Raw genomic sequence first — 115,343 nt, forward strand, 5'->3', positions numbered from 1 at the left:
AACCGGCTCCTACGGAGCCGCCGCCCCGGCCGCCTACGGCGCCGGGGCGGAAAGTCAGCCGGCCCGCAAACCACGCCCCGCCCCGCGCGTCACCCCTGGTTCCGTGAGGAACCGGTGACGAGTCCCGAACTGACCGGAACCACGCGACATCTCTCCCGTCGGTCTCTTCCATCCTCGGAACACTTCACCGCGGACCGGTCGACGGTCGCCGGGGCGAGTTGCCGAACGGAACACGTCGGCCGCTTCCGGGTCCGGTGTGGGGAAGGAGTGAAGGTGGGTGAAGGGGGCGGCGGGTGGGTGCGGGGTTGGGGTTAGGGCTGCCTCCGGCGGGGGCCCAACGACTCCGGGATGGAGTTGCCGAACGGTTGCGGTCGTGGGTGGTTGGGGTGGGATGCCATCCCGTCCACCGCCGACCCAGGCAGAGCCGAGCAGACCAGGGCCAGGGTGACAAGGTCGTTCGTCCGGTAGGGCGCTCCACCTTGTCACCCTGGCCCTGGCCCGCTCCACGGTGTGTGGGTCGGCGGCGGACGGGATGGCAGGGGCGGGGGCGCGGTGCGCGCCAAGCGCGGCGAGTCAGCGGTACCTTGTCACCAGTAACCGGCGGCACAGGCGGAGGGATCTTGGGCGAGGAAGTGAATGAAATCGGCGCTGTTGATCTTTAGCGGCCCAGGTCAGAAAGTCTGTTCCCCGCGCACGCGGGGGTGATCCCTAGCATTTGGCATGCGGGACCCCGACGAACAGCTGTTCCCCGCGCACGCGGGGGTGATCCCGACCCCGAGGAGTGCCGCCCGGGGCTGTCCATCTGTTCCCCGCGCACGCGGGGGTGATCCCGGCCATCGTGACCCCGTTCGTCCCCGGGTCGACTGTTCCCCGCGCACGCGGGGGTGATCCCGCGTCGACGCAGCTCATCTCCGAGCGGCTGATCTGTTCCCCGCGCACGCGGGGGTGATCCCCCGGTCGATGACGAACAGCTTGCCGAGGTACGCTGTTCCCCGCGCACGCGGGGGTGATCCCCCCGGAGGGTCGTGCCGTCGTCGAAGGTGACGCTGTTCCCCGCGCACGCGGGGGTGATCCCGGGCCCCCGGAGGAAGGGGGCCCGCGCTGAAACTGTTCCCCGCGCACGCGGGGGTGATCCTCGCCATCTCGCCAAGCAGGGATGGCCGGCGGCCTGTTCCCCGCGCACGCGGGGGTGATCCCGCGACCAGGTCGATGCGCGCCGGCAGGTTCAGCTGTTCCCCGCGCACGCGGGGGTGATCCCCACAGGTCCGCGATCTCGGGCGGACAGAAGCGCTGTTCCCCGCGCACGCGGGGTGATCCCAATCCCTTTACGCGCATGGCGTGGTTCTTGCTCTGTTCCCCGAGCACGCGGGGGTGATCCCACCGTCCGGGCCTGGGTGTCGATGTCGAGCCACCTGTTCCCCGCGCACGCGGGGGTGATCCCCCCGGTCGTCCGGTGGCCGGTCGTATCTTCGGCTGTTCCCCGCGCACGCGGGGGTGATCCCGAAGATCACCCCGGACCCTTCGAGCCCTAGGCCTGTTCCCCGCGCACGCGGGGGTGATCCCAGCATCGTGTCGATGCTGACGGCCGGCGGGTGCTGTTCCCCGCGCACGCGGGGGTGATCCTCAGGCGCTCTACCACCAGCCGGCGGCGACCGGCTGTTCCCCGCGCACGCGGGGGTGATTCGGGCAGCACAGAGGCAGCGAAACGGTTGCCAGCCGTTGATGGTGCCCGAGGCTCGACGTGCACCACGGCCACCTGAGCGGCACCAGAAGGCAACGGCTTGCAGCCGATGATGCGCCATGTCGGCGTTCACACCGAAGAGGTCACTGGTTCGATCCCAGTATCGCCCACGCAGATCAAAGGCCACCTTCCATCGATGAAGGTGGCCTTTCTGCTGCCCGTACAGCAGCGAAGCACAGCAGTTCTCGTCAGTGCCCGAGTGACTCACCGAGGCGCTTGAGTGCCTCCCGGGTCGCCGTGGACGAGACCTGGGTGTAGATCTCCATCGTCACCGAGAACCGGGCGTGCCGAAGGATCTGCATGGCAACCCGTGGATGCACGTCGAGGTCGGCCAGGAGGGTGGCACAGGTCCGGCGGGCACGCCGGTTGCCGCACGCCTTGTAGAGCACCCGATCGGGCAACTCATCGGTGTGCTGCTCGGTTAGGACCCGTCCGGTGTCCCGGTCGACGGCGGTCATGGTTCCGGTCAGCCGGATCGGACGGGCACAACCGCCAGCGGTTCGAGTGTGTTCGAGCCAGCCGAAGTAGTCGGGGGTGGTGGCCCGATGCAGGGCCTGGGCGGCACGACCGCCGGCGACGCCGGGACGGTGCAGGGTGGACACGGTCTCTCCTCAGGGCGGGTGCCAGGGACGGGCGACGAACCGCCACCGGTTGTCGGAACGCTGTCCGTCGGTGGTGTTCGTGGTGTCTCCTGGCACCGCCTGGAAGGGCGGCTGACGCCGGAGGGCGGATGTGGCTGACCGCCGTTGGGGACGTGGATCTTCCAGTTTCTGGGCCTGGGTGAGGCCGGGACGGGTGGGGTGCCTGAAGGTCGGCATCCGGCGGGTTGCCGCAGGCGAGCCCCACCCGTCGAGGAGAGCGAATCCGGGCCATCGTGACGGCGGGAAGGCCGTGCTGGGCCACTCAGCGGATTTCGGGACCGACATCGCGGCCAAGGTGATCGAGAACCGGCGGGATCTGGCCCGCATCAGCGGCAGGAAGACCGCTCAGCATCTCCGTGGTCGAGTCCAGCGATCCGGCAGGAAGGCCGCACTGGCGTGATCGACGACCGCCAGAGTAGCACCGGGTACCGACTCGTCAACCCGTCGTGAACCTCGGTGCCGAGCGGGGCCGGACCGGCTACCGGCCAATGTGGGAGAACTTTCTGTACGTCTTTCAAGGCGGCCCTTGACGGGCCGCACGCGCCGCCGCCTGGGCGCGCGTCCGTCGCTCCGCTGGCGCTCCGACTCCGGCCACGCAACACACCCGGCGGCTGGCGCGGAGAGCGGGAACCCCAGGGGCCGCCGCAGACGGGATGGCGGAGGAGTGTGGTGAGATCCGTTGCCGGCAGCCCGCCGCGCCGCGCTTGAGCAGCGCGGCGCAGGTGACGCGCCGTCGGGTCCGCGCGGCAAGCCCCAAGCACGGGGGCGGTGTCCGCCGAGGGCATGCCGGTTGCCCAGGAGCCGGCTCCGCAGCCGCTCACGCCCAGGTCAACTGCTCACCTGGGAGGGGGAGGGTGGTCGCCGATGGTCAGCTCCGACCCCAGGAGCTGGGTCCGTGCCGGGCGAGGTCAGGTCAACTGCGCCACTGTGGCGGCGTCCGTCGGGGGCGCGGTCCGGGGCAGAACCCGGCGTCGGCGCGACACGAAAGCCGACTCCGCTCACTCCTCCGGCGTCCGTACGCCCGTCAAGGCCGGCTTGACGGGCGGGGAAATGATAGACAGATGCAAGAGGCGGCCTTTTGGTCCCTCTAAACTCTCTTCTTCATTGCTATGACGACCTGCTCGTGCATTGCCGACAGCACGTAACCTTTGATGGTCCGGTGGGTCGGTTGGTCGAGCTTCACCAATGTTTTCTTAACAAGATGGTGTTCCAGCGGGCTATCGTCGGTCCGGTCTCCCGGGTGGTATTCATATACCTGGACCCACAAGTCTAATTCGCTCGGATCGAGAGCGAGGATCCTCGCCCGCGACTCCACGCCGGGTCGGGGTATTGGTCCTGGTGCACTCATGTGCTCAGTCGATTTGTAAAGTGCATCAAGTTCACCCAATAGGTCTTTAAGCATTTCCAGCTCAAGAGCCTTTCGGCCCTGACCTTTGGCAATTTTGTAGGCTCTTATGGTCAAGAAGAGACCGAGTAAGCCCGCGCTAGTGGCAAGCGTGTAAAACAAGACTTAGCCAGTCAAGCCAGTCGCGATGCACATTGACATTGAAGCATGCGCAGTCAAGCCGTCCTTGGCGCACCCAATAGTCTTAACGCGCGTATCAGGGCAGGTCGCAGCGGGCTGGCTGTTGCCTGGAGGGCAAGGAATCTGCCGGGGCACACACGGGGCACAAGACACTGTGAAACGTCGGCAACCGGCCATCAACGACGCGAGCCCAGGAGCAGGCGTGACCAGTGCGCCGACCAGGCTGCCGCAGGTCACGGGAGAGGCAGTCTAAGTTCCGCTTCAACTCACCCTCATGGCCTCCGTGTGGCCTGGGCTAGCTGTCCTACCGGATAGTTGAGGTCGCCGGGCCGGGAAGTCTCTTCGCCTTCGTCGTGTGGTTCCTCGGAAGCGGTGGCGATCCAGTCCAGGACTTCCGGGTCGATCACTCCATACCCAGGGCTTTCGTTGCGGACTGCCAGCCGCCTTAGCAGCTCATCTCGTTCGACCGGGAAGTGCAACAGCCGCCACGTCGCACCGAGGCTTGTTACGAGCTGCTTGTACTCGTCGCGCTCGCTGCGTCGGCCGAGTCCGTGATCGAGAACGACCGTACGACCGGACTTGACCGCCGTGATTAGCTGGCGCCGAACCGCGTCCACAACGGGGCCTAGCAGGTCCAGGTGCTGCTCTGTGGGGTAGTCCTTCCCGAGCCGTCCATGGCGCGTCATCATCTGCTCATCCACGGACAGTCGCAGCACCCCATCGCGTTCAAGCGTGCGGGCATAGGTTGATTTGCCCGAGCCGGGTAGGCCGACGAGCAGATAGACCACGGGCGGCGGCTGCATCCGACTACTATATGCGCTCTGGCAGACACTGAGGGTGCGCTCGACAGCAGCGCCGACAGCAACAAGACCAGTCGTGAGCAACCGGGGATGACCGGATGCGGACGGTTGCCCGAGGTGACGGACGTGCGCGGACGTAGGCAGACGAGGTGCCCAAAACTTACAAGCGAGGGGTCTGTGCCTTCCGGACTGGGGTAAGGCCGTCGCCCAGACGGGGGAACGTCGCCCTCGGTTCCTGAGGGTGACGGTCGATGCCTAGCGCTTTCTTGGGTAAGGCGCCGAACGCCCGTATAGTCCAATAATCGGTTGTTTGCATGGATTTGGGCAGGTGGCTGGGTGCGTTGCCGGGGCGGGCCGTTCTTGCCAGTCGAGTGGACCGGCTGCTCGGTGCTTGCTTGCTCGCTGGGTGCCCGAAGTGGCGGTCAGCACCGGTGATCGGCGGAGGCGTTGCGACGGTGGTCGAGAATGACCGTGACGTACAGTCGCGGTGCGGGCGTAGCGTCAGGCCGAGATTCCGGCACCGGTGTGAGGGAGGGGCCAGGATGTTCGGTTCGAAGAAGAAGCTCAACGATCTGATGGCGCAGCTCAGGCCCGACCTGAGTCGGGAATCGCTCGGCGTCGGGCTTAACTTCCCGGGCGTCGCCCCGAACCCGCTCCTGAGCAGTGATGCCCGGAAGCGCAATGCGGAACTGCGCACGGGGGCGCTTGCGCTCGGCGTTCTCGTCGACTGGCGGGAAGTGAACAGCAACCCTCGCGTGGTCCTGATGTTCGACGTGGAGACCGCTGAGGGCATCTCGTTCCGCGGTATCGCAGACGAAGACCTCACGATCACCGAGCTCACCCGACTCGCCCCAGGACAGACGTTGCCCGTGCGCTACCGGCCGGCCGTCATGGACCACTACGTAGCCCTTGCCCGAGACGCGGACCCCGCCCATGTGCAGCAGCTCTCTGACCAGATCGCGAGCCGCAGGCGGACCTGAACCGTAGCCAGTGGCCGGATCCCTAGCGCTCTTCCAGGTAGCGGCGAGCAAGTCGTCTGATGATGACGGTTGACCTAGAGTCGGTAGCCGTGGTTTCGCAGTTACTTCGCCTCGCAGCCTACGGGGTGTGTATCGACGACGATGGCCGCATCCTTCTGGCCCGATACGTCTCCCCGGACCGGGCGCAACGGCACTGGACCTTGCCGGGCGGCAAGGTCGAACACGCCGAGGACCCTTACGACGCAGTCGTACGAGAGGTGGCCGAAGAGACCGGCTACACGGCCGATGTCGTAAGCCTCCTGGGTGTCGACTCCCGAACCTGGCACGTGGATTGGGCAGGCCCGACGGGCGGCGAGCTGCACTGCGTAGGCATCTTCTACAGCATTGCCCTCGTAGGCGGCGAACTGCGCCACGAGACCGACGGCTCGACGGACATGGCTGCCTGGGTCCCGATATCCGACGTCCCGGACCTCGAACGGACAGTCATCATCGACACCGCGTTGGACCTGCACCACAACAGGCCGGCGAGCGGCCACGTCGAGCCAGTCCCGATCGGCGGCCTGTGCGCTATTAACCCCGCCGTGCTGACCGCCATCCCGGTCATGACAAACGTGTGGTGGAACGCTGATGTGAAGCAGCAGCCGGGACACGACAGGAGCTGCCTATGATCTGTTGCCGAATTGGCCTGGGCTAGATCAAGGCACTCCGCGCGGCGCGGGCCGGGGCGCGGCAACCGGCTCCTACGGAGCCGCCGCCCCGGCCGCCTACGGCGCCGGGGCGGAAAGTCAGCCGGCCCGCAAACCACGCCCCGCCCCGCGCGTCACCCCTGGTTCCGTGAGGAACCGGTGACGAGTCCCGGACTGACCGGGACCACGCGACAGCACACCCGCCGGTCTCTCCCCCTCGTGGACCTCACCGCGGACCGGTCGACGGTCGGCCGGCGAGTTGCCGAACGGAACACGTCGGCCGTTCCGGGGCCCGGTGTGGGAAAGGAATGAAGGCGGGTGAGGGGCGGGGTTGGGGTTAGGGCTGCCTCCGGCGGGGGCCCAACGACTCCGGGATGGAGCTGCCGAACGGTTGCGGCCGCGGGTGGTTGAGGTGGGATGCCATCCCGTCCACCACCGACCCAGGCAGAGCCGAGCAGACCAGGGCCAGGGCGACAAGGTCGTTCGTCCGGTAGGGCGCTCCACCTTGTCACCCTGGCCCTGGCCCGCTCCACGGTGGGTGGGTCGGCGGCAGACGGGATGACTTCCGGGTTCAGAGGCAGGGATCGAGATGCCGTAACGTACCAATGTGGACTTTGGAGTGATCAACGACCGGTACGAGATCAAGCGCCGTCTCGGATCTGGCGGCATGGGAGAGGTTTGGCTCGCCTATGACTGCTTACTCGGCAGGAACGTTGCAGTCAAGTTTGTTGGCGAGAAGGAGCTTCGCGAAACGCCAGAGGCTCACAAAATTCTTCGAGATGAAGCTAAGGCCGCAGGAGGTCTTCTCGGATGTCCTCAGGTAGTAAGCGTTTTGGACCTCTTAGAGGCGTGCACTGAGATTCATCAGGGCCCCGCTTTGGTGATGGAATACGTGGAGGGGTGCAACGTTGCGGAATGGATAGGAACTTACGCTCCGCAGCTTGACGAAACCACGCGGCACATTATTGGTCTCTACATTACATTAGAAACCATTCAAGCTATTCAGGCGGCCCATGCGCGAGGGATCCTGCATCGGGACATCAAGCCAGGAAATATACTGCTGTCGGTTACTGGTAGGGTGAAGGTCGCCGACTTTGGTTTAGCCCGAGTAGTTGAAGCCATTACGCGCACCCATACCGTGTGGGGTAAGCAGACTCCTCTCTATGCCGCGCCTGAGCAATGGCGAGGCGAGAAGCCAGGAATGCAAACGGATATCTATCAACTGTGCGCAACGGTGTATCACTTACTTGCGGGGCGTCCGGCAAATCAGGGATCCAGCCTGCTCTCCTTGCTGCATTGGCATGAGTCGGGGGAGCTTACCTCTCTTTCGGAACTCGCGCCATCGCTCGACAGGTCTTTTGCGGATGAGGTCTGTAACGGGCTATCCCCGTCACCTGAGGACCGCTCAGATTTGTGGGAGATATTCGACACTGCATCCGTTGCATTCATGAAAAGACTGGATTTGTACGTAAACGTTGAAGGGTGTTCCGAAGACAAAGTTGCTCTAATTGAAAAGATTACTGACCTGGAGTTTGAGAACTCGGAAGGCGGGGCGGAGTTTCCTCACGCCCCCGAGGCTGCGCAAGAGGCCATAGCTGCCGTTCTTATGGGGGCTAATTGCAGACTGTCTTTCGCTTCAGATGCTGAGGTGGAAGAGGGTGTAGACGCCCAAGGGTAGGTAGCGGTAGTTTTGCATGTGTCGGTGCAAGGCTCGCCTGTGCGGCCACCCGTATAGCCATGCTGGCCGACGTGTGCGGCACGACGCCGGCGGGAGCCGACTGGCACGAGCAGTCCAGCGGCCGGCACCGACGGTGGCCGACAGCAGCTCTAATCTTGCAGGGGAGAGGCAGCAAGACGGCTGGTAAATGCCGACAAGGCCTGCCACTGGTCGGCGTAGCGGTCATGCTCAGCGGCACCAGACGGCAGCGGACGACAGGCCGCGGTGCGCCGTACCGGCGTTCACACCCCGAAGAGGTTACTGGTTCGATCCCAGTATCGCCCACACTGAATACGGCAAGCTCAAGGCCCCTCGATCGAGGGGCCTTGTTCGTGTCTGTCGATCAATGATGGTCGGGAGGCAGTGAACGATGCCGGTGTTCGGCGGTCGCGTTCGCTGGTTGAGTGCGCGGGTACCGGTTCAGCGTGGCGGATGTCTGATGCCCGGTACGTCGTCAGGGGCGACGGCCTCCCATGGCCCGGCATGACCGGCAGAGGATCCACTTAAGAACCTTGGTTGTGGTCTCGGATGACGTGAACACCCACTCGCTGCGCCCGCCGTTGCCTGCGCAGTCGGTGCACACTAGCCAGGGCTGCCATCCTTGCTCGGTCTCGTGAGTAGTGTTCGCGATGACCACCGCATCCCGGGCGGCGGTCTTGACCTCGCCAGCGAACCCAGCAGCCATCGTCTTGACCTTACGGCCCGGGATATACACCGCCTTCTGCCCGGCCAGCATCAACATCGCCCGCAGCAGCGCGGTCTCGCAGCCGACCAGGTCGACCGCTCACACCACCTCGTCATCCGCGCCGACCCGCCCGATCAAGTCCGCGATCGCCTGCTGATCGTTGGCCACCCGCGTCGACCACAGCACCCGCCCGGCCACGTCCACCGCCGCTGCGTGGTGAGCCTGCTTGCCCGCGTCCACGCCTATCCATACCTGCACCAAGCCGTCCTCCCGAAGCACCCATATCCAGGTCACCTCGGACGACCCCGCCGGCAGTTCCTTAGCAAGCGACGACTCACAGATCTCAATCAGCGGTCAAGGGCGCCCTGGGCCGGCTGGGTGGCCGCTCGTCCATAGCCACCTGACGGCAAACGACCTTGAGCCACACCCAACCAACCCGGCGGCCCGGAACATCATCCAGACGCAAGAACCCTAAGAAACGACCTTGTCGCCCTGGTCCTGGCCCGCTCCACCGTGGTGTGGGTCGGCGGCGGACGGGGTGGCAGGTTAGGTCAGGAGCTGGGCGGAAGCGGGTACTTCCACATCTGCTCCTCACCACCTGAATCCCTACTGAACCAACGAACTGAGATAGTGCTATCGCTCGTCTCCAATGTCGGAACAGCAAGGAACGTCAACGCCTCATCAGGTGCCAGAGTCTCGGCGCTTGGTGTGCCCATAACCATGGAGCGATGTGCGGTGACGCGTACATTTATCGCAACCTCGTTGCCCAGGTTCGTCAGCTGATAGGCATCTCTCTCAAGATGTTGGAGCGACCACGTTACACGCGGTGCAGTCGCAGCCCTCTGCCCAGCAGCAATAACCTCGAGAGCTTCGACCACCCGGCGCGTATAATCCTCGGTCAACCCGGCGGCCCGCTCCGCCCGACTTGCCGCAGCACGCGCCAACTTCGTCTGCTCTTCTTGGCCAATCCTGGTAGTTTTCTCCTGCCGGATCATGACCACGGTCGTCGCGATGCCCACCATCAGGGCCACAAGAACACCTGAAACAGTGGCTTGGTCCGCCACCTTTTGCCAGTCGAATTCCTGCGGCGCTGAAATCAGTAGCACGGGATAACAGTAAGGCCAGCGTGCAAGGCCTCACGACCGGGTGAACAGCTTGGCTTGACAGCCACTCATGCTGCCAAGGAAGCCGACCAGATCCGACGCCACACCGAGGTCACCGTTCGACTAGCCATCCGGGGATTTACTTGATCTTTGCAAGGTAGGGGAGTGAGGAGGCAGCGGGTGGAAACCTCGGGTCTGGCCGCCCTTGGGTTGCGACGGTCAGGAGGCTGCCCTACTTCGACCTTTTTCGATTCATCCACGCATCGACAGCCATCATGATCAAGAAGGAGAGGGCTGCGGCTGACGAGTCAGACTGCGGAAGCGTGCTCGTCTTGGCGGAGGCCTGCCTGGGCAGGTGGTCGGGCGGGAATGACGCTTCCACCTCCTGCTGCCAGTTGGTCCATGTGCTCAGAACCCGGCTGACTTCTTCGGCGTCGAGAGCCTGTGGCGGCTTGCATCGCAGGACCGATGGGCGTGTGCCGGTCTTGTCCTGAGTCACAAGTACTCGGGCCTCCAGAGCGTTTGCTGCGGGGATGAAGCTTGGTCCGGCCAACACCATGAAGCCGGTGGCCAACAACCGGACCGTGGCCATGTACCAGTCCTGTCCGTCGATGCTGCGGGCACTCTCGTCCAATACACCGTCGAGGGTGAGCGAGGGCGTGTTGAACCACCCCAGCCCGGAGAGGGTCTCGCCCGCGTCTTCGCCGTCCCCCAGCCGGGTGCAAATAAGGCGCGGGTTCAGCCATCCATCGTCGGTCTTGGAGGCGAACGTCGGCAGATGTTCGGACAGTGCGTCCACGAGCAACCCGATCGTCTCCTCGCGGGCCAGAAGCGCGGGGAGGAACTCCGGGTCGGGGTCGGCCTGCTTCGCGAAGCGACTCAGGACGTCGTCCATGGAGGTGAGGTGGAAGAAGCGGCCCTCTATGCCTGCGAGGTCGCTCTTCATCGGCTCCGGGTACTCCGTGCCGTTGCCAAAGTCCTTCGTGTTCGTGCTGACGAAGTAGACCTTGTCGTCCTCGTGCTTGCGTGCGTACTCGACGGCGGTCAGCCAGATCGCGGCATCACGGGAGCCGGTCTTTTCACCTTTCTGGCCGCCGACCCGCTTGCATGGCGCGAGGACGTTGGACTCCCGGAAGAGCGCGTTCCGTAGTACCTCCGCGCTCGGCTGGATGACCTCGACCATCTGCCGATACGTGTTCCGCCAGTGCTTGCGATGCCGCTCCGTGTCGACCTGGCCGAGATTAGGCACTCCTCCCCACGGAACGTGCCGCTTCAGCTCCTTGAGCGCCGAAGCCGCCTTTTCGTGCGTCTCGGTGTACTGGAGAGCCCGTTGCGAGGCCAGTTCCTCCATGACCACCCACGGGACAGCGACCCGGACACCGGCCGCCCTGAGAGCCCGGAGGAGATCGGCGGTGCTGCTGTCTAGCGTCACGCCCCAGAGGACGTTGGTGTCCAGGATGATCAAGGGTAGTGGCTCCGTCCACGCCGGTCCGACTCTGCGGGCACACGTTCTCAGATTCAGAACTCGGATGCAGTATCGGTTTGCCGTCAGCGAGGCCAGTGCCCCCTGGCGGTGCGGCAGCTCAGGCCACCGCCAGGGTCGCTGCACCGCGAGGCAGTCGCCTCGTCCTTCTTCTCGGGAGCCGACTTGTCGATGCTCCATGTCTCGACTGCATCAACGGCGATGTGCCTGATCGCCGGCGAATGGGTAGGGCAAGCGCCGCCAGGGGCAGTCGTTCTAGTGTGGGCCGCCTGCCTCAGTCCGCTGGCTTGGCCTTGACGTAGACGCCCTCGCCTTGGCGGCCTTCGACCAGGCCCTCGGTCTTGAGGACCAGCATGGCTCCACGGATCGAGCCGTAAGAGACGTCGTACTCGGCCTTCAGCTCTGCTGTGGACGGGAGCTTGTCTCCCACGGCGAGCTTGCCGCTCCGGATCTGCTCGCGGATGGCCTCGGCCACCCGCTCGTACTTGGCGGGCATCTGTACTCCTCGGGTCGCACCCCCGAGTAGATCACTTTCAGAAAGCCGCATCAACTATGTCGAGCCGGCTAGACCAGGTAGACATAGTTGATTAAGCTGCGGGTCGTGTTCGTCCTCGGGTCGCACCAGGAGGGGCACAAGTCCGGTGCCTGCCCTCTTGTCCTGCCGTACGAGAAGAGACAGGCACCGGACCTAAGAGCAGCCACACCAGGGGCAGGCCGGTCCGGCGGTCGGGCCGTGCGCCGCTGTCGACAGCGAGGGACGGAGGGACATAAAGTGGAGCACCGATACGCCCGCCGAGCCGGGTGGTGACGGCCTCGCTAGGGGGTCCGGTGGTAGCAGCGGCACCACCGAGGGCAGCGGGAGCTACCGGACCACGCAGCACCTGTTGACGCCAGTAGAGGTCTGCTGGCAGCGCTTCCCGATGACTCGGTTCGACCGGCGAGGGTTCGATCCGGGAGCAGTCGTGACCTTCCTCCGTCGGGTCGAGGTCGACATGGACACGCTCTACCGAGATATCGTGCCGCTCCGGCCAACTGCCGCGCCCTATGTTCGGCGCGGCAGTGGTCGATCCTTCCCAGAGCACCACCACCGCGCTCCTATCCAAGGAGAAGCAGGTGCACGGTGAGGAGCGGGATCCGGCGCAGAGTCGGAGCGAGCAGATCCAGGCGGCCGAGCACGAAGCCGCCAAGCAACGACTCCTCGCGCAGGCCGAGGCGGAACGGATACCGGCCGAGGAGACCACCCGGGCGGTGCCCGACCGACGGTGGCGTCGTGGACAGCCTTGAGTCGCTGCCGGTGGGCCGGCGGGTCGCGTACTGGCGGGGCCGGCGGAGGTTGTCGCAGCAGGTGTTCGCCGATCGGCTGGGCAAGTCGAAGAGCTGGGTGGACAAGGTCGAGCGGGGTGTGCGGTCCCTGGACAGGGTGTCGACCCTGCACGACATCGCCGCCGTGTTGCGGATCGACGCGGCGGTGCTGCTGGGCCGCGACGCCCGGCCCGCCGAGGTGACCGGGCGGATCGAGGGCGTGGAGCGGATCCGGGAGGCGCTGTCGACGTACGACGTCGCGGTGGGACGCCCCGTGGTCGGCTGCCCGGGGGTGCCGGCGGACCGGGTGGGGCGGGATGTCGGGCATGCCTGGATCACCTTCCAGCACGCCCGGTATCCGCGGGTGGCCGAGCTGCTGCCGGAGCTGCTGGCCGACGCGCAGCGCGCGCACGCCGACGATCCGGGGCGGGGTCGGGCGACGGTGGTGGAGGCGTACCGGCTGACCGCGTCGCTGCTGGTGAAGCTGGGCGAGGCGGAGCTTGCGTGGCTGGCCGCCGACCGGGCGATGCTCACCGCGACCGGCGATCCGGTGTTGGTGGCTGCCGCCACGGTGCAGCTCGGCCAGGTGTTGCGCGCCTCGGGTCGGGTGCGGGCGGCGTTGTCGACGGCGCTGGCCGCCGCGTACCGGATCGCCCCGCCGGACCCCGACGACGCGTCACCGGCGGAGCTGTCGTTGTGCGGGTCGCTGCTGGTGCAGGGGGCTTTGGCCGCCGCCCGCCACGGCGACGACCGCACGGTCGCCGACCTGCTCGACGAGGCCGCCGCGATGGCCGCCCGGGTCGGCGACGGCCACGACCACCATCGGACCGCGTTCGGGCCGACCGCCGTGGACCTGGCCCGGGTGGCCGCCGCCCTCGATCTTGGCCACGCCCACGACGCCGTCACCTGGCACGAGAAGACGGTCACGCGCGACGGGTGGCGGTGGCTGCCCGCCGAGCACCGGGCCGCGCACCTGCTCGACGCCGCCCGCGCCTACCTGCACACCGACGACCCGGCCCGCGCCGCCCGCGCGCTGGTCGAGGCCGACCGCTTTGCGCCGGCGGAGGTGCGCCACCGCCCCGCCGCCCGCGACATCGTCGCCCAGGTCGCCCGCGACCCGCACGCCCCGGCCACGGTCGTCCAGCTCGCCGCCGCTCTCGGGGTGACCTGAGCATGACCGCGCCGTTCCTGTCCCTGGCGCAGATCCGAAACCGGCTCATCCTCACCGCCCGCTGGGTCCTGCGCGAGCACCGACCCGGGCCCGACGGGCGTTGCCCGATCTGCCGGAGATCGGGATGCGCCGTGGCCACCGCCGCCCGCAACGTCATCGACGCCGCCGAGGAAGTGCAGCGGGAAAGTGCAGCAATCCGGCCAGCCGCGCCGGACCGGGACGACCCTCAGCAGACCGGATGACCGGGGATGGCACCCGATCCGGCCGGCGCGCCGAGAGTTGACCCTCCCCCCGCGGGAGACCTGATCGTTGGGGCATGGAACTGAACTCGAAGCGAGGAACCGCGATCAACTGGCCGGAGCTGCCGGCGGTGATCAGGGGCTTTCTCCCCGCGCATGAGGCCCGGGAGACGGAGACCGCGGCCGGCGCGTTCGCTGCGGACGCGGTGGTGACGGATGAGGGCCGTAGCTACCGGGGGACGGAGGAGGTCCGAAACTGGCTGGTCAACGGGGGGAGTGGGTACACGTACACCACGGATTTCGTCGGTGCTCACCGGGTGGGTGAGGCCCGCTTCGACGTGGTGCAGCATCTGGAAGGTGACTTTCCGGGTGGCTCTGCGGACCTGCGCTACCGGTTCGTCCTGGACGGTGCCCTGATCACCCGGCTCACGATCGAACCGTGAGCCCCACGTCGGAAGGAAGCAACCCCTGAGCGCCACTGACCAGGAGATTCAGAACGTCGTGTGAGATGGATGCTGTGACGATGCGGAAAGGCTTGACCATCGGCGAGTTCGCCACCATGAGCCACCTGAGCGTGCGGACCCTGCGCCGCTACCACGAGGCCGGGCTGTTGGCGCCGGCCGCGGTCGACCCGCACACGGGTTACCGGTACTACCAACCCGAGCAGATCGCGACCGCGCAGGTCATCCACCGGCTCCGGCAGCTCGACGTGCCCCTGGCCGAGGTCAATTCGATCCTCGCCACCGACGACCCGCAACGGCGCACCGAACTCGTCGCGGGCCACCTGCGGCGACTTGAGGCCGAACTGGACCGCACCCGAGCCGCCGTCGTGTCGCTCCGCCAGCTGCTGCGTCCGGACGCCGCCGCGCTCGAGTTCGAACTGCGTTCCGTTCCCGCCCGGACCGTGGTCGCCATCCGGGCCCAGGTCCGGCACGAGCACGCGCTCGCCTGGTTCGACACGGCGATGACCGAGCTGGACGATGCCTTCCCGCCGGCCGAGCGCACCGGGCCCCCCGGCGGGCGGTACGCCAACGAGCTGTTCACCGACGGCGTCGGCCTCATGACGGTCTTCCGCCCGGTTCGCCACCCGCGCGGGACCGGCCGGATCGAGGTTGTCGAGTTGCCGTCCGCCGACCTCGCCGTCGCGGTCCACCGGGGGCCACACGACGACATCGACGTCACCTACGGCCGCCTGGGCGCCTGGGTCGCCTCCCACGCCCTGGGCGTCGACGGGCCCGTCCACGAGACGTACCTGGTCGGGCCGCGCGACACGGGGCACTCCGAGCGGTGGCGGACCGAACTCGGGTGGCCGGTGTTCCGCCTGGCCTCCGCCTGACGGTCCGGTGATCCTGACCGGATCCGAGCCTGGGGCGACCGTGATCACAGCCGCCGCCCCTGGACCTTCTCCCGAGGAGAGGGCCGAGGGTGGGACGAAGACAGGCAGGCACCGGACGAGGGACGGAACGAGCATGAAGACCTGGTTCATCACCGGAGGCACCCCGGGTGGGTTCGGCATGGCGTACGCCGAGGCCGCGCTGGACGACGGCGACCGGGTGGCGTTGACGACGAGACGGCCCGAAGAACTGGAGTCGTGGGCACGGCAGTACGGCGACCGCGTCCTGATCCTGACCACCGATGTCACCGACCAGAAGGCCGTCGAGCAGGCTGTGCGTGCCACCGAAGAACTCCTCGGCGGCATCGACGTGCTGGTCAACAACGCGGGCCGCGGCTGGTACGGCTCCATCGAGGGCATGGCCGACGCCGAGGTCCGACGCATCTTCGAGCTGAACTTCTTCGCCGTCCTCACCGTGATCCGTGCCGTCCTTCCCGGCATGCGTACCCGAGGCAGCGGGTGGATCGTCAACATGTCCTCGGTGGCCGGGCTGCGCGGTGTCGAGGGATTCGGGTACTACAGCGCCGCCAAGTCCGCGCTCGAAGCCGTCACCGAGGTGCTCCGCGCGGAGGTCGCCCCGCTGGGCATCCAGGTGATGGCGGTGGAGCCGGGCGCGTTCCGCACCCGCGCCTACGCAGGCTTCGCCGACGAAGCTGTCGAGGAGAGCATCCCGGCGTACCTGCCGATGCTGGAGAAGGTCCGCACCGCCATGATCGATCAGGACGGGAAGCAGCCCGGTGACCCACGGCGCGGAGCCCGCGCGGTGATCGCCGCGATGGGTCAGGACACCCCTCCGCGCCGACTTGTCCTGGGCAGTGCCGGATTCGACGCGGTCGTCACCACGCTCGAGGGCGCCCTCGACGACATCCGCGGCTCCGCCGCGCTCTCCCGAGGGGCCGACTTTCCTGCCACCTGATGGGCCGCAGGCCGGGCACGGGCGACCGCCACCAGGCCCGCCCGGCTGCCGCCCTCCTTCCCCGGGAGCCGTTTAGAGGTGGCTCGTTGCTCGGCCCAGTTGGGCGAAGGCCAGGTCCGCGTCGGCGACCGCCTCCGGGTGTACGTCGCGTGCGGTGCGCCCGGCGGCGACCTTCTGCCAGTTGGTGCGGGCGAGCACGCGTTGCACCGCGATCACCTGGGCGGCCAGCAGCCGGCCCCGGACGCCGGGGTCGAGGGCGGCGGCCAGAGCGTCCTCGTCATCGCGCATGTACTGCAGTAGCCGTCCCGCCAGGCTCGGGGTGCCGAACACCAGCCGGTGGAACGCCACCACCTCGGGGTGGTCGTTGAGGCCGGTCACGGGCTCGAAACGGTCGAGGCCGGCGCGGAAGTGCTGGTGCAGCGCCGCGATCGGCGCGGTGCCGGGGCGGCGCTCGCCGACCACGCGCGCGGCCTCGCCGTTGTGGTCCGCGAAGCGGTGCAGGACGAGGTCTTCCTTGGTGGGGAAGTAGCGGAACAGGGTGGGTTTCGACACCTCGGCCGTCGCGGCGATGTCGGACACGGACACCTGGTCGAACCCGCGCGCCAGGAACAGCGAGATCGCCGCGTCGGCGATCGCGTCCCGGGTCCGTGCCTTCTTGCGGGCCCGCAGCCCGACCGGCTCGCTCACCGCGCCAGCGTAACCTTTGTTACCGGGTTGCTTTTGTAACTTGGTAACGTTTGAATGGGCGCATGGGACAGCGTGCTGACGTGAGACCCGCAGGAGGGCCGCCGGTGCTCGTCACCGGGGCGACCGGGCGCATCGGCCGCGCCGTGGTCGACCTGCTGACCGGGGCGGGCGTGCCGGTCCGCGCCCTCGTGCGCCGCGCCGAGTCGGCGGCGACGCTGCCCGCCGACGTCGAGGTCGTCACCGGCGACCTCACCGTGCCCGCGTCGCTCGACGCCGCGCTGCCCGGCGTCGGCGCGGTCTTCCTGGTCTGGACGGCCCCGCCGCAGACCGCGCCGGAAGTCGTCGACCGGCTGGCCGCCCACGCGCGCCGGGTCGTCTACCTGTCCGCGCCGCACCGGACCCCGCACCCGTTCTTTCAGCAGCCGAACCCGATGGCGGCGCTGCACGCCGAAAACGAGCGGCTCATCGCGGCCACCGGGCTCGACGCGACGATCGTCCGGCCGGGCATGTTCGCGTCGAACGCCCTGTCCTGGTGGGCCGCCGCGATCCGGGGCGACGGCGTGGTCCGGTGGCCGTACGGCGCGGCCGAGACCGCCCCCGTCGACGACGGCGACGTGGCCGAGGTCGTCGCGCGGATCCTGCGCGAGGGCGGCCACGTCGGCGGCGACCACGTCCTGACCGGACCCGAGTCGCTGACCCAGGCCGAACAGGTGCGCATCGTCGGCGACGCGCTGGGCCGCCGGCTCACGTTCGAGGAGATGACGCCCGACGAGTTCCGGCGCGCCGCCCCGGAAGCCGCGCGCCCGGCCGTGGACATGCTCCTGGCCGCGTGGCGCGCCGCGACGGGACAACCGGCGTACGTCACCTCCACCGTGGCCGACCTGCTCGGCAGGCCGGCGCGCACCTTCCGCCAGTGGGTCACCGCCCACGCCCCGGAGTTCACCGGTGGCTGACGCCGGTCAGCTCCCGGGCCGCCAGCTCAGTTCTTGAGTGCCTGGGTGAGCACGGCGGTGTCCGCGGTCTGCCACTCCCGGACGAGGCGGCCGTTCTCCACCGTCCAGACGTGGGCGAACCGCGACGCCACCTCGACGCCCTCCTTCGTCACGGCGTGGTAGTGGCCGAGCACGAACACGTGGCCCTGGTCGTCCGCGTAGATCTCGTCGGCCTCGGCGCGCATCGAGCCGAAGAGTTGGAACAGCGGGCCGAAGAAGTCGCCCATCAGGCTCTCGTAGCCGTGGAAGACGCCGCCGTACGGGTAGCCCGGGGTGATGTCGACGACGATGTCGGGGTCCATGAGCTTGGCGGCGACGTCCGGCGAGCCGGAGTTCGCGTAGAGCTCGCGGACGAGGTCGATGTTGGCCGAGCTGGTCATGTCGTTCTCCTTAGCGGTCGGTGCCGGCGATCGGTGCGAGGCGGCCCATCTCGCCGGCCCGGTGGCGGGCTGCGGCGGCCTGGAGCTGGGCGTGGTCGTTCATGATGAACGGGCCGGCGGTGACCACGGGGTCGCGCACCTCTGCGCCGGCCATGAGGAGCAGGTGCGCCGGCTCGGCGGCGGCCAGCGTCACCCGGCCAGCGCCGCCCGTCAGCGCCACGGCGTGCGTGCCCCCGACCGGCACGACCCGGTCGCCGGTGCGGGCGGTCACGGTCCCGTCCAGCACGTAGGCGATCGCGTGGTGGGCGGCCGGCAGGTCGAACGGGATCTCGCCGCGCAGGTGGATGTCGAGCAGGGTGAACGGCTCGGTGGGGGACAGCGGCGAGGCGACGCCGGCGTAGGAGCCGACCACGACCCGGACCCGGGTGCCGTCGTCCCCGACCCACTGCGGGACGTCGGCGCCCTGCAGGTGGTGGACCCGGGGCGGGGAGAGCTTGTTGCGGGCGCTCAGGTTGACGAAGATCTGCAGCCCGTGCAGTTCCCGGCCGGGTGTCGCCGGAACCTCCTCGTGGATGACGCCGCTGCCGGCGTCGGTCCAGACGATGCCGCCGGGGCCGACGCGCAGGTCCACGCCGGAGGAGGCGCGGCTGCGTACGTCCCCCGGCGAGTCCTCGAACACGTAGGTCACGGCCGCGAATCCGGCGTGCGGGTGCGGGGAGAACGGAAGGCCGTCGACCCGGAAGTCGTCCAGCACGGCGACCGGCGAAGCGGCGACGCCCAGCTTCTCCAGGTCGACGGAGAGCAGCGAGGTGAAGCCGGGTATGCGCCGCTGCTCGGCCGCCACGACCGGGGAGAGCCCGACCTGAGATGTTGTCATGTCAACAAAGCTAGGGGCCTTACCGTGATACGTCAACAAAACTGGTGTTGGCGAACGACACACCGTGGGTGGCGGCCGGGGCCGCCACCCACGGTGTAAGGGGCAGCTCAGCGGTTGGTCGGGCAGGTGTCGTCGTCGCCCGTCGCCTCGCCGTGCTCGGCGGCCAGGTGCTGCGTGACGACGTCGGCGATGTCGCCGAGGACGTCCAGTTGCTCCGGGGTCAGCAGGTCGACGAAGCAGTGCCGCACCGCGGCCAGGTGGATCGGCGCCGCCGCCGTGATGGCGGCGGCCCCGGCTGCGGTCAGCACCACGTCGAATCCCCGGGCGTCGTCCGGGCACGGGGCCCGCTCGACGGTCCCGCGTGCCTGCATGCGGGCGATCTGGTGGGACAACCGGCTGCGCTCCCAGTCCAGGGCGCGGCACAGGTCCCGGGAGCGGATTCGCTGGCCGGGTGCCTCGGACACGTTCACCAGGACGGCGTAGTCGGCCTCGGTGAGCCCGCACTCCTGGTTGAGCTGCCGGGCCAGCCGAGCGGTCAACGCGGCGCGCAGGTGATGGAAGCCCCGCCACGCGCGGCTCTCGCGCTCGTCCAGCCAGTTGTGCTCCATGCGGCCAGCCTAGCGTTTGTTGACATGTCCCCTGGTCGCCCGCTCAGGCCGAAAGGGCCGGTGCGGGCGCCACGGGCCGTGCGGCGTCGTCCGGGCCGGTCGCGGTGTCCGCGCCCGTCTCGGTGTGGGTGGCGGCGAGCTTCTTCTCTGGCAGCAGCAGCGCCAGCACCAGGCCGGCGGCGAACAGGGGGATCAGGTAGCCGAACACCGGTGTCAGCGCGTGCTGGTAGGCGGCCACCACGGCCTCCTGCACCGAGGGCGGCAGCGAGTGCACGGCCGCCGGGGTGAGCGAGTCGGTGTTGCCGACCGCGCCGGCCGCGCCGCCGGAGAGCCGGAGGGCGAGCTGGTCGCTGAGCCGGCTGGTGAAGATCGCCCCGACGGCGGCGCTGCCGAGGGTGGCCCCGATCTCCCGGAAGAAGCTGTTCGCCGAGGTGGCGGTGCCGACGGCGGCGGCGGGGAAGTCGTTCTGCACGGCGAGGACGAGATTCTGCATGATCAGGCCGAGCCCGGCGCCGAGCAGGAAGATGTAGGAGCAGACCGCCCAGAGGGAGGTGTGCACGTCGAGGGTGGACAGCAGCAGGGCCGCCACGCCCAGCAGGACGGTGCCGATGATCGGATAGATCTTGTAGCGACCGGTCCGGCTGATGAGCTGCCCGGAGGGCAGGGCGGTGCCCATGATGCCGACGACCATCGGGATGAGCAGCAGGCCGGATTCGGTGGCGCTCACCGCGTAGACCATCTGCAGGTACGTCGGCAGGTAGACGATGACGGCGAACATGCCCACGCCGACCGTGATCAGGCTGAGCAGGGTGGCCAGGTTGAAGATCCGGCTGCGGAACAGCCACAGCGGGATGATCGGCTCGGCGGCCCGGCGCTGCGACAGGAAGAACAGCACCCAGCCGAGCGCGGCGCCGGCGGCCAGGCCCAGGATCAGCGGGTCGGTCCAGGCGTACTGCGTGCCACCCCAGACGGCGACCAGGACGGTGGCGGTGACCGAGGCGGCCATCAGGGTGATGCCGACGTAGTCGATGGAGACCTGGCTGCTCCGGCGCGGCAGGCGCAGGGCGAACGCGGAGATCGCCAGGGCGACGAGACCGACGGGCAGGTTGATCCAGAACGCCCAGCGCCAGTCGGCGTGGTCGGTGAAGTAGCCGCCGAGCAGGGGGCCGACCACGGAGGAGAGGCCGAAGACCGCGCCGATCGGGGCCATGTAGCGGGCGCGCTGCCGGGGCGGGACGAGGTCGGCGATGATCGCCTGGGAGGTGATCATCAGTCCGCCGCCGCCGAGCCCCTGCACCGCCCGGCCGATGATGAGCATGGTCATGCTGGAAGCGGCGCCGGCGATCAGGGAACCGGCGAGGAAGATGCCGATGCCGCTGAGGAACAGGGTCTTGCGGCCGATCAGGTCGCCGAAGCGACCGTACAGCGGCATGGCGATGGTGGCGGCGAGGATGTACGCGGTGGTCACCCACGCCATGTGGCTGACGCCGTTGAGCTCGCCGACGATCGTGGGCAGTGCGGTCGACACGATGGTCTGGTCGAGCGAGGCGAGCAGCATGGTGGCCATGAGGCCGGTGAAGATCAGGGCGAAGTGCGGCGGGAGGGTGAACGATCCACGCTCCCGGGTCGCTGTGGGCGCTTCGGTGTCGGTCATCGGGGTCTCCGGGTCTCCGGGTAGGGGTGAGGTCAGCGGGCGAGCAGGGCGCGCAGCGTGGTCACGGCGCGCTCGACGTACGGGACGGGGTCGTCGTCCTCGCCGGTGGTGAAGTTCTCCATGCCGGTCCTGACGACGGCCATCGCGAGGCCGGCGATCAGGCGGGGCATCTCGTCCTGCGGCTGGTCGCCGGTGCGCGCGGCGACGGTCACGGCCAGCTGCCGTTGGAATCCCTCGAAACCGGCGAGCATGGCGGCGAGGACCCCGGGATGTTCCTGGCCAAGGGCGAACATCGCGTGCAGCCCACCGCGCTCGGGTGGGTGGCGGGCCATGTCGCGCAGGAGCAGGCCGACCAGGTCCAGGAGCACGTCGCCCGGCTCTGCGGGGCCGGCGGCGGTGAACGCGGCGACGTCGTCGTCGGGCGGCATCGGCGGCATCGCGATGACCGCCGCCTCCTTGCTCGGGAAGTAGTTGAAGAAGGTCCGGGTGGAGACGCCCGCCTCGGCGCTGATCATCTCCACGGTCACCTTGGCGAAGCCCCGCTCGCGGGCGAGCCGCAGCGCGGCCTCCTGGATCTCGCGGTGCGTCTGACGGCGGCGTCGCTCGCGTAGTCCTTCGGTCCTGGTCATGCAGCCAATGTTGCACTCAGTGCAAAGACTTCACCAACTGCATGTTGTGCGCGTCACGCATCGGGTTGGCCGGCCTCACGGATGGTCGGGGCAGGTCGACTCCGTGGGCGGGTTGCCGGCCGACATCGCCGTCAGGATCCGCCGCAGGTGGTCGCGGTCCGTGTCGGTCAGGGCCCCGAACAGCGCCTCGCTCATCCGGTCGATCGACGCGTGGACCTCCGCGACCGCCGTCCTGCCGTGCGCGGAGATGGTGACGATGTGCCGGCGGCGGTCGGCGGGGTCGCGGCGGCGCTCGACCATGCCGTCGCCCTCCAGGTCGTTGAGCAGGCCCACCAGCACGCTGGCATCGACGTTGAGCTGCTCCAGCAGCTCCTGCTGCCCGGCGGCGCCCCGGCGCTCAAGGAGCAGCAGGACGTTCGCGTGTCGGGGCCGCAGCCGCGACGACGCGAGCTGGCGTTGCAGGAGCTCCCGGGCCCGTTCGCCGGCCTGCGAGAGCAGCACCGGCAGGGGGACGCCTGGCTCCGGGTTCGAGGCGGAGGTCACGCCACGAAGCTACCATTCCGCTGACCATCGGCGCGGTCAGATAGTTGTGGAACCTCAACGATCTGCTACGTTGAACGAAAGGCGTCCTGCCGCACCCCCAGGAGGAGTCATGGGTCTTCTCTCGTCCACCCCGCTCAAGTTCGCCGACCGCTGGACGGAGGACGACGGCGTGGCGGTCTTCGCGTTCACTCCCACCAGGCCCTTCCGGCACATCGCCGGACAGCACGGCCTCTTCGCCGTCAAGGGCGGGGGAGCCAAGCCGTTCTCCCTGGCCTCGGCGCCGGAGGACGACCAGGTCGTGCTCGCCACCAGGCTCGAATCCGGCAGCCGGTTCAAGAAGGCGCTCGCGGCGCTGCGACCCGGCGACCGGGTCACGATGCGGGGCCCGATCATGAAGTTCACCCTGGACGGGGCCGGCGACGACGTCGTCTTCCTCGCCCAGGGGGTGGGGATCACGCCGTTCCGCTCCCTGCTGCGTCACATCTCCGCCGCCGGGCTCGGCGTCCGCAGCACGCTGCTGCACGTCGGGGACGGGCACGCGTTCAAGATCGAGACGGAGCAACTCGCCAGCGACGCCCGCTACCACCGGGACCGCGAGGGCTTCGCGGTCGACCTCAAGCAGGTCGCCACGAACGCCCCCGCCGCCACCTACTACGTCTCCGGAGTGCCGCAGTTCATCGCCGAGACGAGCGCCGCGCTCAAGGACCTCGGCATCGGGCGCAAGCAGATCCGCAAGGACAACTTCCGCGGCTACTGACGGTCCCGGCCGGCGAGCGGGCCGCCGACGCCGGTCAGCTCCTCGGCCGCCGCCCAGAGCCGCTTCCCGGCCGCCGGGTCGGCGGCCCCGCGACCGAGCCGGGCCTCGGCGACCGGCCCCCACGTCTCCCACAGCCGGGCCGGCCCGAAGAACTGGCCGCCCCGCACGCCCGGCGCCGTCGCCGCGTGCAACTGCGGCAGCGCGCCCTGCTGCACCGACTGGGTGGTCAGCAGGCCGAGCCGCGCGACCGCCCGCCCGGCCCGGCCCCGGTGCGCCCAGGCGCGCGGGGTCAGGTTGGTGCGGGTGAGCCCGGGATGGGCCAGCACGCTGACGACCGGCGACCCGGCGGCGCGCAGCCGGCGGTCCAGCTCCACGCCGAAGACCGTGGTGGCGAGCTTGGACCGGCCGTAGGCGGCCGACCCCCGGTAGTTGCGCTCGTACATCAGGTCGGCGAAGTCGAGGCGCGCGGTGCGGTGGGTGAGCGAGCTGAGGCTGACCACCCGGGCCTGCCGCGCCGCCGCCAGGCTCTCCAGCAGCAGGCCGGTCAGCGCGAAGTGCCCCAGCAGGTTGGTGGCGAGGTGCAGCTCGAAGCCGTCGGCGGAGGTGCGGCGGGGGCCGAGCAGCACCGCACCGGCGTTGTTGACCAGCAGGTCGATGCGCGGGTGGTCGGCGACCAGCGTCGCCGCGAACGCGCGCACGGAGGCGAGGGAGGCCAGGTCCAGCTCGCGTACCTCGGTCTCGCCGCCGATGCGGCGGGCGGCCTCCCTGCCGGCGGCGGTGTCGCGGACGGCGAGCACGACGCGCGCGCCGTGGCGGGCCAGCTCGGTGGCGGTGACCAGGCCGAGGCCCGAGTTCGCGCCGGTCACGACGGCGACCCGGCCGCGCTGGTCGGGGATGTGGTCGGCGGTCCATGCGGTCATCTGCGGCTCCTCGAAGCGTCGGTGCGGCAGACGCTAGGCGGGGCGCGGGCCGGCTCCGGCGTTCCCGGTTGCCTAGGTTCGCCGGACCTACCCTCGGCGGTCCGGGCCGCGCCACACTGGCGGCATGAGCCATCCGTACGCCCGTGAGCTGGGCGACTTCCTGCGCGCCCGGCGCAGCCGGCTGCGCCCGCGCGACGTCGGCCTGGAGCCGGGCGGCCGGCGCAAGGTGACCGGGCTGCGCCGCGAGGAGGTGGCCCTGCTGGCGGGGCTGAGCACCGACTACTACCAGCGGATGGAGCAGGGCCGGGAGGTGCGCCCGTCCGACGACGTGCTGGCCGCGATCGCCGGTGCGCTCGGCCTCGACGAGCGGGAACGCCGGCACCTGTTCACGCTGGCCCGCGCCGCCCGCCGGCCGGTGCCCGCCCGCGCCGACCACGGCCCGGAGCGGGTGCCGGAGGGCACCCGGCGGCTGCTGCGGGTGCTGGACACCCCGGCGGTCGTGCTCGGCCGGCACCTCGACCTGCTCGCCTGGAACCCGCTGGCCCAGGCGCTGCTCGGCGACCCCGGCGGCCACCCGCCCGAGCGGCTCAACATGCTGCTGCTGATGTTCGACGACGCGCTGACCGGGCGACGGAGCTGCCCGGACTGGGAGCGCCAGGCCCTCGACTACATCGGCATGATGCGCGTCGCCGTCGCCGCCGACCCTACCCACCCGCGCGCCACCGCGGTCGTCGGCGAGCTGAGCATCCGCAGCGCCGAGTTCCGTCGGCTGTGGGCCCGGCACGACGTGCGCGAGTCGGTCAGCGGCACCAAGACGTTCCGGGTGCCGGAGGTCGGCGACATCGTCCTGGCCTGGGACACGTACCCGCTGCCGGGCAACCCCGGCCCGGTCCTGCTGGTCTTCACCGCCGAGCCGGGCAGCGCCGACGCGGACCGGCTGCGGCTGCTGGCGTCGCTGCGCGCGACCCACCCGGAGCCGTCGCCGCGCTGACGGCAGGGCCCCGAACGGCCGAAACCGTGCGGATTAATTGACCGACATGAATCATGGACGTAATGTGAGCGATAACATCGCGAGCTCGCGTGCGGGCCTTGCCTGATCGAAGGAGGAGCCGGTGAAGCTGCCGACAGACCCGCCCTCGCCGCAGGGACGCGGGGCCCGTGCGCGCTCCCTGCCCCGGTCGGGCATCGTCACCTGGCTCGCGGTCGGGCTCGCGGCGGTCCTCGGCCTGACGATGGCGATGACCACACCGCCCGCGGCGGCCGCCGACAACCCGTACCAGCGGGGCCCGGACCCGACCCTGGCCAGCGTGGCCGCCAGCCGGGGCCCGTTCGCCACGACGCAGGCGACCGTGCCGCCGGGCAACGGCTTCAACGGCGGGTACGTCTACTACCCGACCGACACCAGCCTGGGCACCTGGGGTGCGGTGGCGATCGTCCCCGGCTATTCCGCGCTGTTCGCCAACGAGGAAGCCTGGATGGGGCCCTGGCTGGCGTCCTTCGGGTTCGTGGTGCTTGGCATCGAGACCAACAGCCGCACCGACGGGGCCGACGCCCGCGCCACCCAGCTGCTCGCGGGGCTGGACTATCTCACCCGGTCCAGCCCGGTTCGGGACCGCGTCGACCCCAACCGGCTGAGCGTCATGGGCCACTCCGCGGGCGGGGCCGGCACCCTCCTCGCCGCGCTGCGCCGGCCGTCGCTGAAGACCGCCGTCGGCCTTGCGCCCGGCGCGCCCGGCAACAGCCTGAACATGTCCACCACCCAGGTGCCCACCATGCTCATCTCGGGGCAGAACGACGGCACGGTCACGCCGTCGTACGTGCAGGGCATCTACAACACGCTGCCGGCTTCGGTGGAGCACGCCTGGGCGGAGCTGGCCGGCAACGACCACCTCTCCTTCACCCGGCCGAACCCCACCGAGATGCGGATCCTGATCCCCTGGCTCAAGATCTTCCTGGACAACGACACGCGGTACACCCAGTTCCTCTGCCCGCTGGCGGACAGCACCGGCGTCTCGCGCTACAACTCCACCTGCCCGCTGGTGCCGCCGGGCCTGCCGACGTCGCCGCCCACCACCCCGCCGACGACCACCCCGCCGCCCACGGGCCCGCCGACGAGCCCCCCGCCGCCGACGACCACCCCGCCGCCCTCGGGGGCAGCCTGCACGGCGACCTACCGCACCGTCGGCTCGTGGTCCGGCGGCTTCCAGGGTGAGGTCATCGTGACCGCCGGCAGCGCCGCCATCAGCGGCTGGACCGTCCGCCTGGACCTCGGCGGCGGCCAGAGCATCAGCCAGGTCTGGAACGGCACCCTGAGCACCAGCGGCTCGACCGCGACCGTGCGCAACGTCGCCTACAACGGGTCGCTCGCCGCCGCCGGCTCGACGACCTTCGGCTTCCTCGGCTCCGGCACGCCACCCGCGCCGACGCCGACCTGCACCAGCCCGTGACGCCGACCTGCACCGGTGCGTGACGGCGACGTGCACCAGCCCGTGACCGACGACAGAGATTGATCCAGGGAGAGGAATCCATGCGAACGAGGGCAAGGTGGCTCGCGGCGCTCGCCGCGTTCGGGGTGGCGGTCGCCGGGGTGCTGGCGGCGCCGGCCGGCCCGGCCAGCGCGGAGTCCAACGGCGGGGTGCGCGTGATGCCGCTGGGCGACTCCATCACCGAGGGCACCCAGGTGCCGGGCGGCTACCGCATCGGCCTCTGGCAGCGCCTCGCCGCCGGCCGCTACACGGTCGACTTCGTCGGGTCGCAGTTCAACGGGCCGGCGAGCCTGGGTGACCACGACCACCAGGGGCACCCCGGCTGGCGCATCGACCAGATCGACGCGAACATCGTCGGCTGGCTGAACACCCAGCGGCCGAAGAGCGTCCTGCTGCACATCGGCACCAACGACATCCTGCAGAACTACAACGTGAGCACCGCGCCGAACCGGCTCTCCAGCCTGATCGACAAGATCACCAACACGGTGCCCACGGCCGAGGTGTTCGTCGCGCAGATCATCACGCTGTCCAACAGCAACCAGGCGGCGGCCGCGCGCACCTTCAACGCGGCGATCCCCGGCATCGTGCAGAGCAAGGTGAACGCCGGCAAGCGGGTGCGCCTGGTCGACATGCAGAGCGCCCTCACCACCGCCGACCTGATCGACGGTATCCACCCCACCGCCGGCGGCTACGACAAGATGGCCGCCCGCTGGTATTCCGCGTTGCAGTCGGTGCCGGGCAGCATCGGTGACCCGGGCACCGGCACCGGCCAGGGCACCGCGCTCGTGGGCACCCTGTCCGGGCGGTGCGTCGACGTCCCCGGCTCCACCACCACCAACGGCACCCAGGTGCAGCTGTGGGACTGCCACGGCGGCGCCAACCAGCAGTGGACGTACACCTCCGGCAAGGCGCTGACGGTCTACGGCAACAAGTGCCTCGACGCCGCCGGATACGGCACCTCGCCGGGCACCCTGGTCACGATCTACGACTGCCACGGCGGGGCCAACCAGCAGTGGAACGTCAACTCCAACGGCACCATCACCGGCGTGCAGTCCGGCCTCTGCCTGGACCCGTACAACGTGGGCACGGCCAACGGCACGAAGCTCGTGCTGTGGACCTGCACCGGCCAGACCAACCAGCAGTGGAGCCGCCGATAGCGTGACGGGGCGGGCGGCCTTCGGGGAAGGGCCGCCCGCCCGGCGGGCCGGACGACGTCGGTCGGCCCTGTGCCCGCTGAACCGCTCCCGTGAGTCCGTCGAGCGCCGATCCAACGGCATTTCCTCCGGGCCGATCGATTCGATTTCCCGACCCGGACTGCCCTTCTTGGACTGAGCGGGACGGAACTAGGATCGGGCTGTGATGGATGGCCCAGAGCGGGAGGCGTCCGCCGCGCGCCTCGACCCACGAATGATCAGAGATTTGATCTCGATGCTGCGGGAAGCGCAGGGTTGGCGGCTCACCGACGGGAAATGGCAGGAAGTGGGCCGCCTGGTCGAGGACGTGGAGAAGGCCCTCGCTGGCGGGGACGACGCCGCTCTGCGTCGGGTGATCGACACTCTGGAAGTGGCCGGGGAAGTGCGCATCACGCGGATAGGCGCGTCGACGCCGCAACCCGTCCCGCCGCGGTTACGTGATCGACTCAATCGTCTCGTGCACCAGTTGTCGCCGTCGTCCGGCGGCCGCGCCGGAGGGGCCGCTGGTGACCGACCATCCCGTTGTTGAGCAACACATCGTCGTGCACCGCTTCCTCCCGACCGACGGCCCGCAGGCCGAGGCCGCCGGCGAGGAGTTGCGCGAGCTGTGGGCCGCCTGCCGACGCTCCTTCGGGATGACCGGCCCGATCCACGGCACCAACCTGCCGGCCCACTTGCCCGAGGTGCTGGCCGCCGGGCGGGGCGTGCCCGAGGAGGCCGCTCTCGCCGCGCAGGAACGGCCCGACAGCGGATATCAGGCGATCCTGCGGCGTTGCCACGACGTGCTCGACCTGTCGGTGGCGCTGGCGCCGCGGGTGGTCGACGCCGATGGCAGGGTCGTCGTCGATCCGGCGGCGGGTGAGCCGGCGCTCTGGTGGGCCGACCTGGACCGGCGCTGGCAACTGGCAACCGCGGGCCGGTCCGGGGCGGCGCTGGGTGAAGCGGTGCTCTGCGTGGCGGTCGTCGCGGGCTCCGTCCCGGTGGACGGGGCCGGCATCGAGCGGCTCGGCCGCCAGTTGGCGCGGTTCCTACCCCCCGAGCAGGAGGACGACGGATGGCCGTCGAGCGGTGTGCCGGTCGACGACGGGCTGGTGGTCTGGGAGACGACACCGAGGCAGGACGGGCGCGTCCGGCGGCGCTTCCTGATCGTCGGGGAAGAGCGGGCCCAGGGCGCGCTCAGCGCCTGGCTCTGGTCGGACGGCGGGGTGTGGCTCCCGCCGCTGGCCCGCTATCTGTTGCACGCGGCCAAGATCCACTATCAGCTCCGGGTGTGGCGGCGGGACCGTGACCCGCATGGCCAGGCGGACGGGGCGACCGCCGCAGCCGGCGAGCTGCGGCGGGTGCTGGGCGCCCCGGAGACCGCGGGCGGCGCGGCGTCGGTCGGCCCGCTGGCCGGCTCCGAGCTGGCGGCGGTCCGGTCCGAGGAGTTGGCGGCGGTGTTGACCAGCACCGCGCTCCGGCAGATGCGCCGGACGGTGGAGGTGGCGACGGCGAACATGACCAGCGTGCCCGGGCTCGGCGCAGAACGGGCCGACGGGCACGGCCCGTTCGCCGACGATCTCGCGCTGGCGGGGTGGTTCGCGGAGCAGCTCGCCGACGACGACGCCTACCTGACCGTGGACGCCGAGCGGGCGCGCCGGGTCGGCGAGATCGGCCTCGGGCTGCAGGCCGGAGCCGGGCCGCCGACGGCACCGGTCGTCGCGGCCTCCGTCTCCCCGGCCGCGGCAACCGGGGCGGCGGGCAGCGGCGCGCTCGGTCGGCACGCCGACGCCGGCCGGGAGGCCGGCCCCGCGACGAGGGGCGGCCCCGCCACCCACCCCGAGGTGGCCCGCCGCGTCTTCGTCGTGCACGGCCGCGACCACCAGGTCCGCGACCGGATGTTCGACTTTCTCCGCGCGCTGGACCTGCGTCCGATGGAGTGGGAGCCGCTGGTCACCGCGACCGGCAGCACCGCACCCTACCTGCGGGACGTGGTGGGCTGGGGGGTCACCCACGCGCAGGCGGCCGTCGTGTTGCTGACCCCCGAGGACCAGGTGAGCCTTCATCCGGATCTGAGACTGCCCGCCGACACCAGCGCCGAGGCCCAGCCCGGCCTGCAGGCCCGCCCCAACGTGCTGCTGGAACTGGGCATGGCGTTGGCGACCTATCCGGATCGGACCCTGGTGATCCAGGTGGGGGAGACCCGGCCGGTGGCCGACCTCGGGGGGCTCAACTTCATTCGGCTCACCGACAGCCCCGACTGCCAGCGCAAGATCGCCTCCAGGCTGCGGCAGGCGGGCTGCGCGGTGGACGACACGGGATCGGACTGGCTGGCCCCCGGGCGCTTCGCCGGGCTGGAGGCGTACAACCGGCACGCCCGGTCGTGACCCGGGCCGCCCGGAACGGTGCGGCCGGGCGGGCGCGCGACGACGCCCGGCCGGCGTCCCGGCCCGGCACGGGCTCACAGTTGGCGGAGGAAGGCCGCCACGTCGAGGATGTCGACCTGGCTGACGTCGGCCGGCCGGAGCACGATCCGCAACTCCGGGCAGAACAACCGTTGCCGGGACCGGTCGACGTAGGACCGAAGAATGATCTTGATTAGTTCCTCCCGGCCGACCGGAGGGAGCCGGGCCAGACCCGAGCCGATCAGTGGCATGGCGAGAACGCCGAGCTGCCCGTGCCGCTCGGCGGCGTCCCACACCCGGTCCAGGCTGACCCGCAGCTCCGCGACGCTGGACTCGGCGACGAGGTCGTTGCCCATCCGGCTGTACGCGACGCCGAAGATCCGTCGGCGGGGCTGACGGAGCACGGCCACCGTCCCGACGGGATAGCGGATCAGCTTCCCCCGGCGTTTGGCCGCCCGGGTCTCCGTGGCCACCTTCGGCGCGTCGGCGAGCGCCCGCCGAAGCTCCCGATCCAGCCAGGCGCGGTCGCCACCGTATTCGCGTCGCAGCAACTGCCCCTGCACGCTGTCGCTGTTGATCACGATGTCGCCGGTGGTCGAGGTGTCGAAGGTGTCGCTGAACCCGACCACGAGATGCGCGTCCTCCTGCCCGAACAGGTCGCCGGTCAGGATCCGTACGGTGGTGCGCGGCGAGGTGAAGACCCGTTGGACGACGTTGCGGGGCAGCGCCTGAGCCTCGCGCCGGATGCGGTCCATCAGCTCGGCGAGCGCGGCGTCGTCGGGCCGCTCGGCCAGGAGGCCCTGCCCGAACTCGAACGCCCGGTCCCACATCCCGACGTCGCGGTAGGCGTGCAGCAGGGCGCGTTCGGCGGCCTCCCTGGCCTCCCTGAGCTGCTCGATCGTCCGCCGCGCGAAGGGGAAGCTCTCCGCGTCGAAGAGCGGGCGTCCGGACCAGAGCGCGAGCGCGTCGGTGAGGGTGTCGATCGCGGTCGCCGGGTCGGCGTGGTGCGAGCCGTGGACGAGCCGGCGGAACCGGAAGACGTCGACCTGGTCCGGGTCGATGACCAGGCGGTAGGCCGACGTCCGGCCACGCTCCGTGCGCAGGATCTCGGACCGTTCGCCGGGGCGGAGCGGGTCGAGGAGCTTCCGTAGTTCGAGGATCCGTTTCTGGACGAAAATCTTGCCCGGTCTGTCGACCGGCCCGCTCCGGGACGCCCAGACATCGCGAAACAACTCGTTGACCGTCAACGGCTCGCCGGCCGCCAGCAACAGCCGGATCAATACGGTCGCGGTGGTGGGTGGAAGCGGCGTGGCGACGCCGTCGAGTTCGATGGTCGTGCGCCCGAACAGTCGCACCCGAACTGCCATCCGCGCCCTCCCCGGCCATTTTCGACAGGCCACCACGGTAGAGAACACGTTCACCGGAAGCAAACCGGAAGCGGTCGGTAAGCCGACATTCAGCAGTCCGGGACTTGTTGCGGAAGCGATGCCGCTGATCAGCTGATGTTGCTGATGAAAGGCTGTTTTGGCGGGTCGGAAAGGTGCGTGGTGGTGGCGGGTCGAGAGGTCGACGAGGAGCACATTCTATGCGAACTCCAGGGGGTGCTGACCGATCTGCTGGAGCAATTCCTGCCAATGGCCAGTTGGCAGCGGATCGAGTTGCTGGTAATCGCTGCCGATCGGGCGTTGTCCTGCGGCGATCTGATCGAACTCGCTCGGCAGTCCGCCCTCATCGAAGCGTCGTTTGCCGTGCGGGCCACCCCGTTGGGCACCCAGCCGAGCCAGCCCGCACCGTACCAGCTGCGCGAACGGGTCGCCATCCTCATCCACCGGGCGGACCAGTGGCGCGGCCGGGGGAATGACGACGGGGGGCGGGTGGATGCGCGCCGCACCGCTGACTGATCGCGAACTGGTGGCGCACGTCTTCGTTCCGCTCACCGGGCCGCACCACCCGCACGGTCACGCCCATCTCGCCCAGGTGTGGCGGCGCTGCCGGGAGTTGCTGGCCATCGTGGAGCCCACCCCGCTCGGCCTGCCGACCGACCTGCCGGGCGATGTCGACGGCCTGCCTCCGCGGGACGGCCCGGTCGCGGCGGCCCGGCGCAGCGGCGGGGGAGTCCATGAGATGTTCGCCTACCGCCGGCACGACATGCTCTGCCTGTCGGTCGTGCTGGCCCCCGGGCAGGCGACGAGCTGGCCGGCGCTGGAGGCCGACTGGGCGCGCGCCCGGGGCGGGGAGCACCCGGCGGTGCTGGGCGAGGTGCGGCTCCGCCTGGCCCGACACCGGCGCTCCCGGTGGGGTTCCGCAAGCGCGACCGCCCAGGCGTACGCGTCGCTGCGCGCCGAACTGGACGGACCCGACCGGCCCGGGCCGGCGCAGGGCGCGTCAGGCCGGCGGCTGCCGCCCAGGGCCGACCGGCCGTCGCCGGGGGTGGCCGTGACGTCCGGCGGGTTCGTGGTCTGGGAGGCGTCGGGGCTGCCGGACGACCGCCGGCTGCGTCGGCTCGTGGTCGTCGCGCCGAAAGGCACCGAGGAGCAGCTCAGCGAATGGGTCTGGAGCAGCGGCCGGGCCGAACCGGCGACGCTGACCCGGTACCTGCTGTACGCGGCGATGGCCCGCTACGAGCTGCGGGTCTGGTCCGCCGGGCAGACCCGGTCGCTGCCCCACCAGGTCGACGCCCGGCTGGCCCGGCTGCTGCCGCTGCTGGACGAGGCCGCCGAGGAGGACCAGCCCGACCCGGCGCAGTGGGACCGGTACGCCCGCCGGCTCGGCCAGCTGGTCGCGGACGAGGCCGGACTGCTGGACGCGGTCGCCGAGCTGAGCGGCCTGCGTCGCACGGTGCAGATCGCCACCACCAACATGGCCACGCTCGTGCCGTCACCGGCCGGCGCACACCGGGACGGCCCGTTCGCCGACGACCACGCGCTGACCACCTGGTTCGACCAGCAGCTCGACGACGACCTCACCTACCTGCGGGCGACGCTGGCGCGCACCACCAGCGTCGGCGTGCTGCTCGACCGCTCCGTGCGGCGTTGGGAGGCCGCCCGGCGGGAGCGCTACACCCTGGCGCAGACCGCACTCGTCGGCGCGGTCCTCATGGTGCTGACCGCGATCCAGGCCCTGCGCTACCAGGTGCCGCTGCCGACCCGGGTCCAACCGGCGGTGGTCATCGGCCTCGGCGCGGTCGCCTTCTATCTGCCTTTGGCCGTCATCCGACTGGCCTCGGCGCGCCGGGGCGGCACCACGCTCGTCGAGCACCTGGCCCTGGCCGCGCTGGTCGCCACCGTCCTGTGGGCCGGGCTGGCCTGGCTCGCCAACGTTGTCCCGACGGGCTGGGCATGGGCCGCCCTGCTGGTGCCCGGCGCATTCCTGACGACCTGGCTCGCCCTGGCGACCCGCCGGGCCTACCGACGCCGACGGGCCGAACCCGGCCCCGCGGGACCCGCCGGCGGGGATCGGCGTCGCGCGTCGGTCCACGACGGTGTGATCGACGACCCGCCGCCCGCCCCGCCCGGCCACCCGAGACCTCCGAGACGGATGTGGAGACCATGACGCAAGCCCCGTACGACAGCAGCGACCCGGCGGACGGTGGGCCGGACGCCCGGCCGACCGCCGACGGCGACGAGGAGACCCGGTCGGTGCAGGAGGAACTGCCCGGCGGGGAGCCGGCCGAGGCCACCGCCGACCGGTTGTGGGAGATCAGCGCGGCGCTCGCCGCGATCCAGCACGAGCTCGCCAGACAGAACGAACGGGCGGCGGCCCGGGAGCGGGTCATCGACCGGCTGCACGAGGAGAACCTGCGGCTACGGTCCGGCGAGTACCGGTCGGTGACCCGGCCGCTCGTCGCCGACCTGCAGAGCCTCCGCAACGACCTGCTGCGGCAGGCGGCCACCCTGAGCGACCCCGTGACGGTGCCGACCGTGGCGGAGCTGCTCGGCAGCTTCGCCTACAGCATCGAGCTGACCCTGGAACGCGCCGGCGTCCAGGTGCTGCGCGCGACGGCCGGGACCCCCTTCGAACCGGGATCCCACCGGGTGGCCCGGGTGGTCTGCACGGACGACCCGGCACAGGACGGCACGGTGGCCGAGCCGCTCGCCGACGGCTACCGGGACGTCGTCTCCGACCGGGTGCTCCTGCCCGCCTCGGTCGTCGTGTGCCGCCGGTCCGCCACCCCGACGCCGGTGCGCATCCCGACGCCGCCGGCCCCGGGCGGCCCGGCGGACCCGGCGCACTGACGTCGACCAGCGACCCACCCGCACGAGGCTTCGAGGACAAAGGGGACAGAGATGACTGAGCAGCTCACCTACTTCGGCATCGACCTGGGCACCACCTACTCGGCGATCTCCTACATCGACGAGACGGGCCGCCCGACCGTGATCCGGGACCTCATCAGCGAGAGCGACACCATGCCCTCGGTGGTCTACTTCGAGAGCGCCGACAACGTGATGGTCGGGGCGAACGCGCGCAACATGGCCCGGGTCGACCCCGCGCACGTCGTCGAACGGGTCAAGCGTCAGATGGGCCGGGAACGGCAGTGGGAGTTCTTCGGCGAGACGCACACCCCAGAGTCGATCTCCGCGTTGATCCTGCGCCGGCTCACCGAGTACGCCCAGGAGTACACCCAGCGCGAGGTGCGGCAGGTGGTGATCACCGTGCCGGCGTACTTCGGGATGCTGGAACGCGACGCCACCCGCAACGCCGGGGTCCTGGCCGGGCTGGACGTCCTCGGCATCGTGCCGGAACCGGTGGCCGCCGCGTTGCAGTACGACCTGATGGACGGGGCCGCCGAGCGGACCGTGCTCGTCTACGACCTGGGCGGCGGCACCTTCGACACCACGGTGATCCGGGTCGGCGCGGACGCCGTGGAAGTGATCTGCACCGACGGCGACCAGGAGCTCGGCGGCGCAGACTGGGACGACCGCCTGGCCCAGCACCTGCTCCAGGAGTTCGTCGCCGCGGCCGCGCCGGCCGAGGAACCGGCCGAGGACGCCCAGTTCATGCAGGACCTCTACCTCACCGCCGAGCAGGTCAAGCGGCAGCTCTCCCAGGCCACCTCGCGCACCGTCCCGCTGCGCTTCGCCGGCGCCTCCGCGATGATCACCATCACCCGGCAGACCTTCGAGGAGATCACCCGGGACCTGCTGGACAACACCATCGCCATCACCGACCGCACGCTGGACAAGCTCCGCGACAAGCTCGGCGGCGATCCGCGACAGCTCGTCGACGAGGTGCTGCTGGTCGGCGGCTCGACCAAGATGCCCGCCGTGACGGCCCGGCTCGCCGAGGCGTACGGCTGGCGCCCGCAACTGCACGACCCGGACCTGGCGGTGGCCAAGGGCGCGGCCCGCTACGCGCTCAGCCGCGCGGTCTGGCAGGCGGCCGACCCGGCGGCCGAGTCCGCCCCGACCGCCGAGGAGCGGGCCGAGCGGGTCAACGAACTGGCCAACCTGACCGGGCTCAGCGCCGAGTCCATCGCGGCGGTCTCCCACAAGCGGATCACCACCGTGCTGCCCAAGGCGTTCGGGGTGAAGCTGGTCGACACCAACAAGCCCGGCTGGGAGGAGGACACCGAGGCCGCCTCCTACGTCGAGCACCTGGTGCACGCCGACGACCCGCTGCCCTCCGGGCCGCACCCCCTGGTGGCCGGCACCGTGGTGGACAACCAGCAGGAACTGAGGATCGAGGTCTACGAACAGGCCGGCACCGTGGAGAGCGCCGAGTTGTTCGCCAACAAGGCGGTCGACCGTGGCGCGGGCACCATCACCGGGCTGCCGCCGTTGCCGCAGGGCTCCCCGATCGACATCAGCATGACCGTGGACGACAACGGCCTGCTCACCGTGCACGCCGTCGAGTCCACCTCCGGCAAGGACCTGACCATCGCCGTCCGGGTCAGCGTCCTGCCCGAGGAGGAGATCCCCCAGTTGCGGGCGAAGGTGTCGGCGATCTCGGTGAGGTCCTGAGCCGATGGAATTCGACCCGGCCCGGTACGACCGGGAGGTGATCGGCCCGTTGCGCGGGCGTCGGGGCCGGCTGCCCGACGGTGACCTGCGGGTGCGCTACGCCGTCGCGCCCGGCATGGACCGGGCGGCCCTCGAACAGCGGCTGCGGAAGGTGCGCACCTACTGGAACCAGAAGGCCAGCGGGCCGGCCGCGCAGGCGGCGACCGGGGTGTGCAAGCGGCTGCTCGCCGCCGACGAGGAGCTCAAGCGCACCGCCGGCGGCGCGATGCTCGACCCGGCCTGGTGGGAACAGCAGGCGACGGCGTACCGGCAGCGCGCCCAGGGTGCCCTCGACGGGCTGGTCCGTGACCTGCGTGATTCCTACGGCGGCTCGGGCCGGGTCACCCCGGGGCAGCTCGCCGCCATCGTCGCCCACCATCAGGCCACCTTCGACCACGCCCAGCTCGACCAGGCGGTCCGCCAGGCCAAGCTGGTCGTGGTCGAGCCGGTGGAGCTGCCCGCCGACAGCGGGATGGAGCGGACCGCCTACCGCACCCTCACCGAGAACCTGGGCATCGCCGGGGCGTCGACCATCGTGCACCTGCTCCACCCCGACCTGCGGGAACCGTTCCGGCTCTGCGCCGGCTTCGCCGTGCCCGGCCGACCCGAACTGACCCTGACCGCCGAGGTGGTGCGGGCGCGCAGCGCCGCCGAGAACGCCGCCGCCGACTCGCCTGTGGTGCGGGCCCGCAAGGCGGCGCTGGTCGCGCTGCGTACCGCCGCCGACCGTGGCGTCGCGTTGGCCGGCATCGCGCTGTTCCAGGTGGCCGAGCAGGTGCGGCAGGGCCGGGCCGCCGGGCTGGCGGACCGGCTGCTGGTCCGCACCGCCGTCGATCTCGGTCTGACCCCGGAGGACGCCGAGCTGCTGGTGCTGAGCATGCCGGCCACCGTCTCCGCCACGGTCGGCCCGGCCGACCAGGTACGGGAGCTGCTCGGCCAGGGTGAGCTGCGCACCGCCGCGCAGCGGCTGGCCGCCGTACCGGCCGAGCACGCCGACCGGGAGACGCTGCGACGGGAGATCGCCGCCGCCGAGCAGCGGGTCGTCGAACTGCTGGACCAGGTCGACCAGGCGCTGGCCGCCGACCGGGAGGAGGCGGCGGAGCAGCTCCTGCGGCAGGCGCTGGCCGTCGCCACCGACGACGACGCCCTCGCCGCCCGGCTGCGCCGGCTGCGCCCCCCGCCACCGCAGGACCTGCGGGTGCATCCTGGCGCGCCGACGGTGCTGAGCTGGGCGCGGCCGGCCACCGAACGCACCGACCTGCGCTACCGGGTGGTCCGCGGCGACGGGGACCCGCCCGCCACCCCGCAGGCGGGAACGCTGGTCGCCGAGACCACCGAGCCGACGGCGGCGGACCCGGAGCCGCCGGTCGGTGCCCGCTGCGGCTACGCGGTCTTCGCCGCAGGCGAGTCGGGCGCCTGGTCCCGGGCGGTGACCGCCACCGCCCTGCTCACCCCGCCGGTGGGGGAGGTGACGGTGCTGGCGACCCCGCACGAGGTCACCCTCGCCTGGCGTCCGCACCCGGCGACGGTCGCGGTGCGGGTGCGCCGGACCGAGTCCCGACGCCCCGACTCCGCCGACGACGGCGTGCCGCTGCGCGCCGAGCCGACCGGGCTGACCGACACCACGGTCCAGCAGGGACGCGACTACCACTACAGCCTGGTCGCGGTCTACCGGGACCCGGCCGGCCGGCAGGTCGCCTCGGCGATGGTGGTGGTCACCGCCGCGCCGCGGCCCCGGGCCCACCCGGTCGAGTCGCTCACCGTCGAACCGGTCCGGGCGGTGGGGAACCGGGTCCGGGTCCGGCTCTCCTGGCTGCCCCAGCCCGGCGTCCGGGTCCGCATCCGCCGGGCCGACACCCCGCCGCCGTGGCCGGTCGGGGCCACGGTGCACGAGCCGGCGCTCGACGGATACGGCGTCGAGGTCACCGGGGCACCCGCCGACGCCGACGGACGGTGCGTGCTGGAGGCCGACGTGCCCCAGGGCTTCCACGTCTACCTGCCGCTTGCCGTCGGTGGCGAGGGCACGATCGTCGGGCGGCCGGTCACCCAGGGCACGGCCGCGCCGGTGGAGCGGCTGCGTGCACAGCGCGCCGGCGACCAGGTGAGCATCTCCTGGGTGTGGCCGGACACGGTGAGCCTGGCCGAGGTGACCCACGCCCGCGACGGCCGCCCGGACGAGGTGTTCCAGGTCAGCAGGAGCCGCTACCTGCACGAGAAGGGCTGCCGGCTGACCGCCGACGACCGACCCGCCAGGGTCAGCGTGGTCGGCATCGCGGTCGGACCGGCCGGCCGGTCCCGGTCCCCGGCGGTCTGCTGCGACGTGCCGGGCCGCCCCGGCCGCCTCGCGTACACCGTCGAGCGGCTCGCGGGGCTGCGCAACCGGTTCTCCCCGCGCCGGGCGCTCGCGGTCACCGCCGAGCGGGACTGCGCCGTCGCGCACCTGGTGGTGGTGGCGCGGGCCGGACCGGTGCTGCCGGTGCGGCCCGACCAGGGCCGCGAGCTGCTGCGCGTCTCCGACGTGGAGTTCGGGGCCGGGCAGACCCGGCGGTTCGAGTTCGACCTGCCCAGGGAGCTGTCCCGCCCGTACTGGATCAGGTGTTTCGTCGATCCCCCCTCCGGCGCGGTCCTGCGGGACCCGCCGGTCGACCAGTTGAAGGTGTGACGTGATGCGCCGGAAGACCTCCTGCCCCTACTGCTACCACCGGATCCCCGCCAAACGACTCTGGTACCAGTGCAACGGCCGTGGCTCGGTGAACCGCCCCGGCTGCCCGGCCGCCCGGGACGAGGCGCGGGAGACCGGGACCGGGTTCAAGGGGATCGTCCGCCCCTCCTTCCGCCCCGGCTGGCACCGGTTGCGGCCGGTCTTCCCCCGCCAGGCCAGCTGCCCGGGGTGCGGGTCGCCGACCGGCATCCGGGTCTGCCCCCGCTGCCACACCCCGCTCCCGGTCGGCTTCGACCGGTCCCACAGCCCGCTGATCGCCATGATCGGCGCGAAGAACACCGGCAAGACGGTGTACCTGACCGTGCTCGCCAACGAGCTACGCACCACGCTGCGCCGCCGTTTCCACGCCGACGTGCGGTTCACCGGTGACGCCCAGGGCGGCGCCGAGTCCCCGCTGCGCTGGCTGGAGAGGAACGTCAACCGGGTCTACCAGCGGGGGCAGTTGTTCGCGCAGACCGCCTCGGCGGGCAGCGCCGGCCGGCAGGAGGCGTTGGTCTTCGAGTGGCGGCAGGCCGGCCGGCGGACCCTGACCGGGCTGCGCTTCCGCACCACCTACCTTTCCTTCTACGACACCGCCGGTGAGGACCTCAGCAGCCAGGGCCGGTCCCGGGACCTGAGGTACCTCGACGCCGCCGACGCACTGATCGTGCTGCTGGACCCGTTCACCCTGCCGCAGGCGGCAGACCGGATCGCCGCGCCCGACGACGACAAGGAAGGGACGCGGGAATCGGCCAAGACCGTGCTCGGCAACGTGACCGACACGCTGCGGGAGAGCCGGAGCATCCCCGGCGACAAGCCGATCCGACTGCCGGTGGCGGTGGCGTTCGCCAAGATCGACGCGTTCTTCGACGCGCTCGGCAGCGACAACCCGCTCTTCGAGGTGCCCGACGAGTCCACCGCCCACTACGACGAGACCGCCGGCCGGGACACCCACGAACAGGTCCGGGCGCTGCTGCACGAGTTCGGCGGGGACGAGATCGACAGCCACCTGAGCACCAACTACACCAACTTCCGCTACTTCGTGGTCTCGGCGCTGGGCGCACCACCGGACTACGCCAACCAGAAGGTGGACCCGGGCGGGGTGCGCCCCTTCCGGGTGGCCGAGCCGCTGCTGTGGCTGCTGAGCCGCTTCGGCGTGGTCCGTGGTGAAACGAGGCGTCGATGACCCCCGACCGTCCGCCGCCGGAGAGCGGCTTCGAGGCCCTCGTCTACACCGACTGCCGTCCCGGCCAGGGGTTGCAGGGCACCGCCGGACTCCAGTTCCAGGCCCGCTCCGCCGGGGCCGACCAGCAGGACATGGCCCTGGTCGAGGGGAACCTGCTCTACGAGCCCCCGACGAACTGGATGGGGGAACGCCGCCCCGCCGACCGGTACCCGTCGTCCCTGTCCCACGTGCACGACGGCCACCGCTACGCCACGGCGGCCGGGTGCTATCTCGGCCGGGAGGCCAACGGAAACCGGGAGGGCAACCAGCTCACCCACGCCCTGCTCACCACCGACCCGGACGCCTACGGGCCGGTGCGTCCCGCCCAACTGTTCGGCGCCTCCTGCTGGACCCGGCAGCCGGCCCCCACCACGAGCTGCCCGCCGCCCGGCGAGGAATGGGAGCCGGGGCCGCTGGACGTCGCCCGGGTCCGGGACCTAGTCCGCGCCACCCCCGGCGGGCGCGACCTGCTCGCCGACCTGGTCACCGTGCTGAGCCGGCTCGACCGACCCGACGCCGTCCGGGTGCTCTTCGTCTGCCCCGACCCGGCGCTGGTGCTGGGCTGGATCACGGCCGCCACCCTGCTGCTGCCACAGCGGGTGGCGCTGACGATCGGCTTCAAGGTCTTCACCACCAGGCCGATGCACGCCAACCAGCCGGTGCTCGCCGTGCATCCGGAGTGGGAGACCCCCCACCCCGCCGTCGACAACGACCAGGGCTTCGTGGTGGTGGACCTGACCCGCGACATGCGTACCCCGGTCGAGGCGACTCCGACGGCCCGCCGCTGGGCCGAGCTCTTCCTCACCGCGGACCCGTACGACGTGGTCGACGCCGTCGAGGTCGCCGCCGACTCCGGGCTGCCGCCGGAGCAGGCCGCCGCGGTGGCCGCCGTGGCGGTGCTGGGACAACCCCCGACCCCGCAGGAGGCCGAACCGCTGGTCCGCTGGCTGCGCGCCGGCCCGACCCGGCAGGTACGCGACCACGGCGGCCCGGTGCTGGACACCCTCGTCGCCGAGGTGACCCGCTGGCCGGCGGAGACGCTGGCCCTGCTCGACGAGATCGCCCACACCGCCAACCGGGCCGACCCGGGCAGCCCGTTGTGGGCCGCCGACCGGGTCGCCGCCGTCCGGCAGGCCCTGATCGCCGCCGAGCTGCGCCGGGCCGTCGACACCGGGCAGGTGCCCAAGGGGCAGCTCGATCCGCTGCCGCCGCGGGTCTGGACCGGCGCACACCAGCACACGGCGCAGCGACGGCTGACCGAGGAGCTGGGCCGGGCCGAACCGGCGGCCTTCGAGGCGCTGTTGCGCGCCGCCCGCCGCTGCCGCCTCGCGGTGCCGCTGCCGGCCGTACGCCCGGCGGCCCACGCCTTCGCCGTCGACTGGGCCGAGCACCCCGAACACGGGTACGACCCGGGCGACTGGCCGGACGGGGAGGCCCTGGTGGACCTCCGCAACGACGTGTTGCGCGAGCGGGTGCGGCGCGACCCGGACCAGGCCGACGCGATCGCCGACGCCTGGTGGCGGGTGCTGGAGCCCGGGCTGACGGCGATCGACAGCCGGCTGGACGAGGCGGTGGTGGCCGCCGCCGTCCGCCACCTGCCGGCGGCGCAGCGGCACGAACTGGTCGACCACTTCCTCCTCGGCGCGGCGCAGCGGGGGCGGCCGGACACCGTCGAACGGCTGGCCCGGATCCTGTTCCGGCGGGCGACAGCGGACCCGCACGAGCTGGGGCTGCTGGCCCGGAAGGCGCCGCCGGGCACCGTGTTGCCGGCCGAGGCGGTCGCCGGGCTGCGCGAGAGCCTGCTGACCGCCCAACGACTGCCGACCGAGGACCTGGCGCTGGGGCAGCGGCTGCTGCGCCAGGGGCTGTTGCCGCCGGATCCGGAGCTGGTCGAGCTGCTGACGGCCGACCAGGCCGTCGAGGAACTGGCAACCGCCCTGACCCGGGCGCGGAGAGCCGACGGGCGGTTGCGGTCCCGACTGACCGCATTGCCCCGCGCGGTGGTCCGTGCCCACGACGCCGAGCTGCTCTCCGCGTTGCTGGTGAACCGCCACCCGGCCGGGGTGCTGGAGCACCTGACGGCGCTGCCGGAGCTGACCGCGGCCTACGCGCAGCGCCTGCCCGCCCTGGTCCGCCGGCCCGGGGAGCCGTGGCACGTGGCGGTCGCCTTCGCCCTGGCCGCCGACCCCGGTGCGCTGCCCGAGCTGGACCCCGACCTCCGTAGCGAGCTGGCCCGGGGCGTCCGGCGCTGGCTGGGCAGGGCCGAGGAGCGGCCGCTGGCCGCCGCCGAAGAACTCGTGACGGGGCTGCGCCGCCCCCGGCTGACCAGCCGGTGGCAGCAAGTGGTCGCCGACGCCCGCAAACCGGGCCTGCTGTCCCGACTCTGGCAACGGAAAGGGTGACCGATGGGCTACTACTACGACCCCTACGACCCCTTCTACCGCCGTCCGCTCCTCGACGGGGAGACCGTGAAGTGGTTGCTGGTCCTCGCGGCGGTCGGCGTCTACCTCTTCTTCTGCCTCCCCCTGCTCTTCCTCGCGCTGTTCCAGTTCACCGCCGTGGCGGTGCCCGTGCTGATGGCCGGCGGGGCCGGCTGGGCGATCATCCGCACGATCATGTTGCTCGCGGGACGACGCCCGGTGCCGCTCTTCACCCCGGACCGGGAGGCGGCCCGCTCCGCCCGGCGTCGGCAGCGCAGGCCGTACCTCACCGTCGACCCGGCCTGGCCCAGCTACTGGGTCGGCCAGGTGTTCATCGACCAGTGGGAGGCGATCCGCTGGGTCGTGCGGGACCTGCTGCCGTTGATGCGCTTCACCGGGCGACGCCTCGACGTCAGCAACCGCAAGAAGCTGCTGCTGCTCTGGCCCCTCTTCGCGATCTTCGGCGCGATCGGGATCGGGGTCGGCATGGCGCTCGGGGTGGTGCTGGCGGTGGCAGCCAACCTGCTCGCCACCGTGGTGATGCTGCTGCTCGGCGTGGTGACCACCGGGCTGCTGCGGCTCTACGAGCGGCTTCGGCAGCTTCGGCTGCGCGCCGCCGCGAGTTGCCCGGCCTGCTACCACGTCTCCCGGCTGCCGGCCTACCGCTGCCCCGGCGCGCACCCGCAGGGCGGCGACCTGCACCGGGCGCTGCGGCCCGGCCGGCTCGGCCTGCTCCGGCGCACCTGCGCCTGTGGCGCCGCGCTGCCGGTCACCCGGGGGCGGGCCAGCCAGCAACTGACGGCCCTGTGCCAGCTCTGCGGCCATCCGCTGCACCGGGGGGCGGCGGCGGTCACCGACGTCCGGATCCCGGTCTTCGGCGCCACCTCCTCGGGCAAGACCCAACTGTTGACGAGCACCCTGGTCGGGCTCACCGCGCTCTCCGGCACCCGGGACACCGTGGTCGAACTGGCCGACCGCGACAGCGAGCGGACCTACCGGCAGAGCGTCCAGATCGTCGAGGGGACCGCCGCGATGCGCAAGACCCCCGCCGACTGGGCGCCCTTCGCCACCACCCTGCTCCTGCAGCACCGGGGCCGGGACGCGCTGCTGCATCTCTTCGACGCGGCGGGCGAGAACCTGACCGACCCGAACAGGAACGCCGGGTACGGATACCTGGACTTCGCCCGCACGCTGGTCTTCGTCCTCGACCCGTTCGCCATCCCGGAGGTCGGCGAGCAACTGTCCTCCTTCCCGGAGATCGAGCGGCAGGCCAACGCGTCGCGGCACGATGCCGAGGACTCCTACAACGGCACGGTCAACCGGCTGCGCCGCTACGGGGTGGCCACCGAGCAGCAGCGGATCGCGTTCGTGCTCACCAAGGGCGACCTGTTGGCCAAGCTGCCGGTCGGCGCCAGCATCGAACCGGGCTACGACGACCCGGCCGCGGTGCGCCGCTGGCTGGTCGACCGGCAGATGGAGAACCTGCTGCTCACCGCCGAACGCGACTTCGCCGAGGTCCGCTACTTCTGCATCAACGCGAAGGACACCGGCCGGCAGGGAGCACTGGCCCCGATCGGCTGGCTGCTGCGCCGGGAACGGATCGCGCTGACCTGACGGTAACCATCGCGGGCCCGGCCTCTGTCGACCAAGGGCCGGTCCGCACCGACCACAGGAGCTGACATGTCCACCGAACCGATCCCACCCGGCTACCGCAGCGGCCGGGCCGTGCTTATCGTCGTCCAGGTCCTCACCCTGCTCGCCCTGGTGGCGCTCACCGTCTGGCTCGCCGTCGAGGTGGTGCAGTCCGCCGACGCCTCGACGGGCACGCCGTGACCGGCCCGGCTCGGGCCGGGCCCACCCTCCTGGCCGAGGTGGTCGAGCTGTTCCACCGCTACGTCGCCCTGGCCGACGACGACGCCGCCGAGGCCGCAGCGCTCCGCGCGGAGCTGCTCGGACACCGCAGCGCCTGCGCCGCGCTGCCCGCCGGACCCGAGCGGGACATGGCCGCCCTCCACCTCGGGCTCGCCCTGATCGAGGGCGAACCCGAGGCGGCGGACCTGCGCTCGGCGGTGGAGCTGCTGGCCGGCCCGGTGTGGTCCCTGCCGCCGGAACCGGTGGTCGCCCTCGGCGCTGCGCAGCTGGCCTGGGCGCTGGTGCTGACCGGTGCTCCGCCGCAGGGCCCCACGCTGCTGGCTGCGGTCGACCGGGCCGTGACGCTGATGGAGCCGGCTGAACGGTTGTGGTTCGCCGGGGCGCTGGCCCAGCTCTGCGGCGAGCTGCACAGCCAGACGGACCGGCCGGAGCTGCGGGAGGCCGGCATCCGGCTGGCCGAGGCCGGGCTGGCCGAGGCCGCCGTGTCCGATCCACGGGGCGTCCTGGAGCTGCACTTCCGGCGGCTGACTCTCATGCTCTCGGGCCCCGACTGGCAGACGGTGGTGGGGTCCCGGCCGGCCGCGGTCACCGAGGCGTACCAGGCGTGGCGGGCGGCGAAGCCGTCCGATCCGCGCGACTGGCTGGCCGCCGTGCTGGCGCTGGCGGCCCTCCCGTTCTGGTTCCAGCGGCGTCCACTGTTCGCGCCGTCGGTCTGGCGGGAGCTGCACGACCAGGGCCGCCGGGCGAAGGACCTGCCGGCGAACGTCCGGCTCGGCCTGGCCACCGGGCAGCGGTTGCTCGATGCGATGGGCGCCGTCCCGGGCGAGCCTGATCCCTACGCCGGCGCCAACGATCTGGACCGGCTGCTGCGAGCCGGCATCACCGACGAATCCGGCGAACTCGGGCGGGAGCTCTCGGGTCTGGCGGGGGAAGTGCTGCCGGCTCTGGTCCTGCTGGACGCCCACCGGTCCGGTGACCTGGCGGCCCAGCACCGGGCCGAGGCGGCGTTGGTCGACAGCGCCGACCCGGCCATCGGTCGACTGGCCGCCATGATCACGGACCTGCGCCGGGCCGACCGTAGCCCCGAACTGGTACGTCGGCTTCTCGACGACGCCCGGCGGATGGCGGAGCAGAATCCCGCCGACGAGGAGAGCCGGCTGCTGGTCGACATGCTCGAGTCGCTTCTCGGGATCTGGGGCGCGCCGGCCCGCCCCGCACCGGGACTGGGCGGGCCGCCGGCCCGCGGCGCTACCCGGCCGGCCGGAACCGCGCCGGTGGACACCGACGCGGGACCCGCCGCCACCAGCGCGCAGCCGGCCGTGCCGGTGCTCGGCCAGCTGATGGTCCTGTCGGGGGTGATCGGCCGCTGGACGGCCGACCGGGGCGATCCCACGGTGCTGCGGCAGCTGGCCGTCGAGGTGGAGCGGCTGCTCGACGACCCCTCCGCCGGCACGGCGGTGATCGAACCGGCCGTGGAGCTGCTCGCCGAGATAGGACTGGACCTTGCCCGGCTCACCCGGCGTCGCGCCGACGCCGCGGAAGCGGTGCGCCAGAGCGAGCGGGCGCTCGGCGTCGTCGGCGGGCCGTACGCCGCCCGCTGGCCGGCCGTCGTCCGGCGGCTGGCCGAGGCGTTGCGCCTGCGCTCCCGGGGGTTTGACGCGGACCGCCGCCGAGCCCGGGAACTGGGACTGGCCGTGCTGCGCGGGTACGCCTGGCAGACCCTGTTGCAGGCGCGGACCGAGCACGCCGTCACCGCCGCGGCGCGGGCCGCCGCGGAGGCGGTGTACACGGCGGTGCAGTGCGTCCACGACGGCGCCCTCGACGACGCGGTCCGGGCCCTGGACGCCGGGCGGGGCCTGGTGCTCTACGCCAGCACCGCCGCGCGGTCCGTGCCGGCGATGCTGCGGGCGGCCGGCCGGAGCGACCTGGCCCGGCGATGGGAGGAGGCGGACCGGGCGACCGACGCGGCAGCCGCTGTCGTGGGCGCGGGCGCGCCGGACGCGGGGATCGTCCCGGACGACCTGCGGCACCAGGTGCTACGGGTGTTGACCGGCATCGAGCCGGGCCAGCAACCGGCGGGGAGCGAGGTTGTCGCCGGGTCCCACCGGCCGGGCGTCCCGACCGGCGCCGCCGTGGCCCTGCTCGACCCGCCGTCCCTGACGGAGATCCGCGCCGCCCTGCGCGCGCAGCGGCTCGACCTGTTGGCCTATCTCGTCCCCGGCCCGGGCCGGCAGGACGGGCTGCTGGTGCTGGTGCCGGCGGACGGTGCGGTCACGGTGCTGCGCAGCGCGGAACTGGGCAGCGCGGAACTGCGCAGCGGGGCCGGGGAACTGCGGGACTATCTGCGGGCGCTGCGCGAACGCCAGAACGCGCCGGAGGAGCGAAGCGCCGAGGCGGCCGTCCGCTGGCGGGACCACCTGGAGTCGCTCTGCGACTGGGCGTGGCGGGCCGCCATGGACCCGCTGATGCGACACCTGCGCCGGCAGCGGGGCGGACCGGTGCCCCGGATCGGTCTGGTGCCGATGGGCCCGCTCGGGGTGGTGCCCTGGCACGCCGCCCGCCGCTTCGAACGGGGCGTGCCCCGCTACGCGGTGCAGGATCTGGAGATCTCCTACGTCCCGTCGGCCCGCCTGCTGTGCCAGGGCGCGGAGCCGGTCGTCGGTGGTCACCACCGTCGGCTCCCCGATGCCCTGATGATCGGTGATCCGGGTGGGGACCAGGGCGTCGGCGGGGAGGCGAGGGCCGTCCGGGACGCCTTCTACCCGGGCCTGCCGCTGCACGTGGGGCCGGACGCCTCCGTTGCCCGCCTGCGGGACTGGCTGGCCCGACCGGCGGGCGGGCAGCGGCGGCTGCTGCACCTGGGCTGTCACGGCACGGTCGAGGTGGAACAGCCGTGGGAGTCGCGGCTCCAGCTGGCCGGTGGCGAGCACCTCACCGCGGGGCAACTGCTCGATCTGGGCCGGGACCGGGCGGCGCTGGTCGACCTGGTGCTGCTCGCCGCCTGCGAGACCGGCCTCACCGGCGCCGACTACGACGAGGCGTTCAGCCTGGCCACCGCCTTCCTGGTGGCCGGCGCACGGTCGGTGGTCGGCAGCCTCTGGGCCGTCTACGACGACGCCACCTCGCTCGCCATGTTCATGGTCCATCACTTCCTCCGCGACCGGGGGCTGCCCCCGGCCGCCGCGCTGCGGGCCACTCAGCTGTGGATGCTGGACCCTGACCGTCTCGCCCCCAGCACCATGCCCCCGAAGCTGCGCGAGCTGAGCATGCGACCGCGCTGGGCCAAGCCGTTCGCCTGGTCGGGCTTCGTCCACCTGGGCGCGACGTCGGGCTGAGCCGGCAGCACCGGGCCGGTCGGCGCGGGACCGCTCGGCTGTCGGGGTGGGCGACGCCGTCCGGGGGCGGAGGCTCCGGGGCGGCCGGCACGCGGCCATCGGAAGCGGGCCGGAAGCGGAATCGCAGCATGGCGCGCCTTTCGCGGGAAGCCGGGCGTCGGATCGGATGGCCGCAGGAGCCCACGGAGGGAGAGGGACTGTGCGGACGTCGATGGTGCTGCTGCTGGTCGCGCTGGCGATCACGTTGATCACCTTGCTGGTCGTGTCGATAGTGCTGTTCGTGAAGCTGGTCCGGGTCGGATCGCTGATCCGCAGCGACCTGATGCCGGTCAAGGGAAAGATCGCCTTCTGGACCGGCGTGGTCTATGCCCTCAGCCCGCTGGACCTGCTGCCGGATCCGATCTACCTGGACGACATCGGGCTCCTGGTCGGGGTGCTCGTCTACGTCCGGCACCTGGCCAACCAGTACGGCATCGCCGATCGGTGAGCCGGGGCCCCGGCAGCCACGACGGTGGCCCCCGCAACGGCGACGCTGCGGGGGCCACCGTCGTGGCGGGGCGGGTGGCCGGCGGATGGATCTGCGGCGAAATATGCGGGTTGAGTCGACGGAAAACTTGATTGATTCCAGAAGAGTGGGCTAGGTTCGGGGGGTGACGCCCGACTTCGAGACCCAGCTCCGGGCGGTCTCGTTGCGCGTGACCCGGCCCCGGTTGGCGGTGCTCGCCGCGCTGCGCGACCACCCGCACGTCGACACCGACACGGTGATCGCCCTGGTCCGGGCCGACCAGCCCACGGTCTCCCACCAGGCGGTCTACGACGTGCTCCGGGCGCTCACCGACGCCGGCCTGGTGCGGCGCATCCAGCCCGCCGGCGCGACCGCCCGGTACGAGTGCCGGGTGGGGGACAACCACCACCATGTCGTGTGCCGCTCCTGCGGCGCGATCGCCGACGTCGACTGCGCCGTCGGCCATGCACCCTGCCTCACCGCCTCCGACGATCACGGTTTCGACGTCGACGAGGCAGAGGTCGTCTACTGGGGCACCTGCCCCGGCTGCGCGACCGCACGCACCGCCCAGCCAACCCAACGCACCGCCCAGTGACCAGCCAGTCCGGAAGGAAACCGATGAGCGACACCCAGGACAACGCGCCCGTCAGCGCCCAAGGCGTGGACAAGAAGGAGGCGGCCGGCTGCCCGGTCGCGCACGACTCCGTCACCGCGCAGGGCAGCGAGAGCGAGAACCCGGCGATCGACTCGCCGACGCCGAAGACGGGCGGTCGTCCCCGCACCAACCGCGACTGGTGGCCCAACCAGCTCGACCTGTCGGTCCTGCACGCCCAGTCGCCCAAGGGCAACCCGCTGGGGGCCGACTTCAGCTACGCCCAGGAGTTCGCCAAGCTCGACGTCGAGGCCCTCAAGCGGGACATCGTCGAGACCCTCACCACCTCGCAGGACTGGTGGCCGGCCGACTTCGGCCACTACGGCGGCCTGATGATCCGGATGAGCTGGCACGCGGCGGGCACCTACCGCATCGAGGACGGCCGTGGCGGCGCCGGCGACGGCGGCCAGCGGTTCGCCCCGCTCAACAGCTGGCCGGACAACGCCAACCTCGACAAGGCCCGCCGGCTGCTCTGGCCGGTCAAGCAGAAGTACGGCCAGAAGATCTCGTGGGCCGACCTGCTCGTGCTCGCCGGCAACGTGGCCCTGGAGTCGATGGGCTTCAAGACCTTCGGCTTCGGCTTCGGCCGCGAGGACGTGTGGGAGCCCGAGGAGATCTTCTGGGGCCCGGAGGACACCTGGCTCGGTGACGCGCGCTACGCCTCCGAGAAGGAGATGACGCCCGGCGTCGGCGCGACCGAGATGGGCCTCATCTACGTCAACCCGGAGGGCCCCCGCGGCAACGCGGACCCGGCCGCGGCGGCGCACTTCATCCGCGAGACCTTCCGCCGGATGGCGATGGACGACGAGGAGACCGTCGCCCTCATCGCCGGCGGCCACACCTTCGGCAAGACGCACGGCGCGGGCGTCGCCGACGACCACGTGGGCCCCGAGCCGGAGGGCGCCCCGCTGGAGGCGCAGGGCCTGGGCTGGCTGAGCACCCACGGCAGCGGCAAGGGCGGCGACACGATCACCAGCGGCCTCGAGGTGACGTGGACCGACAAGCCGACGCAGTGGAGCAACCGGTTCTTCGAGATCCTCTTCGGCTACGAGTGGGAGCTGACCACCAGCCCCGGCGGGGCGAAGCAGTGGGTCGCGAAGGACGCCGAGGCGATCATCCCGGACGCCCACGACCCGGCGAAGAAGCACAAGCCGACGATGCTGACGACCGACCTGTCGCTGCGCGTCGACCCGGCGTACGAGAAGATCTCGCGCCGCTTCCTGGAGCACCCCGACGAGTTCGCGCTGGCCTTCGCCAAGGCGTGGTACAAGCTGCTCCACCGCGACATGGGCCCGGTCAGCCGCTTCCTCGGCCCGTGGGTGCCGGAGGCCCAGCTCTGGCAGGACCCGGTGCCGGCCGTCGACCACGACGTCGTGAGCGACGCCGACGTGGCCGCCCTGAAGGCAAAGGTCCTGGCCTCCGGCCTCACCACCGCCCAGCTCGTCTCCACCGCCTGGGCGTCGGCCGCGAGCTTCCGCTCCACCGACAAGCGCGGCGGCGCCAACGGCGCGCGGATCCGCCTCGAACCGCAGCGCAGCTGGGAGGTCAACCAGCCCGAGCAGCTCGCGACGGTCCTGGCGACCCTGGAGGGCATCCAGCAGGAGTTCAACGCCGCCGGTGGCGCGAAGATCTCGCTGGCCGACCTGATCGTGCTGGCCGGCTCGGCCGCCGTCGAGAAGGCGGCGCGCGACGCCGGCGTCGAGGTGACCGTGCCGTTCCGGCCGGGCCGCACCGACGCCTCGCAGGAGCAGACCGACGTCGAGTCGTTCCGGGTCATGGAGCCGCGCGCCGACGGGTTCCGCAACTACCTGCGCCCCGGCGAGAAGACCCAGCCGGAGGTGCTGCTCGTCGACCGCGCCTACATGCTCGACCTGACCGCGCCGGAGATGACCGTCCTCGTCGGCGGCCTGCGCGCCCTCGGCAACAACGTCGGCGGCACCGCGCACGGCGTGCTCACCGACCGGCCGGGCGTGCTCACCAACGACTTTTTCACCAACCTGCTCTCCCCGGGCACCCGGTGGAAGGCGTCGGAGTCCGAGGAGCACGTCTACGAGATCCGGGACCTGGCCACCGACCAGGTGAAGTGGACCGCCACGGCGGTCGACCTCATCTTCGGCTCCAACTCCCAGCTGCGGGCCCTCGCGGAGGTCTACGCCAGCGAGGACGCGCGCGAGAAGTTCGTCGCCGACTTCGTCGCGGCTTGGACCAAGGTCATGGAGCTCGACCGGTTCGACCTGGCCTGATCCGCCGCTCCAACCGACGGGCCCCGGTCGATCGCTGACGATCGACCGGGGCCCGCCCTCGTTTCGCGCCGCTCAGAACGGCCACCGGTCGCGGGACCCGGCCTCGACGAGGGGGATCATCGCGAACGCGGCGTCGGACAGGCCGCCGAACGTGTGCCGGTTGCCGACCGTCGGCGCGTGCCCGACCCGGTAGCCGACCAGGTTCCAGGTGTACGTCGGCACGTGGGCCGGCACCGCGGCCGTGACATCGGGGGCGTCGTGCCAGTGCGCCTGCTCGTCGGTGAGGACGACCACGCGGTCGTGCCCGGCGTAGTGCCGCCGGATGGCCTGCTCGGTCTGGGTGCCGCCGCCGTAGAAGTAGCCGCCCTCGCGGAACCGGCGCACCGCCGCCAGCACCGACTCGCCCGCCACGGCCGGGAACACCCGGCTGGCGTGGGAGAACGACACCACCGTCGCGTCCCGGGCGCGGGCGGCCAGCGCGAGACCGAACACGGTGGCCGCGTCCCAGCAGCGCAGCGTGCCGTCCCGGCTGAACGTGCTGTTCATCGACCCCGACGTGTCGATCAGGATCAGGGTGCGGCCGTCCAGGGCGGGCACGTTCGCCAGCGCCTGCTGCAACGCCCGCTCCAGCGGGTACGCCCACCGCAGGCTCGGCGCGGCGTTGTGGGCCGACAGGAAGCGCATCGGCAGCACGCGCGAGCGCGCGATCTCGCCCGGGTCGGTCAGCTTCGCCGCCACCGCCTCGGCGACGGCGTCGCCGACGCCGGCCCGGTCGAAGTTGCGCAGGTTGCGCAGCAGTGCCAGGTAGCCCATGGTCGGGATGATCGCCTCCCAGGCGGCGGCGTCCATGGGGGCCTGCCGCCAGCCGGCGAGCGCCTCCCAGCTCATGCCGGCCGCGCCGAGCACCGCCGGGTCGGTGACCTCCCGCCGCCGCTGCACGGGCAGGGCCATCAGCTCGGCCCGGGCCGCCAGCACGGTCAGCGACTCCGGCAGTGGGTTGTCGCGCTTGTGCCGCCGGTCGAGGGCGTGCCGGAACAGGTCGCCCTGCCGCGCGTCCCGCGCTACCGGGTGGGTCAGCTCGATGACGTCGCCGAACCGCACGGCGTCGCCGTCGGAGTCGTACCTGAGCAGGCTGCGCTCGTGGTAGAGCCGCACGACGGCGTCGGCGACGCCCCGCTTGACCGGCTTCGGCAGGGCCCGGCCGTGGCGGCCCAGCCAGTACGCCAGCGCCTCGCCCGGCTCGTCGGCGCGCTGCAACGCCGCCCCCACGACCGCCCGGGAGCCGGGCACCCCGGCCGCGACCTGCGCCCGGGAGCCCTCCAGCGCGGCCACCACGGACGCCGACCGCAGCAGCGCGCCGGTGCGCAGCCACGGCACGAACCGCGCGAACCAGTCGGGGTCGGCGACCGCGACGGCGGCCACCAGCTCACGGAACCGGGCGTCCCGGTCGGCGGCGGCCTCGTAGAAGGTGTCGGTGCCGACCATGTTGGACACCGCGAGCAGGAACAGCTCGGCCCGCTGCCCGCGCAGGAACCCCGGTGCGCCCTCGGCGGTCATGGCCTCGGCGGCCGGGCGGTCGGCCCCGGGCCGGTGCCGGGGCAGCTTGAGGTTGAACCTGGCCATCGCGTCCCCCGTGTCGGTCGAAGGCGGGGAGACACCGGCACACCGCACACCCGAGATCGTCAGTCGGCGACGGACTTGTGTCCGCTGCTCTGTCCGGTTGAGCTAGCACGCCGGGGCGTGCGGGGGACTCGAACCCCCAACCCGCGGATCCGAGAAGTAACCGTTGCCTGCGCACCGGGTGTGCGGCGTGACGACGCCTCCCGAGATCAGAGCGGCGACGGCGACCGGCCCTCGCGGGCCAAGGTGACCTGGGCCGCTGGTCGACACCGCCGAGAGGCGGTGGCGGGATTCGAACCCGCGTCTCCCCGTTGGAAGCGGAAGTAGCCGTTGCCTGCGCACCGGGAGGTGCCGAGGGAAAGAGTAGGGGAGCCCGGTGGGGCCGGCAAACGGGTTCGGACCTCGCCGCCTCGTTGTACAATTTCTTGTACACCACGCCAGGGAGGCATCATGCGCATGGTCCCCTACTCGGAGGTCCGGCAGAACCTCGCCAAGCTGCTCGACCATGTGGTGGACGACGCCGAGGAGGTGGTCGTCACCCGGTCGGGTCGTGAGGCCGCCGTCATCATCTCGCTGCGTGAGTACGAGTCGCTGAAGGAGACGGCGTACCTGATGGCCAGCCCCGCCAACGCGCGCCGCCTGAACGAGGCCGTCGAAGAGCTGCGCAACGGGGGCGGGGAGATGCACGACCTGATCGACCCCGATGCCGGTGCAGGTGAGGCGTCGGCGGCGTGAAGGTCCAGTTCGCCAGCCGAGGGTGGGAGGACTACCAGGCCTGGCAGCGGGACCGCCCGATGCTCAAGCGGGTGAACACCCTGATCGAGGACATCCGGCGCAACGGCCACCAGGGCATCGGGAAGCCGGAGCAACTCCGGGGCAACTGGTCGGGATTCTGGTCGAGACGCATCGACCAGGAACACCGCCTGGTGTATCGGATCGTCGACGACACCGTGCAGATCGCGCAGTGCCGCTACCACTACGAGTGAACAAGCCGGTCGTCGACGAGGTCGCCGTTGCTGCGGCGCGGCTCAGGCGGCGGGTGCCGCCAGGCGGATCGCCTCGACCGCGCCGTCGAGGCGCAGCGGGCCGGCGGCGTACGGGACCAGCAGCGTGTCCCCCCGGCGTACCGGCACGTCGTCGCGTTCGCCGGTGAGCCGCCCCGCGCCCGCCACCACGACCAGGACGGCGAAGCCCTGCGCCAGGCGGTCGCCGCCGCGCACCCGGTGGGCGGCGAAGAACTCGTCGGCGGCCTCGGGCAGCAGCCGCGCCCCGTCGCCCCGCAGCCCGGCGAGGCGCGCAGGCGTCCACGCGCCCCGGTCGACGCAGCTCAGGGCCAGGTCGTAGCCGAGGCCGAGGTGCCCCTCGGTCAGGCCGAAGCCCTCGTATTCCAGCAGCACCGAGTAGTCGGTCGGCTCCTGGACCTCGACCAGCAGGATGCCGTCGCCGATCGCGTGCGGCAGCCCGGCCGGGCAGAGGATCGCGTCGCCGGCCGCGACCGGGATCCGGTTGGTGGCGGCGAGCATCCGGTCGACCTGCTGGCCGGCGACCCAGCCGGCCAGCTCGTCGGCGGCGACGTCGCGGGCGAAACCCAGATGGACGTACGCGTCGGGGCGCGCGGAGACGATCACCCATGCCTCGGTCTTTCCGTACGGGGAGGCGAGGTGCGCGGTGGCGAAGCGGCGGTCGGGGTGCACGTGCAGCGGCAGCCGCTGGCCGGCGTCGAGCAGCTTCACCAGCACGCCGGTGTCGGCGCGGCGTGGGCCGAGCCACCAGTGCGGGTCGGCGGCGACGGCCTCGGCGAGCACCCGCCCGTCGGGCAGGGTGGACAGCCCGGCCGGGGCGAGCCCGAACCGGCTGGTCACCGAGCCCACCCAGTCCTCGGGGCGGTCGGGCAGCGCCGGCGCGTCGCGGAACCGCGCGATCCGGCCGTCCCCCCGGTAGAACGTCTCGGGCTGGTTGGCGGGCAGCGCCTCGATGGTCATCGTTCCTCCTGGCGGACGAGCGCGGCGAGGAAGCCGCCGACGAAGGTGTCGCCCAGGCCGATGGTGGTGGGGCTGGCGACGTCGAGGGCGAACCCGGGGACGCAGTGGACCCGGTCGCCGAGCCGCTCGTGCAGCGCGGCGGCGAAGGCGACGGACTCGGGCCGGCGGGGCTGCCGGCGCAGCCGGTCGACGTCGGCGTCGGTGAAGTCGTCGCCGTGGGCGTAGCGGGTCGCGGCCAGCAGGGTGCCGGTGTCGAGGGCGTCGGCGTAGCGCCGGGCGTTCGCGCCGAGGGCCGCCGCCCAGTACTTCGTGTGCAGCACCAGCGTCGGGGCGGGGACGAGGGCGTGCACGGCGGTGAGCGCGTCGGCGACCTCGTCGGCAGAGAGCAGGTCCACCGGGCGCCCGAGGTAGGACTGCAGCTCGTCCTCGTTGAGCCCGTACACGTCGATCGCGTCGAGCAGCGCGTCGCGGACCCGGCGGCTGAAGCCGGGCTCGTGGTAGGCGGCGTCCTCGAAGTAGGTCACCGCCGCAGGCGGCAGCCGCCGCATGTGGGCGCGCAGCTCGGCGAGCCGCCGGTCGAGTTCGGCCGCGTCGCGCATGGCGTTGAAGCCGGAGATCAGGAAGACGTCGGCGTGGCCGAGCCGGTCGCCGAGGTCGCCGGTGAGCAGCAGCGCGCTGTTGGCCGGGTCGTTGACGTAGATCAGCCGGTTGGGGAACGGCGCGGTGACGTCGATGTCGCCGGCCCGGATCCGCAGGCCCTGGTGATATTGGACGATCAGGTGGGGATGGTAGGTGTCCGCGACGCCGCTGGAGACGTACGCGGTGCCGGCCGGCAGCAGCCGCCGGACGGTGTCGTTGACGCTGACCAGGTGCAGCGTCGACGGCACGCCCAGCCGGCTGAGCAGGATCCCGGCCCGCACGGAGGTGCCGCCCAGGGTCGTGCGGTGCGGGAACCGGCCGGCGAAGGTCTCCAGGGCCGGGGCGGCGGCGACGAAGTGCTCGCCGCCCCGGCCCCGGGCCACGTAGCCGAGGATGGACACCACGAGGTCCCGCTCGCCGTGTACCGCGCTGGGCGGTGCCGCCAGTTCGGCGGCGGCGATGCCGTAGTCGGTGACCAGCCGTTCCAGGACGTCGGCGGTGAGCGTCAGCTCCTGGTCGACGCAGCCGCCGAGGCCGAGGACCACCCGGGAGGCGTCGGCCATGTCAGTAGAGCGAGCCCTTGCCGGTGGCGCCGAACAGGTCGATCTTGTGCGCGGCGACCTCCTTCATGGCGTCGAGGCAGGCGGGCTGGATGGCGTTGGGCTCGCGCACCTTCGAGTCGCTGCCCAGCACCTCGCGCATCTTGTCGTGGTAGGCGACCTTGATGTCCGTCGAGATGTTGATCTTGTTGATGCCGATCCGGGCGGCCTCGCGGATCTCGTCGTCCGGGTTGCCGGAGCCGCCGTGCAGCACCAGCGGGATCCCCACCCGGCTCTTGATCTCCTTGAGCAGGTCGAGCTTCAGCTCCGGCTTGAGGTGTGCCGGGTAGAAGCCGTGGAAGGTGCCGATCGCGATGGCGAGGCTGTCGACGCCCGTGGTCTTCACGAAGGTGACCGCGTCGTCCGGGTCGGTGTAGATGATCTCGGCCGCGCCGGCCTCGGCGTAGCTGTCGTTGCCGCCGATCGTGCCCAGTTCGCCCTCCACCGACACGCCCAGGACGTGCGCGGAGTCGGTGACCTTCTTGGTGATGGCGAGGTTCTCGTCGAACGGCTTCAGCGAGCCGTCGATCATCACGGACGTGAAGCCGTACTGGAACGCCTGGAGCATCTGCTCGTAGGTCGCGCCGTGGTCCCAGTGGATCGCGATCGGGACGGTCGAGCTGTGCGCGCGCTCGATGATGCCGGTGATCATCTCGCGGCCGATGTGCCGCACCTCGTCCGGGTGGATCCCGACGATCAGGGGAGCGTTCTTCTCCTCGCTGATCTCCACGATGCCCCGGAACATGGCCCAGTCGCTGATGTTGAACGCGGGCACGGCGAAGCTGTGCTCGTTGGCGACGTCCAGGATCGCCTTGCCGGTCGTCAGCATGTCGGTGTTACTCCTTAGTGCAGAGGGTGTGGTCAGGCCTTCACGGCACCGGCGGTGAGCCCGCCGATGAAGCGCCGTTGGAAGAGGAGGAAGAGCACGAGGACCGGGATGGAGCCGAGGATGCTCATCGCCATCATCTGGTTCCACTCGTACGAGTGCTGGCCCATGAGCATCTGGATGCCGATGGGCACCGTGCGCATGTCGTTGGTGCGGGTCAGCGTCAGCGCGAACAGGTACTCGTTCCACGAGATCATGAACGTGTAGACCCCGACCGCGATGAGGCCGGGCACCGAGATCGGCACGAGGATGCGCCACAGCGCCGTCCAGCCGGTGCCGCCGTCGACCTTGACCGACTCGTCCAGCTCCTTGGGCAGGGTGTTCAGGTACGCGGTGGTCATGATGATCGCGTACGGCAGGGTGAACACCATGTGGGTGAGGATCAGCCCGGCGTAGGTGTTGTAGAGGCCGAGCGCGACGACGAGCCCGAAGTAGGGGATGACCAGCGTGATCGGCGGCACCGCCTGGACGCTGACGATCACGGCGTTGATGGTCCGCTGGAACGGGAACGTGAAGCGGCTGAACGCGAACCCCGCCAGGACGGCCACCAGCAGCGTCAGGACGGTCACCGCACCGGCGACGATGTAGCTGTTGAGGAAGAACCGCAGCTGCTCGCCGTTGCCCAGGATCTCCCGGTACGCGTCGAACGAGAAGCCCTCGGTGATCAACTGCGGCGGATTCTGGAAGACCTCCCCGTTGCTCTTGAACGAGGTGGAGAGCATCCACAGCACCGGCAGGGCGGCGAACAGCCCGCCGAGGACGAGCCCCGTGACGACGCCGGCCTTCGCGAGGGTGTGCCGCCGCTTGACGCCTGCCATCTCACCGCTCCCTTTGCTGCTGGCGTACGTAGAAGAAGGCCAGGACCATCGTCAGCAGCAGCACGATCACGGCGGCGGCCGAGGCGCTCGCGAACTCGTACTCGCTGAAGGCCTGCTTGTAGGTGTAGGTGCTGAGCATCTCGGTGGTGTTCAGCGGACCGCCGCCGGTCATCATCCAGATCAGCGCGAACTGCTGGGAGGTCCAGATCAGGTCGAGCACCGCCATGCTGACGATCACCGGCCGCAGCTGCGGCAGCGTCACGTTGAGGAACCGCCGCAGCGGGCCGGCCCCGTCCACGGCGGCGGCCTCGTAGAGGTCGGCGGAGATGCCCTGCAACGCGGCGAGCAGGCTGATCATGAAGAACGGGTAGCCGGACCAGATGTTGGCGAACGTGACCGCCCAGAGTGCCGTGCCCGGGTCGCCGAGCCAGTTCACGCCCTCCTGCACGAGGCCGAGCGTCTGCAGCACGTAGTTGACCACGCCGGCCGGGTCGAGCAGCAGCCGCCAGATGACGGCGATCACCGCGATCGTGAACAGCCAGGGCAGGATGTAGACGATCCGGAAGATCGCCTTGGTGACCCCGCTCAGCAACTGCGTGTTGAGCATCATCGCGAAGGCGAGGCCGAGGACCAGGTGGGCGACGGTGCTGACCGAGATGAAGACGGCGGTGTTCTTCAGCGCGGCCAGGAAGTCCAGGTCGGTGAGCACCTTGGCGTAGTTGGCGAACCCGACGAACACCGGGTTCTCCTGGACGATCACGTTGTCCCGGAACGAGTAGCCGACCACCATGACGATGGGGACGATCATCAGGACCACGACCAGCACGATCGTGGGGGACAGGTAGGCGTACGGGATCAGGCGCCGGGCCGGGTTGGCGCGGGCCCGGCCGGGGGTGGCCCGCTCGGCCGGCGGCGCGCCCTGCGGCGCGGTCACGGGCTCGACGTGCGCGGATGTCATCGCTGTCTCCTTGGTCGGGCGCCGCGCCGGAGGACCGGCGCGGCGCCCGGGTGGACTAACCGATCACCGAGGTCCAGGACTCCTGCGACTTGCTCAGGGCGTCGTCGACGCTCTGCTTGCCGGTCAGCACGAGCTGGAGCTGCTCGTCGAAGCTGCGCATGAGGTCCTCGGCCTTGGGCAGGCCGACGAACTCGTTGGCCGGGTAGCCCTGCTTGTAGATGTCGAAGGCCGACTTGAACAGCGGGTCGCTGTTGCTGAAGTCGGGCTCGGCGTTCTTGTTGCCGGGGAAGCCGTTGGCGATGGTGCTCAGCTTCGCGTTGGTCTCCTGGCTCATCAGGTAGGAGACGAACTTGAACGCCTCGGCCTTGTGCTTGGTGGAGTTGGAGATGCCGATGCCCCACGACGCGTACGGGATGCCGCGCTTGCCGGTGTAGCCGTCCTCGGCCGGCAGGGCCGCCACCTCGAAGTTCAGGTCCGGCTTGTTCTTCTTGATCAGGTTGATGTGCGCGAGCGAGTCGATCATCATGCCGACCTGGCCGTTGGTGAACTTCTCGACCTTGTCCTGCTCCTTCATGGTGAGGGAGCCGGGGGCGATGACGCCGGCGTCGTTGAGGCTCTTGACGTACTCGACGGTGCTCTTGACCTGGGGGCTGGTCAGGTTCGGCTTGCCGTCGGTCAGCATGCTGCCGCCCGAGGCCCACAGCCAGGACATGACGTCGTTCTGGATGCCGTTGGGCACGGCGGTGTCGAGCGGGAGCGCCCAGCCCTTGACGTTGTCGCCGGTGGCGCTGATCTTCTTCGCCGCGTCGAGGAACTCGCTGCGCGTGGCGGGCACGTCCGCGACGCCGGCCTTGGTCAACAGGTCCTTGTTGACGAAGAGCGGGTAGACGAAGTTGACGACCGGGATCATGTAGGTCTTGCCGTCGAGCTGGATCTGGCTGGCGAGCTGGCTGGAGTCGTAGTTCGCGTCCGTCATCAGCTTGGACATGTCGGCGATCGCGCCCTGCTTGGCGAAGTCGTTGACCCAGGCTCCGTCGAGGCCGACCACGTCGGGCAGCGTCTTGGACGCCGCGGCGGTGACGAGCTGCTGCTTGGTGGAGGCGTACGGCGCGCTGAGCAGCTTGATCTTGATGTTCGGGTTCTGTGCCGTGAAGTCGTTGATGATCTTGTCAAAGTCCCCGGCCGGGAGTTCGGCACCCCACCACTGGGCGAACTCCAGCGTGACGGTGCCGTCCGCGGCGGCGTCCCCCGAGTCGCCCGAGCCGCACGCCGCGACGGTGGCGACCGTTGCAGCCACCGTCACCGCCCCTATCAGTCGCTTCAGCCGGGTAGCGCGAGTCGTCATGGCGGGCTCCTTCTATATCTAGATCTTTCTGTTCTGTGCTGTGTTGGCGGCCACGTTAGCAGCGTGTTACGGATGGGGACAAGAGAAGAACAGCAGAAAACTGCGGAGTGCGGCATAGTGCGGCGCTGCAAGGCCGACTGGCTGGCCCGAGGGTCTGCTGGTGCCCTGCTTGTGGGCAGGTGGGGACCGCTTCGGCTGCCCTGCGGGGGCGAGCTGGTCCCTGCTGTTCTGTGCGGCGATGCGCGTGGGTGGGCCGCATTTGTGGCATACTGCCGCACTGATGGAGGGAGATCAGTGACCGAGGACAGGGACGAACGGCAGCGCCACCTGCCCGCCGGACGCAAGGCCCAGCTTGCCGCGTACGTCGCCGACGCCGGCCAGGTCACGGTGGGCGAGCTGGCGGAGCGCTTCGGCGTCTCCATCGACACCGTGCGGCGCGACCTGGACCAGCTCAGCGCCGAGGGCGTCCTCGTGCGCACGTACGGCGGCGCCGTCAGCCTCGCCACGGTCTCCCGCACCGACCGGGCCGTCGACCAGCGGCTCACCTTCCAGGAACGCGAGAAGGAGAAGATCGCGACGCTGGCCGCGGGGCTGGTCCAGGACGGCTCGACCATCATGATCAACGGCGGGACGACCACGCTCGCGCTCGCCCGCAACCTGCGCCAGCACCGCGACCTCACGGTGGCGACGAACAACCTGCTGGTGCCCGGCGCGCTGCCGGCCACGGCCGTCCGCGACATCTACATCTTCGGCGGCGCGGTGCGCTCGCTCACCCTGGCCACGGTCGGCCCGGTCAGCTTCCGCGCCAACACCGGCGCCGAGCTGGACGTCAGCTGCGACCTGGCGCTGATCGGCGTCGGCGCGGTCGACGCCGACGCCGGCTACACGACGAGCAACCTCGCCGAGGCCGCGATGATGCAGGAGATGCTCTCCCGCGCGACCCGGGTGGCGATCCTCGCCGACTCGTCCAAGTTCGGCCGCCGGCTGTTCGCCCAGGTCTCGGAGCTGGGCGTCGCCGACTACCTGGTCACCGACCGGATGCCGGCACCCGAGCTGAGGGACGCCCTGGAGGCGAACGAGGTGGAACTGGTCGTCCCGGCGAACCCGCCGCGACCGCGTGAGGCGAAGGGCTAGGCCCGGGGCGACGACCGCGACCGGGTGAGACCGGCGGCTGGGCCCGGGGCGGCCCGACCCGCGCGAGACCGGCGGCTGGGCCCGGGGCGGCCCGACCCGCGCGAGACCGGCGGCTGGGCCCGGGGCGGCCCGACCCGCGCGAGGCCGGTGACTAGGCCCAGGGCAGCCGCGACCGGTCGGCCCAGTAGCGGGTGGCGGGCACGGCCAGGCCCGCCCACCGGTCGGGGTCGCCGGTGCACTCCTGCGCCCGCAGGTTCGAGGCCAACTGGTCGCCGGTCGCGGCTCCGGAGAGCACGACGGTCGCCCACGGCTGGCGCAGCGCCGCCGCGAGCGCGGCGGCGTCGCCGGGCGCGTGCTCGCCCACGGCGAGCCGGCCGTTGGCCAGCGCCTCCTTCACGATGACCAGGCAGCCGGCCGCGTGCGCCTGCGCGAGCGCCGGGCCGGCGCTGGGCTCCAGGAGATTCCAGGTCGCCTGCACGCTGCGGAACAGCGGCCGACCGTCGACCCGGACGCCGAGCGCCGCCCGGATCGTCTCGGCCTGCGCCGGGCCGCTGGTCGACAGCCCGACCACCGTGCCCTGCGCGCCGAGGTCGGCGAGCCGCCGGTGCAGGTCCGCGTCGTGCAGGGCGGGGCTGTCCGGGGTGACCGAGTGGATCTGGTAGAGGTCGAGGCGGTCGCCGAGCAGCGCCCGCGTCTCGCCGAGCTGCCGGGTGAACGTGGCGACGCCGTGGTCCTTGGTCTCGTGCACCTCGGCGTCGACCCGCCACCCGGCCGTGTAGGTGTAGCCCCACTTGCTGCCGACGACGACGTCGTCCGCCTCCGGCCGGGCGTGCAGCCACTGGGCCAGGAACTCCTCGGCCCGGCCGTAGGAGCGGGCGACGTCGACGTAGCGGACGCCGGCCGCGTACGCCCGGTCGAGCAGCTCGTGGGCGCGGGCCCGCATCGCCTCGACGGAGCGCTCGGCCGGCAGGTCGGCGGCCCGGCCGAGATTGATGTAGCCCGGCCGGCCGACGGCCGCCAGCCCCAGCCCGATCCGCGAGGCCCCGGCCAGCCGCTCGACGATGTCCATGATCCCATCTAACACCCCGGCGGGACGTCCACTCCGGTGAGCTGCGCGGAGCGGGCCCACAGCCGCGCCGCGAGGTCGGGGTCGGTGGCCGCCCCGGCGAGCGTCTCGAACGTCGGCCGGGCCGGGCGGGGCGGCCGACCCGGTCCGATGTGGCGGCCGGTGGGCGCCGCAGGCTCGGTGGCGGCGTAGAGGATCGCCGTCACGGCGTCGTCGACCGGCCGGCTCAGGAACAGCCTCAGCACCGCTCCGACGGCGCGGATCAGGGGCGGCGAGTCGCGGTCCAGGTCGGTCCTCGCCACGCCGGGATGGGCGAGCAGGCTGCGCACCGGGGAGCCGGCGGCGCGCAGGCGGCGGTCGAGTTCCAGGGCGAAGAGCACGTTGGCGAGCTTGGAGGTGGCGTACGCGCCGCCCCGGGAGTAGCGGCGTTCGGCGGCGAGGTCGTCGAGGTCTAGGCGGCCCAGCCGGTAGAGGCCGGAGGCGACGGTGACCACGACCGGGTCGCGCCCCTCGGCCAGCCGGTCGAGGAGCAGGCCGGTGAGCGCGAAGTGGCCAAGGTGGTTGGTCGCGAGCTGGCTCTCCACCCCCTGCGGGCTCAGCCGTCGGGGCACGTTGCCGATGCCGCCGTTGTTGACGAGCGCGTCGACGGTGACCCGCTCGGCGCGCAGGCCGGCGGCGAAGCGGCGCGCGGTGTCGAGGTCGAGCAGGTCCAGGTGGCGGACGTCGAGGTCCGCCTTCGGGTGCTCGGCGCGCAGTCGGTCGCGTACGCGATCGCCCTTGCCGGTGTCGCGGACCGCCATGATCACGCGGGCCCCGCGTGCCGCGAGGTGGCGGGTGATCGCGACCCCGAGGCCGCTGCTGGCGCCGGTGACGACGATCGTGCGGCCGGTCTGGTCGCGCAGGTCGGCGATGTTCCAGGTGGCGGCGTGAGCCATGGACCCCTCCCGGGAGTTAAGTGGATTACCTATCCGATTCAAGGCCACCTGAAGCGGATTGTCAATCCGGTTCGGTAGGCTGGCGGGGTGACCACACCACGTCGTGCCGACGCCGCCCGCAACCGCGACCGGGTGCTGGCGACCGCCCGACTCTCGGTGGCCTCGGGCGACCTGTCCCTGCAGCACAACGACATCGCCCGCCGCGCCGGCACCGGCGTCGGCACCGTCTACCGGCACTTCCCGACCCGCCGCGCGCTGCTGGAGGCCCTCGCCGAGGACACCTTCACCGCGCTGCTCGACGACGCCCGGTCCGCGAGGCACCACGACGACCCGGGGACCGGCATCGAGATCCTCCTGCGGGCGCTCCTGACGCGGCAGCTGGCCGACCCGGCGTTCGCCGAGGTGATCGCCGGGGAACCGGAGCAGGACGCCGACCCCGGCACCACCGCCCGCCGCGCCGAACTCGGTGAGCTGGCGCGGGCCGTGCTCGACGACGCCCGACGGGCCGGCACGCTGCGCCCCGACCTCACCGAGGACGACCTGCGTCATCTCCTCTGTGGCGTGGCCTTCGCCGTGCGTATCGGCGACGGGCCCGACGAGCGGGCCGACCGCTACCTGCGGGTCCTCCTCGACGGCCTCCGGCCGACGCCGGGCAACCCGGGTGACCGGCGGCGATAGCGTCACCTGCGCTGATCCCGCAGCGCGGTACGGGTCACCACGGCGGCGGAATCCGTGAGAGCCTGACCGCACCCCCGTCCGCCCTCCCGACCGGAGGCACCGCCATGCACCCGCACCCCGCCCGCCGCTGGCTCGCCGGGTTGGCCGTGGCCGGCGCGCTCGTCGCGACCCCCACCGGCGCCGCCGTCGCCGTCGCACCGGCCGACGAGGTGACGCTCTACGCCAACGACGTGACCGTCGCCCCCGGCGGCCCGCAGAAGTGGGTCTCGCTGCGCGCGCTGCCGGACCGGGCCTTCGGCACGTACACGGTGCGGGTGGACCGCAGCGCGGTCGCCGCGTTCGCCGAGGTCGCCGAGGACGACCGGGGCTCCTGCACGACGGCGGGCGACGTCATCACCTGCGCGATCACCGACGACGGCGAGGATTCGAGCCTGGTCAGCCTGCCGGTGACGGCGCGGGCGGGCGCGGAGCCGGGCCGGCAGGGCACCCTGGCGTTCACGGTGACCGCGCCCGGCGTGGGCACGGCGACCTACGAGTCGACCGTCAGCACGGGCGAGGGGGTCGACCTCGTCGCCGACCGGCAGCTCCCGCTCGACGGCCGGCCCGGCGCCCGGGTCGACGTGCCGCTGGCGGTGACGAACCGGGGCACGACGACCGCCCGCGGCGCGGTGCTGTACCTGTCCGGCTCCTACGGGTTCACCCCGGGGAAGCGCTACAGCAACTGCGAGTACGTCGACCCGACCCTCGACGACAGCAGCTTCGCCTGCACCTTCGACGACGAGCTGGCTCCCGGCGAGACGGTCCGGGTGGACCCGACGTTCGGCGGGACGATCCCCGCCGACGCCTGGGCCCCGAACCTGCACTACAGCTTCGCCGTGTGGTTCACCCCGGCCGACTGGGCGGAGTTCCGGGCCCAGCACGGGCCGGCCGAGCCGTTCGGCCGCAAGGGCACCGACGCGGCCCTGAAGCTGGTGCCGGCGGGCGGCGCACAGGCGCGCGCGGCCGGTCAGACCGACACCAGCCCCGTCGACAACGAGACCCGGGTCACGCTGACCGTCGCCGGTGACCAGCGCGGCGACGCCGCCGCGCAGGGCGCCACGGTCACTGGCGCGGTCGGTGCCACCGTGCCGATGACCGTCGGCTACCGCAACAACGGCCCGGCGCGCGTCGGGCCCAACGGCCAGCGGGGGCTCAACATCGCCACCATCGTGACGCTGCCGGAGGGCGTCACGGCGGTGACGGTGTCGAAGTCCTGCGTGGATCCGGACGAGGACGAGTGGCAGCCCGGCAAGCCCGGCGCCCGGGTCTACGAGTGCTCCGCCCGGGGCACGATCGGCGAGGGCGAGCGGGTGACGTTCGAGTTCGCGCTGCGCATCGACCGGGCCGGCAGCCGGACCGGCACGGTTAAGCTGCACACCTTCGACGGCGACGGCCCGGTCAAGGACCTCGACCCGACCAACGACACCGCGCAGATCACGGTGAAGCAGGCCGGCGGCACCGGGGGCGGCGACGACGGGTCGCTGCCGATCACCGGTGTGCCCACCGGGCTGATCGCCGGCCTCGGCGGGCTGCTGGTCGCCGCCGGCGCGGGCGGCTACCTGCTGGCCCGCCGTCGCCGCACCCGCTTCGTCGCCTGATCCGGCACGCACCGCGGCGTCGCCGTCGATGCCCGCCGGTTGTCGCCACGCCCAGGGCAACGATCCGTGCGAATATGGACGACGTGAAGCCGAAGTGGTGGCAGGTGTTCGCCGCCGGGGTCACGGTGACGCTGCTGGGTCTCTGCGCGATCGGGGTCGGCACCGTCGGGCTGGGGGCCGCCGACCAGCTCGCCAGCGTCGGATCGTTCGCTCTCACCGGGGTCGGCACTCTGGTCACCGTCGCAAGCCTGGTGCAGGCGGTCCGGCAACAGCGGCAGCGACCCCTCGTGGTGGAGCCCGCCGAGCCGCCGCCCCCCGCACCGCCGTCCGGGGTGGCTCCGCTGGCCGCCGACCTCGCCCGGCTCCGCGACGTCACCAACGTCGACCACGAGAGACTCTTCGGCGTCGACGAGGCGATCGACAGGCTCGGCGAGAGCCTGCGCAACCCGGGCGGCGCTTCGATCATTTCCATCTTCGGCGGCGCCGGCGTGGGAAAGACCGCGCTCGCGTACGAGCTGATCAGGCGGCACGCGGAGGAAGCCGGCTTCCGCCGCGTCGCGAGCGTTTCGGCGAAGTTCAGCCACATCGACCGGGTCGGCCATCTGGAGCGTGACGCCGAGCGCGAGAACGTCGACTGGCATGCCCTGCTGGTCGAGCTGGCCCAGCAACTCGCGCCGGGCTCGGACTTCAACGACACGCTCATCGAACAGCAGCTTCCGCAGGCCATGCCCGCCGAGCCGTGCCTGATCGTCGTGGACACCTCGAAACCAGGGAGGCCGAGGTCGCGGTCCGGTACCTCGCCGGTTCGGGCATCCTCGACCCGCACAAGGTCGTCATCACCACCCGGGAGGCGGTGGCGGGCACCGGCGTCGGCCGCCTGCGCGAGCTGACCTGGGACGGGCCCGACCACGCAGCCGCCTCGGCCTACGCGCGCTATCTGGTGGCCGACGACAGCCTGCTCGACCCGCGCAAGAGCGACCTCGACGACGTGGTCCGGGCAGCCGAGCGCACGCCACTGTTGATTCAGATCATCATCAACCAGGCCAGGGTCGAGCGGTTGCCCATCCGCGACGTCATCGGCCGGCTGCGCGACGTCAGCGGCAACCTGGGCAGGGCGGTGTGGACGTACTGCTACGTAAACTCGCTCAACGTGCTGGAACAGAAGCTCCGCGATCCGGGCCTGCCGGAGGAGAGCGCCCGCGAACAGGCTGCCGACACCGTCGCCAACCTCATGGCGGTCTTCTGCTTCCGGCCGGCCGGCAGCAGCATCGCGTCCGAGGACTTCTTCGAGCTGAGCCAGATCGGGGACCGGGAGGCATTCCTCCGCGCCCGGGCGATGGCGTGCCGGCTCGCGCTGGTGAAGTCGCTGAGGAACAACGAACGGTTCACGGTCCATTCGCTGCTGCGGGAGTTCTACTGTGCGCAGCGGGGGCCCTGTGGATCGGCCTCGTGAGCGCCCCCGGGTTCGACGCCGCGCAGTGGCGGGCGAGGATCGACGCCCGCGCCAACAGTCGCGAGCGGTGGACGGCCAACATCCAGGGTTTGACCCGGAAGGTGCGGCAGCGGAGGGCCTCGCAGCTCCAGCGGGACTTCACCGACTACGTGTTCAACGTCAACGAGTTGGCCGCTCGGCCCGCCCTCGTCGACGCGGACACGCTCGCCGCCTACTTCACGGAGTTCGGCCGCCTCGCCGCCAACCTCGGCGAGCCGGCCAACGACCGGCAGGTCGCCGACGGGCTGGAGCGGGCCATCGCCGTGCAGCGGGAGAACGGCGGTGACATCGCGGGGCTCTGCCTGGCCAAGGCGGCCTTCCTCGCGCTGCGCGAGACCGACAGCGCCGAGCGGCTCGACGCGATCCTGACTGCGATCGACGTGTCGCCGACCGGCTCGGACGCCTGGGCGACGGCGATCGTCGCGCTCGCGGCCTACCAGATCGAGGTGAGCCGCTACGACGACGCGATCAGCACGGTGGCGCGACTGCGCACCGCGATGCCCGCCGAACGCTACGAGCGGACGTTCCGGTGCGCGTCGTTGGTGTATGAGGGGATGGCCCGGTTCACCTCGTTCCGGGACATCGACCGGGCCCGCGAGGTGCTCACCGAGGCGTGTGCGTACCGGGAACACGCGGACGACCTGGCGATCGCGCGGTGGGTCGCCACCGCGTACCACTATCTCGCGCGGATCGCCGAGGTCGACCGGCAGTTCCAGACCGCGATCGACCTCTACCTGTTGGGCAAGCAGTTCCAGGACCGCTGCCCGGAGGAGGTCGAAGCGGACGCGTTCATCCAGCTCAGGATCGCCGAGCCGCTCATCGCGGCCGGCACCCGGAAGCTGGCGAGGGACCACCTGGACGAGGCGCGGCGGCTGGCCTTGACCGGCTCGAACGTCAGCTCGGCCCGGCTGCAGGTGGAGCTCGGGTTCGCGATGCTGCGGGCTGCCGACGGCGACATGCGCGAGGCGGAGCTCCTCGCCGTGGAGGCGCTGCGGATGGCGCGACGCGTCGCCTTCTGGCGCGGGGAGCTGCTCTGTCTCGGATACCTTCTGGTGCTGGGCATCCGCCGCCGACGTCCGGACAAGATCCTCGCCGTCGGGTTCCGCATCCTCGGGACCGCCTTCTTCGGCGAGCTGCGCCGCAACGGCCTGTTGAAGTTGCTGACCCGGATCCCCGTCGTGGTGCCGATCGCGGTGCGCCGGATGTCGCGACGCCCGACGGCGGAGGGTGAACCCGCCGTCCGGTGCGGCTGTCCCCTCCACGACCGCGGCTCCACCGGCGCGGCTTCCGGTCGACCCACGTGACCGGGTGACCGCCGGATGCCCTTCACCGGTTCTCACCCGGCCGCTGTCCTGCCGTTCGCCCGGTCGGCGATGCCCCTGTCCGCGCTCGCCATCGGCAGCATGGCACCCGATCTTCCCCTGTACGCGCCGATGCCGTACACCACGCGGCTGAGTCACCACCTCGTCGGCGTCGTCACCGTCGACGTGCTGGCCGGTCTCGTGGGGTACGTCGTCTGGATCGCGCTGTTGCGACCGCTCGTCGTGGCGTACGCGCCGTCGGCCGTCGGCCGCCGGGTCCGCCCGGCCCAGGCGGCGGGACCCGGCCGGGTGGTCGCCGCGCTGGGAGTCGGCGCGCTCACGCACGTTCTGTGGGACGGCTTCACGCACGGCGGCGGGTGGGGCACCCGGCTGGTCCCCGCGTTGGACGAGCGGATCGGGGCGCTTCCCGCCCACGAGTGGGCCCAGTACGCCAGCAGCCTCATCGGGGCGGCGGCGATCTGCTGGTGGGCGGCGCGTCGGTGGCGGACGGCCACCGAGGTCGGCGATCCGCAGCGACCGGCGGCCGAACGGCTCGTGCCGAGCCGCCCGCTCGCCGCCGCCCTGGTCTCGGTCGGCGTCCTCGCGGGTGCCGCCCTCGGATTCCGGTACGGCGTCGCCCAGCCGGACCCGGTCCGCAGCGCGCTCTTCCACGTGGCGGTTCGTGGCACCGACGTCGGCCTCGTGATCACGCTGTGCATCGCCCTGATCCACCGCCGCGCCGCTCGGCGTCACCAGGCCGGGAGCGACCGGCGATCCGGTCGCCGAGGCGGCCTGGGACCACGCCGAACGGATTAGCCCGCTGCTGCCGGGCGACACGTGCGGCGTGGTCCCATCCGCCGGAGCACTACCAGGTCTCGGCGGGGCGTGCCCTTCGCCCACATCGAAACATATGGTGTTAACGTTCACACGGCAAGAGTCGGTTCTTGCAGATCGCTCACCCGCCCCGTGGCCCCGCCGCGCCGTCCGCCCCTGGTGGGACGGCCGACCGTCGATTGACCGTGGGTGGCTCGGTGCGGGCGGCGTCGGTCGACGAGACCATTGACATCATCCGATGTGAACGTTAACTTTCTCTCGGTGCAGCGGCGCGGGTCACGTCCGCTGCCGCGAATCCGGCTGGTCAGCGGCCCCCGGCGTCCGGGCCGCCGGCCACGCCGGCACCGGGCGGCGAGTCCCCCTCCGGGCCGCGCTGCGCCGGTCACCTACCGCCCTCGGAGTCCGGGTCCCGACAGGCGGCGCACGGGCCCACCCCGTCCGGGCCCGATCCCTGCATCTCTGTTTGCATCTGGAGGGCTCCATGAAACGTGGCAAAGCATGGCGTCGCCTGCCGGGGCTGGTCGCGGCCCTCGCGACGCTGGTCCTGGTCGGCGGCGGCCTGGTCGGCACGCGGTTGGCGACCGCCGCCGCAGCCGGCTGCCAGGTCACCTACGCGGTCAGCTCGGAGTGGCCGGGCGGCTTCGGCGCGAACGTGACCATCACAGACCTGGGCGACCCGGTCAGCAGCTGGCGGCTGACGTGGAGCTTCGGGGCCGGGCAGACCATCACCCAGCTCTGGAACGGCTCCTACACCCAGTCCGGTGCGCAGGTGACCGTCACCAACGTGTCCTACAACGGCAGCATCCCGACCGGGGGCAGCACCTCGTTCGGCTTCAACGGCGCGTCCAACGGCAGCAACCCCGTGCCCGCCTCGTTCGCGCTCAACGGCACGACCTGCACCGGGGGCGTGACGCCGACGACCCCGCCGACGTCGACGACCCCGCCGCCGACCACTCCACCGCCGACCACCCCGCCGCCGTCGACGCAGCAGCCCTGTGACATCTACGCGGCGGGCGGCACGCCGTGCGTGGCCGCGCACAGCACCACCCGGGCGCTGTACGGCGCGTACAACGGGCCGCTCTACCAGGTGCGGCGCGGGTCGGACAACACCACCCGCGACATCGGCCCGCTCGCGCCCGGCGGGGTAGCCAACGCCGCCGCGCAGGACTCCTTCTGCGCCGGCACCACCTGCCTGATCACCATCATCTACGACCAGTCCGGTCGCGGTAACAAGCTCACCCAGGCCCCGCCCGGTGGGTTCTCCGGCCCCGCCCCGGGCGGCTACGACAACCTCGCCGACGCCACCCTCGCGCCGACCACGGTCGGCGGGCACAAGGCGTACGGCGTCTACGTCGCCCCCGGCACCGGATACCGCAACAACAGCACCAACGGCATCGCCAAGGGTGACCAGCCCGAGGGCATGTACGCCATCCTCGACGGCACGCACTACAACGGCGGCTGCTGCTTCGACTACGGCAACGCCGAGACCAACAGCCGCGACAACGGCAACGGCACCATGGAGGCCATCTACTTCGGCAACAACAAGGTCTGGGGCTACGGCGCCGGCAACGGCCCGTGGATCATGGCCGACCTGGAGAACGGCCTCTTCTCCGGGGTGAACCAGAAGTACAACGCCAACGACCCCAGCATCAGCCACCGCTACCTGACCGCCATCGTCAAGGGTGAGCCGAACCACTGGGCCATCCGGGGCGGCAACGCCCAGTCCGGTGGCCTGTCGACCTTCTACAACGGCGTGCGGCCCAACGTCCCGGGCTACAACCCGATGAAGAAGGAGGGCGCGATCATCCTCGGCATCGGCGGCGACAACAGCCACGGGGCGCGCGGCACCTTCTACGAGGGCGTGATGACCTCCGGCTACCCGTCCGACGCCACCGAGAACGCCGTCCAGGCCAACATCACCGCCGCCGGCTACCGGTGACCCGGTTTCCCCCCATGCCACCCCACCCCCGTCCCTCCAGGAGATCCCTCATGTCCTCGTCATCCCATCGACTGACCCGTCGCGGCCTGCTCATCGCGAGCGGCGCCACCGGCGTCGCCGCCGCCACCGGCCTGCTCGGCGTCCGCAATGCCCTGGCCACCGCCGGGCCGCAGAGCTACACGCCGACCTGGGCGTCGGTCGACCAGCACCCGCCGGCCGCCGAGTGGTTCCAGGACGGCAAGTTCGGCATCTACTACCACTGGGGCGCGTTCGCCGTCCCCGCGTTCGGCAACGAGTGGTACCCGCGCAACATGTACAACAACGGTTCGTACGAGAACAACCACCACAAGAGCGTGTTCGGCGACCCGTCCGCGTGGCCGTACCACAACTTCATCAACGGGGCCCGCGACAAGGCGGGCAACTGGGTGCAGTTCGCGCCGAAGCTCAAGTCCGCCGGCGGCAACTGGGACCCCAACGAGTGGGCGCAGCTGTTCGTCGACGCCGGGGCGAAGTTCGCCGGCCCGGTCGCCGAGCACCACGACGGCTACTCGATGTGGAACAGCAGGGTCAACGAGTGGAACTCCGTGGCGACCGGCCCGAAGCTGGACCTGCTGCGGCTGCACGCCGACGCCATCCGCGCCAAGGGCCTCAAGCTGTTCGTCTCGCTGCACCACCAGTGGAACTTCGGCGGCTACTACCAGTACGTGCCGCAGCAGTCCAGCACCACCCTGCGCAAGCTGTACGGGCAGCTCGACAACGCCACCGAGCAGCAGCTGTGGACCGACAAGCTGCGGGAGGTCATCGACGGCTACCAGCCCGACCTGATCTGGCAGGACCTCTATCTGGGCCGCATCGACGAGGCGCGCCGGCTCGACTTCCTGGCGTACTACTACAACAAGGCCGTCGCGTGGAACAAGGACGTGGTGGTCACCTACAAGGACGGGTTCAACAACCGCGGCGAGGTCTACGACTTCGAGCGCGGCGGCCCGGCGGGCATCCAGACCCCGTACTGGCTGACCGACGACAGCGTCTCCAGCAGCAGCTGGTGCTACACCCAGGGGATCGGCTACTACTCGACCACCGCGCTGCTGCACGCGCTGATCGACCGGGTCAGCAAGAACGGCACGATGGTGCTCAACGTCGCCCCGACGGCCGACGGCGTCATCCCGTCCGGGCAGCAGACGATCCTGCGGGGCATCGGCGACCACCTCAAGCGGTTCGGCGAGTCCATCTACGGCACCCGGGCCTGGTCCGTCTTCGGCGAGGGCCCCACCCAGATGGGCGGCGGGTCGTTCGTCACGCCGCGCGCGGGCACCAACAAGGACATCCGGTTCACCCGCAACAAGAACAACACCGTCCTGTACGCCACCGTCATGGGCTGGCCGGGCAGCACCCTGACCATCACCACGATGACCTCCAGCCGGGTCAACCTGGGCAACCTGACCGGCGTGCAGCTGCTCGGCTCCACCGCCGGCACGTACATCAACCTGCCCCGGCCCACCCAGGACGGGGGCGGCCTGCACATCACCATGCCGTCGGCGAGCGCGCCGTACAGCGCCCTCGCGTACGTGGTGAAGCTGACCTTCGTCGGCGCGACCCCCACCCCCACCGCGTCGCCGACCGTGGCGCCGACCCCGACGCCGACCGGCACCACCACCCCGCCGCCGGCCGGCCAGGCCACCGCGAAGTACACCGTCACCAACTCCTGGTCCGGTGGCTTCCAGGCCGACGTCACCGTCACTGCCGGGGCGGCACCGATCAACGGCTGGAAGGTGTCCTGGAGCTTCCCCAACGGCCAGGTGATCAACCAGATCTGGAACGGCAGCCACACCCAGAGCGGGTCGAACGTGACGGTCTCCAACGTTGCCTACAACGGCGCGCTCGCCGCGGGGGCGTCCACCACGTTCGGCTTCACCGCGACCTGGAACGGCACCAACAACCCGCCGGCCAGCATCACCTGCACCACCAGCTGACCGTCCGCGCCCGCGCCCGCCGGTGACCGGGCCGCTGCGGCGCGGGGCGTCCGTGCCCCGCGCCGCAGCGACCCGAACTGGTCAAGATTGACTAGTTTCGATGCATGTGGGAGTCTGCCAGGCAGAGCCGCAGCGGGAGCCACGCAAGCAGGCGCGGGAGCGGGCAACTCCCGACCGTCCGGGTGTCGTCGTCCGACCTTTCCCTGGAGGGCTCCGTGTCCCATCTCGTCCGATCACGTCGCATCCCCCTCGTGGCGTGGCTGCTCGCCGTCGGCGCGGCCGCCGCGCTGCTGCTGACCACCGCGCTGGCCAACCCGGCCGCCGCCCACGGCTCCACCGTCGACCCGGCGTCCCGCAACTACGGCTGCTGGGCCCGCTGGGGCAGCGACTTCCAGAACCCGGCCATGGCCACCGAGGACCCGATGTGCTGGCAGGCCTGGCAGTACAACGCGTCGGCCATGTGGAACTGGAACGGCCTGTACCGCGAGGGCGTCGCCGGCAACCACCAGGCCGCCATCCCCGACGGCCAGCTGTGCAGCGCCGGCCACACCGGCGACGGCCGCTACAACTCCCTCGACGCGCTCGGCACGTGGAAGACCACCAACGTCTCCAACAGCTTCAAGGTCAAGCTGTGGGACCAGGCCAGCCACGGTGCCGACTACATCCGGGTGTACGTCACCAAGCAGGGCTTCAACGCCCTGACCAAGCCGCTGGCGTGGAGTGACCTGGAGCTGGTCGGCCAGATCGGCAACACCCCGGCGTCGCAGTGGCCGACCAAGGAGAGCCAGGGCGTGTCGATCCAGGTCCCGGCGAACGCGCCGGGGCGCACCGGACGGCACATCGTCTACACGATCTGGCAGGCCAGCCACTCGGACCAGTCCTACTACCTGTGCAGCGACGTGAACTTCGGCGGCACGACGACCCCGCCGACCACCCCGCCGCCGACCACCACGCCGACCACGGCTCCGCCCACCACCCCGCCCGCGACGACCCCGCCCGCGACCACGCCGCCGGCCTCCGCCGGTTGCTCGGCCGTCTACAAGTCCACCGGGCAGTGGTCCGGCGGCTTCCAGGGCGAGGTCGAGGTGACCGCCGGCAGCAGCCCGATCCGGGGCTGGACGGTCACCTGGACGTGGTCCGGCGGGCAGCAGATCGCCTCCTCCTGGAGTGCCACGGTCACCACCAGCGGGTCGACCGTGACCGCCCGCAACGCCAGCTACAACGGCACGCTGGCGGCCGGGGGGAAGGCCAGCTTCGGCTTCACCGGGTCGGGGGCGGCCAGCACCCCGACGCTGAGCTGCACCGCGACGGCCTAACCGACGGCCGGGCCTCCCCCGATCCCACGTCGGGGGCGGCCCGGCCCGTGGCCGCTCCCGCCGGCGGTCAGACCTGCGCGTACGCGGTCTGCCAGGCGCCGTAGCCGCCGAGCAGGTCGGAGACGTCCCGCCGGCCGGCGCTGCGCAGCAGGCTCGCCGCGACCGAGGAGCGGTAACCCCCGGCGCAGTGCACGACCACGGGCCGGTCGGCGGGCACCTCGTCGAGGCGACGGGTCAGCTCGGCCAGCGGGATGTGCAGCGAACCCGCGATGGCCCCCTGCTCCCGCTCCCCGCCGTTGCGGACGTCGAGCACGACCGGCGGCTCGGCGCGGTCGAGCGCGGCGCGCAGCTCCGTCGCCGTGACCCGGCTGGCCCGGCTCGTCTCGGACGCCAGCTCGGCCAGGGTCGCCCCCGCGTCGCGCAGGTGGCCGAGGACCCGGTCGAAGCCGATCCGGGCGAGCCGTACGACGATCTCCTCCTCGCGGCCCTCCGGCGCCACGACGAGCACCGCGCGGTCGGGCGCCACCACGCTGCCGGCGGTCTCGGCGAACCGGCCGTCGGCCGGGATGTTGATCGCCCCGGCGACGTGCCCGGCGGCGAACTCCTGCGGGTCGCGGGCGTCGACGACGACCGCGCCGTCGGCGCGGGCCCCGGCGAACTCGGCGGCGGTGAGCGGGCGGGCCGTGGCGCGGGAGTCGAACAGCTCGTGCGCCCGCCGGTTGAGCACGGCGTCGAACGCGAAGTAGCCCGGCGCGGCCGGCTGGCCCCCGGTGACCAGGGCGAGGAACTGCTCCTGGCTCATCGGCGCGCAGGCGTAGTTGGTGCGGCGCTGCTCGCCGATGGTGGACTGCCGCTCGGTGGAGAGGTTCTTGCCGCAGGCGGAGCCCGCCCCGTGGGCGGGGAAGACCCGCACCTCGTCGGGGAGGCCCATCAACTTGCGCTGCACGCTGTCGTAGAGCATCGCGCCCAGCTCCTCTGCGGTGACGCCGAGGGACGCGAGCAGGTCGGGGCGGCCGACGTCGCCGATGAACAGCGCGTCGCCGGTGAGGACGCCGTGCGGCACCGGGTCGGCGGCGTGCTCGTAGACCAGGACGCTGATCGACTCCGGGGTGTGGCCCGGGGTCTCCATGATTTCCAGGGTGACGTCACCGAGGCTGATCCGCTCGCCGTCGGCGAGCTTGCGGATCGGGTACTCGGTCTCGGCGCGCCGGCCGTAGCCGATCCACGCGCCCGTCGCGGCGGCGACCTCCAGGTGGCCGGCGAGGAAGTCGGCGTGGAAGTGCGTGTTGATCACTCCCTCGATGGTCAGCCCGTGCGCCCGCGCGTCGGCGAGGTATTCGCCGATGTCGCGGCGGGGGTCGACCAGCACGGCCCGGCCGGTGCTCTCGTCGGCGACGAGGTAGGACGCCTGGGACAGGCAGTCGAGGTAGTACTGCGTGAACAACATGGGCCGGTCTCCTCTGCGGTGATGGTCGGCGGTACACCGACTGTAGCGCATACCCCCAGGGGTATACTCCGGGTCGAAGGTCCCGTCCCTTTCCGGGTGGGCCGCTGGCGGATCGCGTACCCCCGGGGGTATGTTCGACCCGGTGGCGCGCGGCCCGCATGGCGACGGCGGGCGCGGGTAGACCATGGTGCGCCCGGCTTCGGGCGCAGTCCGCCGACAGCATACCCCCCGGGGTATTTGTGGAGGGAGTACGCAATGACGCTCGACGTGTCCGTTGTCGCGACCTCGTCGCTGGGCGACCGCAGCTACCTGGCCTCCGACGGCCGGGTGGCCGTCGTGGTCGACCCGCAGCGCGACGTCGACCGCATCCTGTACCTCGCCGGCACGAAGGGGACACGGATCACCCACGTGGTCGAGACCCACCTGCACAACGACTACGTCTCCGGTGGCCTGGAACTGGCCCGCCTGACCGGCGCGCGATACCTGGTCGCCGCCGCCGACGACGTCCGGTTCGACCGGGACCCGGTCACCGACGGCGACACCGTCGCCATCTCCGACACCCTGCGGCTGCGGGCCGTGGCCACGCCGGGCCACACCTTCCACCACCTGTCGTACGTCCTCGACGAAGCCGCCGCCGGCCGGTGGCGGCCCGTCGGCGTCTTCACCGGCGGCTCCCTGCTGTTCGGCACCACCGGACGCACCGACCTGCTCGGGCAGCGGCACGCCCACGACCTCGCCCACCGCCAGCACGCCTCGGCCCGACGGCTGGCCGACCTGCTCCCCGACGGGACGCAGGTGTGGCCCACCCACGGCTTCGGCAGCTTCTGCTCGGCCAGCCAGGCCGACGCGCCGGACTCCACCATCGGCCGGGAACGGCGGGTCAACCCCGTGCTGCGGCTCGCCGCCGCCGACTTCGTCACCGAGACCCTCGCCGGGCTGGACGCCTACCCCGCCTACTACGCCCACATGGGCGTGGCCAACGCCGCCGGACCCGCGCCGGTCGACCTCACCCCGGCGGCCCGCGCCGACGCCGCCGAGCTGAGCCACCGGCTCGCCGCCGGGCAGTGGGTGGTCGACCTGCGCCACCGCAAGGCGTACGCCGCGTCGCACCTCGCCGGCACGGTCGCCCTCGGCCTCGACGGGCCGATGTCCACCTGGCTCGGCTGGCTGATCGACTGGGGCGCCCCGCTCACCCTGCTCGCCGAGACCCCCGAGCAGGTCGCCGACGCCCAGCGGGAACTGGCGCGCATCGGCATCGACCGGCCCGCCGCCCAGGCCACGGGCGCGCCCGAACGGTGGGCGGCCCGGCCGGAGCAGCTACGGCAGCTGCCCACGGCCGACTTCCCCGCGCTCGCCGCCGCCCGCGCCGGGCACCCGCCGGCCGGCCTGCCCGCGCCGGACGTCGTGCTCGACGTCCGGATGACCAACGAGTGGACCGCCGGCCACCTCGACGGCGCGGTGCACATCCCCCTGCCCGACCTGCCGAACCGCCTCGCCGACGTGCCCGCCGGCACCGTCTGGGTGCACTGCGGCTCCGGCTACCGCGCCACCGCCGCCGCGTCCCTGCTGGCCAACGCCGGCCGGGAGGTCGTCGTCATCGACGACCGGTTCGAGCGGGCCCAGACCCGACCGACCGGGACCGACAACAGGAACGAGGAGACATGAGCACTTCCGAGAACACCCGCCCGGCCACGCTCGACGCCGCCGGCCTCCGCGAGCTGATCGACTCCGGCCGCGCGCCCCGCCTGCTCGACGTGCGTACCCCCGCCGAGTTCGAGACCGCGCACATCCCCGGCGCCTACAACGTCCCGCTCGACCTGCTGCGCGAGCACCGCGAGGAGCTGCGCAACCACCTCGACGAGGACGTCGTGCTGATCTGCCGCTCCGGCGCGCGCGCCACCCAGGCCGGGCAGACCCTCGCCGGGGTCGGGCTGCCCCACCTCAAGGTCCTCGACGGCGGGATGCTGGCCTGGCAGGCCGCGCACGCGCCCGTCCGGCAGGGCGTCCCGCGCTGGGACCTGGAACGGCAGGTCCGCCTCGTCGCCGGCTCGATCGTCCTGGTCGCCGTCCTGGGATCGGTGCTCGTCCCCGGCCTCAAGTGGGTCGCCGCCGCCATCGGCGCGGGCCTCACCGTCGCCGCCCTCACCAACACCTGCGCGATGGGCATGCTGCTGGGCAGGCTGCCCTACAACCGGGGCGCGAGCTGCGACCTCGACACCATCGTCGGCCAGCTCCGCGAGGGCTCGACCGCCGGGCGGCGGTCGTGACCGGCAGCCTGGCCCTGACCGTCGGCCTCGCCGTCCTCATCGGCGTCAGCCTCGGCCTGCTCGGCGGCGGCGGCTCCATCCTCGCCGTGCCGCTGCTCGTCTACGTCGCCGACCTGCCGGCGAAGGAGGCGATCGCCACCTCGCTGCTCGTCGTCGGCGCCACCAGCGCCGTCGGCGTCCTGCCGCACGCCCGCGCGCACCGGGTGCGCTGGCGCACCGGCCTCGTCTTCGGCCTCGCCGGCATGACCGGCGCGTACGCCGGAGGCCGCCTCGCCGCGTACGTCCCGGCCGCCGTCCTGCTCACCGGGTTCGCCCTGATGATGCTCGCCACGGCGGTCGCCATGATCCGGGGGCGGCGCGACGCCGGGGACCGGCCCGTGCCGCACGAGCTTCCCGTGCCGCGGGTGATCCTCGACGGGGTCGTGGTCGGGCTGGTCACCGGCCTGGTCGGGGCGGGTGGCGGCTTCCTGGTGGTGCCCGCGCTGGCGCTGCTCGGCGGCCTGCCGATGCCGGTCGCCGTCGGCACCTCGCTGGTGGTCATCGCCATGAAGTCCTTCGCCGGCCTGGCCGGCTACCTCTCCACCGTCAGCATCGACTGGGGGCTGGCCGCCGCCGTCACCGCCGCCGCCGTGGTCGGCAGCCTCGCCGGAGGCCGGCTCGCCGGGCGCGTCCCCGAGGCGGTGCTGCGCCGGGCGTTCGGGTGGTTCGTGGTGGTGATGGGCGTGTTCGTCCTGGCCCAGCAGCTGCCCGACGGGCTGCGCACCAACCCGGTGCTGTGGATCGCCCTCGGCGTCGCCGTCGCCGCGGCGGTCACCGTCACCGCCACCCACGGCCGCCGGGCCGCCCCGGTGGAGGCACCGCCGTCGACCGAGGCCGAGGTGGCGCACGCCGGCCCGCCCGCCTGACCCTGCCACGGGGACGTCCGACGTCGGTGCGGCTCGACCCCGGCTGCCAGGATGGTCCTGTGAGGACGTGGACGCGGCCGTACGCGGACCCGATGCGGTGGTTCAGCGGGGCGATCGCCTCGGCCGGCACGATGCTGTGCCTCTTCGCCGGGCTGCAGGTCGCCACGCACTGGGAGCGGATCGCCCCGATCCAGGTGGTGCCGGTCGCCGCGTTCTTCTCGGTGTGGCTCACCATCGCGTGGCGGCTGCACCGCACCGCGCTGGTGGTCAGCCCCGCCGGGGTGCGGGTGCGGTGGCTGTGGGCGACGCGGACGGTCCCGTGGGAGCAGGTGGACGGCTTCCGTACCGGGCCCGACTGGCTGGTCGCCGACCGGCTCTGGATCGCGCTGAGCGACGGCACCGAGCTGCGTACCCCGGTGCGCCCGCGTCGGCCCGGGCCGGTCACCCTGCGCGACGGCGGCACCGCCCTCGCCGCCGGGCCCTACGCCGAGCTGCTCGCCACGCTCGACAGGTGGCGGGCCGCCGCGCCGCCCGTGGCCCCGCCGGCCTGACGCAGGGGCCGTGGGCAGCGGAGCCGTAACGCCGGGGTGGTTTGATGGTCCGATGGCGCACCCGGTGATCCTCTCGATCGACGACGACCCGGCGGTCTCCCGCGCGGTCGCCCGCGACTTCCGCCGCCGCTACGGCGACCGGTACCGGGTGGTGCGCGCCGGCTCCGGCCCGGAGGCCCTCGACACGCTGCGCGAGATCAAGCTGCGCGGCGAGCAGGTGGCGGTGCTGGTCGCCGACTACCGGATGCCCGAGATGAACGGCATCGAGTTCCTCGAGGCCGCGATGGACCTCTTCCCCGCCGCGCGCCGGGTGCTGCTCACCGCGTACGCGGACACCGGCGCGGCGATCGACGCCATCAACCTGGTCGACCTCGACCACTACCTGCTCAAGCCGTGGCACCCGCCGGAGGAGAAGCTCTACCCGGTCGTCGACGCGCTGCTGGAGGCGTGGACGGCCAGCCCGGAGGCCGCCACCACGGAGATCCGGGTGGTCGGGCACCGCTGGTCCGCCCCGTCCTTCGCGGTGCGCGACTTCCTGGCCCGCAACCTGGTGCCGTACCGCTGGTTGCTGGCCGACGAGCCCGAGGGCGGCCGGCTGCTCGCGGCGGCCGGGGCGAGCGCCGCCGACGTGCCGCTGGTCGTCACCGCCGACGGCAAGGCCCTGGTGGCGCCCACGGAGACGGAGCTGGCCGGCCTCGTCGGCCTCAACGTCGTCCCGGCGGCGGACTTCTACGACCTGGTGGTCGTCGGCGGCGGGCCGGCCGGGCTCGGCGCTGCCGTCTACGGGGCGTCGGAGGGGCTGCGCACGGTGCTGGTGGAGCGGCGGGCCACCGGCGGGCAGGCCGGGCAGAGCAGCCGGATCGAGAACTACCTCGGCTTCCCCGACGGCGTGTCCGGGGCGCAGCTCACCGACCGGGCCCGCCGGCAGGCGCTGAAGTTCGGCGCGGAGCTGCTGAGCACCCGGGAGGTCGTCGGCCTGGCAGAGGCCGGTTCGGCGCGGCTGCTGCGCTTCGACGACGGGTCCACCATCGCCGCGCACGCGGTGGTGCTGGCGACCGGCGTGTCGTACCGGATGCTCGACGCCCCCGGCCTGGCCGAGCTCACCGGCCGGGGCGTGTTCTACGGCTCGGCCGCCACCGAGGCGCCGAGCTGCGTCGACCAGGACGTCTACATCGTCGGCGGGGCGAACTCGGCGGGCCAGGGGGCCGTCTACTTCTCCCGGTACGCCGCCCGGGTGCACGTGCTGATCCGAGGCGCGGACCTCACGGCGTCGATGTCGAGCTACCTGATCGACCAGCTCGACCGCATCGACCGCATCACCGTGCACCCCCACACCGAGGTGGTGGCCGGCGCGGGGGAGGAGCACCTGCAACGGCTGACCCTGCGCGACACCCGCACCGGCGAGCGGCGCGACGTCGACGCGTCGTGGCTGTTCGTGTTCATCGGCGCGGAGCCGCGTACCGAATGGTTGGAGGGCGTCGTGGTCCGCGACGAGCGGGGATACGTGGTCACCGGGCCGGACCTGGTGGCCGGTGGCAGCCGGCCGCCCGGCTGGTCGCTGCCCCGCGACCCCTACCACCTGGAGTCCAGCCTGCCCGGCGTGTTCGCGGCCGGCGACGTGCGCGCGGCCTCGGTCAAGCGGGTCGCCTCCGCCGTCGGCGAGGGCGCGATGGCCGTGTCGCTGGTGCACCGCTATCTGGAGGCGCAGTGAGCGGCCTGACCCCCGCCGAGGTGCGGACGCTGTTCCTGTTCGAGTCGCTCGACGACCGGCAGGTCGCCTGGCTGGCCGAGCACGGCCGGGTCGAGCACCGCACGGCCGGGGAGGCCGTCTACGCCGAGGGCGAGCCGGCGACCTGCTTCTTCGTGCTGCTCGCCGGCGAGGTGCGGCTGTGCCGGACGATCCACGGCGAGGAGGTGGAGATCCTCCGCACGGCGCAGCGCGGGGTGTACGGCGGGGCCACCCAGGCCTACCTCGACGACCAGCAGATCTACCGCAACGGGATGTGGTCGGTCACCGACGCGGAGTTCTTCGTGCTGCCCGCCGAGACGTTCGCCCACGCGGTGCGATCCTGGTTCCCGATGGCGATGCACCTGCTGGAGGGGCTGTTCATCGGGATGCGGGACACCCAGACGGTCGTCGGGGAGCGGGAGCGGCTGGTGGCCCTGGGCGCCCTGTCGGCGGGGCTGACCCACGAGCTGAACAACCCGGCGAGCGCGGCGGTGCGGGCCGCGTCCGCCCTGCGGGACCGGGTCGCCGGCATGCGGCACAAGCTGGCGATGATCGCCGACGGCCGGCTCGACGGGCGGCGGCTGCACGCCCTCGTGGCGTTGCAGGAGGAGGCGGTCGAGCGGGCGGCGAAGGCGTGTGCGCTGTCGCCCCTGGCCACCAGCGACGCCGAGGACGAGCTGACCGACTGGCTGGACGACCAGGGGATCGCCGCCGGGTGGGAGCTGGCCCCGACGCTGGTCGCCGGCGGGCTGGACGTCGCCTGGCTGGACCGGGTCCGCGCGGAGCTCGGTGCCGACGACCTGGAGCCGGCGGTGCGGTGGCTGACCTACACCGTGGACACCGAGCTGCTCATGCGGGAGATCGCCGACGCGGCCACCCGGGTCTCCAAGCTGGTCGGCGCGGCCAAACAGTATTCTCAGCTCGACCGGGCGCCCTACCAGGTGGTGGACGTGCACGAGCTGCTCGACGCGACGCTGGTGATGTTCAAGGGCAAGCTCCCGCCGGGGGTCCGCCTGGTCCGGGAGTACGCCCCGGCGCTGCCCCCGATCCCCGCGTACGCGGCCGAGCTGAACCAGGTGTGGACCAACCTGATCGACAACGCGCTCGGCGCGATGGGCGACGAGGGCACGCTGACCGTCCGCACCGGCCGGGTCGACGACCAGCTGACCGTCGAGGTGGCCGACACCGGCCCCGGCATCCCGGCGGCGGTGCGCCCGCGCATCTTCGAGCCGTTCTTCACCACGAAACCGGTCGGCGAGGGGACGGGGCTCGGGCTGGACATCTCGTACCGGATCGTGGTCAACAAGCACCACGGGGACATCCGGGTGACGAGCGAGCCCGGCCGGACGGTGTTCCGCGTGCTGCTGCCGATCAGCCCCGCCCCCGGCGTGGCCCCGGAGGTAGCCCCAGCGCCGTGACGCGGGCTGGCTGGCTGGCTGCGGCAGCGTGCCTGGCCTGGCCTGGCTTGGCTTGGCTTGGTCTGGCTTGGCCCGGCCGACGTCGCGTGACACGGCGTGGTTTCCGCTCGCCGGGTGCCGACACCTTCTCCGCCCCCTTTGCTCTGCACCCGCATACGCAACGCCTACGCAGCGCGACGGTCCGCCGGTCGCGGCGTCGTTCGCGTTTGCGTTCGCGTGCAGCCCGGCTGGGTGCTGCGTCCGTGGGTGCAGAGCAAAGGGGGCGTGCGAGGTCGGTTGGGGTCGGAGGAGGGTCACCCAGAGTCAGCCAGCGCCGTCGACCGTTGCACGCACAACCGGGGGTGGTCCACCACCCGTACCGGTGCCAGGGGCGGCCCCGGCAGGGCGGGTGTGGCCAGGGCGGTCGTGCGGTGGGCGGTCATCCGCTCCGCCGCGACCCGCAGGGCCAGCGGCCGACCGCCGCAGCGCCGGACCAGGTCGTAGGCGGACTCGGGGTCGGCGTCGACCCGGTCGCCGATCAGCCCGCGCAGCAGCTCGACGCCCGCCTCCGCGCTCAGCGGACCCAGCTCCAGCCGCCGCGCCCCGTGCCGCACGACCAGCTCGGCCAGGCCGTCCCGGCTGGTCACCAGGACCAGGCAGCCGGGCGAGCCGGGCAGCAGGGGGCGCACCTGCCCGACGGTGCTGGCGTTGTCGAGCAGCACCAGCATCCGGCGCCCCGACATCCGGGTGCGGTAGCGGGCGGCGAGGGCGGCCGGCGACGCGGGCAGGTCGGCGGTGGCGACGCCGAGGGCGTCGAGGAAGGCCGTGAGCACCTCGACCGGTGTCGGCGGCTGCCCGGGGCTCTCGCCGCGCAGGTCGGCGTAGAGCTGGCCGTCGGGGAAGCGGTCGGCGACCCGGTGAGCCCAGTGCACGGCCAGCGCGCTCTTGCCGATCCCGGTCGAGCCGGTGAGCAGCACGGTCATCATCGCGGCCCGGGTGGCGCCCTCGGCGAGCAGGCCGTCGAGCGCGGCGCGGACCGGGCCGCGCCCGGTGAACGGCAGCACGTCCGGCGGCAGCTCGCGGGGGACGGGCGTGGCGTCGGCGGGTGCCCACGGCCGGGCGTGCGGCGCAGGGTCGACCAGGCTGTCGTCGTGCGACTGGCAGCGGTTGGCCCGACGCCACAACGTGGCGAACTCCTCGACGTCGCCGTCGAGCACCCGGACGATCTCGCCCACCACCTCCCACCGGGCCAGGCGGGGGCGCGTGAAGACCGCGTGGATCGACGTCGGGTTGATGCCCCGGGGCCGCCGCTCGGCGCGGGTGAGCTGTTGCAGCCGGCGCACGCTGGGCTGGCCGGCGGCGAGGTGCAGGGCGTGTAGTCGGTCGTAGAAGTCGGCGAGGGGACCTGCTGGCACGAGAGGGCGGGTGAGCCGGCCCATTGGCGTTCTCCCCACATCTTGGCGCTGGCCCGGAAACCTCCGAGCTTCACCACTGTCCGATGTTGAATCCTTGCGGTCAGTCAGGTCGCGGACACACTGTCAGCGACAGAGTTGACGGCCCCGGGTCCTTCCGTCGCCGTTTCGCGGCGCCGCATGCTGTGCCGAGCGCTTAGACAAGCGCCAATGTGTTTGGTGGGAGGAGAACGAATGCACTTTCCGGACATCCGGCGGGTGGCCACGGTCACCGCGTCCGCCGCGCTCGTCGCGGCGACGGTGTTGGTGGGCACCGGGCCCGCGCAGGCAGCCCCCGTCGGCGGAGCGTCGGCCACCACGGTGGCGGCGACCACCTCCACCACTGCGGCCCGCAGCGGGCTGACCGCCGCCCAGCAGGCGAGCGACTACTGGACCAAGGAGCGGATGCGCACCGCGATCTCGGCGGACGTGCTGGTCAAGAAGGCGGGAGCCGTGGCCGGCAAGGGCCTGAAGCCGACCGGGCCGGCCCGCTCCGTGCCGCCGGCCGCGCCCACCGTGACGGCCGCCTCCAGCGTCGCGTCGCAGGCCGGTGGGGACATCAGCGCCTACGTCGCCGCGTCCGCCACCGTCGGCAAGGTCTTCTTCTACAACCCCGTGGACGGCAAGAACTACGTCTGCTCGGCCGGTGCCGTGAACAGCACCTCCAAGCTGCTCGTCATGAGCGCCGGGCACTGCGTGCACGGCGGCAGGGGCGGCCAGTGGATGCAGAACTGGGTCTTCGTGCCGCTCTACAACTACGGCGCCGAGCCGTACGGCCGGTGGTCGGCCAAGTACCTGACCGCGTTCAACGCCTGGATCAACGACAGCAACCTCGACCGGGACGTCTCGTACATCACCGTGTACCCGAACGCGTCGGGCCAGCGGCTGGTCGACCGGGTCGGCGGCAACGGGCTCTCGGTCAACTACAGCTACACCCAGGCCGTCACCATCCTCGCCTACCCGGCGGCGCCGCCGTACGACGGCGGGTGGCAGCAGTACTGCCAGGGCACGACGTACCGGCCCGGCAGCGAGAACAAGATCGCCCTCAACTGCGGCTTCACGGGCGGCTCCAGCGGCTCGGTCTGGCTACGCCTCTACAACGACGTGTACGGCTACGTGAACGGAATCATGAGCACACTGAACAGCGCCGGGGTGAACAAGAGTTCGTACTTCGACACCGCGGTCATGGACGTTTACAACTCGGTCGCGGCCCGCGTCTGAGTCATCCGATCGGGTGATGCCCGCCCCCGGCCCGGACCCGACGGATCCGGCCGGGGGCGGCGCGCGTCCAAAGAGTGTGGTCGTGGCCGGGCGTCGGGTTCCCGGTCCCGCGTCGCCGCGGGGGCGGCGGAGAGGAGTGCGGGATGAGGCAGGGGTGGGGTGCGGCGGTGGCGGTGGCCGTCGCGGTGGTCGTGGTCGCCGTCGTGGTGGCCGGGGTGGCGGCCCGCCGGTCCGGGCCGGGGGAGCGGCCGGCGGCGCCGGCGTCCGTGGGGGACAGCGGCGCGTCGAGCAGCCGGGCGCCGTCCCCGGACGGCTCGTACTGGGACCCGGGCCGGATGGGCAGCGCGGAGCCGGCCCCGATGCCCACCGAGTGACCCGGAACCGTCGGCGGACGCCGGCTCAGGGGCGGGGCAGGCCCCGGCCGAGGTCGGCCAGCTCCCGGTCGAGCAGCTCGACCAGGAGCGTGGACCGGCCCGACGCGTTCTCCCCGGTCATCCCCCGGCTGGGCATTTCCACGATCATCAGCAGGTAGAGGTGCAGCCGGTAGAGGCCGAGCCGCACCCGGGCCGCCGGGTCGAACGCCGCCGGCTGGCCGCCGGCCGCCCGCCAGCCGCGCAGGAAGGGGTGGTCCGGCTCGTCCTCGGCCCGCCGGAACAGCAGCGGCGAGACCAGGTCCAGCAGCGGGTCGCCCCACAGGTAACGCTCGCCGTCGACCAGCCCGCACATCCGGTACGCGCCGGTCGCGTCCGGCGCGGCGAGGACGTTGCCGTCCCAGCCGTCGAAGTGCAGCAGGGCGGGGCGGCGCACCTCGTCCAGCGCCCCCGCGTGGTGGCGCACCAGCTCCCGGATCAGCCGTGGCCCGCCGGGCGGGGCGACGTCCCAGTCCACCGCGTCGGCGAGCAGGTCGTCGATGATCGCGGCGAACGCGCGTGACCACGTCGGCCCGCCGGCCCGGTCGCCGTCGTAGCCGTACCGGTCGCCGGTGATCCGGTGCAGCGCGACGGTGGCGGCGCCGAAGTCGGCGCGGGCCGGACCGGCGTCGACGTCGGCCGTCAGCTCGGCGAGGGGACGCCCGGGCAGCCGGTCGGTGAGCAGCCACTCGCCGCGTTCCGGGTCCCGGCCGTGGTGCAGCACCCGGGGCACGGGCACCTGCGGCGCGTGTGCGGCGACCAGCCGGAAGTAGCGTGCCTCCGCCGCCGCCAGGCCGCGCTCGTAACGCAGCAGGCGGGCCTCGGGCGGCGGCGCGACCTTCAGCACGGCCGCGGCGCCGTCGTCCAGCGTCAGCCACCACACGGTGGCGAAGCCGCCCCCGCCGAGCGGTCCGCAGTCGACCACGTCACGCCCGGGGCCGAGGGAGGCCCGGACGTGCCAGGCCACGTCGTCCCGGGTGAGGGACCGCTGGGTGGGGCTGGGCCCGCTCATTCCGCACCTCCGCGCCGTGTGTGGGGTGGACAGTCCGCCCGGCAGCGAGCCTAGGCAGTGCGCCCAGGTGGCCGGGTCCGACCCCGCTGCGGGCCGCGTCGGTTAGCGTCGCGGCATGGAACACATGCTGGTCACCGGGGGTGCGGGGTTCGTCGGCGCCAACTTCGTGCGCCGGGCGCTGGCCGCCCGGCCGGGCCTGCGGCTGACCGTGCTCGACGCGCTCACCTACGCCGGGAGCCGGGACAGCCTCGCCGAGGTCGCCGACCGGATCACCTTCGTCCGTGGCGACGTCTGCGACGGCGACCTGGTCGACGCCCTCGTCTCGGACTGCGACACGGTGGTCCACTTCGCCGCCGAGTCCCACGTGGACAACTCGTTGCAGGACCCGACGCCGTTCCTGCGTACCAACGTCGAGGGCACGTTCGTGCTGCTGGAGGCGGTTCGCCGGCACGACCGGCGGCTGCACCACGTCTCCACCGACGAGGTGTTCGGCAGCCTGCCGCTGCACGGCGGCGGGGCGTTCACCGAGCAGAGCCGGTACGACCCGTCCAGCCCGTACTCGGCGACGAAGGCGGCCTCGGACCTGCTGGTGCGGGCGTGGGGCCGGTCGTACGGGGTGCGGGCGACGACGTCCAACTGCGCGAACAACTACGGGCCGTACCAGAACGTGGAGAAGTTCCTGCCCCGGCAGATCACCAACGTGCTGCGCGGTCAGCGGCCCAAGCTCTACGGCACGGGCGCGAACGTGCGGGAGTGGACCCACGTCGACGACCACAACGACGCCGTGCTGCTGATCCTCGACGCGGGGGTGTGCGGGGAGACGTACCTGATCGGCTCCGGGGCCGAGTGGAGCAACCGTGCCCTGCTGGAGTTGACCCTGACGCTGCTGGGCCGGCCCGCCGACGACTTCGACCACGTGCCGGACCGCCCCGCCCACGACCTGCGCTACGCCTGCGACAGCTCCAAGATCCGCCGGGAGCTGGGCTGGCGTCCCCGCCACCGGGACCTGGCCGACGGGCTGGTCGCCACCATCGACTGGTACCGCCGCAACGAGTGGTGGTGGGGGCCGCAGAAGGCCGCCACGGAGGCCCGCTACACGGCGATCGGCCGGTAGCGGCGTCACCGTCGCCCTGCCCGTACGTGCTACCGTATCTTGTACGGCAAGGTTGGTGGGGTGCGGCGGAGGGGGCGACGTGACAGCGGGTGGATACGCGATCGCGGCGGAGGGGCTGCGCAAGCGGTACGGGGACACCCCGGCCCTGGACGGCTTCGACCTGCGGGTGCGGCCGGGAACGGTGTGCGGCCTGCTCGGCCCGAACGGGGCGGGGAAGACCACCGCCGTGCGGATCCTGTCGACCCTGCTGCGCCCCGACGCCGGCCGCGCCGAGGTCGCCGGCTTCGACGTGGCCCGCCGGCCCGACCAGGTGCGCCACCGCATCGGCCTGGTCGGGCAGCGCGCCGCCGTGGACGAGGTGCTCAGCGGCCACGAGAACCTGGTCATCTTCGGCCGGCTGTGCCACCTCGGCGCGAAGCGCGCCCGGCAGCGCGCCGACGAGCTGCTCGACCGGTTCGGGCTCGCCGACGCGGGCGGCAGGCCGGTCAAGGCGTACTCGGGTGGCATGCGCCGACGGCTCGACCTGGCCGCCGGGATGATCCTGGCCCCGGCGGTGCTCTTCCTCGACGAGCCGACCACCGGGCTGGACCCGCGCAGCCGCAACGAGGTGTGGGAGGCGGTCCGCGAGCTGGTCCGCGCGGGGACCACCGTCCTGCTCACCACCCAGTACCTCGACGAGGCCGACCGGCTCGCCGACCGGATCTCGGTGCTCGACGGCGGGCGGGTCATCGCCGAGGGCACCCCCGACGACCTGAAGGCCCGGCTCGGCGGCGACCGGATCGACCTGGTCGTCCGCGACGCCGCCGACCTGGCCGCGGCCGGGGCCCAGCTCGGCCGGGTGGCCGGCGGCGAGCCGGAGGTCGACCCGGACCGGCGGCTCGTCAGCGCCCGGGTGGAGCACCGGGCCGGCGCGCTGACCGAGCTGCTGCGGGCGCTCGACGCCGCCGGTGTCGCCGTCGAGGACGTGGCGCTGCGCCGGCCGACCCTGGACGAGGTGTTCCTGCACCTGACCGGCCGCCGCACCGAGACCGCCGAGGAGGTCCCCGCGTGACCAGCACGACCCTGCCCGACACCGCGTCCCCGCACGTGACGCCCGGCCGCCCCGCCCTGCTGGCCGACAGCGTCACGCTGACCCGGCGCAGCCTGGCCCACTGGCGGCGCGACCCGGGGCCGCTGGTCGCGGCCCTCGGGTTCGACATCGTCATGGTGCTGATGTTCGCCTACCTGTTCGGCGGCGCGTTGCGGGTGCCCGGCGGCGGCGACTACCGGGAGTTCCTGATGCCCGGCATGTTCGCCATGACCATGGTGTTCGGCATCAGCCTCACCACGCTCGCCGTCTCCGCCGACCTGGACCGGGGCGTCACCGACCGGCTCCGCTCGATGCCGGTCTCCCCGCTGGCCCCGCTGGTCGGCCGGGCGGCGGCCGACCTGCTCTTCGCGGTGCTCACCCTCGCGGTGATGCTGCTCGTCGGCCTCGCGGTCGGCTGGCGGGCGCACGGCGGCGTCGGCGACACCGTCGCGGCGTTCGGGCTGATCCTGCTGCTGCGCTTCGCCCTGGTCTGGGTGGGGGTCTTCCTCGGCCTCGTGCTGAAGGGCCAGCAGGCCGTGGCCGGAGTGCAGACGCTGGAGTTCCCGCTCGGCTTCCTGTCCAGCGCGTTCGTCGCCCCGGCCACCATGCCCGGCTGGCTCGGCACGGTCGCCGAGTGGAATCCGCTGTCGGCGACCGTCGGCGCGACCCGGGAGCTGTTCGGCAACCCCGGCTGGGGCGGCGACTCCTGGGCCGTCCAGCACGCGCCCGCGCTGGCGCTGATCTGGCCGGTCGTGCTGGTCGCCGTCTTCCTGCCGCTGTCGGTGCGCAGGTACCGGGCCCTCGGCCGCTGACGCCCGCCGCGATCGTGCCGCCTACGGTACGACGTACGCTAGGATTGTCCTTCCCTCGGCGGGCGGTCGCCGCCCGCCCGATCACCGCTGGAGGCACGGTGCGACTCGGCCGGTTCGCGGTCGTCTTCGAGCCGGGCGACCCGCCCCGGGCCGGCACGGTCAGCTTCTACGACCCCGCCGGGCACGCGCTGCCCGAGGAGCTCGACGCGCTGGGGGAGTGCGGCGAGCTGGACCTCGCCCTCCGGCTCGACGGCCCCGTGGCGGTCTGGACGGTGCCCGCCTGCGCCGTGCCGGTCGGCGACGCGGTCCGGCAGCTCGCCGCGCTGCGCGACGCCGCCGCCCCCACCCCCGCCGCCGCGTTCTGGTCGGCGGTGGCGGTCACCGGCCTGCACCTGGCCGCCCGGGGGCGGATCCTGCCCGGCGTCTCCCCGCAGGGCTGGGACGCCTGGCGGGTGGGCCCCCTCGACGTGGCCGACGTGGAACGCATCCGGGCCCTCGCGGCGGCGATGCCGCCCGAGGCGCGGGCGATACCGGTCGACGCCGCTGCCGAACACCTCACCCTGCCCGAGCCGGAAGGGCTGGTCCGTGCCTTCCTCGACGCGGTGGCCGACACCCTGCCGCGCAGCCCGGCCGCGACGTGGCTGACCGGCGACCCCCGGTTCGCCGGCCTGGACCCGGAGCCCGTGGACGACCTGCGCAACTGGGCGCGGGAAGTCTCCGCCGGCGTCGACACCGGCCTGCGGGTGGCGCTGCGGCTGGAGGGCCGGGGCGACCTCGGCAGCACGCCGCTCGCCGCCGTGGTGCGGCTGCGCAGCCTCGCCGACCCGACGCTGGTCGCCGACGCGGCGGCCCTGTGGGAGGGCGACGGGCACGGCCTCGGCGAGCAGGCCACCTTCGAGGCCATGCTCGCCGTGCGCCGCGCCGCCGTCGTGTGGCCGCCGTTGGAGCGGCTCCTCGACCACGCCGCGCCGGTCGAGCTGGAGCTGCTCGACGAGGACCTGGTCGACCTGCTCGGCGGCGCTCAGGCGCGGCTCGCCGCCGCCGGCATCGACGTCGAGTGGCCGCCCGGGATCTCCCGCGAGCTGGCCGCCCGGGTGCTGGTCAGCTCCCCGCCGGAACGGCCCGCCGAGGTGGCGGAGTTCTTCCGATCCGCCGCGCCGCTGCCGCTGAGCTGGCAGCTCACCCTGGCCGGCGACGCACTGACCGACGACGAGATGGACCTGGTGGCGAAGTCCCGGCCGATCGTCCGGCTGCGGGACCGGTGGGTGGCGGTCGAGCCGGAGCTGGCCCGCCGGGCCCGCGAGCGGCAGCTCCCGCCGCGCAGGGCGTACGACGCCCTGGCCGCGACGCTGATCGCCAGCACCGAGGTCGAGGGCGAACGGGTCGACGTGGTCGCCGACGGCTGGCTGGGCGCGCTGCGCGAACGGATCGCCGAACCCGACGCCGGCCCCGAGCCGCTGGAACCGCCGGCCGGGCTCCATGGCGCGCTGCGCGAATACCAGCTACGCGGCCTGCGCTGGCTGGAGCGGATGACCTCCCTCGGCTTCGGCGGCTGCCTCGCCGACGACATGGGCCTCGGCAAGACCGTCACCGTCATCTCGCTGCACCTGCGCCGCCAGGCGGAGCCGGCCACCGCCGGGGCCACCCTCGTCGTCTGCCCCGCGTCGGTGCTCGGCAACTGGGAGCGGGAGATCCGCCGATTCGCCCCGGGCGCGAGCGTCCGCCGGTTCCACGGCACCGCCCGGTCCCTCGACGGGCTCACCGGCGGGTTCGTGCTGACCAGCTACGGCACCATGCGCCTCGACGCGGGCAGCCTCGCCGGGCACGAGTGGGGCCTGGTGGTCGCCGACGAGGCGCAGTACGTCAAGAACCGGCTCAGCGGCACCGCGAAGGCGCTGCGGGCGATCCCCGCCCGGGCCCGGGTCGCGCTCACCGGCACGCCCGTGGAGAACAACCTTTCCGAGCTGTGGGCGATCCTCGACTGGACCACCCCCGGCCTGCTCGACTCCGTCGGCGCGTTCCGGGCCACCTGGGCCCGGCCGATCGAGGTGGACCGCGACGGCCCCGCCGTGGCGCGGCTGTCCCGACTGGCCCGCCCCTTCCTCCTGCGGCGGCGCAAGTCCGACCCCGGCATCGCCCCCGAACTGCCGCCGAAGACCGTCACCGACCACCTCGTGTCGCTCACCGCCGAACAGGTGGCCCTCTACCAGCGGGTGGTCGCCGACGTGCTGGCCGAGATCCGCGCCAGCACCACCACCACCACCATCGCCCGGCGCGGCCTGGTGCTCAAGCTGCTCGTCGGCCTCAAGCAGGTCTGCAACCACCCGGCGCACTACCTGAAGGAGGCGCACGGCCCGCTCACCGGCCGGTCGGAGAAGCTGCAACTCCTCGACGACCTGCTGGAGACCATCCTCGCCGAGGACGGCGCGGCGCTGGTCTTCACCCAGTACGTCCAGATGGCCCGGCTGCTCCAGCGGCACCTGGCCGAGCGGGGCGTGCCGGCGCAACTGCTGCACGGCGGCACGCCCGTGCCGCAGCGCGAGGAGCTGGTGCGCCGGTTCCAGGCCGGCGAGGTGCCGGTGTTCCTGCTCTCGCTCAAGGCGGCCGGCACCGGCCTGAACCTGACCCGGGCCGACCACGTCGTCCACTACGACCGGTGGTGGAACCCGGCCGTGGAGGAGCAGGCCACCGACCGCGCGTACCGGATCGGGCAGACCAAGCCGGTGCAGGTGCACCGGCTGATCGCCCAGGGCACCCTGGAGGACCGGATCGCCGAGCTGTTGGAGGCCAAGCGGGAGCTGGCCGACGCGGTGCTCACCGGCGGCGAGACCGCCCTGACCGAACTCTCCGACGCCGAGCTGCTCCGGCTCGTGCAACTGCGCCACCAGGGATGAGGGGCCGCGACGTGGACTTCGACATCGACTTCGACTTCGACGAGGCGGAGCCCGACGACGAGCGGGAGCCGGGCGCCGGGCCGACCGCCGACGAGCGGCGGGCGCGCAGCTTCCCGAGGTTCGGCCCCGGCCGGCGGGTCGGCAGGAAGTTCGCCGACACCTGGTGGGGCAACGCCTGGATCGAGTCGATGGAGCGCACCGCCCTCGACCCGGAGCAGCTCAAGAAGGGCCGCCGGTACGCCTTCGCCGGGCAGGTCGGGTCGATCACCGTCAGCCCCGGCCGGATCTCCGCCGGGGTGCACGACGGCGACCAGTACACCCCGCACGACACCATCGTGCGCGTCGGCACCCTCGCCGCGGCCGAGTGGGACCGGCTGCTCGACCGGGTCGCCGCGAAGGCCGGGCACATCGCGGCCCTGCTCGACCGGGACATGCCCCACGACCTGGTGCAGACCGCCGACGACGCCGGGGTGCGCCTGCTGCCCGGCTACGGCGACCTCGACCCCGAGTGCGACTGCCCGTCCTGGGACCACCCGTGCCGGCACGCCGCCGCGCTCGCGTACCAGGCGGCGTGGCTGCTCGACCGGGACCCGTTCGTGCTGCTGCTGATGCGTGGGCGGGGCGAGGCGGAGCTGATGGCGGACCTGCGCCGGCGCAACGCCCGCCGGTCCGTCGCCGCCGACGCCACCGACGAGGCGGCCGGCACCCCGGCCGAGCAGGCGTACGCCGCGCCGCCCGCCGCCCTGCCCGCGTCGCCGGGGCCGGTCACCGGCGAGCCCCTCGCCCTCGCCCCGCTGCTCGCCGGGCACGAGGCGCCCGGCATCGACGCCGAGGCGCTCGGGGTGCTCGCCGCCGACGCGGCGCACCGGGCCCGGGACCTGCTCGCGAGCTTCGCGGGACCGGCGTCGTCGCCTCCAGGCGCGACCAGGGCGGGACCGATCGTCCCCGAGCCCGACGCCTGGTGCGACGCGGTGCGGTTGGCGGCCCGGATGCCGCGGTCTGCGGCGGCGAAGCGGCTCGGCGAGGCCAGCGGCCGGGCCGCCGACCTGCCCCGGGCCGTCAGGGCCTGGGAGTATGCGGGGGCGGCCGGCGTGGACGTCGTCGACGCGGTGTTCACCCCGCCGAGGGAGCTGGTCGCCCGGGCCACCGACGCGCTGCGCGAGGCGGGCGGGGTCGACGGTGCCGCGCCCGAGGTGCGCAACTGGCGCAACCGGTGGACGGTCGGCCGCGACGCGCAGGTGCGCTACGGCCGCGACGGCCGCTGGTATCCGTTCCGCAGGCGCGCGGGCCAGTGGTGGCCGGCGGGGCCGCCCGGCCCCGACCCGGCGGACGCGCTGCTCGACCTTCCCCAGAGCTGACGCTGTCGGCCCCGCCGCTCGCCCCGTACGAGGTACGGTATCCCGCCGTTAGGATGGCGGCACTATGTCGAACGCGCGCAAGGGCAAGGTCGACCCCGCCCGCAGCCTGGCCATCCTCTGGCGTACCCGCGAGCCGGCCAGCCGCAGCGCCGGTCCCGGCCTCAGCGTCGACCGGATCGTCCGGGCGGCGATCGAGATCGCCGACGCCGAGGGGATCGACGCGCTCACCATGCGCCGGGTCAGCGAGGCGCTGGGCGCCGGCACCATGTCGGTCTACACGTACGTGCCCGGCAAGGCCGAGCTGCTCGACGTCATGGTCGACACGCTCTACGGCGAGATGAGCCGCCCGGTCGACGTGCCCGGCGGCTGGCGGGCCCGGCTGGAGCAGATCGCCCGGGAGAACCTGCGGCTCTACCGCGCCCACCCGTGGCTGCTGCGCGCCGAGACGAGCCGGCCGGTGCTCGGCCCGAACCTGCTCGCCAAGTACGACTACGAGCTGGGCGCGGTGGCCGACGTCGGGCTCGACGACGTCGAGATGGACGCCGTGCTCACCCTGGTCCTCGGCCACGTGCGGAGCGCGGCGCGGGCCGAGCTGGACGTGGTGAACCTGGAGCGCGAGACCGGCATGACCGACGGCCAGTGGTGGCAGTCGCACGCGCCCTGGCTGGAGCGGTTCATGAAGTCGGGCAGCTACCCGACGGCCGCCCGGGTCGGCACCGCGGCCGGCGAGGCGCACGGCGCGGCGTACGGGCCGGAGCACGCGTTCGAGTTCGGCCTGCAGCGGGTGCTCGACGGCATCGCCGTGGTGGTCGCCGACCGTCAGGGCACTTGATCCGGGCGGGCCCGGACAGGGAAGCTGTACGCATCCACGCACGCCGATACATGGAGGTTCGGATGCGCCGCTTCCCCCTGCTCGCCCTCCTGCTCGCCGTACCCCTGCTCGTGCCGCCGGTGGCCGCCCACGCCGCCCCCACCGCCCCGACCGGCGCGCCCGCCCCGGTCGTCGTCGCCGACGCGCCGGCCGGCACCGCGTGGACCGTGGACCCGGCGACCGGCCGGACCACCGTCGCCGCCGACGACACGGTCGGCGAGGGTCAACTGGCCGCCCTGCGCGCCCGCCTGGCCACCACCGGCGCGGTGGTCCGCCGCGAACCGGGCCGGCTGAGCACCCTCATCGCCGGCGGGCAGGCCGTCTACGCCGCCGGCGGCGGGCGCTGCTCGCTCGGCGCGAACGTCCGCAGCGGCAGCACCTACTATTTCGTCACCGCCGGCCACTGCACGACGACCGCCACCACCTGGTACGCCGACAGCGCCGGCACCAGCGTCCTCGGCTCCCGCGCCGGCAGCAGCTTCCCCGGCAACGACTACGGCATCGTCCGCTACACCTCCACCACCATCGCCCACCCCAGCGCCGTCCACACCTACCCCGGCACGCTGACCGTCACCGGCACCGCCGCGCCCGTCGTCGGCATGGCCGTCTGCCGCAGCGGGGCCACCACCGGCGTGCGGTGCGGCTCGATCACCGGGCTCAACGCCACCGTCAACTACGCCCAGGGCTCGGTCACCGGCCTGATCCGCACCAACATCTGCGCCGAACCCGGCGACAGCGGCGGCCCGCTCTACGTCGCCGCCACCGGCAGGATCGTCGGCATCCTCTCCGGCGGCAGCGGCAACTGCACCACCGGCGGCACCACCTACTACCAGCCGATCAACGAGATTCTCGGCGCGTACGGGGTGACGATCCCCTGAGCCGGCGGGCCGGGCGGGCTCAGGCGACGAAGTGCGGGTTGCCCGCCGTCAGCCGCAGCGTGTAGCCGCCCGGCCCCCGGTGCGCCGACACGTGGTTGCAGGACTGGTGGGCGATCCACAGGCCGAGGCCGCCTTCGGCGCCGTCGCCGGCCGGGAGCAGCCCCGCGAACGGGTCCTTCGGCCCGTCGCCACCGTCGGAGACCGTCGCCACCAGCCGGTCCGGCCCCACCCACAGCCGCAGGCAGACCGGCGGCTGGCCGTGGCGCAGCGCGTTGGTCACCGTCTCGCTGACCGCCACCACCAAGTCCTCGACGTCGTCGACGGGCAGCCGGCCCCCGCCGGCGGCGTGCACGGCGGCCCGGGCCTGCGCCGCCGTGGGCTCGGACAGCTCGACCACCGGCGGCGTCGACTGGAGCGGGTCCGGCGGCGCCGGCCGGTTCTCCCGCAGGTAGGTCGTCGGCTCCGTGTAGTCGGGACTCGGCACGTGCCGCCCGTCCGGGGTGGCGTGCCGGGGATGGGTGCGCGCCACGTCCCGCAGCACCGACGCGGGCGTGCTGCGCGTGTCGTACGCGCACATGCTCCACAGCGGGAACTCGTCGTACGCGTGGTTGATCGCCGACTCGTAGCGGGCCCACCAGTCCCAGGTCACCCCCAGGGCGACCGGCGGCAGCTCCCCGACGATCCGGATCTGCCGCGCCCCGTCGGCCACGTGCCCGGCGAGCATCTCGCGGTAGGAGCGGATGGCGGCGGTCGGCCGGGCGTAGACGTCGCCGCCGGGCAGGAAGGTGACCCCGCAGCCGGCGGGCAGGGCGCCCCGCACCAGGGCGGCGTTGCGCGCGCCCAGCGACACCACCGTCGGCTCCCCGGCCGCGACCCCGCCGAGCAGGAACGGCAGCACGACCGTCAGCAGCTCCTCCTCGGAGGCATAACAGACCGCCTCGTGGAAGTAGCCCCGGTGACCCGCCGCCGCACCCGTCCTCACCGCGCGGCCTCCACCCGTATCCCGGGCAGGCCCAGCAGGTCGACGAGGCGGGCCACGCCGACGCCGGGCAGGCCGCGCAGCACCGCCACGGCACCCAGGCCGCGGGCGTACTCGCCCAGGAGCTGCAGGCAGCGGTGGTCGGCGAAGCGCAGCCGGCCCGCCTCGAACACCACCCGCCCGTCGACCGGCCGGGGCGCGGCCCGCTCCAGCGCCGTGGCGAGCAGGTCGCGGGCCGACCGGTCCAGCTCGCCGGCCAGCCCCGTGCGGCCCCGGCCCGCCGCGTAGAGCCGGAACAGCACGTCGTCGACGTTGCCCGCCGGGTGCAGGCAGGCCAGCTCGGCGACCGCCGCCGCACCCAGCTCACGGGGGTCGTAGACGCACATGGCGGAGAACGGGTGGGCCCGCATGTAGCCGTCGATCAGGTGTTCGTAGCGGGTGAAGGCCACCCGCTGCCGTGGGGTGCGGACCAGCCCGGTGGCCTCCGCGACCACCCGCAGCCCGGCGTGGCCGGCGGCCAGGGCCGCCTCGGTCGCCTCCGCGTAGGCCCGCACCTGGGCGGCCGGGTCGGCGACCCGGCCGTCGACGTAGGTGCCGTCGAGCGGGACGACCCGGGCGCTGCCGTCACGCAGGGCGTCGGCCAGCCCGGGGACGGCGGCCAGCCACTCGCGGGCCCCGGCCGGATCCCGCTCCGTCACGAACCACAGCTCCTCGCTTGCGGCGAGGCCGACGGTGAGGAACGCGCGGGCGGCGGCCTCGAAGGCGGCCGGGTCGTCGTGGCGCCAGCAGACGTGGTCGGTGGGCAGCGCGGGGCACCCGTCGCCGCTCACCGATGCTGCCCCATGCCCGCAGTCTATGCCCACCCTGTCGCCGCCAGCCGTCCCGGCCGTCCGTGCTGGTGGGGGCGGGTCCGTGGCGGCCGGGTCAGCGCCCCCGCAGCACGCGCAGCGCGCCCGCCCAGGCGACCACCTGGTCGAGCATCTCGCCCACCGCCTTCGCCTGCGCCGGGGCCGGCCGGAACTCGGTGAAGTCGACGAAGTCCGTCACCAGGGAGAGCGACACCTGCGACCGGACGTCGGCGACCTCCACCTGGGAGAGGACCAGCCGCAGGTGCTCGGCCGCCCGGGTGCCCCCGTGCACGCCGTAGCTGACCAGCCCGGCCGCCTTGTTCCGCCACTCCCGGTAGAGGTAGTCGATCGCGTCCTTGAGCACCCCGGGCACGGAGTGGTTGTACTCCGGGGTGACGAAGACGTACGCGTCGAAGGCGGCGATCCGGGCGGCCCACCGGCGCACCGCCGGGTCACCCGACGGGGCCATCGACGGCGGCAGCGGCGTGTTCAGGTGCGGCAGGGCGTGATCGGCGAGGTCCACCAGCTCGGCGGTCGCGTCGCCGCGCTGGGCGGCGATGTCCCGCACCCAGGCGGCGACGGCCTCCGCCTTGCGGCCCGGCCGGGTGCTGCCGACGACGACACCGATCCTGATCATGTGCGTTCCTCTCGGTCGAACGGGCGGCCCGGGTCGACCCGGGCCGGTGCGGCTTCAGCGGGGCGCGGCCAGGTCCCGGGCCAGCGCCACCGCGCCGTGCAGCGAGGAGAGCCCGCCCAGGGCGGCGGCCCGCACGGCGGGGGCCGGGCGGCCCGGCCGGGCGAGCCGGATCACCTCCCGACCGACCAGGTCGACGAAGCCGGGCAGCCCGGCGGCGAAGCCGCCGCCCAGCACCGCCACCGCCGGGTCGAGCAGCTCGCCCAGGCTGACCACGGCTGCCGCGAGGGCCGTACCCGCCGGTCGGACCGCGTCGTGGGCCCACGGCCGGTCCTGCGCCAGCCCGTCGCGCAGCTCGGCGAAGCCCACCTCGCCGCCCCGGGCCGCTGCGGCCCGGCGCAGCGTCGCCGGCCCGGAGGCGACCGCCTGGAGGCAGCCGTGCCGGCCGCAGTCGCACCGGGGCCCGTCGACGTCGACGACCAGGTGGCCGACCTCGGGGGAGCCCCGGCCCGGCGCCGGCAGCGGCCGGCCGCCGAGCACCACGCCACCGCCCACGCCGGTGCCGACCCCGAGGTAGACGACGTCCTGCGCGCCCACGTGCCGGGCCTCGGCCAGCGCCGCCAGGTCACCGTCGTCGGCCCAGGCGGTGCGGCTGCCCGGGAAGAGCCCGCGCAGCGTCTCGTCGAAGGGCAACCCCGCCCAGCTCGGCCGGCCCGGCCACACGACCACCCGGCCCGTCGGGCCGGTGGTGCCGGGCATCGCCACCCCGACCGCCGCGAACCGCAGCCCCGACTCCGCGCGCAGCGCGCCGACCGCGTCGGCCAGCGCCGCCACGTCGGCCTCGACGCCGCCGCCGGGCCAGGTCAGCACCCGCTCGTACGCCCGGACGCCCGCTCCCGTCGCGACCCGGACCTCCGCGGCGCGCGCGCCCTCCGCAGGCCCGGCCGCGAACTCCTCGGCGCGCAGCGCCACCTTGGTGCCGCCGATATCGACGCCGAGGACGCCGACGTGGTCCCTGTCGCTGCCCCCGGGCACCGGTCTCACCTCTGGAGCACGTGCAGCACCGCGAGCGCGGCGGCCGCCAACCCGAACGCGATCGGCATCACCGTCACCGCGAACGGGTCCCGGGCGCGCAGGTGGTAGCCGGCGGCGCCGATCATCAGCGGGACGAGGCCGACCGCCGCCGCGAGCCCGGCCAGCGGCCAGAACAGCCCGACGAGCAGGCCGACGACGGCCGCCAGCTCCAACACCCCGATGACCCGGGTGAGGCCGGCGGAGACGCCGAGGTGGTCCATCCGTTCGCGGGTCTTGCGCTCGCCGACGAGCTTCTGCACGGCCGTGGCCATGAACACGGCGGCCAGGATGATGCTGAGGGTGATGGTGGGAGTCCGCACGGAAACATCCTTAGTGGAGGGGGTGACGGGTCGCCGGGACCCTGTCGGGCTGCCCGGCCCCGGCGGGCCGGTCGACGCGGGGGGTCCTGCCTTCCGGCCGGGCTCAGCCGACCGTGGCGACGAGGGCGCGGGCGGCCAGCCGGTAGCCCAGCGGGCCGAGCCCGACGATGACCCCGCTGGCCAGCGGGGCGAGCACCGAGTCGTGCCGGAAGCTCTCCCGGGCCCACACGTTGGACAGGTGGACCTCCATCCACGGCCGGGGATAGTTGGCCAGCGCGTCGCGCAGGCTCCAGCCCGCGATCATCAACGCGCCCGGGTTCACGATCGCGCCCACCGTGTCGTAGTGCTCCTGCACCGTACGCACCAGCGCGCCCTCGCAGTCGTGCTGCACCGCCACGACGTTCCAGCCCCGCGCGGCGACCTCCTCGCCGACCGCCCGCTCGATGTCGGCGAGGGTGTCGGTGCCGTAGATCTCCGGCTGGCGTCGACCGAGGATGCCCAGGTTCGGGCCGTTCAGCAGGAGCACGTCGGACACAGCTCACCTCGCGTGGGGCGACCCGGCGGGGCCGGCGACAGATTCCCCGCAGTCTTACTACGCCACCCGCCGACCACGGGCCGGGCACCACCGACCGACCGGCGAACTAAGGGGTGGGTAGGGGCCCGCTAGGGGAAGTGAGCAGGCTGCCGGGTCGGTTAGCGTCCACCGCGAGCCGATGACGTTGCCAGCTGGAGACCGCTGCGTCCAGCCGCCGCGGGACGGCCGGGGAACCGCTGGTCCTCCTGGATTGGGAAGTGGGAAGTCATGAGTGGTCAGCCGTCGACGGTGCCGGAGTTCCCCGAGTGGCCGCAGTTCGGTGACGAGGAACGAGCCGGCCTGATCCGCGCCCTCGAACAGGGCCAGTGGTGGCGGATGGGCGGGAGCGAGGTCGACACCTTCGAGGCGGAGTTCGGGGCGTACCACGGCACGCCGCACGCCCTCGCCGTCACCAACGGCACCCACGCCCTGGAGGTCGCCCTGGAGGTGCTCGGCGTCGGGCCCGGCACCGAGGTCATCGTGCCGGCGTTCACCTTCATCTCGTCGTCGCTCGCGGCGCAGCGCCTCGGCGCCGTCGCCGTGCCGGTCGACGTCGACCTCGACACCTACTGCGTCGACCCGGCCGCCGTCGCCGCCGCCGTCACCGACCGCACCAAGGTGATCATGCCGGTGCACATGGCCGGGCAGTTCGCCGACATGGACGCGCTCGACAAGATCGCCGCCGACGCCGGGGTGGCGCTGCTCCAGGACGCCGCGCACGCCCACGGCGCGCAGTGGCAGGGCCGCAAGGTCGGCGAACTCGGCTCGGTCGCCGCGTTCAGCTTCCAGAACGGCAAGCTGATGACCGCCGGCGAGGGCGGCGCGGTGCTCTTCCCCGACGAGGAGACCCGCGAGCGCGCCTTCCTCGTGCACAGCTGCGGCCGGCCGCGCACCGACCGCGACTACCTGCACCGCACCACCGGCTCCAACTACCGGATGGGCGAGTTCACCGCCGCCGTGCTGCGCGCCCAGCTCGCCCGCCTCGCCGGCCAGATCGACGTACGCGAGCAGCGCTGGCCGCTGCTGGCCGGCCTGCTCGCCGAGATCCCCGGCGTGGTCCCGCAGACCATCGACCCGCGCACCGACCGTAACCCGCACTACATGGCCATGTTCCGCATCCCGGGGATCACCCCGGAGCGCCGCCGCGCCGTGGTCGACGCGCTCATCGCCCGGGGCGTGCCCGCGTTCGTGGCGTTCCGGGCCATCTACCGGTGCGAGGGCTTCTGGAAGGCCGGCGCCCCCGACGAGACCGTCGAGCAGATCGCCGCCCGCTGCCCCAACGTCGAGCAGATCCACTCCGACTGCGTCTGGCTGCACCACCGCACCCTGCTCGGCACCGAGCAGCAGATGCACGACATCGCCGCCGTGCTGGCCGACGTCCTCGCCGGATGACCACCCCGCCGCCGGCCGTCTCCGGCGTCGCCGTGCCGCCCGGCGGCCCGATCCGGGTCGCCGTGGTCGGCCTCGGCTGGGCCGGCCGGGAGATCTGGCTGCCCCGGCTCGCCGCGCACCCGGCCTTCGAGGTGACGGCCCTGGTCGATCCGCAGCCGGCCGTCCGGGAAGCTGCCCGCGACACCCACGCGGTGCCCTTCGCGTACGCCGACGTCGACGACCTGCCCGCCGGCGCGGCGGACCTGGTGGTGGTGGCCGTGCCCAACCACCTGCACGCCGCCGTCGCCGCCCGGCTGCTGCGCCGGGGCGTACCCGTGTTCCTGGAGAAGCCCGTCTGCCTCAGCTCCGCCGAGGCGGCGCTGCTGGCCGACGCGGAGCGCGCCGGCGGCGCGGTGCTGCTGGCCGGCAGCGCCGCCCGGTGGCGCGCCGACGTGCGGGCCCTCGCCGACGCCGCCGCGGAGCTGGGCCCGATCCGGCACGTCGACGTGGCGTGGGTCCGTGCCCGGGGGGTGCCCGACGCGGGCGGCTGGTTCACCCGCCGCGACCTCTCCGGCGGCGGCGCGCTCGTCGACCTCGGCTGGCACCTGCTCGACACGGTGCTGCCGCTGCTCGGCCCGGCCACCCGGATCACCCACGCCGTCGGCAGCGTCTCCGCCGACTTCGTCAACGACACCGCCGCGCACGCCGTCTGGCGCGACCCCGCCGGTTCCGCCGCTGCCGCAGGCGCGTTGCGGGGCGACGGTTCGGTCGGCGGGTCGCGGGGCGACGTCGAGGACACCGCCCGGGGGTTCCTGCTCACCGCCGACGGCGCGTCCGTCGCCGTGCACGCCTGCTGGGCGTCGCACGAGGCGCTGGACCGCACCACCATCACCGTGCAGGGCGTCGCCGGCACGGCAACCCTGCGCTGCACGTTCGGGTTCAGCCCGAACCGGGAGCCGACGCCGGTGCTCACCCGCACCCGCGACGGCGAGACCGTCGCGCTGCCGCTGCCGGCCGAGCCGATCGGCACCGAGTACGACCGCCAACTCGATGCCCTGCCCGGCCTGCTCACCGCCCCGGCCAGCCGGGGCGCGGCCGTCGCCGAGGCACACCGGACCATCGACATCATCGAACGGATCTACCGCACCGCCCGGCCCACCGAGCCGGAGCGGGAGCACGCGCTGGCGGGCCAACGCGACCGGTGAGAACCACCGGCGACCTCACTCGCTCCGGGGAGCAGCCATGACCCATCCACCGTCCACCATCGACGTCACCCTCCCGCCGCCGCCCGCCCGGGGCCCGATCCGCGCGGTCGTGTTCGACCTCGACGGCGTCGTGGTCGACAGCTCGGCCGTCATGCGCGAGGCGTTCAGCATCGCGTACGCCGAGGTGGTGGGCGACGGGCCTGCGCCGTTCGAGGAGTACAACCGGCACATGGGCCGGTACTTCCCGGACATCATGCGGCTGATGGGGCTGCCGCTGGAGATGGAGGAGCCGTTCGTCCGGGAAAGCTACCGGATGGCGCACCTCGTGCCGCTGTTCCCCGGCGTACGCGAGACCCTGGAGGAGCTGCACGGCCGGGGCGTCCGGATGGCCATCGCCACCGGCAAGAGCGGCCCCCGGGCCCGCTCGCTGCTCGACACGCTCGGCGTGCTCGGCCTGTTCGACCAGGTGATCGGCTCCGACGAGGTGGCCCGCCCGAAGCCGGCCCCGGACATCGTCCTCGCCGCCCTCGGCCACCTCGACGTGCCGCCGGAGCAGGCCATGATGGTCGGCGACGCGGTGATCGACCTGCTCAGCGGCCGGGACGCCGGCGTCACCACGGTCGCCACCACCTGGCACGGCGGGGACGTCGCCGCCCTGCTCGCCGCCGGCCCGGACGTGGTCGCCCACGCGCCGACGGACCTGCTGGCGTACTGCCCGGCGGCCCTGGTCCCCTGACCCGCGCGCCCGCGCGCCCGCCTTGACCGCGCGCCCGCCCTGACCGCCGCGGCGCTGGGCCGCCGCGCGGCCGGGTGCCGCCGCCGTGTCGGCGACATGGCGGTATCGAGTCGGTCTTGACCCCGCGATGTCGGCGACATGGCGGGGCGACCTGCCGGCCCGGACCCCGTCGGCCCGGCCGTCGGTCAGGGGAGGCGGTACACGGAGATGTGGTTGCGCGACTCGGCGGTGAACTCGCCGCCGGCCCAGTCCGCGTGCCGCGACTCCAGCTCGAAGCCGGCCAGCTGCGCCATCAGGTCCAGCTCCGCCGGCCAGATGTAGCGGTGCGGCGTGCGGAACACCTGCGCCTCGGTGCCCTCGCCGAACCTGAAGTGGTGCGACACGACGTGCTGGCGCAGCACGTCGTAGGTGTCCAGGCCGATGTAGCCGGGCTCGCAGTGCCAGACCGTGGCCTGCCGGCCCGGCGGGAGCTGGCGCAGCTCCGGCACCCACAGCTCGACCACGAACCGGCCTCCCGGGCCGAGGTGGCGGGCCGCGTTGCGGAAGCAGGCGACCTGCTCGGCCTGGGTGAGCAGGTTGGCGATCGTGTTGAAGACCAGGTAGACAAGCGTGTACGCCCCCGGCGCGACGGTGGTGGCCATGTCCCCGACGACCACGGGCAACGCCGCCTCGTCTACCTTCGTCCGCAGCCTGTCGACCATGGCGGTGGACAGCTCGATGCCGGTGACGGGCACCCCGCGCTCGGCGAGCGGCACGGCCACCCGGCCGGTGCCGACGGCGAACTCCAGCGCCGCCCCGCCGCCCGCGAGCGCGGCGAGCCGGTCCACGGTCGGCCCCAGCACCTCGGGGGCGAACATGCCGACGCCCGGCGTGTCGTAGCGCGCGGCGGCGTCGGCGTCCCAGATGTCTTCCTGCCTCATGGGCCGACGATCGCCCCCGCAACGGCATGCTGTCCACCCGATTACCCGTCGACGCGACGGGTGTCGAAGAGGGGCACCGGGTGCCGGTCGCCGGATTCTTCGCGGAACGCAGGCCGAGGGGCGGGCACCGGTAGGTCCCCGCCCCTCGGATCGACTCACCCGGTCAGCTGTGTCACCAGGCAGTGCCGCAGGACTTCGCGGTGCCGGTCGCCGGCACGAACGCCATCGCGTCCCAGGCGATGTCGACCTCGCCGTTCGCGCCGGTGATCCTGTTGCTGAGCTGTACGCGCGCACGCGGCCCGAGGGTGTGGCGGCCGAGGCTCACCCACCGGTCGGCGCCCTGGGTGGCCGAGTCCTGGTTGACCACGCAGGTGCGCTCCTGGTCGCGGGGGTCGTTGTAGATGCCGATACCCGGCTGGATCAGGTATTCGGCCGCCGTCTCGTTGGCGCCGTGCGACGGCAGGTGCACCACGATGTCCCAGCTCTTGATGCCACTGCGAATGTTCGGCGTCCACGTTCCGACCACCTGGTGCAGCGGCGCGTCGCTGTCGTCGACGCTGTGGGTGAACCACATGTGGCCGAGGTAGCCCGCCCCGAGCTGGTGGACGTCGATGTCTGCGTAGAAGCTGTTCCCGTCGCCCGCAGGAGCCCCGAGGCGGAGGGTGAACTTGCCGCCCCAGCTCTGCCCCGCGCAGCCCAGCGGATTGATCGACGAGTCCTTCAGGTCGTCGACCACCAGAGCCCCGCTCGCCGAGAACGGAGTGCACCGCTTCGGGTAGACCGCCTTGACGGCCGGCTCTGCCGAGCCCACCGCGTACACCAGCTTCTCGGTGCTCAGCGGGGCGGCCTCGGACGCCCAGCTGGTGCTGCCGTGCCACCAGCAGGACTCGTCGCAGCCCGAGTTGTCCCCGAACGGGGAGCAGTTGTTCGCCGCACCGCAGAACTGGTACCTGCTCGGCAGGCTCAGCTGGTTGCTCGACGATCCGAACAGCGGCTTGGAGTACTTCGTCACCGGATCGATCCACTGCCACTGCGGCACCTCGGCCCAACCCATGATCCGCTCCGGGTAGGACCAGTCCGACGGGTGGCTGGCGTCGTCGGTGTTGATCCGCAGGAACGGCGTCCGGTTCGCCGGGTACGACGGGTTGGCCGGGTTGTTGAACCACCCGAGCCCGTAGTTGCCGTTGGCACCCGGCTCGCCCTGCGGGTGCACGCCGCTGTTGTAGCCCCAGACCGCCAGGAACCAGTTCTCGATGTAGCGGGGGTCGTTGGTGTTGACCGATATGCCGAGCGACTGCACCTGGTTGAACTTCTCGACGAGGATCCGCAGACCGGCGGCGATGTTCGCGGCGTAGTCGCTCGAGATCGCCACCCGCTCGGCCTCGGTCCATTTCGTCGAGTCCCAGGTCATGCCGTCGGTGACCTGGGAGATGCCGTATCCGCAGTCGCTGCTGCTGTAGTCGATGTAGTCCCATCCCCACGAGCTGCTGCTGCGGCTGCCGTAATAGTCGGAGACGAGCGGGTTGCCGCCGTCACCCGGCGCGGCATGCCAGGAAGCCTGTGCCATGTTGGTCTCCTGGGCCAGCACCGCCAGCATCACCTGCGCGGGCACCCGCGGCCCGGACGGCAACGGGAAGAGCCCCTGCGGGGTGTATGCCGGCCCGCCGGTCTTCAGGTAGTTCGCCGGTCGGGAGACGGTCAACTTGCCCTGCACGGCGAGGTCCACCGCCCACTCCACCTGGTTGGCGCTCGGCTGGAGCACCTGGCGGCGAATGTCGTTGCGGGGAACCGCGCAGGTCGGCCGGAAGAAGGGGTTGGTGATGACCTCTCCGGTTATCTGCGCGCTGGGGGCCTGCCTCCGACCGGCCCGGGGCGCGGCGACGTCCGCTGGAGCCTTCGGCGTGGTGGTCACCGTGTGCCGGCTCTCCCGGCCGCTCCTCGTGGCCCGGACCGTGACGTCGAGGCGGGTTCGGCGGTCGGCCTGACCCGTCTCGGCCGGGCTGGCCGACATCAGCAGCAGGTGTCCCTCCCGAGAGGCCACCCGGGTCTTGTCGCCGGCCTTGAGCAGCACCAGGTCGGCGGGGTGCCGGCGGATTCCGGCGATGTCGCCGACGAGGGCGTTGCGACCGCCCGAAAGGCCGACCAGTTCGAGGCCGGTGGCCCGGCCGGTGCCGAGCACGGTGTGCCGGCGGCCGTCGTACCGGTGGGCGCTCGCCCGGGCCTCGACGCCCGGCTTCGCCTCGTCCACGGTCAGCACGTCGACCGCGCCGGCAGCCGTCACCCGCACGGCGAACGGCTGCCCGCCCGGGTCGGCCAGCTTGGTGAGCTTGCCCGCCCGGAGCCGGTGCAGACCGCCCCGGAGGATGCCGTAGTCGCCCTCGGCAGCCGGTGCCGCGTTGGTGAACTGTCCGGCCAGGCGGACCGTCGAGGTCACCTTGCCGGCTGCCGCGTCGATGGCGATGACCTCGGTGGTCTGTTGGTCGACGTCGGTGGGCCGGGTGACCAGCACGCGTTCACCGGCCCCGCAGGACGGGTTGTAGTACGCCAGCTGAACCCGTTCCTTCAGCGGAACGACCTTGCCGTTGGTCAGGTCGACCACCGCGACGTAGGCGCCCTTGGTGGCCAGTTCCGGCTTGTTGCTGTACGAGGTCGGCGCGTACACCGCGACGGCACGCTTGCCGGAGCCGGTGACACAGACGCCGCCCGTCCAGTTGCCGACGTCGGGGAGACCGGCGTTCAGTGTGGTCAGGTTCGACCAGGCGAAGGCGTCCCGCTCCCGGGCGACGAACAGGTGGAAGCCGCTTCGGTCACCGGCTCCGGCGACCAACTGGTCCTTGGAGCCGGCCCAGTCGGGGCCGAGCGAGGCGTCTGGGTCGGCGAGCGCCCCCCGGCTCAGGGTCTCGGCGGGGACCGGTGAGATCGGCCGGGCGGCCACAGGCTGGGGAACGACAAGCACCGAGGCGCTCATCGCGACCACCGCACCGAGCGCACCAAGGACGACCGGTCGCGTCGGTCGGTCACGCTTCAGTTCCACTTGGTGCACTCCAGTTGCTCGTCGGGATCGTTGCTCGGAGTGGGAGGGTCCCCCGAGCCGACCACGTACCAGCAGGCCCGCACCGACTTGTTCCAGTCCGTCATCGCCGAGCGCCAGAGGTTGACCCCGGCCGTCGTGTAGTTGACGTACGCGTCAGGGAAGAGCGGGGACTGTGCCGCCGGCTTGCGCATCTCGTTCGCGCCGTACTGGGTCAGCTCCCAGAACTGGAACTCCACCTCCCAATCCGTCTCGTCGAAGGTGATCAGCCAGTCCGTCCAGGTCGACTGGCAGCTCGGTGAGTAGTAGAGCGTGCTGGTGCCCTCCAGCAGCTTGACGCTGTCCTCGGGCGACTCGACGAGGATCCGTTGGTCGTCGGCGACCACCTTGTCGGCCAGGCAACCCGCGTCACTGGCCCACTTGCCCTCGCACGTCTCCGCCTTGCAGCTCGCAGCCCGGGCCGCCTGCGGTGGGGTGACAGCCGCGCCACCGACGGCCAGCACGACGGTGAGAGCGGTCGCCGACCCGAGGATGCGCGACCACCGGCTGCGGACGGCGGATGCGGCCGGGGCGAGCCTGCTCATGCCGCGCATGGGCCACTTCTCGATGGGGCTGGGTGAGGTCCGGGAGTCATCATGTCGCCAGCGTTCCCGGGGCCGTCACGGTCGGATCATCGTCCCGTCATCAGCGCCGACGGAGTGCCCTCCCGCTCACCCCAGTGCGGTGCGGACGGCCTCCGGTGGGACGTCCGCCACCAGCTCCGGCCCGGCCGGGCCGTCGAGGACGAACGACAGGCCCGCCGTGGCCTTCTTGTCGCGCCGCATGAGCGCGACCAGCTCGTCGTGGTCCACGTCGGAGGGCAGCTCCGGGTCCAGGCCGTAGCCGGCGACCACCTCGTGGTGCTCGGCGACCCGCTCGGGGCCGATCCGGCCGAGGACGCCGGCGAGCCGGCCCGCGAAGACCGTGCCGACGCCGACGGCCTCGCCGTGCCGCAGCCGGAAGCCCGTGGCGACCTCCAGCGCGTGCCCCAGCGTGTGGCCGTAGTTGAGGATGTGCCGCAGCCCCGAGTCGCGTTCGTCGGCGGCGACGACCCGCGCCTTGAGCGCCACGCACGCGGCGATCTGCTCCGCGACGGGCCGCCCGCGCAGGTCGCCCGCGCCGATGAAGTGGGCGCGGGCGATCTCCCCGTAGCCGTTGCGCCGTTCCCGCTCCGGCAGGGTCGTCAGGTGTTCGGTGTCGCAGAGCACCGCGCGGGGCTGCCAGTAGACGCCGACGAGGTTCTTGCCCTCCGGCAGGTTCACCGCCGTCTTCCCGCCGACGCTGGCGTCGACCTGGGCCAGCAGCGACGTCGGCAGGTGGATGACGGCGATCCCCCGGTGGTAGAGGCCGGCGGCCAGCCCCACCACGTCGGTGGTGGTGCCGCCGCCGCAGGAGACCACCGCGTCGGTGCGGGTCAGCCCGAACTCGGCGAACGCCCGGCACAGCTGTTCCACCGTGGCGAGGGTCTTGTCGTGCTCGCCGTCGCGGGCCGGCACCACCCGGTGCGGCACGCCCGGGTCGGGCGTCCACTCCGGCGGCCGGGCCGAGACCACGACGACCCGCCGCGCGCCGATCCGTGCCACCTCCGCCGGCAGCCGGTGGCGCACGCCCGGCCCGATCAGCACCGGGTAGGCGCGCTCGCCGAGCGCCACCTCGATCCGCGCGGGGGTCTCTGTCACCTGCATGCGGCTGCTCTCTCCTCCGACTCGGGTGTGCGGCGGACCAGCGTCAGCCGCAGCGCCAGCGCGGCCAGCGCGTCGACGTCCGGGGCGATGCCCCACCGGTCGTGGCTGAGCTGCGCGTGGTGGGCCAGCAGGAAGCCGCGTGGCGCGTCCGGGTGGTCCCGCCCGGCGACGTCGGCGACCCGGTCCAGGTAGCGCCGCCACGCGGCCTCGGCCGCCCCGCCCGGCGGCAGGTCGTCCGCCGCGAGGACGATCTTGTCCGCCCCGGCGGCGGCCTGCGCGGCCAGTTCCCGCCGCTGCGCCCCGGTGAGCGCCGCGCCGCGGTCCTGCCAGTGCAGGAAGAGGAACGCGGCCCGGTCGGCCGCGGGCAGCAGCCCGGCCAGGTGCCGCAGGTGCGCCACGGCCAGCGGCAGCTCCGCGCCGGGCAGCCACGGCCCGTCCCCGGCGAGCAGGGCCAGCGCCAGGTCGCTGCCGGCCTGCGCGAGGGGTCCGCCCCGGGCCGGGTCGCGGACCACGTGCGGCTCGTCGACCAGGGAAAACCCTCGGTCGTACGCGCGCAGCCCGGCCCGGACCGCGGCGAGCCCTGCCGCCGACGCGCAGATGCCGAGGCGCAGCCGCGGCCCGGCGGCGGAGCCGGCCGGGGCGACGGGGACGCCGGTGGGGTCGAGCCGGTCGTAGAACCAGCCGGACCCCGGGTCGGCGCGGCGGGCCGCGGCGACCAGCCCGGCGACGACGGTGCCGACCAGCTCGGCCGCCCGGGCGTCCGGGCAGCCGCCGGCCGGCACGGCCAGGCGGGCGAACAACCACGAGCGTTCCAACGACGGCACCTCGACTGACGGAAGGCGGGGCATGGGCGCGACGGTCTGCGCAGGCTCGCCCCATCATCACCTCCGCCGCAGGTCGCGCCGGTCGGTCGGCGGCCGGAACTGGGGACGGGTTAGGGGTGCGACAGGGGTAGGTCGCCGCCACGACGCTGGGAAGACTTGTGCCGTTACGGCGAGCGAGGTCTACGCCGCGGATGGGGAGTCTCGCCGAGCGGACGGATGGTGACATGCTTCGGAGCGACCTGGTCCAGCCGTTGCCCGGTCTGCTGAAGGCGCACGCGGAGGAGTTCGGGGACCGGGTCGCGTTCCGCGACGACCGCCGCGCCGTCCGGTACGCCGAGCTGGCGGCGCGTACCGCCCGGCTGGCCGGGCACCTCGCGGCGGCGGGCGTGGGCCGGGGCGAGCGGGTGGCGTTCTGCCTGGGCAACCGGGTGGAGACGGTCGAGACGTGGCTGGCGGTCACCCGGGCCGCCGCGGTCGGCGTACCCCTGAACCCGCGCTGCACCGACGCGGAGCTGGCCCATCTGCTGGACGACTCGGGTGCGGTGCTGGTCGTCACCGACCCGGAGCACCTCGACCAGCTGCTGCGGCTGCGCGCCGACCGTCCCGCCCTGCGCCTCTGGGTCACCGGCGACGGCGTCGTCGGCGACGACGTGGCCGCCTGGGGCGAGCTGGTCGACGCCGAACCGGGCGTGCCGGCCCGCGACGACCTGGGCCTCGACGAGGTCGCCTGGATGCTCTACACCTCGGGCACGACGGGCCGGCCCAAGGGCGTGCTCTCCACGCAGCGCACCTGCCTGTGGTCGGTGGCGTCCTGCTACGTGCCGATCCCCGGCCTCACCGGCGACGACCGGGTCGTGTGGCCGCTGCCGCTGTTCCACAGCCTGTCCCACATCGGTTGCGTGCTCAGCGTCACCGCCGTCGGCGCGAGCGCCCGGCTCGTCGACGGCTTCTCCGCCGACGACGTGCTGGCCGCCGTCGCCGAGGACTCCGCGACGGTGCTGGCCGGCGTGCCCGCCATGTACCACCACCTGGTCACCGCCGCCCGCAGCACCGGCTTCCGCGCCCCCGACCTGCGGGTGTGCCTGGTCGGCGGGGCGATCACCACGGGGGCGCTGCGCCGGGCGTTCGAGGAGGTCTTCGACGCGCCGCTGCTCGACGCGTACGGCAGCACCGAGACCTGCGGCTCGATCGCGATCACCCGCCCGGACCGGCCCCGGGTCGAGGGCTCCTGCGGGCAGCCCGTGCCCGGCGTCGAGGTGCGCCTGGTCAGCCCGCAGACCGGGGTGGACGTCCCGGCCGGCGTCGAGGGCGAGGTGTGGGTACGCGGCCCGAGCGTGATGCTCGGCTACCACGGCCTGCCCGAGGTGACCGCCGCCGCGCTGCGCGACGGCTGGTACCGCACCGGGGACCTGGCCCGCCGCGACGCCGACGGCAACCTCTTCGTCACCGGCCGGCACCAGGAGCTGATCATCCGGGGCGGGGAGAAGATCCACCCGGCCGAGGTGGAGGACGCGCTGCGCTCGGTGCCCGGCGTCGCCGACGTGGCGGTCACCGGCCGGCCGCACGAGGTGCTCGGCGAGGTGCCGGTGGCGTTCGTCGTACCCGGCCCGGACGGGTTCGACCCCGCCGAGGCGTACGCGGCCTGCCGGGAGCGGCTGTCCTACTACAAGGTCCCCGACGCGCTCTACGAGATCGACCAGGTGCCCCGCACCGCGTCCGGCAAGGTCACCCGCCGGCTGTTGCTGGCACGGCCGGCGCGGCTGCGCGCGGTCAACGGCGGCCACCACGACACGCTCAGCCGGGTCACCTGGCAGCCGCTGGACCTGGCCAGCGCCGAGCCCGCCGCCGAGGCCAGCGCCGAGCCTGCCCCCGGGCCGCGCCGCTGGGCGGTCGTCGGGCCGGGCGGCGCGGCCCTCGTCGAGGCGCTGGCCGTGGCGTCGGCGGGCGACGTGTTCCGGGCGTACCCGGATCTCGCCGCGCTGGGCGAGGACCCGGAGGCGCCCGATGTGGCGCTGCTGCCGGCCGGCGTCGCCGACCCGCCGGACCTCGCCGGGCGGCTGGGCGACCTGCTCGCCGACGCCCGGTACGCCGGCACCCGGCTCGCGCTGCTGACCACCGGCGCCGTCGACGCGTCCACTCCCGACCGCCCCGACGACCCCGACCTGGTGCCGGCGGCCGTGGCGGCGTGGGCGTGGGGGCGCTGCCTGCACGCCGCGTACCCGGATCGGGTCGTGCTGGTCGACCGGGACGCCGACGACCTGTCGCTGGCCCTGGTGCCGGCGGCCGTGGTCACCGGCGTCGCGCAGGTCGCGCTGCGCGCCGGCGCGGCCCGGCGCCCGGTCCTCGGTCCGGCCCCCGCCCACGCGCCCCGCCGGCCGGCGACGGTGGTCGACCCGGCCTCCCCGGCGGTGGTGACCGGGGTCGACGGGCCGACCGGCGCGGCGCTGGCCCGGCACCTGGTCGCGGCGCACGGCGCCCGCCGGCTGCGGCTGGCGCCCGCCGGCCCGCCCGACGCCGCCGCCCTACGGCGACTCGTCGCGGACCTGACCGACGCGGGCGCGACGGTCACCCCGCTGGACGCCGATTCCGTGGCCGCCGAGACCGGTGCCGCGTCCGCCGACGGGCCGGTCGGCGCGGTCCTGCTCTGTCCGTCGGCCGCCGACCTCGCCGACGACGCCGCCGTCGCGGCGCTGCTGACCCTCGCCGGGGCGCTCGACGCCCGGACCCGGCACGCCGCCGCCACGGCGTTCACCGTCGCCGTCCCGGCGGCCCTGCTGCTCGGCGCGGCCGGGCGGGAGCGCGCGGCCGCGGCCGTCGCGGCGCTGCACGCCCTCGTCGCCCGCCGCCGCGCGGCGGGCCTGCCCGCCCGGCTGATCGGCACGACCGACCCGGCCGCGCAGGCGGAGCCGGCCGATCCCGCCGCACCGGCGCAGCCGACCGACGCCGCCGGCCGACCGGTCGGCCCCGCCGCGCCGCCGCACGCGGGCGCCGCCGGTGCCCCGGCGGGCGGGACCGCCGTCGACCTCGCCGCGTTCGACGCCGCCCACGACGGCGACGATCCCGTGCTGCTCGCCGTGCCGGCCGACGCGGCCCACCCCGCCTGGCGGCCCCCCGCCCGCGCGGCGGGCGAGGCCGGCGACGCGGCCGACGCCGCCGGGCTGCGCCGCCGGCTGGCCGGCCTGACCACCGCTGAGGGCGACCGGCTCCTGCTCGACCTGGTGCGCGCCGCCACCGCCGACGTCGCCGGCCTGCCCGGCCCGGCCGCCGTCCGCCCCGGCCGCGCGTTCAAGGAACTGGGCTTCACCTCCGTCGGCGCGGTCGCCCTGCGCGACCGGCTGGCCCGGGCCACCGGGGTACGGCTGTCCGCCACGGCCGCGTTCGACCACCCGAGCCCGGACGCCCTCGCCCGGCACGTCGCCGCCCGGCTGCGCGGCGGCCCGGACGCCCCCGTCGCCCCGGCCGGGCCGGCCACCGCGCCCGACGCCGAGGATCCCGTGGTCATCGTCGCGATGGCCTGCCGCCTGCCCGGCGGGGTGGGTTCCCCGCAGGAGCTGTGGGACCTGGTCGCCGAGGGCCGGGAGGGGCTGACCGGGTTCCCCACCGACCGGGGCTGGGACCTGGCGCACCTGTTCTCCGACGACCCCGACGCCCCCGGCACCTCGTACGTGCGCGTCGGCGGGTTCCTGCCCGACGCGGCGGACTTCGACGCCACCCTGTTCTCGATCAGCCCCCGCGAGGCGCTGGCCATGGACCCGCAGCAGCGGCTGCTGCTGGAGACCTCCTGGGAGCTGTTCGAGCGCGCCGGCATCGACCCCACCTCGCTGCGGGGCAGCGCCACCGGCGTCTTCACCGGTGTCATGCACCACGACTACGCCGCCAACCTGCGCCAGGCCCCGCCCGGCACCGAGGGCTACCTGGGCGTCGGCACCGCCGGCAGCGTCGTCTCGGGGCGGGTCGCGTACGCGCTGGGGCTGGAGGGGCCGGCGGTCACCGTGGACACCGCCTGCTCGTCGTCGCTGGTGTCGCTGCACCTGGCCGCCCAGGCGCTGCGCGCCGGGGACTGCGACCTCGCGGTCGCCGGTGGCGTCGCGGTGATGGGCACCCCGCAGGCGTTCGTCGAGTTCAGCCGGCAGCGCGGGCTCGCCCCCGACGGCCGGTGCAAGGCGTTCGCCGACGCCGCCGACGGCACGGGCTGGTCCGAGGGCGTCGCCGTGCTGCTGCTGGAACGCCGCTCCGCCGCCCGCCGCAACGGCCACCCGGTGCTCGCCGTGCTGCGCGGCAGCGCGGTCAACTCCGACGGGGCGTCCAACGGGCTGACCGCCCCCAACGGCCCCGCCCAGGAACGGGTCATCCGGCGGGCGCTGGCCAACGCCGGGCTCACCGGAGCCGACGTGGACGTCGTGGAGGCGCATGGCACCGGCACCCGGCTCGGCGACCCGATCGAGGCGCAGGCGCTGCTGGCCACGTACGGTGCGGGGCGCGGCGACGCCGAGCCGCTGCGGCTGGGCTCGCTGAAGTCGAACCTCGGCCACACCCAGGCCGCCGCCGGCGCCGCCGGGGTGATCAAGATGGTGCTCGCCCTGCGGCACGGCACGCTGCCGGCGACCCTGCACGTGGACGCCCCGACGTCCGAGGTGGACTGGGCCGGCGGCGCGGTGGAGCTGCTCACCGAGGCGCGCTCGTGGCCGGCGGTGGACCGGCCGAGGCGGGCGGGCATCTCGTCGTTCGGCATCAGCGGCACCAACGCCCACGTGATCATCGAGGCGCCTCCCGCCGACGACGAGGCGCTCCCTGCCGCCGACGCCGCCGACATACCCGCCCCGGGCACCGCCGGCCGCCGGCCGCCGGTGCCGTGGCCGCTGTCCGCCGCCACCGGCGAGGCGCTGCGCGACCAGGCGGCGCGCCTGCTCACCTGGCTCGACGGCCCCGGCGCGGATGCCGACCCGGCCGACGTCGGGCACGCGCTGGCCACCACCCGCGCCGCCCTGGAGCACCGGGCCGTGGTGCTGGCCGGCGACCCGGCCGCCGCCCGCGCCGGGCTGACCGCGCTGACCCGGGGCGAGGCGGAACCCGACACCGCCGCCGTGCTCACCGGCCGCGTCGCCGACGGCCGGCTCGGCC

General features: G+C 72.9%; 99 protein-coding genes and 1 CRISPR repeat array (1 of these 100 running past the window's edge). Of the genes, 60 read left to right on the forward strand and 39 right to left on the reverse strand.

What is annotated here, in order from left to right:
• Positions 1–680: 680 nt before the first annotated feature.
• Positions 681–1,685: a CRISPR direct-repeat array (repeat unit 29 nt; unit sequence CTGTTCCCCGCGCACGCGGGGGTGATCCC).
• Positions 1,686–1,929: 244 nt separating this feature from the next.
• From LPA42_RS34490 to LPA42_RS17830, 3 genes are all read right to left on the reverse strand, one after another.
• Positions 1,930–2,343 (reverse strand): replication initiator, encoded by a 414-nt coding sequence (locus LPA42_RS34490; RefSeq protein WP_077937981.1) that lies wholly within the window; start codon positions 2,341–2,343, stop codon positions 1,930–1,932.
• A 1,126-nt stretch (positions 2,344–3,469) separates the two neighbouring features.
• Positions 3,470–3,844 carry a hypothetical protein gene (locus LPA42_RS17825; RefSeq protein ID WP_144082670.1) on the reverse strand — a complete coding sequence of 125 codons (375 nt, stop codon included), beginning with the start codon at positions 3,842–3,844 and terminating at the stop codon, positions 3,470–3,472.
• A 335-nt stretch (positions 3,845–4,179) separates the two neighbouring features.
• Entirely contained in the window at positions 4,180–4,710 is a 531-nt protein-coding gene (locus LPA42_RS17830) for an ATP-binding protein (protein ID WP_198956592.1), read from the reverse strand.
• A gap of 539 nt (positions 4,711–5,249) precedes the next feature.
• On the opposite strand from LPA42_RS17830, the gene LPA42_RS17835 reads away from it, so the two are divergent.
• From LPA42_RS17835 to LPA42_RS17845, 3 genes are all read left to right on the forward strand, one after another.
• The gene (locus LPA42_RS17835; protein WP_077937978.1) at positions 5,250–5,687 is read left to right on the forward strand and encodes a hypothetical protein; all 438 of its coding nucleotides are present in this window, start codon (positions 5,250–5,252) and stop codon (positions 5,685–5,687) included.
• A 59-nt stretch (positions 5,688–5,746) separates the two neighbouring features.
• Positions 5,747–6,355 (forward strand): NUDIX hydrolase, encoded by a 609-nt coding sequence (locus tag LPA42_RS17840; RefSeq protein WP_198956591.1) that lies wholly within the window; start codon positions 5,747–5,749, stop codon positions 6,353–6,355.
• Between the two features lie 625 nt (positions 6,356–6,980).
• Entirely contained in the window at positions 6,981–8,051 is a 1,071-nt protein-coding gene (locus LPA42_RS17845) for a serine/threonine-protein kinase (RefSeq protein ID WP_144082585.1), read from the forward strand.
• Positions 8,052–8,874: 823 nt separating this feature from the next.
• Here LPA42_RS17845 and LPA42_RS17850 read toward each other — a convergent pair.
• The 4 genes from LPA42_RS17850 to LPA42_RS17865 all read right to left on the reverse strand — a co-directional run bounded on the left by LPA42_RS17850 (position 8,875) and on the right by LPA42_RS17865 (position 11,857).
• Complete coding sequence (locus LPA42_RS17850; protein WP_158229394.1) at positions 8,875–9,015, reverse strand: transposase; 141 nt, start codon at positions 9,013–9,015, stop codon at positions 8,875–8,877.
• Between the two features lie 311 nt (positions 9,016–9,326).
• Complete coding sequence (locus LPA42_RS17855; RefSeq protein WP_144082586.1) at positions 9,327–9,881, reverse strand: hypothetical protein; 555 nt, start codon at positions 9,879–9,881, stop codon at positions 9,327–9,329.
• A 229-nt stretch (positions 9,882–10,110) separates the two neighbouring features.
• Positions 10,111–11,343 carry a PIN domain-containing protein gene (locus LPA42_RS17860; protein ID WP_158229395.1) on the reverse strand — a complete coding sequence of 411 codons (1,233 nt, stop codon included), beginning with the start codon at positions 11,341–11,343 and terminating at the stop codon, positions 10,111–10,113.
• A 292-nt stretch (positions 11,344–11,635) separates the two neighbouring features.
• A complete protein-coding gene (locus LPA42_RS17865) occupies positions 11,636–11,857 on the reverse strand; it encodes a winged helix-turn-helix domain-containing protein (RefSeq protein ID WP_074477664.1) in 222 nt (73 codons plus the stop codon).
• A 563-nt stretch (positions 11,858–12,420) separates the two neighbouring features.
• Between LPA42_RS17865 and LPA42_RS17870 the strand changes: the two genes are divergently transcribed.
• The 6 genes from LPA42_RS17870 (at position 12,421) to LPA42_RS17895 (ending at position 16,382) form a co-directional block, all read left to right on the forward strand.
• Entirely contained in the window at positions 12,421–12,645 is a 225-nt protein-coding gene (locus tag LPA42_RS17870; RefSeq protein WP_228986700.1) for a hypothetical protein, read from the forward strand.
• Positions 12,632–13,834, forward strand: coding sequence for a helix-turn-helix domain-containing protein (locus LPA42_RS17875; RefSeq protein WP_228986701.1), 1,203 nt, complete (start codon positions 12,632–12,634; stop codon positions 13,832–13,834). Before LPA42_RS17870 ends, LPA42_RS17875 begins: the two co-directional genes overlap by 14 nt.
• Positions 13,835–13,836: 2 nt before the next feature.
• Entirely contained in the window at positions 13,837–14,076 is a 240-nt protein-coding gene (locus tag LPA42_RS17880; RefSeq protein ID WP_077936931.1) for a hypothetical protein, read from the forward strand.
• Between the two features lie 74 nt (positions 14,077–14,150).
• Positions 14,151–14,516: a DUF4440 domain-containing protein gene (locus LPA42_RS17885; RefSeq protein ID WP_077936932.1), complete on the forward strand. Its 366-nt coding sequence runs from the start codon at positions 14,151–14,153 to the stop codon at positions 14,514–14,516.
• A gap of 80 nt (positions 14,517–14,596) precedes the next feature.
• Positions 14,597–15,409 carry a MerR family transcriptional regulator gene (locus LPA42_RS17890; RefSeq protein WP_077936945.1) on the forward strand — a complete coding sequence of 271 codons (813 nt, stop codon included), beginning with the start codon at positions 14,597–14,599 and terminating at the stop codon, positions 15,407–15,409.
• A 133-nt stretch (positions 15,410–15,542) separates the two neighbouring features.
• Complete coding sequence (locus tag LPA42_RS17895; RefSeq protein ID WP_077936933.1) at positions 15,543–16,382, forward strand: SDR family NAD(P)-dependent oxidoreductase; 840 nt, start codon at positions 15,543–15,545, stop codon at positions 16,380–16,382.
• A gap of 72 nt (positions 16,383–16,454) precedes the next feature.
• Here the strand turns inward: LPA42_RS17895 and LPA42_RS17900 are convergent, their stop codons facing one another.
• Positions 16,455–17,069 carry a TetR/AcrR family transcriptional regulator gene (locus LPA42_RS17900; protein WP_077936934.1) on the reverse strand — a complete coding sequence of 205 codons (615 nt, stop codon included), beginning with the start codon at positions 17,067–17,069 and terminating at the stop codon, positions 16,455–16,457.
• An 80-nt stretch (positions 17,070–17,149) separates the two neighbouring features.
• Between LPA42_RS17900 and LPA42_RS17905 the strand changes: the two genes are divergently transcribed.
• Positions 17,150–18,022, forward strand: a complete 873-nt coding sequence (locus LPA42_RS17905; protein ID WP_228986702.1) for an NAD(P)H-binding protein — start codon at positions 17,150–17,152, stop codon at positions 18,020–18,022.
• Between the two features lie 26 nt (positions 18,023–18,048).
• Here LPA42_RS17905 and LPA42_RS17910 read toward each other — a convergent pair whose 3' ends face one another.
• From LPA42_RS17910 to LPA42_RS17935, 6 genes are all read right to left on the reverse strand, one after another.
• Positions 18,049–18,441 (reverse strand): nuclear transport factor 2 family protein, encoded by a 393-nt coding sequence (locus LPA42_RS17910; protein WP_077936936.1) that lies wholly within the window; start codon positions 18,439–18,441, stop codon positions 18,049–18,051.
• Positions 18,442–18,451: 10 nt separating this feature from the next.
• Positions 18,452–19,318, reverse strand: coding sequence for a pirin family protein (locus LPA42_RS17915; protein ID WP_077936937.1), 867 nt, complete (start codon positions 19,316–19,318; stop codon positions 18,452–18,454).
• A 107-nt stretch (positions 19,319–19,425) separates the two neighbouring features.
• Complete coding sequence (locus tag LPA42_RS17920) at positions 19,426–19,926, reverse strand: MarR family winged helix-turn-helix transcriptional regulator (protein WP_077936938.1); 501 nt, start codon at positions 19,924–19,926, stop codon at positions 19,426–19,428.
• 43 nt (positions 19,927–19,969) lie between these two features.
• Positions 19,970–21,580: an MDR family MFS transporter gene (locus tag LPA42_RS17925; RefSeq protein WP_077936939.1), complete on the reverse strand. Its 1,611-nt coding sequence runs from the start codon at positions 21,578–21,580 to the stop codon at positions 19,970–19,972.
• Positions 21,581–21,612: 32 nt separating this feature from the next.
• Complete coding sequence (locus LPA42_RS17930; RefSeq protein WP_077936940.1) at positions 21,613–22,209, reverse strand: TetR/AcrR family transcriptional regulator; 597 nt, start codon at positions 22,207–22,209, stop codon at positions 21,613–21,615.
• A 75-nt stretch (positions 22,210–22,284) separates the two neighbouring features.
• Complete coding sequence (locus LPA42_RS17935) at positions 22,285–22,752, reverse strand: MarR family winged helix-turn-helix transcriptional regulator (protein WP_077936941.1); 468 nt, start codon at positions 22,750–22,752, stop codon at positions 22,285–22,287.
• A gap of 109 nt (positions 22,753–22,861) precedes the next feature.
• Here LPA42_RS17935 and LPA42_RS17940 point away from each other — a divergent pair, with 109 nt between their 5' ends.
• Positions 22,862–23,509, forward strand: coding sequence for a ferredoxin--NADP reductase (locus LPA42_RS17940; RefSeq protein ID WP_077936942.1), 648 nt, complete (start codon positions 22,862–22,864; stop codon positions 23,507–23,509).
• Here LPA42_RS17940 and LPA42_RS17945 read toward each other — a convergent pair.
• Positions 23,503–24,429 carry an oxidoreductase gene (locus LPA42_RS17945; protein ID WP_077936943.1) on the reverse strand — a complete coding sequence of 309 codons (927 nt, stop codon included), beginning with the start codon at positions 24,427–24,429 and terminating at the stop codon, positions 23,503–23,505. The genes LPA42_RS17940 and LPA42_RS17945 overlap by 7 nt on opposite strands.
• A 124-nt stretch (positions 24,430–24,553) precedes the next feature.
• Here LPA42_RS17945 and LPA42_RS17950 point away from each other — a divergent pair, with 124 nt between their 5' ends.
• From LPA42_RS17950 to LPA42_RS17970, 5 genes are all read left to right on the forward strand, one after another.
• Positions 24,554–25,420, forward strand: coding sequence for a helix-turn-helix domain-containing protein (locus tag LPA42_RS17950; protein ID WP_077936944.1), 867 nt, complete (start codon positions 24,554–24,556; stop codon positions 25,418–25,420).
• Between the two features lie 178 nt (positions 25,421–25,598).
• The gene (locus LPA42_RS17955; RefSeq protein ID WP_305076022.1) at positions 25,599–26,876 is read left to right on the forward strand and encodes a cellulose binding domain-containing protein; all 1,278 of its coding nucleotides are present in this window, start codon (positions 25,599–25,601) and stop codon (positions 26,874–26,876) included.
• A gap of 80 nt (positions 26,877–26,956) precedes the next feature.
• Positions 26,957–28,072: a ricin-type beta-trefoil lectin domain protein gene (locus LPA42_RS17960; RefSeq protein ID WP_077936947.1), complete on the forward strand. Its 1,116-nt coding sequence runs from the start codon at positions 26,957–26,959 to the stop codon at positions 28,070–28,072.
• 202 nt (positions 28,073–28,274) lie between these two features.
• A complete protein-coding gene (locus tag LPA42_RS17965) occupies positions 28,275–28,637 on the forward strand; it encodes a CATRA system-associated protein (protein WP_144082587.1) in 363 nt (120 codons plus the stop codon).
• On the forward strand, positions 28,615–30,474 hold the full coding sequence (locus LPA42_RS17970) for a CATRA conflict system CASPASE/TPR repeat-associated protein (protein WP_144082588.1): 1,860 nt from the start codon (positions 28,615–28,617) through the stop codon (positions 30,472–30,474). Before LPA42_RS17965 ends, LPA42_RS17970 begins: the two co-directional genes overlap by 23 nt.
• Positions 30,475–30,548: 74 nt before the next feature.
• On the opposite strand, the gene LPA42_RS17975 is transcribed toward LPA42_RS17970, so the two are convergent.
• A complete protein-coding gene (locus LPA42_RS17975; RefSeq protein ID WP_077936949.1) occupies positions 30,549–31,859 on the reverse strand; it encodes a macro domain-containing protein in 1,311 nt (436 codons plus the stop codon).
• Between the two features lie 135 nt (positions 31,860–31,994).
• Here LPA42_RS17975 and LPA42_RS17980 point away from each other — a divergent pair, with 135 nt between their 5' ends.
• The 13 genes from LPA42_RS17980 (at position 31,995) to katG (ending at position 51,444) form a co-directional block, all read left to right on the forward strand.
• Positions 31,995–32,393, forward strand: a complete 399-nt coding sequence (locus tag LPA42_RS17980) for a CATRA system-associated protein (protein WP_043962650.1) — start codon at positions 31,995–31,997, stop codon at positions 32,391–32,393.
• Complete coding sequence (locus LPA42_RS17985) at positions 32,371–34,044, forward strand: CATRA conflict system CASPASE/TPR repeat-associated protein (protein ID WP_077936950.1); 1,674 nt, start codon at positions 32,371–32,373, stop codon at positions 34,042–34,044. Before LPA42_RS17980 ends, LPA42_RS17985 begins: the two co-directional genes overlap by 23 nt.
• Positions 34,041–34,727: a nucleotide exchange factor GrpE gene (gene grpE / locus LPA42_RS17990; RefSeq protein ID WP_077936951.1), complete on the forward strand. Its 687-nt coding sequence runs from the start codon at positions 34,041–34,043 to the stop codon at positions 34,725–34,727. Before LPA42_RS17985 ends, grpE begins: the two co-directional genes overlap by 4 nt.
• 51 nt (positions 34,728–34,778) lie before the next feature.
• Positions 34,779–36,452, forward strand: coding sequence for an Hsp70 family protein (locus LPA42_RS17995; RefSeq protein WP_077936952.1), 1,674 nt, complete (start codon positions 34,779–34,781; stop codon positions 36,450–36,452).
• Between the two features lie 4 nt (positions 36,453–36,456).
• Positions 36,457–39,153, forward strand: a complete 2,697-nt coding sequence (locus tag LPA42_RS18000; protein ID WP_077936953.1) for a hypothetical protein — start codon at positions 36,457–36,459, stop codon at positions 39,151–39,153.
• A 4-nt stretch (positions 39,154–39,157) separates the two neighbouring features.
• Complete coding sequence (locus LPA42_RS18005; protein WP_077936977.1) at positions 39,158–40,378, forward strand: zinc ribbon domain-containing protein; 1,221 nt, start codon at positions 39,158–39,160, stop codon at positions 40,376–40,378.
• On the forward strand, positions 40,375–42,819 hold the full coding sequence (locus tag LPA42_RS18010; protein WP_077936954.1) for a GTPase-associated protein 1-related protein: 2,445 nt from the start codon (positions 40,375–40,377) through the stop codon (positions 42,817–42,819). The genes LPA42_RS18005 and LPA42_RS18010 overlap by 4 nt, the downstream gene beginning before the upstream one ends.
• Positions 42,820–42,822: 3 nt before the next feature.
• On the forward strand, positions 42,823–44,451 hold the full coding sequence (locus tag LPA42_RS18015; protein WP_077936955.1) for a hypothetical protein: 1,629 nt from the start codon (positions 42,823–42,825) through the stop codon (positions 44,449–44,451).
• Positions 44,452–44,517: 66 nt separating this feature from the next.
• Positions 44,518–44,670 carry a hypothetical protein gene (locus tag LPA42_RS18020; protein ID WP_158229397.1) on the forward strand — a complete coding sequence of 51 codons (153 nt, stop codon included), beginning with the start codon at positions 44,518–44,520 and terminating at the stop codon, positions 44,668–44,670.
• Positions 44,667–48,044: a CHAT domain-containing protein gene (locus tag LPA42_RS34495; RefSeq protein ID WP_077936956.1), complete on the forward strand. Its 3,378-nt coding sequence runs from the start codon at positions 44,667–44,669 to the stop codon at positions 48,042–48,044. Before LPA42_RS18020 ends, LPA42_RS34495 begins: the two co-directional genes overlap by 4 nt.
• Positions 48,045–48,243: 199 nt before the next feature.
• Positions 48,244–48,531, forward strand: a complete 288-nt coding sequence (locus tag LPA42_RS18030; protein ID WP_144082590.1) for a hypothetical protein — start codon at positions 48,244–48,246, stop codon at positions 48,529–48,531.
• Between the two features lie 163 nt (positions 48,532–48,694).
• Positions 48,695–49,144, forward strand: coding sequence for a Fur family transcriptional regulator (locus LPA42_RS18035; protein WP_043962656.1), 450 nt, complete (start codon positions 48,695–48,697; stop codon positions 49,142–49,144).
• Between the two features lie 23 nt (positions 49,145–49,167).
• Positions 49,168–51,444 (forward strand): catalase/peroxidase HPI, encoded by a 2,277-nt coding sequence (katG, locus tag LPA42_RS18040; protein ID WP_077936957.1) that lies wholly within the window; start codon positions 49,168–49,170, stop codon positions 51,442–51,444.
• A 72-nt stretch (positions 51,445–51,516) separates the two neighbouring features.
• On the opposite strand, the gene LPA42_RS18045 is transcribed toward katG, so the two are convergent.
• Positions 51,517–53,067 carry a TROVE domain-containing protein gene (locus LPA42_RS18045; protein ID WP_077936958.1) on the reverse strand — a complete coding sequence of 517 codons (1,551 nt, stop codon included), beginning with the start codon at positions 53,065–53,067 and terminating at the stop codon, positions 51,517–51,519.
• A 447-nt stretch (positions 53,068–53,514) separates the two neighbouring features.
• Here LPA42_RS18045 and LPA42_RS18050 point away from each other — a divergent pair, with 447 nt between their 5' ends.
• Both LPA42_RS18050 and LPA42_RS18055 read left to right on the forward strand, forming a co-directional pair.
• Positions 53,515–53,799, forward strand: a complete 285-nt coding sequence (locus LPA42_RS18050) for a type II toxin-antitoxin system Phd/YefM family antitoxin (protein WP_077936959.1) — start codon at positions 53,515–53,517, stop codon at positions 53,797–53,799.
• Positions 53,796–54,050: a Txe/YoeB family addiction module toxin gene (locus LPA42_RS18055; protein WP_077936960.1), complete on the forward strand. Its 255-nt coding sequence runs from the start codon at positions 53,796–53,798 to the stop codon at positions 54,048–54,050. Before LPA42_RS18050 ends, LPA42_RS18055 begins: the two co-directional genes overlap by 4 nt.
• A gap of 42 nt (positions 54,051–54,092) precedes the next feature.
• Here LPA42_RS18055 and LPA42_RS18060 read toward each other — a convergent pair whose 3' ends face one another.
• From LPA42_RS18060 to LPA42_RS18085, 6 genes are read right to left on the reverse strand one after another with little or no spacing between them, the layout of a single operon-like run.
• Positions 54,093–55,046, reverse strand: coding sequence for a class I mannose-6-phosphate isomerase (locus tag LPA42_RS18060; protein WP_077936961.1), 954 nt, complete (start codon positions 55,044–55,046; stop codon positions 54,093–54,095).
• Complete coding sequence (locus LPA42_RS18065; protein ID WP_077936962.1) at positions 55,043–56,248, reverse strand: ADP-dependent glucokinase/phosphofructokinase; 1,206 nt, start codon at positions 56,246–56,248, stop codon at positions 55,043–55,045. Before LPA42_RS18065 ends, LPA42_RS18060 begins: the two co-directional genes overlap by 4 nt.
• 1 nt (position 56,249) lies before the next feature.
• Positions 56,250–57,113: a ketose-bisphosphate aldolase gene (locus LPA42_RS18070; RefSeq protein ID WP_077936963.1), complete on the reverse strand. Its 864-nt coding sequence runs from the start codon at positions 57,111–57,113 to the stop codon at positions 56,250–56,252.
• A 32-nt stretch (positions 57,114–57,145) separates the two neighbouring features.
• Positions 57,146–57,988 carry a carbohydrate ABC transporter permease gene (locus tag LPA42_RS18075; protein WP_077936964.1) on the reverse strand — a complete coding sequence of 281 codons (843 nt, stop codon included), beginning with the start codon at positions 57,986–57,988 and terminating at the stop codon, positions 57,146–57,148.
• A gap of 1 nt (position 57,989) precedes the next feature.
• Complete coding sequence (locus LPA42_RS18080; protein ID WP_077936965.1) at positions 57,990–58,946, reverse strand: carbohydrate ABC transporter permease; 957 nt, start codon at positions 58,944–58,946, stop codon at positions 57,990–57,992.
• A gap of 55 nt (positions 58,947–59,001) precedes the next feature.
• Positions 59,002–60,291: a sugar ABC transporter substrate-binding protein gene (locus LPA42_RS18085; protein WP_077936966.1), complete on the reverse strand. Its 1,290-nt coding sequence runs from the start codon at positions 60,289–60,291 to the stop codon at positions 59,002–59,004.
• 294 nt (positions 60,292–60,585) lie between these two features.
• On the opposite strand from LPA42_RS18085, the gene LPA42_RS18090 reads away from it, so the two are divergent.
• Complete coding sequence (locus LPA42_RS18090) at positions 60,586–61,425, forward strand: DeoR/GlpR family DNA-binding transcription regulator (protein WP_077936967.1); 840 nt, start codon at positions 60,586–60,588, stop codon at positions 61,423–61,425.
• Positions 61,426–61,576: 151 nt separating this feature from the next.
• Here the strand turns inward: LPA42_RS18090 and LPA42_RS18095 are convergent, their stop codons facing one another.
• Both LPA42_RS18095 and LPA42_RS18100 read right to left on the reverse strand, forming a co-directional pair.
• On the reverse strand, positions 61,577–62,494 hold the full coding sequence (locus tag LPA42_RS18095) for an aldo/keto reductase (RefSeq protein WP_077936968.1): 918 nt from the start codon (positions 62,492–62,494) through the stop codon (positions 61,577–61,579).
• A gap of 8 nt (positions 62,495–62,502) precedes the next feature.
• Positions 62,503–63,426 carry an oxidoreductase gene (locus tag LPA42_RS18100; RefSeq protein ID WP_077936969.1) on the reverse strand — a complete coding sequence of 308 codons (924 nt, stop codon included), beginning with the start codon at positions 63,424–63,426 and terminating at the stop codon, positions 62,503–62,505.
• A gap of 87 nt (positions 63,427–63,513) precedes the next feature.
• Between LPA42_RS18100 and LPA42_RS18105 the strand changes: the two genes are divergently transcribed.
• From LPA42_RS18105 to LPA42_RS18145, 9 genes are all read left to right on the forward strand, one after another.
• A complete protein-coding gene (locus tag LPA42_RS18105; protein ID WP_198956498.1) occupies positions 63,514–64,104 on the forward strand; it encodes a TetR/AcrR family transcriptional regulator in 591 nt (196 codons plus the stop codon).
• A 104-nt stretch (positions 64,105–64,208) separates the two neighbouring features.
• The gene (locus tag LPA42_RS18110) at positions 64,209–65,741 is read left to right on the forward strand and encodes a cell wall anchor protein (RefSeq protein ID WP_077936970.1); all 1,533 of its coding nucleotides are present in this window, start codon (positions 64,209–64,211) and stop codon (positions 65,739–65,741) included.
• A 74-nt stretch (positions 65,742–65,815) separates the two neighbouring features.
• Entirely contained in the window at positions 65,816–66,631 is an 816-nt protein-coding gene (locus LPA42_RS18115; RefSeq protein ID WP_077936971.1) for an ATP-binding protein, read from the forward strand.
• Complete coding sequence (locus LPA42_RS18120; RefSeq protein WP_077936972.1) at positions 66,595–67,194, forward strand: hypothetical protein; 600 nt, start codon at positions 66,595–66,597, stop codon at positions 67,192–67,194. Before LPA42_RS18115 ends, LPA42_RS18120 begins: the two co-directional genes overlap by 37 nt.
• A complete protein-coding gene (locus LPA42_RS18125) occupies positions 67,191–68,537 on the forward strand; it encodes a hypothetical protein (protein WP_077936973.1) in 1,347 nt (448 codons plus the stop codon). Before LPA42_RS18120 ends, LPA42_RS18125 begins: the two co-directional genes overlap by 4 nt.
• A gap of 15 nt (positions 68,538–68,552) precedes the next feature.
• A complete protein-coding gene (locus tag LPA42_RS18130) occupies positions 68,553–69,350 on the forward strand; it encodes a DUF4184 family protein (RefSeq protein ID WP_077936974.1) in 798 nt (265 codons plus the stop codon).
• A gap of 499 nt (positions 69,351–69,849) precedes the next feature.
• On the forward strand, positions 69,850–71,307 hold the full coding sequence (locus LPA42_RS18135) for an arabinofuranosidase catalytic domain-containing protein (protein WP_077936975.1): 1,458 nt from the start codon (positions 69,850–69,852) through the stop codon (positions 71,305–71,307).
• A gap of 50 nt (positions 71,308–71,357) precedes the next feature.
• Positions 71,358–73,280, forward strand: coding sequence for an alpha-L-fucosidase (locus LPA42_RS18140; protein WP_077936976.1), 1,923 nt, complete (start codon positions 71,358–71,360; stop codon positions 73,278–73,280).
• Positions 73,281–73,495: 215 nt separating this feature from the next.
• A complete protein-coding gene (locus LPA42_RS18145) occupies positions 73,496–74,596 on the forward strand; it encodes a lytic polysaccharide monooxygenase (RefSeq protein ID WP_228986704.1) in 1,101 nt (366 codons plus the stop codon).
• Positions 74,597–74,663: 67 nt separating this feature from the next.
• Here LPA42_RS18145 and LPA42_RS18150 read toward each other — a convergent pair whose 3' ends face one another.
• Positions 74,664–76,043: a rhodanese-like domain-containing protein gene (locus LPA42_RS18150; RefSeq protein WP_077936980.1), complete on the reverse strand. Its 1,380-nt coding sequence runs from the start codon at positions 76,041–76,043 to the stop codon at positions 74,664–74,666.
• A gap of 255 nt (positions 76,044–76,298) precedes the next feature.
• Here LPA42_RS18150 and LPA42_RS18155 point away from each other — a divergent pair, with 255 nt between their 5' ends.
• From LPA42_RS18155 to LPA42_RS18180, 6 genes are read left to right on the forward strand one after another with little or no spacing between them, the layout of a single operon-like run.
• Positions 76,299–77,708, forward strand: coding sequence for an MBL fold metallo-hydrolase (locus LPA42_RS18155; RefSeq protein WP_077936981.1), 1,410 nt, complete (start codon positions 76,299–76,301; stop codon positions 77,706–77,708).
• A complete protein-coding gene (locus LPA42_RS18160; RefSeq protein ID WP_077936982.1) occupies positions 77,705–78,310 on the forward strand; it encodes a rhodanese-like domain-containing protein in 606 nt (201 codons plus the stop codon). The genes LPA42_RS18155 and LPA42_RS18160 overlap by 4 nt, the downstream gene beginning before the upstream one ends.
• Positions 78,307–79,215, forward strand: coding sequence for a sulfite exporter TauE/SafE family protein (locus tag LPA42_RS18165; RefSeq protein WP_077936983.1), 909 nt, complete (start codon positions 78,307–78,309; stop codon positions 79,213–79,215). The genes LPA42_RS18160 and LPA42_RS18165 overlap by 4 nt, the downstream gene beginning before the upstream one ends.
• Positions 79,216–79,274: 59 nt before the next feature.
• Positions 79,275–79,766 (forward strand): PH domain-containing protein, encoded by a 492-nt coding sequence (locus LPA42_RS18170; RefSeq protein ID WP_228986705.1) that lies wholly within the window; start codon positions 79,275–79,277, stop codon positions 79,764–79,766.
• Between the two features lie 52 nt (positions 79,767–79,818).
• Positions 79,819–81,477, forward strand: a complete 1,659-nt coding sequence (locus LPA42_RS18175; protein WP_077936985.1) for an FAD-dependent oxidoreductase — start codon at positions 79,819–79,821, stop codon at positions 81,475–81,477.
• Entirely contained in the window at positions 81,474–82,913 is a 1,440-nt protein-coding gene (locus LPA42_RS18180) for an ATP-binding protein (protein WP_198956502.1), read from the forward strand. Before LPA42_RS18175 ends, LPA42_RS18180 begins: the two co-directional genes overlap by 4 nt.
• Positions 82,914–83,206: 293 nt before the next feature.
• Here the strand turns inward: LPA42_RS18180 and LPA42_RS34500 are convergent, their stop codons facing one another.
• Positions 83,207–84,307, reverse strand: a complete 1,101-nt coding sequence (locus LPA42_RS34500; protein WP_158229398.1) for an NB-ARC domain-containing protein — start codon at positions 84,305–84,307, stop codon at positions 83,207–83,209.
• A gap of 231 nt (positions 84,308–84,538) precedes the next feature.
• Between LPA42_RS34500 and LPA42_RS18190 the strand changes: the two genes are divergently transcribed.
• Together LPA42_RS18190 and LPA42_RS18195 are read left to right on the forward strand one after the other, a co-directional pair.
• Positions 84,539–85,564, forward strand: coding sequence for a serine protease (locus LPA42_RS18190; RefSeq protein WP_077936987.1), 1,026 nt, complete (start codon positions 84,539–84,541; stop codon positions 85,562–85,564).
• Positions 85,565–85,707: 143 nt separating this feature from the next.
• Positions 85,708–85,938: a hypothetical protein gene (locus LPA42_RS18195; RefSeq protein ID WP_144082591.1), complete on the forward strand. Its 231-nt coding sequence runs from the start codon at positions 85,708–85,710 to the stop codon at positions 85,936–85,938.
• 25 nt (positions 85,939–85,963) lie between these two features.
• Here the strand turns inward: LPA42_RS18195 and LPA42_RS18200 are convergent, their stop codons facing one another.
• Complete coding sequence (locus LPA42_RS18200; RefSeq protein WP_077936989.1) at positions 85,964–86,986, reverse strand: phosphotransferase family protein; 1,023 nt, start codon at positions 86,984–86,986, stop codon at positions 85,964–85,966.
• A gap of 115 nt (positions 86,987–87,101) precedes the next feature.
• On the opposite strand from LPA42_RS18200, the gene rfbB reads away from it, so the two are divergent.
• The 7 genes from rfbB to LPA42_RS18235 all read left to right on the forward strand — a co-directional run bounded on the left by rfbB (position 87,102) and on the right by LPA42_RS18235 (position 95,982).
• Positions 87,102–88,100: a dTDP-glucose 4,6-dehydratase gene (rfbB, locus tag LPA42_RS18205; protein WP_198956503.1), complete on the forward strand. Its 999-nt coding sequence runs from the start codon at positions 87,102–87,104 to the stop codon at positions 88,098–88,100.
• 79 nt (positions 88,101–88,179) lie between these two features.
• A complete protein-coding gene (locus LPA42_RS18210) occupies positions 88,180–89,151 on the forward strand; it encodes an ATP-binding cassette domain-containing protein (RefSeq protein ID WP_077936991.1) in 972 nt (323 codons plus the stop codon).
• Positions 89,148–89,981 carry an ABC transporter permease gene (locus LPA42_RS18215; protein WP_077936992.1) on the forward strand — a complete coding sequence of 278 codons (834 nt, stop codon included), beginning with the start codon at positions 89,148–89,150 and terminating at the stop codon, positions 89,979–89,981. Before LPA42_RS18210 ends, LPA42_RS18215 begins: the two co-directional genes overlap by 4 nt.
• Positions 89,982–90,079: 98 nt before the next feature.
• The gene (locus LPA42_RS18220; RefSeq protein ID WP_077936993.1) at positions 90,080–92,875 is read left to right on the forward strand and encodes a DEAD/DEAH box helicase; all 2,796 of its coding nucleotides are present in this window, start codon (positions 90,080–90,082) and stop codon (positions 92,873–92,875) included.
• Between the two features lie 11 nt (positions 92,876–92,886).
• Complete coding sequence (locus tag LPA42_RS18225) at positions 92,887–94,233, forward strand: SWIM zinc finger family protein (protein WP_228986706.1); 1,347 nt, start codon at positions 92,887–92,889, stop codon at positions 94,231–94,233.
• 64 nt (positions 94,234–94,297) lie between these two features.
• The gene (locus LPA42_RS18230; RefSeq protein ID WP_077936995.1) at positions 94,298–95,065 is read left to right on the forward strand and encodes a TetR/AcrR family transcriptional regulator; all 768 of its coding nucleotides are present in this window, start codon (positions 94,298–94,300) and stop codon (positions 95,063–95,065) included.
• 62 nt (positions 95,066–95,127) lie between these two features.
• The gene (locus LPA42_RS18235) at positions 95,128–95,982 is read left to right on the forward strand and encodes a S1 family peptidase (RefSeq protein WP_077936996.1); all 855 of its coding nucleotides are present in this window, start codon (positions 95,128–95,130) and stop codon (positions 95,980–95,982) included.
• A gap of 19 nt (positions 95,983–96,001) precedes the next feature.
• Here LPA42_RS18235 and LPA42_RS18240 read toward each other — a convergent pair whose 3' ends face one another.
• The 6 genes from LPA42_RS18240 to LPA42_RS18265 form a co-directional block, all read right to left on the reverse strand.
• Positions 96,002–96,964, reverse strand: a complete 963-nt coding sequence (locus LPA42_RS18240) for an anti-sigma factor RsbA family regulatory protein (protein WP_077936997.1) — start codon at positions 96,962–96,964, stop codon at positions 96,002–96,004.
• Entirely contained in the window at positions 96,961–97,791 is an 831-nt protein-coding gene (locus tag LPA42_RS18245; RefSeq protein ID WP_077936998.1) for an MEDS domain-containing protein, read from the reverse strand. The genes LPA42_RS18240 and LPA42_RS18245 overlap by 4 nt, the downstream gene beginning before the upstream one ends.
• 94 nt (positions 97,792–97,885) lie before the next feature.
• Complete coding sequence (locus LPA42_RS18250; RefSeq protein WP_077936999.1) at positions 97,886–98,446, reverse strand: NADPH-dependent FMN reductase; 561 nt, start codon at positions 98,444–98,446, stop codon at positions 97,886–97,888.
• A 54-nt stretch (positions 98,447–98,500) separates the two neighbouring features.
• Positions 98,501–99,478: an ROK family protein gene (locus tag LPA42_RS18255; RefSeq protein ID WP_077937000.1), complete on the reverse strand. Its 978-nt coding sequence runs from the start codon at positions 99,476–99,478 to the stop codon at positions 98,501–98,503.
• Positions 99,479–99,483: 5 nt separating this feature from the next.
• The gene (locus LPA42_RS18260; protein WP_077937001.1) at positions 99,484–99,837 is read right to left on the reverse strand and encodes a DoxX family protein; all 354 of its coding nucleotides are present in this window, start codon (positions 99,835–99,837) and stop codon (positions 99,484–99,486) included.
• Positions 99,838–99,940: 103 nt separating this feature from the next.
• Positions 99,941–100,372: a type II 3-dehydroquinate dehydratase gene (locus LPA42_RS18265; protein WP_043962699.1), complete on the reverse strand. Its 432-nt coding sequence runs from the start codon at positions 100,370–100,372 to the stop codon at positions 99,941–99,943.
• 267 nt (positions 100,373–100,639) lie between these two features.
• Here LPA42_RS18265 and LPA42_RS18270 point away from each other — a divergent pair, with 267 nt between their 5' ends.
• Genes LPA42_RS18270 through LPA42_RS18280 form a run of 3 tightly spaced genes read left to right on the forward strand, consistent with a single transcriptional unit; the run spans position 100,640 to position 103,723 of the window.
• On the forward strand, positions 100,640–101,803 hold the full coding sequence (locus LPA42_RS18270) for a DegT/DnrJ/EryC1/StrS family aminotransferase (RefSeq protein ID WP_077937002.1): 1,164 nt from the start codon (positions 100,640–100,642) through the stop codon (positions 101,801–101,803).
• On the forward strand, positions 101,800–102,987 hold the full coding sequence (locus tag LPA42_RS18275; protein ID WP_077937003.1) for a Gfo/Idh/MocA family protein: 1,188 nt from the start codon (positions 101,800–101,802) through the stop codon (positions 102,985–102,987). Before LPA42_RS18270 ends, LPA42_RS18275 begins: the two co-directional genes overlap by 4 nt.
• 37 nt (positions 102,988–103,024) lie before the next feature.
• A complete protein-coding gene (locus LPA42_RS18280) occupies positions 103,025–103,723 on the forward strand; it encodes an HAD-IA family hydrolase (RefSeq protein ID WP_077937004.1) in 699 nt (232 codons plus the stop codon).
• Positions 103,724–103,908: 185 nt separating this feature from the next.
• On the opposite strand, the gene LPA42_RS18285 is transcribed toward LPA42_RS18280, so the two are convergent.
• The 5 genes from LPA42_RS18285 to LPA42_RS18305 all read right to left on the reverse strand — a co-directional run bounded on the left by LPA42_RS18285 (position 103,909) and on the right by LPA42_RS18305 (position 110,246).
• Positions 103,909–104,643, reverse strand: coding sequence for a class I SAM-dependent methyltransferase (locus LPA42_RS18285; protein WP_077937005.1), 735 nt, complete (start codon positions 104,641–104,643; stop codon positions 103,909–103,911).
• A gap of 172 nt (positions 104,644–104,815) precedes the next feature.
• The gene (locus tag LPA42_RS18290) at positions 104,816–107,611 is read right to left on the reverse strand and encodes a hypothetical protein (RefSeq protein WP_144082592.1); all 2,796 of its coding nucleotides are present in this window, start codon (positions 107,609–107,611) and stop codon (positions 104,816–104,818) included.
• A gap of 56 nt (positions 107,612–107,667) precedes the next feature.
• Positions 107,668–108,258 carry a hypothetical protein gene (locus LPA42_RS18295; RefSeq protein ID WP_144082593.1) on the reverse strand — a complete coding sequence of 197 codons (591 nt, stop codon included), beginning with the start codon at positions 108,256–108,258 and terminating at the stop codon, positions 107,668–107,670.
• Positions 108,259–108,384: 126 nt separating this feature from the next.
• Positions 108,385–109,398: a 3-dehydroquinate synthase gene (locus LPA42_RS18300; RefSeq protein WP_077937008.1), complete on the reverse strand. Its 1,014-nt coding sequence runs from the start codon at positions 109,396–109,398 to the stop codon at positions 108,385–108,387.
• Entirely contained in the window at positions 109,389–110,246 is an 858-nt protein-coding gene (locus LPA42_RS18305; RefSeq protein WP_228986707.1) for a hypothetical protein, read from the reverse strand. Before LPA42_RS18305 ends, LPA42_RS18300 begins: the two co-directional genes overlap by 10 nt.
• Before the next feature lie 200 nt (positions 110,247–110,446).
• Between LPA42_RS18305 and LPA42_RS18310 the strand changes: the two genes are divergently transcribed.
• Positions 110,447–115,343, forward strand: the start of a protein-coding gene (locus LPA42_RS18310) for a type I polyketide synthase (protein WP_228986708.1). Its footprint extends 10,190 nt past the window's final position; only the first 4,897 of its 15,087 coding nucleotides appear in the window; it begins with the start codon at positions 110,447–110,449; the stop codon falls past the right edge of the window.

The organism is Micromonospora sp. DH13, assembly GCF_020873825.1.
Taxonomy (GTDB): Bacteria; Actinomycetota; Actinomycetes; order Mycobacteriales; family Micromonosporaceae; genus Micromonospora; species Micromonospora haikouensis.

Excerpts from the sequence above, each read along its gene's own strand:
- LPA42_RS18060 (WP_077936961.1), bottom strand. The coding sequence starts at position 55,046 with ATGACCATCGAGGCGCTGCCCGCCAACCAGCCCGAGACGTTCTACCGG.
- LPA42_RS18160 (WP_077936982.1), top strand. The coding sequence starts at position 77,705 with ATGAGCACTTCCGAGAACACCCGCCCGGCCACGCTCGACGCCGCCGGC.
- LPA42_RS18155 (WP_077936981.1), top strand. The coding sequence starts at position 76,299 with ATGACGCTCGACGTGTCCGTTGTCGCGACCTCGTCGCTGGGCGACCGC.
- LPA42_RS18070 (WP_077936963.1), bottom strand. The coding sequence starts at position 57,113 with ATGCTGACGACCGGCAAGGCGATCCTGGACGTCGCCAACGAGCACAGC.
- LPA42_RS18115 (WP_077936971.1), top strand. The coding sequence starts at position 65,816 with ATGGACGACGTGAAGCCGAAGTGGTGGCAGGTGTTCGCCGCCGGGGTC.
- LPA42_RS18075 (WP_077936964.1), bottom strand. The coding sequence starts at position 57,988 with ATGGCAGGCGTCAAGCGGCGGCACACCCTCGCGAAGGCCGGCGTCGTC.
- LPA42_RS18015 (WP_077936955.1), top strand. The coding sequence starts at position 42,823 with ATGGGCTACTACTACGACCCCTACGACCCCTTCTACCGCCGTCCGCTC.
- LPA42_RS18140 (WP_077936976.1), top strand. The coding sequence starts at position 71,358 with ATGTCCTCGTCATCCCATCGACTGACCCGTCGCGGCCTGCTCATCGCG.
- LPA42_RS18005 (WP_077936977.1), top strand. The coding sequence starts at position 39,158 with ATGCGCCGGAAGACCTCCTGCCCCTACTGCTACCACCGGATCCCCGCC.
- LPA42_RS17965 (WP_144082587.1), top strand. The coding sequence starts at position 28,275 with ATGGATGGCCCAGAGCGGGAGGCGTCCGCCGCGCGCCTCGACCCACGA.
- LPA42_RS18045 (WP_077936958.1), bottom strand. The coding sequence starts at position 53,067 with ATGGCCAGGTTCAACCTCAAGCTGCCCCGGCACCGGCCCGGGGCCGAC.
- katG (WP_077936957.1), top strand. The coding sequence starts at position 49,168 with ATGAGCGACACCCAGGACAACGCGCCCGTCAGCGCCCAAGGCGTGGAC.
- LPA42_RS17910 (WP_077936936.1), bottom strand. The coding sequence starts at position 18,441 with ATGACCAGCTCGGCCAACATCGACCTCGTCCGCGAGCTCTACGCGAAC.
- LPA42_RS17930 (WP_077936940.1), bottom strand. The coding sequence starts at position 22,209 with ATGACCAGGACCGAAGGACTACGCGAGCGACGCCGCCGTCAGACGCAC.
- LPA42_RS17895 (WP_077936933.1), top strand. The coding sequence starts at position 15,543 with ATGAAGACCTGGTTCATCACCGGAGGCACCCCGGGTGGGTTCGGCATG.
- LPA42_RS18100 (WP_077936969.1), bottom strand. The coding sequence starts at position 63,426 with ATGGCTCACGCCGCCACCTGGAACATCGCCGACCTGCGCGACCAGACC.
- LPA42_RS18000 (WP_077936953.1), top strand. The coding sequence starts at position 36,457 with ATGGAATTCGACCCGGCCCGGTACGACCGGGAGGTGATCGGCCCGTTG.
- LPA42_RS17960 (WP_077936947.1), top strand. The coding sequence starts at position 26,957 with ATGCGAACGAGGGCAAGGTGGCTCGCGGCGCTCGCCGCGTTCGGGGTG.
- LPA42_RS17945 (WP_077936943.1), bottom strand. The coding sequence starts at position 24,429 with ATGACCGCATGGACCGCCGACCACATCCCCGACCAGCGCGGCCGGGTC.
- LPA42_RS18190 (WP_077936987.1), top strand. The coding sequence starts at position 84,539 with ATGCACTTTCCGGACATCCGGCGGGTGGCCACGGTCACCGCGTCCGCC.
- LPA42_RS17880 (WP_077936931.1), top strand. The coding sequence starts at position 13,837 with ATGACCGCGCCGTTCCTGTCCCTGGCGCAGATCCGAAACCGGCTCATC.
- LPA42_RS17980 (WP_043962650.1), top strand. The coding sequence starts at position 31,995 with ATGTTGCTGATGAAAGGCTGTTTTGGCGGGTCGGAAAGGTGCGTGGTG.
- LPA42_RS18280 (WP_077937004.1), top strand. The coding sequence starts at position 103,025 with ATGACCCATCCACCGTCCACCATCGACGTCACCCTCCCGCCGCCGCCC.
- grpE (WP_077936951.1), top strand. The coding sequence starts at position 34,041 with ATGACGCAAGCCCCGTACGACAGCAGCGACCCGGCGGACGGTGGGCCG.
- LPA42_RS18050 (WP_077936959.1), top strand. The coding sequence starts at position 53,515 with ATGCGCATGGTCCCCTACTCGGAGGTCCGGCAGAACCTCGCCAAGCTG.
- LPA42_RS18250 (WP_077936999.1), bottom strand. The coding sequence starts at position 98,446 with ATGATCAGGATCGGTGTCGTCGTCGGCAGCACCCGGCCGGGCCGCAAG.
- LPA42_RS18290 (WP_144082592.1), bottom strand. The coding sequence starts at position 107,611 with ATGAGCGCCTCGGTGCTTGTCGTTCCCCAGCCTGTGGCCGCCCGGCCG.
- LPA42_RS18135 (WP_077936975.1), top strand. The coding sequence starts at position 69,850 with ATGAAACGTGGCAAAGCATGGCGTCGCCTGCCGGGGCTGGTCGCGGCC.
- LPA42_RS17890 (WP_077936945.1), top strand. The coding sequence starts at position 14,597 with ATGCGGAAAGGCTTGACCATCGGCGAGTTCGCCACCATGAGCCACCTG.
- LPA42_RS17920 (WP_077936938.1), bottom strand. The coding sequence starts at position 19,926 with ATGGAGCACAACTGGCTGGACGAGCGCGAGAGCCGCGCGTGGCGGGGC.
- LPA42_RS18110 (WP_077936970.1), top strand. The coding sequence starts at position 64,209 with ATGCACCCGCACCCCGCCCGCCGCTGGCTCGCCGGGTTGGCCGTGGCC.
- LPA42_RS18275 (WP_077937003.1), top strand. The coding sequence starts at position 101,800 with ATGACCACCCCGCCGCCGGCCGTCTCCGGCGTCGCCGTGCCGCCCGGC.
- LPA42_RS18080 (WP_077936965.1), bottom strand. The coding sequence starts at position 58,946 with ATGACATCCGCGCACGTCGAGCCCGTGACCGCGCCGCAGGGCGCGCCG.
- LPA42_RS18150 (WP_077936980.1), bottom strand. The coding sequence starts at position 76,043 with ATGTTGTTCACGCAGTACTACCTCGACTGCCTGTCCCAGGCGTCCTAC.
- LPA42_RS17885 (WP_077936932.1), top strand. The coding sequence starts at position 14,151 with ATGGAACTGAACTCGAAGCGAGGAACCGCGATCAACTGGCCGGAGCTG.
- LPA42_RS18195 (WP_144082591.1), top strand. The coding sequence starts at position 85,708 with ATGAGGCAGGGGTGGGGTGCGGCGGTGGCGGTGGCCGTCGCGGTGGTC.
- rfbB (WP_198956503.1), top strand. The coding sequence starts at position 87,102 with ATGGAACACATGCTGGTCACCGGGGGTGCGGGGTTCGTCGGCGCCAAC.
- LPA42_RS18085 (WP_077936966.1), bottom strand. The coding sequence starts at position 60,291 with ATGACGACTCGCGCTACCCGGCTGAAGCGACTGATAGGGGCGGTGACG.
- LPA42_RS18065 (WP_077936962.1), bottom strand. The coding sequence starts at position 56,248 with ATGGCCGACGCCTCCCGGGTGGTCCTCGGCCTCGGCGGCTGCGTCGAC.
- LPA42_RS18200 (WP_077936989.1), bottom strand. The coding sequence starts at position 86,986 with ATGAGCGGGCCCAGCCCCACCCAGCGGTCCCTCACCCGGGACGACGTG.
- LPA42_RS18295 (WP_144082593.1), bottom strand. The coding sequence starts at position 108,258 with ATGAGCAGGCTCGCCCCGGCCGCATCCGCCGTCCGCAGCCGGTGGTCG.
- LPA42_RS17835 (WP_077937978.1), top strand. The coding sequence starts at position 5,250 with ATGTTCGGTTCGAAGAAGAAGCTCAACGATCTGATGGCGCAGCTCAGG.
- LPA42_RS17865 (WP_074477664.1), bottom strand. The coding sequence starts at position 11,857 with ATGCCCGCCAAGTACGAGCGGGTGGCCGAGGCCATCCGCGAGCAGATC.
- LPA42_RS18130 (WP_077936974.1), top strand. The coding sequence starts at position 68,553 with ATGCCCTTCACCGGTTCTCACCCGGCCGCTGTCCTGCCGTTCGCCCGG.
- LPA42_RS18020 (WP_158229397.1), top strand. The coding sequence starts at position 44,518 with ATGTCCACCGAACCGATCCCACCCGGCTACCGCAGCGGCCGGGCCGTG.
- LPA42_RS17840 (WP_198956591.1), top strand. The coding sequence starts at position 5,747 with ATGATGACGGTTGACCTAGAGTCGGTAGCCGTGGTTTCGCAGTTACTT.
- LPA42_RS17940 (WP_077936942.1), top strand. The coding sequence starts at position 22,862 with ATGGGTCTTCTCTCGTCCACCCCGCTCAAGTTCGCCGACCGCTGGACG.
- LPA42_RS17830 (WP_198956592.1), bottom strand. The coding sequence starts at position 4,710 with ATGCAGCCGCCGCCCGTGGTCTATCTGCTCGTCGGCCTACCCGGCTCG.
- LPA42_RS18095 (WP_077936968.1), bottom strand. The coding sequence starts at position 62,494 with ATGGACATCGTCGAGCGGCTGGCCGGGGCCTCGCGGATCGGGCTGGGG.
- LPA42_RS18175 (WP_077936985.1), top strand. The coding sequence starts at position 79,819 with ATGGCGCACCCGGTGATCCTCTCGATCGACGACGACCCGGCGGTCTCC.
- LPA42_RS17925 (WP_077936939.1), bottom strand. The coding sequence starts at position 21,580 with ATGACCGACACCGAAGCGCCCACAGCGACCCGGGAGCGTGGATCGTTC.
- LPA42_RS18285 (WP_077937005.1), bottom strand. The coding sequence starts at position 104,643 with ATGAGGCAGGAAGACATCTGGGACGCCGACGCCGCCGCGCGCTACGAC.
- LPA42_RS18300 (WP_077937008.1), bottom strand. The coding sequence starts at position 109,398 with ATGCAGGTGACAGAGACCCCCGCGCGGATCGAGGTGGCGCTCGGCGAG.
- LPA42_RS18235 (WP_077936996.1), top strand. The coding sequence starts at position 95,128 with ATGCGCCGCTTCCCCCTGCTCGCCCTCCTGCTCGCCGTACCCCTGCTC.
- LPA42_RS17985 (WP_077936950.1), top strand. The coding sequence starts at position 32,371 with ATGCGCGCCGCACCGCTGACTGATCGCGAACTGGTGGCGCACGTCTTC.
- LPA42_RS18230 (WP_077936995.1), top strand. The coding sequence starts at position 94,298 with ATGTCGAACGCGCGCAAGGGCAAGGTCGACCCCGCCCGCAGCCTGGCC.
- LPA42_RS17950 (WP_077936944.1), top strand. The coding sequence starts at position 24,554 with ATGAGCCATCCGTACGCCCGTGAGCTGGGCGACTTCCTGCGCGCCCGG.
- LPA42_RS17975 (WP_077936949.1), bottom strand. The coding sequence starts at position 31,859 with ATGGCAGTTCGGGTGCGACTGTTCGGGCGCACGACCATCGAACTCGAC.
- LPA42_RS17995 (WP_077936952.1), top strand. The coding sequence starts at position 34,779 with ATGACTGAGCAGCTCACCTACTTCGGCATCGACCTGGGCACCACCTAC.
- LPA42_RS18270 (WP_077937002.1), top strand. The coding sequence starts at position 100,640 with ATGAGTGGTCAGCCGTCGACGGTGCCGGAGTTCCCCGAGTGGCCGCAG.
- LPA42_RS18305 (WP_228986707.1), bottom strand. The coding sequence starts at position 110,246 with ATGCCCCGCCTTCCGTCAGTCGAGGTGCCGTCGTTGGAACGCTCGTGG.
- LPA42_RS18010 (WP_077936954.1), top strand. The coding sequence starts at position 40,375 with ATGACCCCCGACCGTCCGCCGCCGGAGAGCGGCTTCGAGGCCCTCGTC.
- LPA42_RS17915 (WP_077936937.1), bottom strand. The coding sequence starts at position 19,318 with ATGACAACATCTCAGGTCGGGCTCTCCCCGGTCGTGGCGGCCGAGCAG.